Source organism: Massilia solisilvae (assembly GCF_024753215.1).
GTDB lineage: Bacteria > Pseudomonadota > Gammaproteobacteria > Burkholderiales > Burkholderiaceae_D > Telluria > Telluria solisilvae.
The window spans coordinates 111,950-227,292 of the sequence record NZ_JANUGV010000004.1; the positions used below are offsets into that span (position 1 = coordinate 111,950).

Here is a 115,343-nt window from a genome sequence, read left to right on the forward strand (position 1 = left end):
CGGCTGCGTCTTCGATGCGCGTTTCGCGCGTGGCCGACACCACCGTCCAGTCCGCCGGCGCGGTCACGTTCAGCTGGTAGGTGCCTTTCAGGTCGGGCTGGTCGAACGAGGCGAACATCTGGTGCGCCGCGGCCGGCTCGAAGTGCGAGTAGGTGTAGGCGCGGCCGTCCACCGGGTCCACCATGCGGTGCAGCCCCTCGCCGTTGGTGCTGTGCAGGCGTTCGTAGTCGACGGTGACGGTGTTGCGGCCCTTGGCCAGGTCGTGCGGCGCGATCGTGACGAACCACTGGTTGTAGTCAGGCTTGATTTCCTTGCCGTTGACGAGCAGGCGCTTGATGGTGGCCTTGTCCAGGTCGATCGTGAGCGGGGCGCCGGTGTCCTTCAGGTCGAAGGACAGGGTGGTGGTGGCGGCGAAGCTCTCCTTGCCGGTGAGCGTGAAATCGAGCACGTAGTCCACGTTCGACACACGGGCGGCACGGGCCGCGGCATCGGCCTGCGACAGGAAGGGATTCGGTGCGCGCGCGGCAGTGGGGGCCGCATGGGCGCCGGCGCCAACAGTAAATACGGCGGCAATGGCGAGCGCGATGGCGCGCGGAGCGAGTTTCTTCAAAATGGTCATCCTCTAGCGGGAAATAAATTGTCGGCAAGAATAGCACCGCGCGGCCGGATAAACGACACATATGCATTGAAAAATCTGCCGTGGCCCGGTGCTATACTGCGCCGTTCTTTTTCTTGACGAGCCCGGCTGGACGCGCGCGGGCCGGGAGTGTCGCATGAGCTGGTTTTACCTGTTGATCGCGGGCCTGCTGGAGGTCGCCTGGGCGGTTGGCCTGAAATACAGCAGCGGCTTCACGCGCCTGTGGCCGTCGGTGTTCACGCTGGTCGCGATGGCGGGCAGCGTGGGCATGCTCGGCATTGCGCTGCGCCAGCTGCCGCTTGGCACGGCATACGCGGTCTGGACCGGCATCGGCACCATCGGCACCGCGATCGCCGGCATGGTGCTGCTGGGCGAGCCGGCCGGCGCGCTGCGCTTGGGATCGATTGCGCTGATCGCGGCCGGCATCGTCGGCCTCAAGCTGGTCACGCCTGCCTGAGTATTGCATCCGCGGCGCAATGGCGCATTGTCTTGCCTGAGGCATCTGCTCGTTGTGCCTGGCGGGAAGCACCGCACCGCAATCCAGTGTTCGTTTGATTTGGGTCGTCGCCGCGTTTTCGTGCGCGGCGAAGATGGCAGCCATTCGCGCTTGCGGCGCGCTGACCATTTCAATCCAACCCTGGACATTTCCGATGATCTTACTCACCGGTGTGGCTGGTTTTATCGGTATGCACGTCGCGCGGCACCTGCTCGCGCAAGGCAAAACGGTGCTCGGCGTGGACCACATGGGGCCGTGTGCGGAGCCCGCGCTCAAGGAGGGGCGGCTGGCGCAGTTGCTGCCCGACGCGCAATTTCGCTTCGCCCGCGTCGACCTGGCGCAGGCGCCGGCGGTCGAGGAGCTGTTTGCGGCCGCGCGGTTCGAGTGCGTGATCCACCTTGCCGCGCAAACGGGTGTGCGCTATTCGGCCACGCATCCGCACGAATGCGTGATGAACAACGTGGTCGCGTTCGGCAACGTCATCGAATGCTGCCGCAGGCACGGCGTGGGGCACCTGGTGTACGCCAGCAGTTCCAGCACCTACGGCGCCAACCGGCAACTGCCGTTTTCCGAGCACCATCCGGCCGACCACCCGGTGAGCCTGTACGCGGCCACCAAGCGCAGCGACGAGCTGCTGGCGCACAGCTACAGCCACCTGTACGGGCTGCCGACCACGGGCTTGCGCTTCTTCACCGTGTATGGACCGTGGGGGCGGCCGGACATGGCGCCCATGCTGTTCGCGCACGCGATCGTGCAGGGCAGGCCGATCGAGGTGTACAACGGCGGCAAGATGCTGCGCGACTTCACTTTCATCGACGACGTGGTGGAGTCGGTGGCGCGGCTGGCCGCGCATCCGGCCACACCCGACCCCCGGTTCGATGCGGCCAATCCCGATCCGGCCACCAGCTATGCGCCTTACCGCATCTACAACGTCGGCAACCAGCGGCCGGTCGAGCTGACCGGGTTCATCGACGAGCTCGAGCGGGCGCTGGGGCGCAAGGCCGAGCGGCTGGCGCGGCCCATGCCGGGGGCCGACATGGTGGCCACCTGCGCCGACACGCGCGACCTCGAACATGCGATCCACTGGACGCCGGCCACGCCGCTTGCCACCGGCATCGACCGCTTCGTGCGCTGGTACCAGGGCTACTATGCGTGACCTGCAGCCGGCGCCGATGCCACTACGCAATCCCACGCCGGCGGATCGCAGCGGCCCGGACCGGCTGTCGCTGGTGGTGCCGATGTACAACGAGGAGGACAACGTGCTGCCGCTGGTGGCCCAGGTGCAGGCCGCGATGGCGGCCTCGCCCTGGCCGTGGCAGCTGATCCTGGTGGATGACGGCAGCCGCGACCGCACCACCACGCGCATCCGTGAGGCCGTCGCGCTCTGCCCGGATCGCATCGGCGCGGTCATTTTGCAGCGCAATTTCGGCCAGACCGCGGCCATGCAGGCCGGCATCGACGTGGCCGAGGGCAACATCATCGCCACGATGGACGGCGATTTGCAGAACAACCCGCATGACATCGTGCGCATGGTGCGGCGGCTGCTGGACGAAGACCTGGACCTGCTGGTGGGCTGGCGCCGCGACCGGCAGGACAATCTGTGGGTGCGCAAAGTGCCGTCGTGGTGCGCCAACCGGCTGATCGTGGCGGTCACCGGCGTGCGGCTGCACGACTACGGCTGTTCGCTCAAGATCTTCCGGACCTCGGTCATCAGGCAGGTGCGGCTGTACGGCGAAATGCACCGCTTCATCCCCACCTGGATGGCCACCGTCACCTCGCCCGAGCGCATCAGGGAAGAGCCGGTCAGCCATTTCCCGCGCGTGCACGGCCAGTCGAAGTACGGGCTGTCGCGCACCTTCCGCGTCCTGCTCGACCTGCTGTCGATGTATTTCTTCGCGCGCTACCGGGCGGCGCCGGGCCACTTCTTCGGCCGCATTGGCCTGCTGTGCGGGTTTGGCGGTGCGGTCACGCTCGGCTGGCTGGCCTGGCGCAAGCTGATGGACGGCGAGGATATTGCCAACCGCCCGTTGCTGATGTTGGGCATCCTGTTGGCCGTCATCGGCGTGCAATTCATCTGCACCGGCATCGTCACCGAAATGCTGGCGCGCACCTATTTCGAATCAAGCGGCAGGCGTACCTACCTGGTGCGCGAAGTCCTTGGCGGCGCCCCGGGGCCGGGCGAGGGGAGCGGGGCATGAGAAACGACGCCGCCCTGCGCATGAACGGCGCGCGCGCGCTGTGGACGGCCGCGCGCGGCACGGCCATGCAGGCGCGGCCGTTGCTGGCGGTGGCGCTGGCGCTCTACCTGGGCCTGTTCTTCCGCCTTGGCGACTTTCCGCTGTTTGACGTGGACGAGGGCGCCTTCAGCGAGGCCACGCGCGAAATGCTCGAGCGCGGCGATTTCGTCACCACCTGGCTCAATGGCGAGCTGCGCTTCGACAAGCCGATCCTCACCTACTGGCTGCAGGCGCTGTCGGTGAGCTGGTTTGGCCTGGACGAATTCGCCCTGCGTCTGCCTTCCGCGCTGGCCAGCGCCGGCTGGGTGGTGGCGGTGCTCGTGTTCACGCGCAGGCTGGCGGGGGAGGCGGCGGGGTACGCGGCCGCGTTCATCGCCGCCACCACCCTCGGCGTCACCGTGATCGGGCGCGGCGCCATCGCAGACGCGCTGCTCAACCTGTTCCTCGCGCTCGCCATGTTCGATATTTACCGGTACCTGGTCGAAGCGCGCGTGCGCTACCGCCGCCGCGCCTGGGTGTGGATGGCGCTGGGCGTGTTGACCAAGGGGCCGGTGGCCCTGCTCGTGCCCGCCGCGGCAAGCCTTGCGGCATACACGCTGCAAGGCCAGCTGGCGCGATGGTGGAAGGCGCTGCGCGATCCGGCGGGGTGGCTGATCCTGCTGGTGGTTGCCGGTCCGTGGTATCTGCTCGAATACCTGGAGCAGGGCCAGGCCTTCATCGACGGCTTCTTCCTGCGTCACAATGTCGAGCGCTTCGTGGCGCCGCTCCAGGGCCACGGCGGCGGCTTGCTGTACTACGTGCCGGTGGCGGTGCTGCTGCTGTTGCCTTACACCGGCCTGTTCCTGCGCGCGCTGCGCGAGCTGCCGCGATTGCGGGCGACACCGCTCGACACGTTCCTGTGGTGCTGGTTCCTGTTCGTGTTCCTGTTCTTTTCCATCGCGGGCACCAAGCTGCCGCACTACCTGCTCTATGGAATCACACCCTTGTTCATCCTGATGGCGCTGCACCGGCACCTGCTGACGTCGCGGTGGCTGGCGTTCGGGCCACCGCTGCTGCTGATGGGACTGGTGGTCGCGCTGCCGCACGCGGCGCGCATTTTCGGGCCGCGCGCGCGCAACCCCTACTACCGCGAAATGCTCAGCCAGGCCGACGTCGTTGGCGCCGAGTGGCAGATCGCCGCCGCGGCCTTGATGCTGTGCGTGCTCGGGCTGGCGCTGATGCCGCGCAGCCCGCTGTGGCCGCGGCTGGCCGGGTGCGCCCTGTTGTGCGCGTTCGCGTTCGGCGGCCTGGCGCTGCCCGCCATCGCGGCGCTGCAGCAGGGCCCGGTCAAGGAAGCCGCGCTGCTCGCGCGCGCCGCGCGTTTGCCCGTGCGCACCTGGCAGTTCAACGTCCCCAGCTTCAGCTTCTACCGCCAGGCCGTGACCCCACGCGCCGATGTGTTGCGCAAGGGTGAAGTCGTCCTCACGCGCAGCGACGAGCTGGCGCGCCTTGGCGAGATTGCGGTGCTGTACCGCAAGGGCGGGGTGGTGCTGGCGCGCATCGAGAGTTGAGGAGGCCCGATGAAAACATTTCCCCGTTCGCCATGGGCATGGGCGCCGCCGCTGGTCGCCGCCGCGCTGTTTGGCTGGGTCGCCGCCACCGGCAGCAACCACAGCCTGTTCCTGGTCCTGAACCACGCCGGCCACCAGCTCGGTGACAACCTGTGGGTCAACCTCACGCTGCTGGGCGATGGCGCCGTCGCGCTGGCCCTGGTCCTGCCGTGCATCAAGCGCTCGCCCCGCTGTTTTTGGGCGGCTTTGATTGCCGCCGTGATCGCCACGCTGTACGTGCAGGGTGTCAAGCAGATCATCAACGTGCCGCGTCCGATCGCAGTCTTTTCGCCCGGCGAATTCTTCCAGGCCGGGCCAGCCTATCGGGCCGTGTCCTTCCCCTCGGGCCATGCGGCCGCGATCTTCGCGATCACCGGTATCTGGATCATGGGCCTGGCGCGCCATTACCTGCTGCGCGTGCTGCTGCTGGTGCTTGCCACGCTGGTGAGCCTGTCGCGGGTGATGGTCGGCGTGCATTGGCCGCTCGACCTGCTCGGCGGCATGCTGGGCGGCTGGCTGGCGGCCTGGACCGGGCTGGGCCTGTACGGGCGCTACGGCTGGAAGACGGAAGGGCTCGGTGGGCTGGCAGCCGGCGTGGTGCTGCTGGTGGTCGCGGGCTGGTTGCTGTTCAGCAGGCATATCGGCATTCCGGCCGTGCTGCCGTTACAACGCACGCTGGGCCTGGTGTGCCTGCTCTGGGGGGCGTGGGAGATGCTGCAGATGCTGCCCAGGCTGCAGCTGCGGCGCCAGTCGAAAGGGGAGTGACATGGACGAGGACCTGTGGTGGCTCGTGATCGGGTTCGGCGGCCAGGCGCTGTTCATGGCGCGCTTCGTGATCCAGTGGTTCGTCAGCGAACGCCAGCACCGCAGTGTGATTCCGGTATCGTTCTGGTACTTCAGCATCCTCGGTGCGGTGGTCCTGCTGGTGTACGCGCTGCATCGGCGCGACCCGGTGTTCAGTGCCGGACAGCTGCTGGGCGTGCTGATCTACCTGCGCAACCTGCACCTGGTCCGGCTGGAACGCGCGGGCGCGCGCCAGCCGCAGAATTCATCTTGAGCCAAACGTTTTTCGTAGGGTGGGCAGATTCTGCCCACGCGTTCAGATAGCGCATGGGACAGTTGGACGCGTGGGCGGGATACCCGCCCACCCTACGGTCCCGCTGGCGTGCGTTCTTTACTCGCGCCCGAACTCGGGATTCGGCCGCGTCAGGTAATACCACTCATGGTTCGGCGCGGCATTGGTGTCCGGGAACAGGATGCGCCCGCTGAACTCGGCAAGCACCGGCGTGCCGTCCGCCCGTACACCGATCTGCTCGCCTTCGGCGACCGGGTCGAAACTCGACCACGCGCGCGAGAACTGGTCGTTCGCATCGAGCTTGTCGTGCACCGCCACCATCGCCAGCGCTTCCATTTCCTCGAACGGCACCGGCGCCGGCTCGGGCGCGTCGATGAGCTTGAGGAAGGCGAGGGTGTTCACGATCGCGCGGTAGGCCACTTCCGGCGCCGTCGGGTCCTCGTGCTGCCCGCACTCGAGCGTGAGCGCGTAGCCGCCCGTCGAGCGCATGTATTCGGTGGTGCCCATGCCATAGCGCAGCACGGTTTCCAGCTCCGCCGCATTGCCGCGGCTGCGGCGCTTGACGCCCTGGCCGTAGGTCGCCAGCCAGCCGGTCACGAAGCGGCGCACGCCCAGGCGCCGCGCCAGCGCGCGCTCTTTCTCGGCATGGCGGAACGGCTCCAGCGGGCCGTCGTTGTTGAGCGGGCCAACCATGCAGAACGGCTCGCCGTTCTTGGCGTTGAACGAGTGCAGGTCGAGCAGCACCTCATGCTGCGCCAGCAGCGGGCACAGCCAGTTGCCCACGTGGTCCTCGAAGTCCTGCGGATCCGCCTTCGGGAACAGGTCGCGGTTCAGGTTGCGCTCGCCCGACCGCGTGTTCTGTGCGTACGCGAGCGGGTTGACGATCGGCACGAAGGTGATGCTGCCGGCCGCGATGTGCAGCTTGCCGCTGTCGATCTCCTCCATCACGCGCAGGATGGCCTTGGTGCCGCAGGTTTCGTTGCCGTGGGTCGCGCCCATGATGATGACGCGCGGACCCTGGCCCAGGCCGGTGTAGTTGACGGATTTAAACTGCAGCTTGCGTGGGGAGCTCATGACGGGGTATTCCAAATAAATAGCGGATTCGCTATTTTATCTGGGAAAGCCCCACCAGGTACCCCGAACGCATGCGCTCGCCGGCGCACGATGGCGCCGGCGCCACGCCGTTCAGTCCAGGTCGGCCGCGTCGTGCCGCTCGGGCACCTGTTCCTCCGGCTTGCCGCGCACGCGGTTGACCTTGCGTCCGCGGATCACCGCCGGACGCGCCGCGACCTCGTCGGCCCAGCGCCGTACATTCTTGTACTCGTGCACCGACAGGAACTCGGCCGCGTCATACAGCTCGCCGCGCACCATGCCGCCGTACCACGGCCAGATCGCCATGTCCGCGATCGTGTACTCGTCGCCGGCCACGTAGCGGCGTCCGGCCAGCAGGCGGTCCAGCACGTCGAGCTGGCGCTTGGTCTCCATCGCATAGCGATTGATCGGGTACTCGAATTTTTCGGGGGCGTAGGCGTAGAAGTGCCCGAAGCCGCCGCCGACGAAGGGCGCCGAGCCCATCTGCCAGAACAGCCAGTTGAAGGTTTCGGTGCGCGCGCGCAGCTCGGTCGGCAGGAAGGCGCCGAACTTCTCGGCCAGGTACACCAGGATCGAGCCCGATTCGAACACGCGCAGCGGCGCCTCGCCACTGTGGTCCACCAGCGCCGGGATCTTCGAGTTCGGGTTGGCCTCGACAAAGCCGCTCGAAAACTGCATGCCCTCGTTGATCTTGATAAGCCAGGCGTCGTATTCCGCGCCCTTGTGCCCGAGCGCGAGCAGCTCTTCGAGCATGATCGTCACCTTCACGCCGTTGGGCGTGGCCAGCGAATACAGTTGCAGCGGATGCTCGCCGACCGGGAGCGCCTGCTCGTGGGTTGGCCCGGCCACCGGGCGGTTAATGTTGGCAAACGTGCCGCCGGAGGCAGCGCTCTCCCATACCTTGGGAGGTACATATTTCGATTGGTCGGTCATCAGTCTTTCCTTCTATTCTGGCTGCGCAAGGCGCAGGGGAATCACGTTCGGCGCCGACTCGATCACGTCGGCCTCGCGGCGCTCGCGCAGGAACGCCGCCACATGGCGCATGCGCTCCCCGTCGTCCATCCATTGCGTCTGTTCGATCAGCGCGCGCAGGCCGGCAAAGGCCTCGATCGTGTGCGGGCTGGCGTAGGCATCGACCAGCAGCTTGAGCAGTTCGCCCGGCTGGCCGCAGGAGCGGCGCGCACGCTCGTCGATGACCGAGAGCAGGGCACGCTGCATGCGCGGCGTCGGGTTGACGATATGGGCGAATACTGCCGGGGTGTTGGCGATCGACTGGCACATGGCGCGCTCGATCGCATCGGGTTTCAGGTCCGAGGCGATGTCGAAGTACGCGCGGTCCCAGCGCGTGTGTGCGTATGCATGCCCGGGCGGGAACGCGTCGACGGTCTCGAACCCGAGCGCGCGGCTGGCGCGCGCCAGCAGGCTTGTCAGGACGGGGATCAGCGGCATGGCGACAGGTGGCGGAGTTGGCGCATGCCACAAGTGTAACGTAAGCGCGGGCCGCGCATCGCTGCACGGCCCGCGCCGACCCATCAGGCGAAGCGCCCGGCGCGGAAGTCCTCGACTGCCTGGAACAGCTCCTGTTCGGTGTTCATCACGAACGGGCCGTATTGCGCGATCGGCTCCTTCAGCGGCCGCCCGGCGATCACCAGAAAGCGGCTGTCCTGCGCGGCCTTGATGCGCACGCCGTCCGCATCGGCGGCGTTGTCGAGGATCGCCATGCGCGCCTGCGGCACCGCCTTGCCATCGACCACCAGCTCGCCGCGGTACGCGTACACGAAGGCGTTGTGCCCGGCCGGCAGCGGCAGGTCGAAGCTGGCGCCGGCAGGCAGGTGCACGTCGAGGTACAGCGGCTCGGTCCCCTCGCGCACCACGGCCCCGGTGACGCCATGCGTGGTCCCGGCGATCACCTGCACGCTGGCGCCGGTGTCGAGCGCAAAGCGCGGCAGCGCCTCGTTCGGGATGTCGCGGTACCACGGCTCGGTCATCTTGTCCTTGGCGGGCAGGTTGAGCCACAGCTGGAAGCCTTCCATCAGGCCTTCCTCCTGCTCCGGCATCTCGGAGTGGACCACGCCGCGGCCGGCGGTCATCCACTGCACGCCGCCGTTGGTGATCAGGCCCTCGTTGCCGGCACTGTCGCGGTGGCGCATGCGGCCCGTGAGCATGTAGGTCACGGTCTCGAAGCCGCGGTGCGGGTGCGACGGGAAGCCGGCGATGTAGTCGCCCGCCTTGTCGCTGCCGAACGCGTCGAGCATCAGGAACGGGTCCAGGCGGCGCTGCAAGGGTCCGGTCAGCACGCGGTTGATCTTCACGCCCGCGCCGTCCATCACGAACTGGCCACCGACCAGGCGCTCCACGCCGCGCGACTTGGTGACGCTTTCTGCTTTCAACTGTTGTGTCATGCTGTGCTCCTTGTATTGGCGCCGCCTGGCGCCGGTGGGTGGATTACGCGAGCGCTTCGACTGCGGCGTCGGCTTCTGCCTGGCCCTTGGCTGCTGCGTCCGGTCCCATTGCCTGGCCCGGAGAATACACGAAAGTATGGTCCTTCAGGCCCAGGAAGTTCAGCAGGGTGACGATCTGCGGCACCTGCGGATCGGACTCTTTCGGGTACACGCCGCCGCGCGCCGCGGCCACGTACACCTTCTTATTTTTCAGCAGGCCTTCCGGGCCGGCCTCGGTGTAGCGGAAGGTCACGCCGGCACGCGAGACGGCGTCGAACCAGCCCTTGAGCTGCACCGGCATCGCGAAGTTATACATCGGCGCGCCCATCACGATGATGTCCGCGGCCTGTGCTTCGGCGATCAGCGCATCGTCCAGTGCCACGCGCGCGGCCTGCTCGGCGGTGCGCTGGTTGGCGGGCGTGAACAGGGCGCCGAGCGTCTCTTCGTCAAGGATCGGGTGCTTGTCGGCCACCAGGTCGCGCACTTTGACCTTGGCGTCCGGGTGGGCGGCGACGAGCTTGGCGGTGATCGAGTTGGCCACGCGGATCGATTCGGACTGTGCGCCGCGCAGGCTGGAGTTGAGCTGGAGGATGTTCATCTGTGCTTCCTTCTTCGGTGAGAATTCGATAGAAAGCACTATATCAATTCCAAAATCGAGCCGGAAGGCGCTAAAATGGATAACATTATTCAGCCAGTGGAACAATATGGATATCGAACCGAATGACCTGGTGCTGTTCGCCCGGATTGTCGAGGTTGGCAGCTTCAGCAAGGCGGCGCAGCGCGTCGAGCTGCCCAAGTCCACCGTCTCGCGCCGCATCTCGCTGCTGGAAGCGCGGCTTGGCGAACGCCTGTTGCAGCGGACCACGCGCAAGCTGGTGGTGACCGAATTCGGCGCCAGCTTGCTCGAGCATGCGCGCAAGGTGGCGGAAGAGGTGGAGGCGGTGGATGCGCTGGCCCAGCACCGCCAGGCTGCGCCCAGCGGCAAGCTGCGCGTGTCGCTGCCGGGCGACTTTGCCAACCTGGGCATGGTGGAGGTGATCAGCCGCTACCTCGATCGTTATCCCGAGGTGACGCTGGAGCTCGACCTGTCGCCGCGTCGGGTGGACCTGCTGGCCGAGAACTTCGACATTGCGATCCGGATGGGCGACCTGCCCGAGGACTCGACCCTCAACGCGCGCCGCGTCGCGTTCGAGCGCTTCGGGCTGTACGCCGCGCCCTCGTACATCTCGCAGCGCGGCTTGCCGGAGCATCCTGACGACCTGGTCGAACATGACCTGCTGTGCATCCTGTCGCGCAACGGCGGGCCGGTGCCGTGGGCGCTCACGCGCGGCAAAGTGGTGTGGGAGCGCACGCTGCCGGCGCGCCTGACCGCCAATTCGCCCGACCTGCTGGCGCGCATCGCCTGCAGCGGCGCGGGCATTGCGGCCAGCTCGGGGCGCTTTGCCGGGCCTTACGTGGAAAAGGGGGAGCTGGTGCGTGTGCTGCCGGAGTGGGAGCTGCCGCCGAACACCGGCTGGGCCGTGTTCCCCGGGCGGCGCCTGATGGCGGCCAAGACGCGCGCCTTCCTCGACCTGATGGAAGAGATGTGCTGCAACGAGGTGCGCCGGCGCGAGACTGCCGCATGACGTTGTAGGGTGGGCAGGTCTCCTGCCCACGCGTCCAGCGGAAGATGATGGACCGATTGAAGCGATCCTGGCCCATCGGGCTTGCGCTGAACGCGTGGGCGGAATTCGCCCACCCGACGGGTTTCAGCGCGGACGGTTACCCATCATCTCGCCCAGCCGCACCGCGCGCTCCGGCGCCCAGCCAGGGTTGAACGCGATGGTGTCCTTCTTGAACAGCATGACCACCGTCGAGCCGAGCAGGAAGCGCCCCATTTCCTCGCCCTTGCGCAGCACCACCGGCGGCTCGGCGCCGTAGGTCCATTCGGTCAGCTGCGGCAGGCGCGGCGGGTTGACCACGCCGTGCCACACGGTGGCCATGCTGCCGACGATGGTCGCGCCCACCAGCACCATCACGAACGGGCCGCATTGCTCGTTCTCGAACACGCACACCACGCGCTCGTTGCGGGCGAACAGGCCGGGCACGCCGCGCGCCGTGGTCGGGTTCACCGAGAACAGCGCGCCCGGCACATAGATCATGCGTGTCAGGCGAGCGTCGCAGGGCATGTGGATGCGGTGGTAGTCCTTCGGGCTCAGGTACAGGTTGGCGAAGCTGCCATGCGCAAACTGCGCCGCGAGCGCGGCGTCCCCGCCCACCAGCTGGGTGGTGGTGAACTTGTGGCCCTTGGCCTGCAGGATCTCGTGCTCGTCGATGGCGCCGAACTGGCTGATCGCGCCATCCACCGGGCATACGAAGTCGGCGTTGGCCAGCGGGCGCACGCCTTCGCGCAGCGGCCGGGTGAAGAATTCGTTGAAGCTGGCGTAGCTGGCGATGTCCGGGTTTTCGGCTTCGGCCATGTCCACGCCATATTTGCCCACGAACCAGCGGATCAGCCCTGTCGTCATCGCCCCGCCTTTGGCGCCGGCCACGCGGCCGGCAAGGGAGGTCAGCGCCTGCTTCGGAAGCACGTATTGCGGCAGTACTTTGATGCGATCGGACACGGTCGGGAACCTTTTGGCGTGGAAGTCGGAATACGGATTATAACGGGCTGCTGTGCCGGACCGGGAATCGGCTATCGGCAATGACAGCCCAGTTATGCATATCCTGAAAACGAACGCTGACTGGAGAGATCACTGTGTACCACCATGCCACGTATGCATGCGGCGCGCCGCTGCGCCTGACCATCATTGCCGCCTCGCTTGCCACGGCCCTGGCCGCCCAGGCGCAGGAAACCCAACCGAAGGCCACGAGCGAAAAAACCGCCGAATCGAGCATGCAGAAAGTCGAGGTGCGCGGCGCCGCCGATACCTACGACCCGCGCCGCGACGACACGGCCAGCAAGGTCGTGATCACGCATGAGGAGATCGTCAAGTACGGCGACACCAGCGTGACCGACGTGCTCAAGCGCGTGCCGGGCGTGACCGTGAGCGGCTCGCCCGGGCGCGGTGGCGAGATCCGCATGCGCGGCCTGGGCAACGGCTACACCCAGATCCTGCTCAACGGCGAGCGCGCGCCGGCCGGCTTTTCGATGGATTCGCTCGCGCCCGACACGATCGAGCGCATCGAGGTGCTGCGCGCGGCCAGCGCCGAGTTCTCGACCCAGTCGGTGGCGGGCACCATCAACATCGTGCTGAAGAAATCGGTCAGCAGGGCGCAGCGCGAGCTCAAGGTGGGCCTGGGCCGCGGCCCCGGTGTGACCAATCCGTCCGTGAACCTGCAACTGGCCGACCGCGCCGACGGCTTTTCGTGGTCGTTCCCGCTTAATCTCTCGTACCAGGATGCCGAGCGGCCGGCGCCGGCAGTCGAGCATGACTACGACCTGGCCGGGAATACGATCGCGCTGCGCAGCACCGATTTCGTCAACAGGAACCACATCAAGACGCTGAACTCGGCCCCGCGCCTGAACTGGAAGCTGGCCAATGGCGACCAGCTCACCTGGCAGAGCTTCTTGAACGTGAACCGCGTGCGCATCGACCTCGATTCGCGCACCACCGCCCAGGTCGGGCCGAACGTCCCGGTCCCGACTGTGCACACGCCGATGCACAACGGCTTCGAGATGCTGCGCTCGGACCTGAACTGGACCCACCAGCTCGCGTCCGGCGCCAAGCTGGATGTGAAAGTCGGCGGCTGGGTCGGCGGCGGCTACAGCGAGCAGCACCGCTACGGATACCGCGACGGTGTCCAGGTGCTGGACAGTATCACCGACAACCGCGGCCACGATTACAACCTGTCCTCGACCGGAAAGTACACCGACCCGCTCGGCGGCGGGCATGCGCTGGGCGTCGGCTGGGACGTGGGCTACGGCCGGCACAACGAGCACCGCCTCCAGGAGGACTATCCGATCGCCGGCTACAGCGGCTACGTGAGCGACGAGCGCTTCGTGAGCCAGTCGGCGCGCGTGGCGACCTACGTGCAGGACGAGTGGAACATCACGCCGCGCTGGTCGCTGTACCTGGGCATGCGCTGGGAGGGCGTGCGCGTCACCACGTCGGGCAGCGGCTTTGACACCGTGCACACCAATTCGTCGGTCCTGAGCCCCTTGCTGCAGACGCTGTACAAGCTCCCCGGCGCCAAGGACCAGTTGCGCTTTGCCGTCACCCGCACCTACAAGGCGCCCGATCTCCTGAGCCTGCCGCCGCGCCGCTTCGTCTCGGTCAACAACAGCCCCACCGAGCCGGACGTGATGGGCAACCCGAACCTCAAGCCGGAGCTGGCATTGGGCTTCGACGCCTCGTACGAACACTATTTCGCCGAGGCCGGGCTGCTGTCGCTGAGCGCCTCGCGCCGCAATATCCAGGACTTCACGCGCAACATGATCATCCTCGACGGCGACCGTTGGGTGCAGCTGCCGTCCAACGGCGGCACGGCCGAGACGCATTCGCTGGAGGCAGAAGTCAAGCTGCCGCTCAAGGTGCTGATGGCGGGCGCACCGGCGATCGACCTGCGTGCGAGCGTCACGCGCAACTGGTCGCGCGTGGATGCGGTGCCGGGCCCGAACAATCGCCTGGACCAGCAGAACCCGCTGTCGGCCACGCTGGGCATCGACTACAAGGCCGGCCCGCTCACCACCGGGGCCAGCTTCGCGCTGCGCACCGGCGGGCCGGTGCGGGTCTCGGAGCAGCAGACGGCATATCAGTCGGTGCGCCGCGACCTGGACCTGTACGCACTGTGGAAGTTCGACCCCAAGGTCCAGCTGCGGGTGGCGCTGTCGAACGTGCTGCGCCAGGACGGGCTTGGCGCGACCGCCTTCATGCAGCCGGACCGCCTTGTCACGCGCACGACCACTTACCCCGCGCTCATGCTGGCTCGCGCCACGCTCGAGATGAAGTTCTGACGACCAGACGGGCCGGGACGAGCGCATGCATATAAAAAATAGTCCCGGCCTGGCGCTCCGTAAAGGCTTATTTAGTGGACAATACCGGCTTTCCTAAATTATTGATTTCATTAGATATATGCATGTAGATGCCAAGCCGTTGCGGCGCACCCTGATTGCCGCGGCCATTGTCGCCAGCTTTACCGCCCACGCGCAGGAAGGCCAGCCGAAAGGCGGGGCCGAACAAAAGGCCGCGGACTCGAAGATGCAGCAGGTGGAAGTGCGCGGCAGCGCCGAGGCCTACGACCCGCGCCGTGACGACACGGCCTCGAAGATCGTGGTCAACCACGACGAGATCGTCAAGCACGGCGACACCAGCGTGCTCGACGTGCTCAAGCGCGTGCCGGGCGTGACCGTCAGCGGCGCCAACGGCCGCGGCGGCGAGATCCGCATGCGTGGGCTGGGTAGCGGCTACACGCAGATCCTGATCAACGGCGAGCGCGCGCCGGCCGGCTTTTCGATCGATTCGCTGGCGCCGGACGTGATCGAACGGATCGAAGTGCTGCGCGCGGCGACCGCCGAATTCTCCACCCAGTCGATTGCGGGTACGATCAACATCGTGCTCAAGAAGGCCATCAAGACCGCGCAGCGCGAGCTCAAGCTCGGCTACGGCCGCGGCCCCGACTTCACCAACCCCACCGCCAACCTGCAGCTGTCGGACAAGGCCGGCAAGATGTCATGGTCGCTCGCCGCCAACGTCATCCACCAGGAAGCCGGGCGCGATTCGCCGGCGCTGGAAGAGGGCTACAACCCGGCCGGGCGCGAAGTGCTGCTGCGCGAGACGGAATCGAGCGCGGGCACCCACTTCGACGCCATCAACATCACCCCGCGCATCAACTGGACGCTGGCGAACGGCGACACCGTGACCTGGCAGACCTTCCTGAACGCGAACCGGTTCGCGATGGACCAGTACAGCGACGTGAGCACGCTGCTCGGCAGCGCGCCGCAGTTCCCGCACCAGGGCATGTGGATGACCAACACCAACCGGTTCTTCCACACCGACGTGAACTGGACCCACAAGCTGGAGTCGGGCTCCAAGCTCGACTTCAAGCTGGGCACCGCGATCGGCGCGCTGCGCAACGACACGCATCGCATGGCCTTCGATCGCGGCACGCCCACGCTCGACAGCGACATCTACTCGCACGGCACGGACCGCGACCTGAGCTCGACCGGCAAATACACCAACCCGTTGGTCGAGAACCACTCGCTCGCCGTGGGTTGGGACATGGGCTTTCATAACCGCAGCGATGCGCGCTACCAGCAAGACCTGCCGATCGGCGCCGCGCCCGGCTTCATCCTGGACGAACATTACACGGGCCGCGTGGCGCGCCTGGCGGGCTTCGTGCAGGACGAGTGGAACGTCACGCCACGCTGGTCGGTGTACATGGGCGTGCGCTGGGAAGGCATCCAGACCCGTGTGGAGGGCAATACCTTCGACACGGCGCACGCGCGCTCGTCGGTGTGGAGCCCGCTGATGCAAACCTTGTACAAGCTGCCCGGCACCAAGGCGGACCAGGTGCGCCTGGCGCTCACCCGCACCTACAAGTCGCCGGACGTGCAAAGCCTGATCCCGCACCGCTTTCTGTCGTTGAACAACAGCTCCACCGAGCCTGACTTCATGGGCAACCCGGACCTGAAGCCGGAACTGGCGCGCGGCATCGACGCCTCGTACGAGCACTTCTGGGAAGGCGGCGGCATGCTGTCGGCCAGCGTGTCGTCGCGCCAAATCAAGGACTTCACGCGCCAGATGGTGGTGTTCAAGGATGGCCGCTGGGTCGGCATGCCGTTCAACTACGGCGACGCGCGGACCTATGGTCTGGAGCTGGAGTCGAAGTTCCCGCTCAAGACCCTGTTCGCCGCCGCGCCGGCGATCGACCTGCGCGCCAGCGTGAGCCGCAACTGGTCCACCGTCGACTCGGTGCCTGGCCCGAACAACCGCCTCGACCAGCAGACCCCGTTGTCGGCCACCTTCGGCATCGACTACAAGGCCGGCCAACTGACGACGGGCGCGAGCTACGCCTTCAAGAACGGCGGCCCGGTGCGCATTTCGGTCAACCAGATGGCTTACCAGAGCGTGCGCCGCGACCTGGATATGTATGCGCTGTGGAAGTTCAACCCGCAGTACCAGCTGCGCCTGGCATTGTCCAACGTGCTGCGCCAGGACTTCATCAACTCGGGCAGCTACACCGACGCGGCCGGCTCGGTGACGCGCACCTCGATCTATCCGGGCAAGATGATCGCCCGCGCCACGCTCGAGATGAAGTTCTAACCCAGCCGCATCGCGATCGCCCCGCAGGCCACCAGGGCCACCGCCGACAGGCGGGCGGGGCCGACGCGCTCGCCCAGCACCAGCGCCGCGATCGCGGTCGCAAACAGGATCGACGTTTCGCGCAGCGCGGCAATCGCCGCGACCGGCGCGAGCGTCATCGCCCACAGCGCAATGCCGTACGAGCCGACGGTGGTCACGCCGCCGAACAAAACCAGCTGGCCATTGGCGCGCGCGAACGGCAGCAGGTCGCGCCCGCGCCTGATCAAGGCCCAGAGCAGCACGCCCAGCCCGGTCAAGAGGAAGATCCAGATCGTGTAAGCGGCCGGCGCGCCCGAGCGGCGCACGCCGGCGCCGTCGATCATGGTGTACGACGCGATCACGCAGGCCGTGAGCAGCGCAAACACGGTGGTGCGCCTGGCGCTGGCCGAGGTGGCGCGCGCGGTGGCGTACAGCGCCAGGATGCCGCCGCAGATCAGGCCCACGGCCAGCCACTGCACGGTGTCGAGCCGCTCGCCCGTGAGCGGGCCATCCACCACCGCCACCAGCAGCGGCGCACTGCCGCGCATCAGCGGATAGGCGTGACTCATTTCGCCGCCGCGGTAGGTCTCGACCAGCAGCGCGTAGTACACCACCTGAACGAGGCTGGAGACGGCGATGAAGGGCCAGCTGGCCTGTGCCGGCGCGGCCAGGAAGGGCAGGGCCAGCGCGCCGACCAGGCCGCCGCCGGCGGTCACCACGACGGTGGCGAGAAAGGTATCGGATTGCGACTTGACCAGCGCGTTCCAGCTCGCATGCATCAGCGCGGCGCACAGCACCGCGGCCATCACCAGCCCCGGGATATGGCCGCTTGCAGGGTTCATGCGCTCTGGTGGTGGCCGGCGAAGTAGCGGCGCGCGACCAGGATCGCCAGCACCTGCATTCCCGCGCACAGGTAGAAGCTGGCGCCGGCGCGCCAATCGTGTGGCGGCAGGTGGCTGACCGCGCCGATGATGGCGGTGCCCACCAGCGGCATGATGATCACGCCCAGGCTACCCACCGACTGCAGGGAGCCCATCAGCTCACCCTGCTGGTTTGAGGCCGTGGTCTTGGAGACGATGGCTTGCAGCGCCGGGCCGGCGGCAAACGCGAGCAGGTTGCACAGGATGACCACGTACATCAGCCAGCCCTGGGTGACCAGGCCGTAGAGCAGGTAGGCGATCGCACCCGAGCCGAGTCCCAGCATCGACAGCCGCACCTCGCCAAAGCGGCGCATCAGCACCGACAGCAGGCCGGCCTGCACCACCACCGCGGCCAGGCCCACGCAGAACATGGCGATGCCATTGTCGCGCGGACCCCAGCCGAAGCGGAAGGTGGTGTACAGCACCCAGGTCGATTGCAGCATCACGCCGGCGAAGGTGACCAGCGTGTACACGACCACCAGGCCGCGAATGTCGCGCCGCGCCGCCAGCCGCGCCAGCGAGCCCAGCGGGTTGATGCGGCTGAAGTCCACCGGCGAGCGCTGGCCCGGCGGCAGCGATTCCGGCACCATGAAGTAGCCATAAACGAGGTTGGCCGCCGACAGCGCCGCCGCGAAGTAAAACGGCAGGTGCAGGCTGACGTTGCCCAACAGGCCTCCCAGCATGGGACCGAACAGGAAGCCCAGGCCGAACGCGGCGCCGACCTTGCCGAAGCTCTTGGCACGGTTCTCCGGGCCGGAGATGTCCGACGCATAGGCCGAGGCCACCGACATGCTGGCCGAGGACATGCCGCCGATAACGCGGCCGATGAACAGACACGCCAGGTTGGGCGCCCACGCTGTTGCGAGGAAGTTGATGCACATGCCGGTCATCGAATACATCAGCACCGGGCGGCGGCCGATGCGGTCGCTGACCGCGCCCAGCATGGGCATGAAGATGAACTGCATCAGGCCGAACACCATCGCCATCACGCCGTACCACAGGGCCTGCTCTTCGCGCCCGCTCACGAACTGGCCGACCAGGATGGGCAGCACGGGAACGATCAGGCCGATGCCGAGCATGTCGATGAACACCGACACCAGCACGAAGTTCAGGTTGCCCCTGGAGGCTTGTTGGGTTGCTGTGGTGGTGGTCATGTTGTCCCGGTGTCGAAATCACAAGCGCAAACGATTATCTTAACATCGGAGCAAGTTTTTTTCACCCTTCCGGCGACCCGCCAACCCATTCTTGCGCAAAGGTGGCGCGAAAATCCATCAGCAGCTTGACCCGATCTTCGGCCAGCTTGCGGCCGGACCCGGTTTGCATCATCGATGGCAGCCGCGCCAGCTTGGCCACGAAATGGTCGAGGGTGTAGGTGGCGTCGTCCAGCGGACGGTGCAGGGCGAGCGGGTCGTCGGGATGAGCCAGCGGGCGGCCGAGCTGCCCGCCGATGTAGAACACCCGCGCCAGGCCCACCGCGCCGAGCGCGTCGAGCCGGTCGGCGTCCTGCACGATCTTCGCTTCGATGGTTTGCGCCGCAATGTTGGCCGAGAAGCTGTGCGCCTCGATCGCGTGGGCGACGGCGTCGAGCAGGTCGGCCGGAAAACCCATCCAGCCAAGCTGGTGGTGCGCCAGCCGCGCCGAGCGGCGCGATGCCTGGGCGCGTTCCGGGTGGTCCTTGGGCAGGTTGACCAGGTCGTGCAGGTGGCAGGCTGCCATCACGACCAGCGCATTGGCCTCGGGATGGCCCGGCAGCAGCGCTTGCGCGTTGCGCCAGACGCGCGCCAGGTGGCTGGCGTCGTGGGCGCCATCGGTACCCGCGGCGGCTGCCGCAAGCGCGGCCAGACGCGGCTGCCAGGTGGCCAGGTCGTTGTCGGGCACGCTCATGCCGCCACCGCCTGCGCGATCGACGTCGCGCGCTGCGACAGCGCATCGGCCGCCGTGTTCTTGTGGCGCGGGATCCAGCGCAGCGTCACGTCGCGCAGTTGGGCCAGCAACGCATGCGCCGCGCGCCGGTACGGCAGCAGCGCTACCGCGGCCGCGTGCTCCGGGCCGTTGACGTCGTCCACGACGACCTGGCTGTCGCCGTAGATCGTCAGGCCGTGCGAACCGAGGCGCACCGCCGCTTCCAGCAGCGCGATCAGGGCCTGGTATTCCGCTTCGCTGCTGTTGCCATAACCGGCCTTGCGCGAGATTTCGACCACCTCGCCATCCGGGCCGTGGAGCAGGGCGCCGATGCCACAGGCGCCAGGGTTGGGCCGCGCGGAGCCGTCGAACCATGCGCGCCATGCGGTTGGCGGTGCGCTGTGCCGCAATTTGTGCTGCGCCAGGGCGGACTTGCGTTCGGCCTTGCGTCGCGCGAGCCGCTCCTGCGCGGCCTTCGCGAGCACCGCACGTTGGGCCAGCAGTTGCGCCAGTCCGCCGGGGCCGGCGCGTTCTTCCAGCGTGGCGCGCAATGCCTGGTCGAGGGGCATGCCGGTCCGCTCGGCCAGCTTGCGGCTTGCGCTATGTTCGCGCTTGAAGGCTGCCTGCTGCAAACTGAGTAAATCGTTCATACCGGGAGCATACCCGATTGCCGGCCGGGCAGGGATCAGCCGCAACGGTCACGCGACTTGTGCCTGTAGGGTGGGCGGGAAACCCGCCCACCCTACAGGACGCGGTCAGTTGTAGCGCCAGTCGTTCGGCGCACGGTCGTAGCGGTTCGGTACGCCGTCGTGGTCACGGTCCCAGCGGTCGCGCTCGTGCCGGCGTTCCCAGCGCTCGCGTTCCCAGCGTTCGCGCTCCCAGCGATCGTGGCCGTTGCCGCGTTCGAAGCGGTCGGGGATGCCGTCGCGGTCGCGGTCCGGACCGTAGGGCGTCCAGCGCGCCGGCTCCATGTACCAGCCGCCATCGCGGCGGTACCACTGCGGCGCGTTGTACACGTAGCCCGGGCGCTCGGCGATCCAGTAGCCGGTGACCCACTCGTGGCGGTGGCCGCGCCACTCCCAGTGGCCGGGTGCCCACACGTAGCCGCGGCGCGGGGCGGGAATCGCCTCGTACATTGGTGCCGGCGGCGCCGAGCCGATGACGACGCTGTAGCTGGTCTGCGCCATCGAGGGCAGCGGTGCGTATGCGGCAGCGCCGAGCGCGAGCAGGATGGCAAGGGAAAGGCTGCGTTTCATGAGTGGTCTCCAAAATCCGTGACGGATGAACCCACTATAGCAACCGAGGCCCGCGGTGGGGCGCTTTGAAAAAGGTACTTACAACTGATACAGAACGCGGCACAAGGCGCGCAAATAGGAAGATGGCAAGGCGGGCGGAAGGACGGCCGGCGCGCAGCTGTGGAACTAGCGTGGCGCGCGCCGGCTGCCGCGACGAATCAAGCCTTGCTCCCGGCGCGTTCGGCCTGCAGCGAGGCGCGCTTTTCAGCCTCGGTCATGCGCTTGGCGGACACGATCACGACGGGCATCGAGGTGGCGGCAACGCTGCTTGCAGCCGGTGCTGCAACGTGGGCCTGGGCTTGCGGCAGCGTCTCGACAACGTAGCTCAGCGAGCCGGCGAAGGCGAGGGCTGCGACGAAAACGGCTTCCATGTGTTTGATGAGGTTCATGTTGTTTCTCCTTGCATGTGTGGTTTCGATGTGAGCACTGTATCCAAGCGCCCCTTGCGTCTCCAGCGACTTGCGACGAGCCGCAGAAAACGCGGGATAAGCTGCAGAAAATCCGGGCCGGGACCGTGTTTTCGTGCCCCCCCGCTAAGCGTTCGCGACGGCTGCGTGGGCGGCAGAGGTGGAGGAGCGCGGGGGATGATCGCGACCGTACTGGATGTGCTGGCGACCAACCGCACCGCGTGGCGCCGCGCGCGCAACCTGAGCACGGCCGCGCGGTCGCGGCAGGCGGTGCGGCGCCCTGGCATCGTCCCCGGCCCACTGGGCTGGGCGGCATTTGCGGGCGTGCTGCTCATCCTGGCGGGCGCCGCGGTGATTGCCTTTCATGCCCGGTTGCTGTGGACGGTCGCGCAGCGCGAGCAGGCGCCGGCCGCGCTGGCATCATTGCGCACGGTGCTGCCTGGTGCGAGTTTTACTGTGCCGGACAAGGCAGGTGTCGTCACCTGGCAGCACGATGGCGCCATGCTGCTGGTCGCCACCGGCATGCAGGCACAGGAACCGCTGCGCATCGACCTGTGCACGCAGGTGCTCGATCTTGCACGCCCGCGCCTGCTGCCGCTACGGATCGGGTTGTCGTTCAATGAGGCGGCCGTGCTTGCGGCACGCAACGAGGCAGCAGGCCGCCCGGCGACCTTGCGCAACATTGTGCTGGCCGACGGACTGCCGCATATCGAGATCGGCGGCCGCGATGCGCGCACAGGACCGTTGACGCTTGGTTGGGAAGGCGCGGCGCGCTGGGTCGGCGATGACGGAGCGGCGGCCCAGGGCAACGCCACGTTCCGCCAGCAGGGCTGGCTGCTGCTCGGCGAGCAGCACGCCCTCCACATCTATCGCCGCAAGAATGCCGCCTGTCCGCAAGCGGGGGAACTCGTGCTGCAGCGTTACCGCCCGGCGGCGCAGCCCGCGACCAGCGCACTGGTCACCGTGTTGCCGTCCAATGGCCCGGTCGTTACGGCCAGGCTGGCGCCCGGGCGCTACAACGTGCCGCACAGCCCCGCGCCGACCGTGGAGGATGGCACGCTGTTTGCCGAGCTGCGTGAACACGGCTTGTTGCGGCTGCGGCCGGACGGCATGGCCGAGCTGGCGCCGCCCGACCTGGCCGCGTGGCGGGCGTTGCCAGCGCGGGCACGCGTTTCCGGGGCCGCGGAGTGGGACGGGCCGCCGCTGGACACCGACGCACGCCGGCTGCTCGACCATCTCTACCACCGCGCGGACGGCGACTACCTGCGTGAGCAGGTCCGCGTGTTCAACAGCGAACGCCGCCTGCTCGCGTGGCGCGCGCGGGCGCTGCCCGGCGGCGCCAGCTGGCTTGCCACGGCCGGCGGCGCGGCGTTGCCCACCAGCGCCTCGTTGCCACCATCAGCCGCCCGCCTGTTCGACCGGCTGCCCGAGGGTTGGGGCCCGTGGAGCAGGGTGGCCGAGCCGGCGCAACGCAACGAGCTCGCGCTTGCGCTGCCAGCAGCCGCCAGCGCCGGTCAGACGTTGGAACTCATGCTGGCCGGCCGCATCGTCAGCGTGCGCGGAGCCAGCGTGCGTTCCCGCGAGGGCGCCTGCACCGGCCGCGCGTGCCCGGCCGCCGACTCGGTACAAAAAGTGGTGCTGGATCTCGAGCCGGGCGCGCGTATCGTCACGCTGGTCGCTTCCCCGGTCGACGCGGCTGGACTGGCCGAGGCGCGTTACCGGCACCTTGATGTCGTCGGCGGACAGCTCGCATGGCGCGCACTGCCGCCGCCCCAGACATCGGTGCACGAGGCCAGTACCAACGTGACGCTGGCCGACCGCAACGGCGTGGCGCTGTGGACGGGCGGCGAGCCCTCGGCCCGCGCCGCGCAGGCAGGCATGGCGCCGCTCCTCGGCATTCGGCCGGGGCACGTGAACAGCGTCGCCGGCATGCTTGCGCGCCTGCCCGCCGCAAGCGGTGAACACAGTGCGCGCCTGACGCTTGACGTGGACGTGCAGGTGGCGGCCCAGTCGGCGCTGGAATGCATCGGCATGCGGCGCGGTGCGTGGAACGGGCGCGCCTGCCACGGCGGCAAAGCCATCCCATCGGGGCGGCAGGCGGGCCTGGTGCTGCTCGATACCGAGACGGGCGAGATCCTGGCGGCCGCAGGCGCGGGCATGGCGCGCGTCGATGCCGCCAACTGGGACGAGGTGCGCAACTTCGACGCGGCCGATCCCGCAGCCAGCCCGCTGCGCCTGCCGGCCCTGCAGCACGACGGCGGCAGGGACCGCAGCCCCGGCTCGACCTTCAAGATCGTCAGCGCGCTCGGGCTGGAACTGGCCGCGCAGCGCGATGCCCGGCTCGACGCGGTGCTGGGCGGTCTGCCGCTCGACTCACTGGACGAGTTGGCGCGCGCGAAGGGCTTCGCTTTCCGCACCGCCTCGGCCACCTATCCCGCGCAAACGAGGCGTGCGCACATCACCAATTTCCGCGACCAGGGCCTGGCGCGGCGCGCGCAGGACGGGAAGCTTGGCCTGGAACAGGCGCTCACCTACAGCCTCAACACCTGGTTCGCCTGGAGCGCGGAGCTGAGCGACCCCACGCTGTTCGGCAAGCCGGAAGGAGGCTTGCCCGACCTGCAGGCGCTCGACGCCGGCGCGCTGCGTGCCGTGCGGCCGATCCTCGACATGGCATGGCGCCTCGGCTTCGGGCAAGCGCTGCACCTTGACGGCGGCCTCCTGCCGGTTGGCTACCGCTGGTCCGACTGGGACGCGCTGCAGACCACCCCCGCCGGCATCGACCCGGTCCGCTCGCGCCACGAACTGCGTCAGATGGCGATCGGGTTGCGCATGCAGGCCACGCCGCTGCAGATGGCGGTGGCTGCCGGCGCAGTCGGGCAGGGGGCAACCATCGTCCCGCGTCTGCTGGCGGAACTGGACGGCCATGCCGCAAGCGCTGCGCCCGGACAGCCGTTGGGCGTAAGGCTTGACCGTATTCGCGCTGGCATGAAGGGCGTGATCGATCGCGGCACCGGCGCGGGTGCGTTCAGGGACGCCCGGTTCGACCGCCTGCGGCCCGGCCTGTATGGCAAGACCGGCACCGCGCCGACCGGCGAGCGCGACGCCGATGGGCGCGAGCTGGCCACGGTCTGGTTCACCGGCTGGCTGGAGCCGGGCAGCATGCCGGGACAGCGGCACCGGCTCGCTTTCGCCACCTTCGTCAGCCGCTCCGAGGCCACCGGCGGCGAGCATGCGGCCCCCATCGTGGCGGCGCTGCTGGAGGCGCTGGGCCGGCGCACACCGGCGCACTGAACAGCGCGCCTTGCTCTTGCGTTGTATGGCAATATTTTGTCGAGTTCGCCATCGACGAGGAAGGTATGCGGTTGCCGGGAACCCGATATCAGGAGCCTGGTTGGGAACAGGTGCGCAAGCTGCTGGGGCAGTGCTCCCTGCACGCGCTGGTGCGCTGCGATTGCGCTCGCCTGGTCCAGCCGGGCGCCGAATACGACACCATGGGCGAGTATCTCGACCTGTGCGGCGACGCGCTGCGCGCCTGCGCAGGCAGCGCGCGCGCGCAGGCGGCCGGCAACAGCTACGGCGATACGGTGCTGGAGCTGGCCCTGAGCCTGCTGTACGAGCTGCAGGCGCGGCCCGGCGACTGGGCCGGCTTTTGCGCGGCAATCTCCGGGGAGTACCGCCGCCTTGGCCCGTTCTGGCTGGGCGCCGGCGCCGACGGGCTGCTGCGCAAGAAGATCAACGACATGTACGCGCTCCTGCGCGACAAGGTGGACTCCGACAATTACCAGGTCGCCTGTGGCCGGCCTTGCAGCCCGAACCGCATGTACGCGTTCCGCATGCTCGACACCGCGCGCGGCGAAATCGCCCGCCTGCTCGACGGCTGGCGCGAACACCGGGAGCAGGTTGGCGCCATCCTCGGCCGGGCCGTCGAGGCCGAGCCCATCGAGGCGCGCCAGCTGCGCCAGGGCGGCGCGTGCAGGGCCGAATGGGTGCTGCGCTGGAGCGAGTCGCTGGAACGCTTCAACGGCAACCCCGGTCCACTGCACACGCGCTCCAAGCGCTTTGCCAGCCTCAAGACCAGTCCCGCAAAGATTGACGCCATGCTGCGCGAGATCGCCGAGTACGAGCACATCTCGGCCAACCGCGACCAGGACTGGCGGCTTGATGCCGACCAGGCAGCCGGCTGGCTGGACGACTATTGGCGGGTGCTGGCCGAGTCGCACGAGCTGGCCACGCCGGGGCCAGACCAGATCCTGCAGGCGCTGGAGGACGAGCTGGACCAGGTTGAACCCGAGCCGCCCGAAGATGGCGCCGGACCGCCCGAGCGCGACGAGCCAATCGGTACGTTGCCGGCCCCGGTTTTCCTGTCCCCCCGCTTTGTCGACGTAGCGCTGAACGCCCGCGGCGCCGGGGCGTGGGCCGAGCGCGCGCTGGCGCGCGATTCGATGCCGGTGCGGCTGGCGGTGTACCTGAAGCTGCTGGGGCCTTTCGACGACAGCTATCCATCGGAATGGCTCGATCCGGCCACGGGTGAACTGCCGACGATGCACCAGCTGGCCCTGCTGGCGCGGATATCGCTGCCCACGCTGCGCAAGCGGCGCGACGCGGCGATCGAACGGCTGGTCTCGGCGCGCCGATGAGGGAAGAGGACATGAAGAGAACCGATGAACTGGACCGCAAGCTGCAGGAGAGACTGAGCACCGGCCGCCGGATCGAGGGTGACCGCCTGATGCTGCCGGACGCAGTCTTGCGCGCCGCGCTGGAAGGCACGCGCGCGCTGACGGCAAACGAACGGGCAGCGCTACAGGCGTCGCCGCTGACGGTGCGCCGACTGCGCGAGCTTGCCATCGCCCGCCGCGCGGGCAGCAAGGCGGTCAACGACGATGCATGGTTCGGCAGCGGCGGCATGCTGCGCGCCGCCGACGCCAGCGTGCTGACGCGGCTGGCCACCGACGACGGCCACTGGATCCTGCACTTTTCGCAGGAGGAGGATGGCTGGCACATCTGCCTGCAACTGCTGGCCCGCGCGCCATTCACCGCGCGCCTGCTGCGCGAACGCCCGGTGCTGAGCGTGACCGATGGCGCCGGCGCCGTTCTGTTCAGGGGGCGCCTGGACGCCGACGGCGAGTGCGAAGGCTTGTGGACCGCACCACACCCGCCGGCACAGCACTTCCAACAGCATGGCGCTCGTTTTGCCGTGCGCCCGGAACCGCTGGCCTGAGATCATGTTCGGCCTGCTCAAGCGCGCTGCCGTGCACGTGCCCGGGCCGGGCAGCGGCTTTGTGGCCGTTCGCGCCACGGGCCGCGTGGCCGTCGCGCATGGCTGCGGCGCGGTCATCGTGGATGGCGCCGGCCGCACGCGGCGGCAGGCCGGGGCAGGGCGCGTCGCCGCCGCCGAGGGTGAGGTGGCATGGTTGTACCACCCCGGGCCCTACCAGGCCGACCTGACCCCGTTCGCGGCCGCGCCCGAGATCGGGCTGCGCGTTGACTTTGCGGTGGATAGTCCCGACCCGCGCTTGCGGCAGCAGCGTTTCGACCTGTACCTGGCAAGCGAAGCGGCCGAGCGCGTCGAGCTGGCCGCCTTGGCTGGTGCGATGGAATCGGCGCTGCAGGCCGAACTGGCACGGGGCCACCTTGAGTTGCCGCCCTGTGCCACGCTGGACGAGTGGAACGCCTTTCGCGCCGGCTTCAACCAGCTGATGTACACGCGCTTTGGCGTGAGCGTGGACGACTGCGTGCCGGTGGACCTTGCTGCGTCGCGCGACTATGGCCGCATGCTGGCCGAGCGCGAAACAGCTGCCGTGGCGCCGAACAGCGCCGCTGTCGAAGTAGTGGCGGAGCAGGCCTTTGACGCAGCCGCTACCGACGCACGCGTGCTGCGGCGCTTGTTCCTCGAGCTTCCCTGGCTGATGGGCGAGCTGCGCCAGGCCCCGCTGCCGACCGGGCCGGGCGAGTATGTGCGGCAGCGCGTGCTGCTGCATCGGCTCGACCTGGCCAGCCTGTGCGCCGCCACCATGCCCGCGCTGGAGCTGGCCGGCCCGGGCCAGCCGCTCGCCGCAATCGAACAGATGCGCCGCGCGCGCCACAGCCAGCAGGCTGCGCACGCGCTTGACGAGGCGTGGGCGCTGCTGGCGCGCACGGAGCGTGCAGATGCGCATTCGGCCGACACCCGGCTCGACGAACTGGACCGCATCGTAGCCAATCTCGAATACCACTGTACCGGCAGGCGAGCCGTCCGGGCGGGAGCGCCGGCATGAGCGCGCTGCATACCGCCGAATGCCGTACCATCCTGGCCGACGGCAGCATCGCAACGCTGACCGCAACGCGCCGCCCGCGCGAAGGCCGCGCCGACGTCAAGTGCAGCGCGCCGCGGCCTGACCTGGCCGAGCGCATGCAGCAGGTGGTTCGTCTCGCGCGCCATACCGAGGTGCGCTTCGACAGCCGCGACCAGGTGATGATCAGCATCGACCGCTCGCCGGGGCCGCAGGAACGCGACTGGGAGCTTGCCGCCGTGCTGGCTGACCGGATGGTGCGCGGGCTGCTGCCTGCGCGTGCGCTGCTTGCGAATGGCTGGTCCGATGCGTGGCACCTGGGCCGCGTCGGCGGCCATGGCCTGCGCGAGGCCGCGGCCGACGTGCTGCTGGGCGGCCCGGACGGGCTGCCACACCTGGGGGCGCTGGCCGGGCATCCGGATCCGTCTGCGCGCGTGTCGAGCGCGCGCGCGTGGTTCCCCCTGCACAGCGGCGGCGCGAACGACAGCCTGGGCTGGGTCGAGGTGAATCTGGTGCCGGCCGAGGTGGCGGCCGAGGACGAGGAAGCGGCGATCGCCGTGCCCACCCTGGACCTGTCCGGCCAGCAGGCGGTGCGTGCGGTCTTGCTGGGCGCGCGCCACTTCGACGGGCGGGTGGGGCGCGGCTGGCGCACCACAGTCCGCTTTTCGCCGGCGCGATTCGAGGGCAATTCGTATGAACTGGCGCTGGTGATGGCCGACCGCATCGCGCGCGGGCGCGAGTTCGTGCCGCGCGGGCGCATTCTCGCGTCGGGTTGTTCGAGCAGCTGGCATGCCGGCGCGGTGGAAGCGGTGCAGGCCGTGGCCGAGAAGTGCGCACTGCTGGCGAACGAGGCCGCGCCGGGCGACCGCGTGCTGCTTCCCCGCGCCTGCGAACGGCGCATCCCGGCCGGTTTCGGCGACCGGTTGCGCGAGCGCGGCGCCAGTTTCGCGTGCGTGGAGCGGATCGGCATCATCTGAGCCGCACGCTTGGCGAAAATCCAATGCGCATGGCCGCGTCCGCTGCTAAAATGCAAACTTGCAATAAAAATTTGTTAATACCTTGTCCGGTCGCCAGGAGATGACCATGTTCCAGATGTTCGGATTCGGCGGGGCTGCCTGCCCGCGCTGCGAGCGCAAGAACGCGGCCAGCGACGGTTACTGCGCGGGCTGCGGCCTGACGCTGGGCGCGCCGAGGAACGCGCCCGTGCTGCGTGAGAACCGCTGGATCGCCGGTCCCGACGAACTGGCGGTGTTCTTTGGCGTGCGCGAGCTCTCCGGTATTTTCGTCAAGACCTTGCGCGTCCCGGCCACTGCGCGCGCCTACATCCTGCAGGGCGACAAGGCGACCGAGGTGCCGCAAGGCGAGTACGAAATCGAAGGTTTCTTCACGCGCCTGAACCACCTGCTGCGCGACCAGCATGCCGAGATCCTCGTCACCCGCAGCGGCGCGCTGCCGGTGGAGTTTTCGTTCGACGACCTGGCCAGTTGCGAGCAGCTGCCGTTGTCGGCACGCTTTACCGTGAGCCTTCAAATCGGGAACGTGCCCGCGTTCGCGCGCCACTTCATGACCATGCCCGGCACCATCGGTGTGGCCGAGCTGCGCGAGCTGCTGCGCGCGCCGGTGCGCCAGTTCGCGCTTGAATTTGTCGGTGCGCGCGCCATGCGCGACATGGCGGCCAACACGGCGCTGCGCGCGCAGCTCGACGAACGGCTGCAAGGCGCGCTCGGGCTGCTGCTGGCGCAGTACGGCCTGGCCGCGGTGCGCGTGGATACGCTCGAACTGCGACACGACAAACATGACGCCAACCGCGAGCGCGCGGGAAGCCTGTGGCTGGCGGCAAGCGAACGCCAGGCCGGGCTCGAACACGCGCGCCAGCTCGACGAACTGTACGACGCCGAGGAATGGCAGAGGATACGCCGGGATGAGCAGCAGGTCCGGCTGCGCCAACGCCGCGCCGAACTGACGCTGGACGAGGCCGAACAGGCGCAGGCGCGCCGCGCGCGCGAGATTGCGCTTTACGGGCAGGTGGCCGAGTCCGAGTCGCGCAAGCAGGCAATCGAGCGCGGCGCCGGCGATGTGCTGGCCGAACTGGAGCACGACCTGGCCAGGAAGGGCGCGCACCGGGCGGGCGAAGCGGACGGCTGGGCCCATGTGCGCGTGCTGGCGCAGTTGCGCATGCGGGCCGAGCTCGCCCTTGCGCAGCAGGATGCGCTGCAGGCGCGCCAGCTGGCGCAGCAGCGGTTTTCGCACCAGCTGCTGCAGCAGCAGATCAGGAACAAGATCGAGCAGGCATTGGCGATCGAGGACGCCGGGCGCCAGCGCGCCGAGCTGGCCCGCCTGCGCGAGGCCGAGGCGCTCGCGGCGCGCCGCGCACGCGAACTGGACGACGAGGAGCATGCCGCCCGCCGCCAGGCGCTGGTTTTGGCGAACACCGCGCGCCAGCGCGAGGCCGAGCGGGCGCTGGAGTGGCAGGAAGCGGTGGCGCAAGGCCGCCAGCGCGAGCTGCAGCGCGCCGAATCGTTGCATGACGAGGCCACGCGCCAGAAGGTCGAGGCACTGCGCCGCGCCGGCGACGATGCCGATGCGCTGGCCCGTCACGAGCGCCTGCTGCGCACCATCGAGGCTGACGCCCGGCACGAGCGCGCGGTCCAGCAGGTCAGGCTCGACGCCGATGAGCAGCGCCACGCGCAGGCAATCGAGCTGGCCCGCTTTGAGCTCCAGCGCGCCGAGTCGTTCGGGCGGCTCGACGACGCGGCCAAGCTGGCGCTTGCGCCGGACGCCAACGCCGTGCCGCTCGCCGACTTCCTCAAAACCCGGGTGCACGCCACCATGCGCGCGGACCAGCTTGCGGCCTTGTCCGGCGTGGTCGCGGCGGCGCACGGCGCGCCGGTGCTGCCCATGGCGCGCCGCTGCGCCCATGGTCACGCCGCCCGCGATGGCGACGTGTTCTGCGCCGCTTGCGGCGCTGCCCTGGTCGGATAAGCCATGCACAGCGCCATCCAGAAAATCCGCGAGCTGCGCACGCTGTACGAGGACGGCCTGCTCGGCAAGGACGAGTTCGACCGCCGCAAGGACGCGGTGCTCGATACCGCCTACCACGACGAGCGCGCACGGGCCTCTTCGCAACAGGCGGAAGGCACGGAGCTTGGCCTGATGGCGGGCCAGGAACTCGGCCCGCCGGCGCGGCGCTACCGGCTGGTGCGGCAGGTCGCGCGCGGCGGCATGGCCGAAGTGTGGCAGGCGCTCGACCTGGCGACCGAGGCGCAGATCGGCCATGGCGCCGAGGTCGCGCTGAAGATCCTGCCGCCGCACCGCGCGCACGCCACGCACGAGGCGCGGCTGCTGATGGAGGAAGCGATCCGGGCGCGGCGCCTGGCGCACCAGCATGTGGTGCGCGTGTACGACTGGTCGCACGATTCGGCCACCGGCTGCGCCTTCGTGATCATGGAGTGCCTGGATGGCGAGGACCTGGACGGCGTGCTTGCGCGCGATGGGCGCATGCCGCTGGAACGCGCGCTGGCGCTGTTGGCGCCGGTCGGCGAGGCGCTCGACTATGCGTGGGAGCGCCATTCGCTGGTGCACCGCGACCTCAAGCCCGCCAATCTGTTCCTGGGGCGCGACGGCACCGTCAAGCTGCTCGACTTCGGCATTGCCGGCGGCGCGCTGCAGGCCAGCGCGCCCGCCAGCTCGGGCACCGCGCCGTACCGCGCGCCGGAAGCCGGCGACCTGCAGCTGGCGCCGGATCGTGCGCTGGACGTGCACGCCGCTGCGGTGCTGCTGTTTCGCATGGTGGAGGGCGCGCTCCCGTTCGACCGCAACCGTCGCCCTGCGGCGCGTCCGGCGGTGCTGGCGGGCGCCGCGCTGGAAGTGGTGCAGGCCGGCTTTGCGGCCGAGCCGTCGCTGCGCCCGCCCAGCGTCACCGACCTGCTGCGGCGCCTGCGCCGCGCCACCGCCCAGCAGGTTGCCGCCTCCGCGCTGGCGGCCGAAACCATGGCGCGGCAGCAGCTTGCGGTGGAGAGCGCGCCGGCGGTCGCCATTCCGGCCGCGCCGCCGGCTGCCAGCGTGCAGGAGCAGCGCCGCGAGCAGGAACGCCGGGCCCGCGCCAGCGCCGAGGCCGAGCGCGAAGCGCGCAAGGAAGCGCTGCGCCGGCGCTTGCGCGAACACCTCGCGCATGAAGCGCAAGAGCGCGACCGCATCCAGCAGAACGCGCAGCGGCGCCCCAGCCACGCCGCGCCGCTGTCCCCGGTGGCCGAACAGATGATGAATTCGCGCCTGGCGTACGCCGCCACCGCCGCCACGCCGGCGCCCGGTCCGGCCGTGACCGAGGCGCCGCGCCCGGTCCACCAGGGCGCGGCCACGCAAGCCGCGCGCGGACGGCTGCGCGACCGATTCCTGGACGGCAGCAGCGAGGGGCCCGAGCTGGTGGTGCTTGCGCCCGGCCGCTTCCTGATGGGCTCGACCGAAGAGGAGCGCCACGCCGCGCTGGAGCTTGGCGCCCGCAAGGCCTGGGTCGAGCGCGAGGCGCCGCGCCACTGGGTGTCGATCGCGCGGCCGCTGGCAATGGCGCGCAATCCGGTCACGGTCGGGCAGTGGCGCCAGTTCGTGCTCGGCACGCGCTGGAAGGGCGGCGGCGATGTGAACTGGGCCGCGCCCGGCTTCCTGCAAAACGACGAACACCCGGTGGTCGGCGTGAGCTGGCAGGACGCGCAGCTGTATGTGCGTTGGCTGTCGGCGCGCACCGGCAAGCGCTACCGGTTGCCAAGCGAGGCCGAATGGGAGTTCGCATGCCGCGCGGGGAGCGCGACGCCGTTCGCGTTCGGCGCCGACATCGGTCCAGACCAGGCCAACTACGACGCCCGCTTCGCGTGGAGCGGCAGCGCGCGCGGGGCGCCGCGCCGTGGCACCACGCCGGCAGGCAGCTATCCGCCCAATGCGTGGGGCCTGTGCGACATGCACGGCAACGTGTGGGAGTGGGTGCAGGACGTGATGCACGACTCCTACGAAGGCGCGCCCGCCGACGGCAGCGCGTGGGAAGCGGGCGGGGACCAGGACCGGCGCGTGCTGCGTGGCGGTTCGTGGCTGTACCACCCGCGCTACCTGCGCTCGGCGGTGCGCAACGGCTTCGCGGCGCGGCTGTCGAACGACAAGGTGGGCTTTCGCGTGGTGCGCGAGGTCGAGCAGGCCTGAACGATGCCGCCGGCTGGCCGCCATGCTAAAGTGGCCGTTTCGGCATCCTGCACTGTCCATGCACGACCTTCTCGATAACATCTTCTGGCAGTCCCTGAGCGGCCCGCACGCCCGCTACGCCACCGGCACCAGCAACGCGCGTCGGTACGCGCCCGGCTTTTCGCCCATCGTCGGCTTCCCCGATCCCCAGCAACCGGACTTTGCGGCACTGCGCCCGTTCTGCGAACCCGGCGAGCATTTCTACTGCGACGCCTGGACCGGCCCGGCGCCGGACGGCTGGCGCATCGAGGCCGAGTCCACCATGTTGCGCATGGTGTGGGACGGCGTGGCGCCAGTGCGCGACCGCGCGCCGGATGCAGTGCCGCTGGGGCCGCGCCATGCGGTGCAGGCGCTGGAGCTGGCCAGGCTCACGCGGCCCGGTCCGTTTGGCCCGCGCACCATCGAACTGGGCGACTACTTCGGCTACTTCGACGACGCCGGCAAGCTGGTCGCCATGGCCGGCGAGCGCATGGCCGCTGCCGGGCTGCGCGAGATCAGCGGTGTGTGCACCCGTCCCGACCAGCGTGGGCGCCGGCTGGCGGGCAGGCTCATGGAAAAGCTGGTGCTGCGCCAGCTCGCGCGCGGCGAAACACCGTTCCTTCACGTGATGCGCGCGAACACCGTGGCGCATGACCTTTACCTGCGCATGGGTTTTCGCGACTACTGCGAGACGGTGGTGCGCATCGTGACACCTGCCTGAAGCTGGCCAGGGAGCACCGAACGGGTGTACAGTCAGGCCAACCAGAACAGAAGGAGCCTTTCCATGAGCATCATCGTCCGCCGTGACACTGCCTACCCGATGCGCCACACCGTGCTGGTGCGCGACCACGAACTGCTCGTGGACGGAACCATCGAGGAAGGCGGCGACGACGCCGGTCCCAACCCGCACGACCTGTACGACGCCGCGCTCGGCGCCTGCAAGGCGATCACCCTGGTGTGGTACGCAAAGCGCAAGGGCATTGCGCTCGAAGAGGTCGAGGTGATCATCGACCGCGACGCCAGCGGCGAGCGGCAGGGTGTGTACAAGCTCGACACCGCGTTGCGGCTGGGCGGCGACCTGACCGATGCCCAGCGCGAGGAACTGCTGGCGGTGGCCGGCAAATGCCCGGTGCACAAGCTCATGACGCGCGTCACCACCGAAATCACCACGCGTCTCGCCTGAGCCTGCTGTCGGGGTAACGGGCGTGGGCAGCGCCCGGGTTTGCGCTAAGCTTCGCTGCGAGACATCGTTTGGTGCCGACCAGTGAGGCTGCCATGAAAATTCCCGATCACCTGCGGATCCCCGTGCTCGTGTTTTCGCTGCAAGCGATTCTCCTGGCAGGCTGTGCGATGATCTTCCTGGTGCTGTTGCCGCCTTAGGCCGGTGACAGCATGGGGCCGCGCCGGCGGTCGCTGACACGCGCACGTACGCTCCAGGTTTCCGGATAAGGTCCGCCGGCAAAGCGTGCGCGCGCCGGCATGCACGCCAGCCGTTCCAGGACGGTGGCCGGTTCCAGTGGCGAGTCGACGCCGGTGCCAGGGTCGCGGTGCCAGAATCCGCCCGCGCGGTGGAACACGGGCGGCAGGCCGGGCCGCGCCGGCCCCGGCTCGCTCCCCGGCACCACCAGCCAGAAGCTTTCCGCCAGCGCGCCGCCATCCACACGCGCCAGCACCAGCGCATGCGGCAGCAAGGCCGCCACCTGTAGCTCCACGATGCCGCGTACGCTTGCCGTCATGTCGATCCGCATGCCCTCGCGCAGCGGCACCTGGCGCCCCTTGCCGGGCCATTCGCCATCGATCAGCAGGCCGAAGCGCGACACGTCTTCGATCGTGAATCCGCCGCCCGCGGCGCGGATCGTCGCGTGGTGTGCGGAGAGCCGGCGCGTGAGCTCGTCACGCCGCACGCCGGCGGCGGGGTGATGCGCGAGCAGCACCGTTGCGGCCGGTGCCAGCGGGTCGAAGCGGCCCAGCGTCCATTCGGTGGCCGCGAACAGGCGCAGGCGGCGCGGCATGCCTGGCGTGGGCTGCGGGCAAACGATGCTGGCGGCGTCGGCCGGATACGGATGCGGCGCGCCGGCATCGGCCAGGCCGATCTCGACCAGTTCCTCGTCCCACGCAATGGTCGGCAGGCCCAGCTGGATGGGACCGGGCGTGGCGGCGTCCAGTTCCAGCCGGGCGATGCCGGCGTTGCGCGCAGTCACGTCGATGTCCACCGTGCCGCTGGCGGTGTGCGCGTTCACGCGTGCGATCGATGATTCGTCCGCAAACACGCGCACGTTCTTGTGGCTGGACAGGAAGGCCTGGTGAATCTCGGACAGCGTGGCATCGGCGCGCGGCACCAGCACCACCAGCGAGCACACCCAGCTGCGGCTGGACGCGCCGGCGCGTCCGTGCAGCTCGACCTCGATACGGTGCTGGCCGTGTTCGATGCCGCGTGACGAGAACTCGATGAAGGCCGGGCACCAGTTGCCATCGGCTGCGCGCGCCAGCGATTGCTGCTGTGGGCAGTACAGATGCAGCGCCGACTTGAGCAGCATGGTCAAGCGCGGTGGACAGTCGCCAGGCATGCCGCGCAGGTCGAGCTTGATGGCCTGCCGGCCACCGGCGGCGCGCGGATCGAAGCCGCTCACGTGCAGGCGTGGTGGCCGCGCCAACGCGCTGTTGGGCTGGCGCTCGGCCAATGGCGCGGCCTGTGGCGCCGGCTGCGGATGGCCGTGCGCGCAGGTGTCCGCGCCTGGCATCACCCAGACTGTGCAGTGCGGATGGTCGGGATCACGGCAAAGGTTCATGTCGGCAAAGCGGTTGTCGGAACGGCAAGCGTACCGGCTTTTGCTCAGCCGTGGCGCGCGGATCGGGTGATTTCCCAATGGAATCAATGGCCTGGCAACACGGTCTCGTCCGGTGCGGCCAGCGGCCGCAGCACAAGCGCGGTCAGGTTGTCGGGATACAAGCCGGGCGGCGGATGCGTCTCCATTTCTCGGAACAGGGCATCGACCATGGCGGCGGCGCTGGTGCAAGGCTGCAGCAGCGCCGGCCAGCGCGCGACCCAGTGGTTGGCGCCGGCGCAAGACCAGAAGCCGTCGGTGGCCAGCAGGTAGGCGGCACCGGGCCGCAGGGCGATGGCTCGGCGGTCGTGCAGCGGCGCCAGCCATGGCGGCAGCTCGCGCGCGGCCAGCTCGTGCAGCGGGTCGGCCAGCACGGCCGGGTTGTCGAAGGAATTACCGAGGATGAAGGCCTGCGCGATCACCGGCCGATGCTCGCCATGCACCTGCTGCCACCACGCGCGTTCGTCGAGCAGGCCCGCCATGGCGACGGCCGTTGCTGGCACGTGGTCGATGGTGAGCACGCTGGCGTGGTCGCCGGCGATTTCGTACAGGCGCGAGTCGCCCACGTGGTACAGCAGCGCCGGCCCGTGCGGCGGCAGTTCGAGCAGGGTGAGCGTGGTGCCCGGGCGCAGCGGCGAATGGGCGACGCGCGCGAAATGGTGCTGCAGGCGCGTGTGCAGCGCGTCCAGGTGCCGCGACAGTTCAGTGACGGTCGAGCATGGCGGCACGGCCAGCAAGCCGGTTGCGACGGCCTCGGCGGCTTCGCGTCCGTGGACATGGCCACCCATCCCGTCCAGCACCGCCACGCGCGCGTGGCCCCCGGTCCAGCCAGGAACCGGCTGGCGGCGTGGCCGCTGGTCCATCAGGAAGGCGGCCATGCCGTGCGGATCGATCATCAGGTAGTTGTCCTGGTTTTCCGGGCGGCGCAGTTCGCCGGCGCCAGCGCTGCTGCGCGCGGCAACGTCGAACCGGGGGCCAAAATCGAGCGGGGCCATTGTCATCTTCGGTCAACCATCGGTGTCACTGTACGCCGGTCGGGAAAGCGGCGCTGCGGGTTTCCAATTTGCAAACTGATGTGCTAAGTTTGTCGTCACGACAGGACTCCCTGGAACCACCCGATGCTGATACGACCACTGGAAGATGCCGACATCCCGGCGGTTGCGCGCCTGTTTCGCGCGGCGGCGCTGGAATTCATCGTGCACGAATCGCCGCCCGAGGGCGCGGCCAACTTCCTGCGCGAGAACGACGAAGAAGGCTTGCGCGGCTTCGTCCGGCAGGGGCACGTCTATCACGTGGCGCTGGCGGACGGCGAGCTTGCGGGCTTCGTCGCGGTGCGCGAGCTCACGCACCTGTTCCACCTGTTCGTGGACAAGCGCTGGCACGGCCAGGGCGTGGCACGGCGCCTGTGGGAGGTCGCGCGGCGCGCAGCGCTCGATGCCGGCAACCCCGGCTTCTTCACCGTCAATTCGTCCAACCATGCGCTGCCGGTGTATGCAGCCTGGGGCTTTGTGCCGACTGCGGAGCGGCAGTTCACCAAGGGCCTGTACTACACGCCGATGCGGCTCGAGCCGGTGGCCTAGCCGCTTCACTTGCGCGACTCGTCGGCACGGCGCAGCCACAAGCTGCTGGCCCAGCCGCGCACGTCGCGGCCGTCGATGGCTGCACTGATCTCCCACCAGTCGCCGGCACGGTTGCCGGTTGCCGTCACGAGCGCTCCGGCCGGGACCACGCCCAGGCGGCGCGCGCCGACGCTGCGTGAGCTGCGCAGGTTCAGGTGGTCGTAGGTGCGGTACTCGCGGCCTGCCACCGGCGCGTCGGCGGCGAGCGGCGCTGGCCTGGCCAGCGGGGCCGCCATGGCTGGCGCAGCGGGCAGCACCAGCCAGGTCAGCGCGCTGCCGATGCCAAGCGTGCCGATTGCCAGCACCGCCAGCGCGCGCGCATTGGCGCGGCGCCACCAGCTCGCGGGCGTGAAATGGGCCGCCAGCACCAGCGTCGCAACCAGTGCGGCGGCATACGCGGCGACGGTCAGGAGCGTCGTGCTGGACATGGCACATTACGCCTCGAAGCGCAGCACGTAGTGGCCGGCGACCAGGTGGTGGCCCGGCGGCAGCAGGTACGGCGGCTCGGCGCTGGCCTGTTCGATCGCGCAAACGAAGCGCAGCTCGTCGTCGAGGTGGTAGAGCGCCTGGGTCGCGGACAGGCGGCCGATGTGGTAGCCGTCCTCCACCGCTTCGAAGCTGAACGCATTGCGCGACAGGCCAAGGCGGTCGGCGCTGGCCGGCTCCAGCCCCGGTGCGCGGCGCAGGCAGGCGGGCGAATCGAGCACGCGCAGGGCCGCCAGCATCGGCGCGCTGCGGCCAAACACGAAGCGCGCGCCCCCGGTGATCCCCTGGACCGGCCCGCGCGGCAGGCAGAGCAGGGCGCTATAGCGCTCGGCCATCTGCGGCGGCGGCGCGAGCAGGCGCACCGCGTCGCTGTCGGCAGGCGTAAAGCTGGCGGGCAGCACAACCTGCTGGCGTCCCGCCGCCGTGATGGCGTGGACCTGGTCGGTTTCGTCCACCGCAAAGCGGATCAGCGCATCTTTGCCGGCGACGGGCGCGAGCGCGCGATCCAGTCCCAGCTCCAGCGCCACCGCGCCTGTTTCGCGGTAGCGCGACAGGCGCGGCAGGGCCAGCGCGGCGAGGCAGACGCGCTGGCGTGCCACTGGGGCGTAGGTGGCGTCGCTCTCCGGCGGCGCGGACCGGGCCTGCCGCTGCGCCGGCAGCGCGGTCTGTTCGGGCTGCGCGCGTGGCTTCCACACGGCGGGCGCCTTGGCCGGCTCGCATGCAGGGCGCGGCGGCGCCACCGGCGCCTGCAGCGGCGCGCTGCGCTGGATTTTCAGGAGCAGCCGGGCGCCGCCGGCGCTGCCGTGCGGCCGGATGGTGTAGCAGGCTGTCGCGGCGTCGAACTGGCAATCGAACGCATCCTTTGGCCGCACCTGCACTTCCAGGGGCGTGTCCGGGCCGTCGTTGACCAGCAGGACAGCGCCGTCCGGGCCGAACGGCCAGTCGGGTACCGGGTAGGTCGCGCCGCGCCCGTCCAGGCCCAGCAGCACCAGGCGCTGGTTGGGGTACACGGGGCCAACCTGCTTCCACACCACGCTGTCGCGCGAAGCGCTGACCGTGTAAAGCAGCTGTTCGCCCGGCGAGGGCAGGTACACGGCGTGGCCGAACTTGACCTGCACCTCGCCCGGCGCCAGCTCGTGCGCGCCGACCACGTGGTAGCGCACGTCGTCGTTGCCGAGCAGGTCGCCGAAATCCTTCTGGTGCAGCGCCGCCAGCGACTGCGCCAGGTCGCGCACGCGGGCGCCACGCGTGAGGTGGCGATCGTCGTCCACCTCTTCCTGCGGCAGCAGCAGCGTCACGTGCGAAAAGCAGCGCGTGGCTGCGCGGCCGCGGTGTTCGCGCGGCGAACGTTCGAGCAGGTCGCGCAGCAGCGGGCGGCGCGAAAACAGCGACAGGCCTTGCGCCTGCCAAATCGCCTCGGCATTGAACACGTCATTGACCTTGCCCAGGGCTTCATGTTGGACGTACACGGGCATCTTCAGCTCCTATCGGGGTTGGTTCGCGCTGCACCGAACGCTAGCAGGGGGCAGATGAAAAGCAGCAGGTGCGAGCCGCCTGCCGACAGGAAGCTCATCGGCTGCCCCATCACCGGGAAGATCGCGAGGTTGGTGCCCCACGAGAGTAAAAAATGGCCGAACAGGAAGGCGGCGCCGCCGCACAGTGCAAAGCAGCGAAAGCGCGCGAACCACGCCTGCCGGAAGTCGCGCGCGACCGCCGCGGCGAGCCAGGCGCAGACCGCCTCGCGCAGCAGCGCCGTGAGCAGCAGCGCCTGCAGCAGCCACAACGCCAGCGCGGCGAGCAGGCCGTGGCGGTTCAAAAAAAAGGACGGCGCAAAATCGTCCTGGACTGCGGGCACCCGCATCACCGCGCCCGCGCCCTGACCCAGGGTGGCCAGGCCCAGCAGGTGGTCGGCGCCAAGCCAGCCGCCATCGGCAATGGCTTGCGCGCCCAGCAGCAGCTGGCGTCCGGTATGGGGATGGGCCACGGGATCGAGCCAGACCTGGAAGCGGTCGGCATAAAAGCCGAGGCGGTCGGCTTCGGCGGCGCCGGCGGTGCGCAGCGCGCCCACGCCGAGCACCGCTGCACAGGCCACGCCTGCAAGCGCGATGCCGACGGCGCGCTGGCGCGCCGCAAACGCCCAGGCGAGCGCCGTCGCGTTGGCCCAGGCCAGCAGCAGGACCAGTGGCGAGTAGTCGTCGACCTGCACGAGGGCGACCGCCAGCAATGCGACGAACAGCGCCGCTGGCGTGAGCAGGCGCAGGCAGCGCAGCAGCGCACCGGCGGACGCGCCGTCGCGGTCGAAGGCCAGCGCAAGGCAATAGGCCGCCAGCGCGGCCAGCGCGAGCTTGGCGAACTCCACCGGCTGGATATCGAAGACGCCTGTCTCGCTACCCACGGCCACCTGCAGCGCGAGGGCCAGCAGCGCAAGCGCGGCGGCGCCCAACAGCACTGCTTCGAAGCGTTGGCGCGGCACGATGCGGCCCCACGGCGCGATGGCAATCCGGAAGCCAGCGCCCAGCCCAAGCGCGGCCAGCGCGGCGGTCTTCTGGAAGTGGCGCAGCCACGAGGATTCCATCGCACCGAGCCCGAGCTCGAGCTGGGACAGCAGCCCGATTGCCAGCAGCAGCACGCCGGCGGCGGCTACCGCGTTGAAACGGCGTGGCGCGAGCAGCGCGTACCAGAGCGCGGACCAGGCCAGCAATAGCGAGATGCCAACGCCTGGCGCCGCGCCGAGCCGCTGCGCTGCCAGGGCCGCGAGCCCGGTGCAGGCGATGGCGGGGCCGGCGGCGCCAAGCGCGAATGCCTCCAGGCGCCGGCCAGGCAGGGGCTTGGATGCGTGTAGCAGTCCGGCCGCAACGGACAGCAGCAATATCAGCGCCGCTGCGGCGGCAAGCGACCAGCGCTCGGGTAGGTGCACCATCCACGGGTCGCGCCGCTGCCAGGTCCAGCGCACGTTGGGCGGCAGGCGCACCTCGGCTTGGGCAAACAGCGCAACGTGGCTCGTCGGCCGCAGTGACAGCACGTCCGCCGTGGCCAGGATGGCAAAGTGTGTGCGACCGGCGGTGATGGCCGTCGCGTCCTTGAGCGGGGCTTCGAGCCGGGCAAGGTCCTGCGGACCGTCCGGCGTGACGATGGCCAGCGCGGCAGCGACGTTGGTCGCGAGCAGCGGGCCGTCGCGGCCGATGCGGATCGACGCGCTTGCGGGCTGTGTTCCGGCGACCCCGATCTTCGGGCCGCAGTACAGGTTCCCCCCCAGCTGGAGTGGCTGCGGGATCAGCGCGAACGCGGGCGCGTGGCGGTTCCAGGCCGCGACCAGGCGTTGCGAATGGCGGGCGTCCGGGCAGCCCGGCTGCGGCACGCCGTCGCGGCTGACCGTGCCGCCGTCGTAGCGCCATCGATGTGCGCCGTCGCCGAGCGTGATTGCGCGTGCGTCCGCGCGGTCGATGGTGAAGCGTTGCATGCCCAACTGGAAGCGCTGGCCCGGCGCAAGGACGATCGCGCCGCTGCGGCTGTCGGTGCCGTCGCGGCGCAGCGTGAACGGGCGCGCGCCGGTGGCGTCGCGCACCCACCAGTCGCCATGGACATCACGGCGCAGGCCAAGCTGGGCGGCGTCGGCAGACGGCGCTGCAAGCTCCTGGCGGCCGAGCGTGACCGACTCACCCGGCCGCAGGCTGATGTCCACCCGCGATGGCAACCAGTAAGCGGGCGCACGCAGCACGCAGGCCAGCTGCACCAGGCACAGCAGGGCCAGCGAGACCGCACACACGCCGATGGGTCCGATGCGCTTCATGCCGCGCGCCTCCAGCGCCGCGGGCTGCGCGCGCGTACGTCTTGCACGGCGCGACTGATGTCGAGGGCGTGGCGCGGACGCTGTTCGCGTTGCGGCGCAAGCAGGCGCCGCAACAGTGCCAGCGCCGCCTGGGCAGCGCCGGGCGTGTCGTCGTCCACGGCTTCGGCGAAGCGCGCGGCTTCGTCGCGGGTCAGCGTCGGTGGCAGCTTGCCGACGGCCGAGCACAGCGAACGTGGCCCATGCGCGCTGCCGTGCAAGCGGAATGCTTCGGCACAAGCGCTGCAGAAGGAAAGCGCTTCGCCGCCGGTGACGAGGTAGTGGAACAGCGCGCCCAGCGCAAAGTAATCGGTGCGGCAGTCAGTGTCGTAGCGGCCTTGCGCGTCAGGGAAAAACTGCTCCGGGGCCTGCCACCGGGGCGTGCCGGAATACGCGTGGGCAGCGACGGAGGCACGCTGGCTGGTGCCGAAGTCTGTCAGCTTCAGGTTGCCGGCGGCGTCGAGCAGCAGGTTCGCCGGCTTCAGGTCCAGGTAGCGCCAGCCGTGCTGGTGGACGGTGGCAAGCGCATGGTTCACTTGCGCGATCCAGTCGAGGATGCAGGAAAAGGGCAGGGGAGCGGCGCGCGCGAGGTGCTGCGCCAGGTCGCACTGCATCAGTTCCAGCGCGAATGCGGGCAGGTCGTCGTGGCTGCCGCTGTCGAGCATGCGCACGATATGACGCTGGTCCCACGGCCTGAGCGAGGCGAGGAATGCGATCTCGGCGTGCGCGCTGCGGATCCAGCAGTCGCGCTGGCCGCGCCCGGCGCCGTCCATGCGCGCGCGGTTGACCAGCTTCAGGGCGACGTCGCCAACATGTCCGGGGCCTTGCGCGCGCCACAGCAGCCCGTAGGCGGAGCCGGCCAGCGGCGCGCACAGGCGGTAAGCCCCGGCGCGCAGGGTGATGATGGTTCCTGGTTCGTACATGCTTGCCGCTAGCGGAGGGCAGGGGAAAGCCTGCGCTAGCGGTGGGCAGCTGCGCTGCCCACGCGTTCGATCAGCCGAAAAAAAACCGCGCAGGTCGCGCGGCTTCGTTCATGTTCTGCTTACCAGCCGTGGTGCCGGCCATGGCCGTGGTGGTAGTAGCCGCGGCCACCTTCGATGACGACCGCCGGCTGCTGATAGTACACCGGACGCGGCGCCTCGTAGTACACCGGGCGCGGCGCTTCGTAGTACACCGGGGCCGGCTCGACGTACACCGGGCGCTCTTCCACATACACCGGCCGCGATTCCACGTACGCCGGCGCCGGCTGGTAGTAGCTGACCGAGCCGTAGGCGCGATTGTCGCGGTAGTAGCGGTCGTCACGGGTCGGCAGCGAGCTGCCCACCGCCGCGCCGAGCACGCCGCCGACGATCGCGCCGTCGCGCCCGCCGGCACCGTGGCCAATGGCCGCCCCCAGCGCCGCACCCACCACCGTATTCACTCCGCGATCGTCAGCCATCGCCGTGGTGGACACGGCGGCCGCGGCCAGGAGCACCGCACCAAAGCATTTCTTGTTCAACATGGCCATTTCCTCTTGCCCTACGGAGGATCAGGATGATCGCAGTTACGCCGGGGCATGGAGAGACTATAGCGCGCCGCTTTGGCGACGCCATCTGTTCATACACAATCTTACAAATGCGCAGCTGATTGCAACATGCTCGCCGTTCCCCCTTGCACTTTCGGGCGCAGCCCCCCATCTGGCACACGTCCGCTTTGCACACAGAAATTCCATGCGCCGTTCGCCGTTTCCGTTTTTTGCATTACTTGTACTGTTGCACGTTTATATCGGTGCGCGCCTGCTGCCCGCGATCGAGCCGGGGCTCATCGGTGGTGCAGTCGGCGTGCTGCTGCTGGCCGCCTCCAGCGTGCTGGTGCCGGTGGGCCTGGGCGCGCCGCGCCTGAAGCGCCGGCGCTGGTCTGAGCCGCTGACCTGGGCGGCGCTCATTGCCATGGGCTATTTCTCGTCGCTGCTGGTGCTCACGCTGCTGCGCGATGTGGTGCTGGCGGTGCTCGGCCTCGCCGGGCGGCTGACACCGCTGGTCGTGCACGACAGCGCGGTGGCGGTGCCCTTGACCGCGCTCGCGGTGACGCTGGTCGGCTTCGTCAACGCGCGCCGCGTTGCGCACGTGGTCCGGGTGGATGTGCCGATCGCTGGCCTGCCGCCGTCGCTGCACGGCTACTCGATCGTGCAGATTTCCGACATCCACGTTGGCCCCACCATCAAGCGGCCGTATCTGAACGCCATCGTCAACCGCGTCAACGCGCTCAAGGCCGACGCGATCGCGATCACCGGCGACCTGGTGGACGGCAGCGTGCGCCGCCTGGCGCTGCACACCGAGCCGCTCAAGCGCCTGTCCGCGCGCGACGGCGCGTTCTTCGTGACCGGCAACCACGAGTACTATTCGGGCGCCGAGGAATGGATCGTGGAGATGCGCCGGCTCGGCCTGACGGTTCTCATCAACGAACACGTCGTGCGCGAGCGCGACGGCGCCGGGGTGATGATCGCGGGCGTGGCGGACTTCACCGCCCACCATTTCAATCCGGCCCACAAGAGCGATCCGCTGGCTGCGGCGGCCGGCGCGCCGGAGCACGTGCAGGTGCGCATCCTGCTCGCCCACCAGCCGCGCAGCGCCGAGGCGGCGGCCGGCGCTGGCTATCACCTGCAGCTGTCCGGCCACACGCACGGTGGCCAATTCTTCCCGTGGAACCTGTTCGTGCCGCTGCAGCAGCCGTTTGTGGCGGGCCTGAACCGGGTGCGCGACATGTGGGTGTACACCAGCCGCGGGACCGGATACTGGGGACCGCCGAAACGTTTCGGCGCACCGTCCGAAATCACCCTGGTGCGGCTGGTCGCGGCTTGAAAATCTGTACATACAGCAAAGTTGTCAAAGATGCGTTATCGTGAGCGCTTTGCAACTTTCTGAAGGACAGACTCGCAATGAACCGCCGCCCCTGCCGTCTCCCCGCCCTGACCATCCTGGCCGCCTCGCTGCTGGCCGGCGCCGCGCATGCCGCCACGCCGGGCAACGATCCGGCCGCGCTCGCCAAGATCCGCGACACGGTGATGCAGAGCAACTACGCCTACGAGCGCCTGGCCGACCTGACCGACCTGATCGGCCCGCGCCTGTCCGGCTCGACGGGCGCGGCGGCGGCGGTGCAGCAGGTGGCGGATGAGCTGAAGAAACTTGGCGCCAAGGTGACGCTGCAGCCGGTCAAGGTTCCGCACTGGGTGCGCGGCGAGGAGAAGGGCGAGCTGGTCGGCTACAGCGGCCGGCCCGACGGCGTCAGCCAGCGCATCGTGCTGACCGCGCTGGGCGGCTCCGGCGCAACGCCGGCGGGCGGCATCACCGCTCCGGTGCTGGTGGTGCACAATTTCGACGAGCTCAAGGCATACAAGCCGGCCGACGTGAAGGGCAAGATCGTGCTGTTCGACGTGCCGTTCGACCAGCTGATGGCCGACCGCGGCCTGGCCGGCAACGCCTACGGCCAGGCGGTGGCCTACCGTGGCGCCGGCCCTCGCATGGCGGCGCAGATGGGCGCGGCGGCGGCGCTGGTACGTGCCGTTGGCGGCGCGGCCTACCGTATCCCGCACACCGGCGCGACCCAGCTGCCGGCCGATGTCAAACTGCCGGCCGCCGCCGTGTCGATCGAAGACTCGATGCTGATGGACCGCCTGTCCAGGCGCGGCCCGGTCACCATGCACCTGACCCTGACCCCGCAAACGCTGCCGGACGCCGACAGCTACAACGTGATCGCCGACTGGGCCGGCAGCGAAAAGCCGGACGAGATCGTGATCGTGTCCGGCCACCTCGATTCGTGGGACCTGGGCACCGGCGCCAATGACGACGCCTCGGGCGTGACCAGCGCGATGCAGGTGATCCACACGCTCAAGCAACTCGACTTCCGTCCCAAGCGCACGATCCGCGTGATTGCCTGGATGAACGAGGAAAACGGCCAGCGCGGCGCCAGCGCCTACAACGAATCGGTCAAGGCCACCGCCGAGAAGCACATCGCCGCCTACGAGGATGACGGCGGCTCGGGCCGCCCGTTCGGCGTCAAGGCCAGTGTGCCGCTGGCCAATGTGAAGATGTTCGCACCGCTGCAGCAGGCCCTGCTGCCGCTGGGCGCCGGCGTGTTCCATCGTGAGGACGTGATCGGTTCCGGCGACCTCTTTGGCCTGGAGCGCATGGGCGTGCCGACGTTCGAACCGGTGATCGACTCGTCGGACTACTTCAACTACCACCACACCCCGGCTGACACCTTCGACAAGGTGAACCCGGACAACCTGCGCCGCCACGCGGCCGTGATGGCGACCACCGCCTGGTTCATCGCCAACGCCGACGCGCCGATCGGCCGCGCCGCTGTACCGGCCGAGACCGGCCGCCACTGATCCGCAGCCACCGATCGTCGGCCGCCTGGTTCCCGCGCCCCAGCCGCGCGGGAACCAAGGCCCGTGCATGGACTCTCTCAGGGCATCACCGCTCAACGGAGGACATGATGAAACAGAAACTGGCTGGACAACGCATTGCCGTGCTGGCCGCGGACGGCGTCGAGCAGGCTGAACTGACGGTGCCGCTGGCCGCGCTCCGCGCCGCCGGTGCCGAGGTCGAGATCATCTCGCTGCACGATGGCAGCATCCGCGGGGTGAACATGGACGCACCGGGCGACAGCTTCGAGGTGGACCGCACGGTGCACGAAGCGCGGGCGCGCGACTACGACGGCCTGTTCATTCCCGGCGGCTTCATCAATCCCGACTTCCTGCGCCAGTCTTCGGCCGCGCGCGATTTCGTGCGCGATTTCGACCACCAGCAAAAGCCGATCGCCACGCTGTGCCATGGTCCGTGGCTGCTCGCATCGAGCGGGCTGGCCAGCGGGCGCGCGCTGACATCGTGGCCGGGTGTGCGCGACGATATGGTCAACGCTGGTGCAACCTGGCTCGACCAGGAAGTGGTGCGCGACGGTAACCTGCTGACCAGCCGCGGCCCGCAGGACCTGGTGCCGTTTATTCGCGAGATGCTCCAGCTGTATGCCGGCGGGCCACCGAGCAATGGCGCGCTGCGCCGGCGCCATTCCGACCCGCAGCGCGAGGCGCCATCGTCGTTTGCAATGGCGGCCGCGCACCTGGCGCCGCGCATGTCGGCCGGCACCATGATTGGCCTGGCGCTGATTGGCGCGGGCATGCTCGCGTCAGGCCGCGGCAACCGGATGGGCGCGCAGCAGGCGGCCTCGCGCTAGGCGCGTTCCGTATCGTAGGGTGGGCAGGTTTTCTGCCCACGCGTTTAGCGAACGGCGCCGATCACGGCTGTCAGTGTTAACCGTCGGCGGTCGGTGCAATGCGGTTGGACGCGTGGGCAAGGGACTTGCCCACCCTACGGATTTCGCCCTTAGCCGATCTGGATCCGCCGCACGGCCCGCGCATTGCCGCGAAACGGCCGCCCGTACACGGTCTGGATTCCACTGGCAAAGTTCTGCCCCCAGACCAGCTGGACCCGCGTTTCGTGCTGCTCGCTGGACCAGTACCAGCCGCGGTCGAACTGTTCGCGCAGGTTCGCAAACAGCAGGGCCAGTTCGCGCCGGGTCGGCAAGCTGCCGCCTTGCGACGCGGCCCACTCCTGCGCGGCCGGCCAGCTGACGTCGCTCGCGCCGCCCGGCAACAGCACCAGGTGGTGGTCGGGCTCGCCCTGCCGGCCAAGGATGAGCCCGGCATATAGTTCGCCCTCCTTCAGTCTCTCTTTTACTTCTGCGTGATTGCCCATCGGGGTGTCCTTTTTCGCGTCATCGGTGGCAGCTAACTATGACTGCGGATCGCACCGCTTAGTTGCCGGGTCTGCCGCGATCTACCTCATCCAAGTGTTTGATTTCTTAAAGGAAAATGGCCTTACGCATTTGTTACGCATAAAAAATTTTTTGAAGAAAACGTTGAACTTGGGAAGTTTCCACCCCTCAAAGGTACTCATTCACTTGTTGAGGTAAGGAACCTTCCCAATGCAAAAACTTGGAAACATTGCTAAGGCTGTTCGTATCAATGCTCTGCTGTGCGCCAGCGCCGCTGTCCTGCTGGGCGCCACCGGGGCAGCCTCTGCCGCAACGATCCCGGCCACGACCTATAACTACTACGTGTCCCCGACCGGCAGCGACAGCGCCGCAGGTACGAAGACCGCGCCGTTCAAGACGCTGGCGCGCGCAGCCCAGGTTGCGACCAAGCCGAGCACGACCGTGTGGGTCGCCGCGGGCACCTACACCGGCGGGTTCAAGACCACCGCCAGCGGCACCTCGTCCGCCCGCATCTACTGGGTCTCGACCACCAAGTGGGGCGCGAAGATCGTCCCGGGTTCGACCGCCAACGTGTGGGACAACCGCGGCAGCTACGTGAGCATCGTCGGCTTCGACATCGACGGCAGCACCAAGCCGGCGGTCACGCACGGCATCTACACCGGCGGTTCGTACAGCCAGATCGTCGAGAACCACGTGCACCACATCGCCAAGAGCGCGACCTGCACCAGCGCCGGCGGCTCGGCCATCGGCGTGGACAGCTACTACGGTGGCGTGTGGAACGACGTGATCAGCAACACCGTCAATGACATCGGCCCGGCCGGCTGCAAGTACATCCAGGGCATCTACGTGTCCACCTCGGGCAGCGTCAAGAACAACCTGGTGTACCGCGTGGGCGAAGCGGCGATTCACCTGTGGCACGACGCCAACCACGTGACCATCACCAACAACACGGTGACCACCTCGCACTACGGCATCATCGTCGGCGGCGGCGACTTCTACCACACCAGCGCCGGCGACAACTACACCGTGGTCAACAGCAACATCGTGTACGACAACACCTACGGCATCTCGGAGCAGGGCGTGACCGGCACCAGCAACAGCTACAGCAACAACCTGGTGTATCAGAACAGCGGCTTCAACATTTCGCTGAAGAACGGCCTGACCGCCAAGAACACGGTGTCGTCGAACCCGCTGTTCGTGGCCTACTCGCGCACCGCGACCACGCCGAACTTCCACCTGACCTCGAGCTCGCCGGCGATCGCGCGCGGCACCTCGGTTGGCGCGTACCCGACCGATATCGAAGGCAAACCGCGTAACTCGACCACGGGTTACGACATCGGCGCCTACCAGCACTGATCAGCCTAGGCTGAGCCAAGGGCCCGCATGCAGCGATGCATGCGGGCTTTTTTGTGCCTGGTGGAAGCTGACGATTCCGCAAAACAATTGCCCAGAGAGACCATCGTTTCCCGGTCGGAAAACTTGGGTATGTGTTTGATACTTCGGCAAAATTTTTTCGAAAAAACATTGAACTCAGGAAGTTTCCAGCACTCAAACGAGCTCATCAACTGTTGAGTTAAGGAAGTATCCTGATGCAAAAAACTGGAACCATCGCCAAAGCCCTCCGTGTCAACGCGCTGCTGTGCGCAAGCGCTGCCGTCCTGATGGGCGCCGCCGGCTCCGCATCGGCAACGGTGTATCCGATCCCGGCCACCACCTATAACTACTACGTCGCGCCGACCGGCAGCGACAGCGCGTCCGGCAGCAAGAGCGCGCCGTTCCGCACGCTGGCGCGCGCGGCACAGGTCGCAACCAAGCCGGGCACCACGGTCTGGGTCGCGCCCGGCACCTACACCGGCGGCTTCAAGACCACCGCCAACGGCACCTCCAGCGCCCGCATCTACTGGGTCTCGACGACCAAGTGGGGCGCGAAGATCGTGCCGGGCAGCACCGCCAACGTGTGGGACAACCGTGGCAGCTACGTGAGCATCGTCGGCTTTGACATCGACGGCAGCACCAAGCCTGCGGTGACCCACGGCATCTACATGGGCGGCTCGTACGACCATGTGGTGAACAACCACGTGCACCACATCGCCAAGAGCGCCACCTGCACCAGCGCCGGCGGCTCGGCGATCGGCGTGGACAGCTACTACAAGGGCGTCTGGAACGATGTGGTCGGCAACACCGTCAACGACATCGGCCCGGCCGGCTGCAAGTACATCCAGGGCATCTACGTGTCCACCTCGGGCACGGTGAAGGACAACCTGGTGTACCGCGTGGGCGAGGCGGCGATCCACCTCTGGCACGACGCCAACCACGTGAAGATCATCAACAACACGGTGACGTCTTCGCACTACGGCATCATCGTCGGCGGCGGCAACTTCTACAACAGCAGCACCGGCGACGACTACACGATCGTGAACAACAACATCGTGTACGACAACACCTACGGCATCTCGGAGCAGGGCGTGACCGGCACGCACAACAGCTACAGCAACAACCTGCTCTACCAGAACAGCGGCTACAACATCTCGCTCAAGAACGGCCTGACCGCCAAGGGCACCGTGTCGTCGAACCCGCTGTTCGTGGGCTACTCGCGCACCGCGGCCACGCCCAACTACCACCTGACCTCGAGCTCGCCGGCGATCGGGCGCGGCACTTCGGTGGGCATCAACCCGACCGACATCGAGGACAAGCCGCGTAACGCGACCACCGGCTACGACATCGGCGCTTACCAGCACTGATCGAGCAGGTTCGCTGAAGGCCCGGAGTCCGCGTGCAGCGATGCATGCGGGCTTTTTTGTCTTTTGCCGTGCGGAAAAGGAGTTTACGTCCTTGATACGGCGGGGAAATTTTTTGGAGAAAACGTTGAACTTGGGAAGTTTCCAGCCCTCAAAGGTACTCATTCACTTGTTGAGGTAAGGAACCTTCCCAATGCAAAAACTTGGAAACATTGCTAAGGCTGTTCGTATCAATGCTCTGCTGTGCGCCAGCGCCGCTGTCCTGCTGGGCGCCACCGGGGCAGCCTCTGCCGCAACGATCCCGGCCACGACCTATAACTACTACGTGTCCCCGACCGGCAGCGACAGCGCCGCAGGTACGAAGACCGCGCCGTTCAAGACGCTGGCGCGCGCAGCCCAGGTTGCGACCAAGCCGAGCACGACCGTGTGGGTCGCCGCGGGCACCTACACCGGCGGGTTCAAGACCACCGCCAGCGGCACCTCGTCCGCCCGCATCTACTGGGTCTCGACCACCAAGTGGGGCGCGAAGATCGTCCCGGGTTCGACCGCCAACGTGTGGGACAACCGCGGCAGCTACGTGAGCATCGTCGGCTTCGACATCGACGGCAGCACCAAGCCGGCGGTCACGCACGGCATCTACACCGGCGGTTCGTACAGCCAGATCGTCGAGAACCACGTGCACCACATCGCCAAGAGCGCGACCTGCACCAGCGCCGGCGGCTCGGCCATCGGCGTGGACAGCTACTACGGTGGCGTGTGGAACGACGTGATCAGCAACACCGTCAATGACATCGGCCCGGCCGGCTGCAAGTACATCCAGGGCATCTACGTGTCCACCTCGGGCAGCGTCAAGAACAACCTGGTGTACCGCGTGGGCGAAGCGGCGATTCACCTGTGGCACGACGCCAACCACGTGACCATCACCAACAACACGGTGACCACCTCGCACTACGGCATCATCGTCGGCGGCGGCGACTTCTACCACACCAGCGCCGGCGACAACTACACCGTGGTCAACAGCAACATCGTGTACGACAACACCTACGGCATCTCGGAGCAGGGCGTGACCGGCACCAGCAACAGCTACAGCAACAACCTGGTGTATCAGAACAGCGGCTTCAACATTTCGCTGAAGAACGGCCTGACCGCCAAGAACACGGTGTCGTCGAACCCGCTGTTCGTGGCCTACTCGCGCACCGCGACCACGCCGAACTTCCACCTGACCTCGAGCTCGCCGGCCATCGCGCGCGGCACCTCGGTGGGTGCGTACCCGACCGATATCGAGGGCAAACCGCGTAACTCGACCACGGGTTACGACATCGGCGCCTACCAGCACTAAGCGGCCGCGCAGGCCCGCGTGCAATGATGCATGCGGGCTTTTTCTTCCGACGATGGAACTTGCCAGCCTCTGGCGCGTCCAACGTTGCTTTTGCACTCTTGAGGTAAGGAATCGCCCGATGAAGAAACTCAAGCATTTCGCCACGAACGTTCGCGCCAACGCCATCCTGTGTGCCGGCCTTGCCGTCTTGCTGACGGCTTGCGGCGGCGGCAACGTTGATGGCGGGCTGGGCCAGAACACCCAGTTGGCCGCCACCGCGGTGGACAGCGCCCAGCCACAAGCGGCCGGCGCCCCAGCCGCTGCGGCGCCGGATGCGGCAGCGCTTCCAGCGGAGCAGGCGCAGGTGCCCGATGCGAACGTCGCCGGCGGCGCTGCGCCCGCGGTCGCACCCGGTTATCCGGGCGGCAATGGCGCCGGCACCGGCCAGGCCGCGGCCGCCAAGGCGAATCCTTTCGAGATGTCGGGCTACGGCCAACCGGCCGACAGCACGGCGGCGGGCAGCGCCGAGGGCACCAGCGGCACCCAGGGCGCGACCGCCAGCGCATCGCCCGACCTGAGGGCCGCTGCGGCTGCCAGCCCGGCAGCACCGCTGAGCCCGGATATCGATCCCGTCCCCCCGGAAGCCGGTTCGACCATGTTCTGACGCGCGCCGCGCCGTCCTTGAGGCGGCGCCCGCGACAGCCCGCATGCAGCGATGCATGCGGGCTTTTTTTCGTCCCGCATTCTCGTGCCGACCTCAGGCGTCCCCTTGCCCGGCGAACTCATCCTTTGCCCTGTAGAAAAGTTGTTTATGTCCTTGATACTACAAGGAAATTTTTTCTCAAATTCATTGAACTCAGGCAGTTTCCTACGCTCAAAGCTTACTCATTTACTGTTGAGCTAAGGAATTCTTAGGATGAACAAAATCGTCACTCTTGCATCGAACGCCCGCCTGAACGCACTGCTGTCCGCCAGCATTGCCGCCCTCGTGGTGTCGATTGCACCAGCGCACGCACAGGCCGCCACCGCGACCACCGCCAGCGTCACGGCCGCGGCCACTCCTGAAGACCAGATCACCCAACTGTACCAGTCGCTGCTTAACCGCTCGCCTGACGCGGGCGGCCTGGCCTACTGGACCTCGGTGCTGAACGCCGGCGTTCCCATCGACGTGATTGCCTCGTACCTGAAGAGCAGCGACGAATACCAGGCGCTGCACGCGGGCGACACTACCGGCGGCATCCCGGCCACCACCTACAACTACTACGTAGCGCCGACCGGCAGCGACAGCGCCGCCGGCACCAAGGCCGCGCCGTTCAAGACGCTGGCGCGCGCCGCCCAGGTCGCCACCAAGCCGAGCACGACCGTCTGGGTGGCCCCGGGCACCTACACCGGCGGCATCAAGACCACCGCCAGCGGCACCGCGACCGGCCGCATCTACTGGGTCTCGACCACCAAGTGGGGCGCCAGGGTCGTCCCGGGCTCGACCTCCAACGTCTGGGACAACCGCGGCAGCTACGTCAACATCATCGGCTTTGACATCGACGGCAGCACCAAGCCTTCGGTGACGCATGGCGTGTACACCGGCGGCTCAAACACCGTCATCCAGGGCAACCACGTGCACCACATCGCCAAGAGCGCGACCTGCACCAGTGGCGGCGGTTCGGCCATCGGCGTGGACAGCTACTACGGCGGCGTGCTCAATGACGTGATCGGCAACACCGTCAACGACATCGGCCCGGCCGGCTGCAAGTACATCCAGGGCATCTACGTGTCCACCTCGGGCAACGTCAAGAACAACCTGGTGTACCGCGTGGGCGAAGCGGCGATCCACCTGTGGCACGACGCCAATCACGTCAACATCGTCAACAACACCGTGACCTCTTCGCACTACGGCATCATCGTGGGCGGCGGCGACTTCTACCACACCAGTGCGGGCGACAACTACACGGTGGTGAACAACAACATCGTGTACGACAACACCTACGGCATCTCGGAGCAGGGCGTCACGGGCAAGAACAACAGCTACAGCAACAACCTGCTGTTCCAGAACAGTGGCTACAACATCTCGCTCAAGAATGGCCTGACCGCCAAGAACACCGTGTCGTCGAACCCGCTGTTCGTCGCCTACTCGAAGACCGCCACCACGCCGGACTACCACCTGGCAGCCGGCTCGCCGGCAATCGGCCGCGGCACCTCGGTTGGCGCGCTGCCGAACGACATCGACGGCAAACCGCGTAATGCCACCACCGGCTACGACATCGGCGCGTACCAGCACTGATCGGACATCGGAAGGCGTTCCCGCCAGGAGGGCGGGACGCGCAAGGCCCGCATGCGTTAACGCCTGCGGGCCTTTTTGTTCGTGATGCGTCGGCGCGATGACCGGCTCGACGCGTGGGCAGGAAACCTGGCCACCCTACGAACAGCTGCAAACCGTAGGGTGGGCGGGTTTCCCGCCCACGCGTTCAACTGACGCTTGCAATTTCTATTCGTCGCCCAAGGGCAGCACAACCTGCGGCCCTTCCGCACCCGCGCGGTTCATTTCCTTGCTCACCTTATGCCACTCGAAGGCTTCGGAGGGCAGGGCGGTGCGCCGCGCCAGCTCGATCGCCTGCTCCGGGGAGAGAGCCGGGTCGAGCCACAGCTTTGCATCCTCTGCGTTGAGGACGACCGGCTTGCGGTCATGGATGTCGAGCATGCCGGCGGCCGCATCGTCGGTGACGAGCACGAAGCCCGCCTCGGCGCGGTTCTCCTCGAACGGGCCGAAATTGGCGAGCGCCAGCATGTAGAGGGGAGCATGGTCCTTGCGGTGGATGTGCCAGGGCTGCTTCTTGCCCTTTTCGCCGGTCCACTCGTACCAGCCTTCGGCCGCCACCACCGCGCGGCCGTTTTTGAGCAGGCCGCGCCAGTAGCGGTTGGTCAGCTTCTCCATGCGCGCGTTGATACAGATGGGCACCTTGCCCTCTGCCCACCTCGCGCGATAGCTCCAGAACACGTCGTCCACGCGCGGCTGCCCGTCCTGGATGTGCATCAGCGGCCGGTAGGTGCCCGGGCAGACGTTGTAGGCCGGAGTGGCTTCGCTGTCATAGACGGCATCGGTCCAGCCGAACACGCTGGCGTAGTAACGGGCCGTCTGGCTTTGGTCGAATCGTCCACACATGCTGGCATGGTACAGCAAACCGACGCGGCGCCACCGCAGCCGTCCACCACGCTTGCCTTTTTGCTTCTTCTCGGTGCCCTTGCTATGCTAGAATCTCGCGCGCTTGCCGGCGGTGAACTATCGCTATGCCGGCCAGATCTGAGTGTGCTCAGTCCTGTTCGCGTGTGCACCGCTCAGTCGTGTGAAACATGGCTGGGCGCTGCTTCCCCAAGGCCCGGGTGATGAAATTGGTAGACATACCGGACTTAAAATCCGGAGCCGAAAGGCGTGCGGGTTCGACCCCCGCTCCGGGCACCATGTCATGCGGCATCTCGACCGCTCACCGAACCGTACAAGCATTGTGCTGATTGCTGACAAGGTTCGTCATGAGCAAAAGTATCGCCTTCTTGAAGTTCAAGGTCCTGCTGGAACGCGAGATTCGCTCGTTTTGGCATATCTTGGCGTCACTGGAATATGCCGAGCGCTGGCTGCAATCGCATGGCGCGCTGCGGCTTGCCTCATCGCCTGGCGATAATCGCTATCCGTTTCGAGCAATTAATATCACTCCCGACGAGTTCGTCTCGGAGCAGAATGCGGTTCGGTCGCACTTGCTCGAAAATACCTTGGTGAGCTTCGTCACCACTTTCGAATGCTTTCTTGCTGAGTTGCTGGAAAGGGTGCTGTACCTGAACCCTTCGCTCCTTGCAGACTCCGACGTCCCATTCCAGGCCCGGCAGCTTTGCCTCGTGGTTGGCACTACCGACATGCGTCGTTGGCTTGCCGCCCAAATGACGGACAAATATCTGCGTAACAAAACGCACAAAGAAATGATCTCCAGGCTCGACACCCTTTGCAAAGCGGGTGTGTCCGGCGCCTTATCGAGCGAGATCGACGAGTGGACCAAGTGGTCGCTCGTACGAAACAGCATCGTTCACACGTCGCGCCAGGTGACGGAGGAACTGTCAAAAGCGTGGCCCCAGCGGTTTCCGACTGCGCGCGGTGGGCTTGACTTGACGAACGAAGAACTCGCCAGGGTGCACCACCTCGCCATCAAAATTGCCCAGGCGATCGATGTCCGAGCCGTTCAGACGCGCATCGGAAAACATGATGAACTGTTGCTGGCGAGGGAGTTGTTCGTCCAAAACGGCATGGCAGAACCGAGTGCGCTCGTCGCGGCGCTGAGCCACGTCGGTCGAGTACAGGTATCAAAGAAGGACGTGGAAAGAATGCTGGCGGCCCATAAGAAAGGTAACTTGTCGGATTCCTGGCAATTGTCAGTCCGTGACCTCAAGGATTTGGTCGGTTGACCGAGGTCGTGCGACGTCCTGCACTAGTGGCTGCCGTCGTTGCCGTCGCCCGGCGTCTTGAAAAGATCGTTGAGCGCGTCCAGGTTGCCCTTCGGCCGCACGTTGCTGCGCCGCCCAGCGTACTCTTCCTCGATATTGTCCCGGTAGTAGCTCCACGCCGCGCCCGAAGTGGACAGCTTGCGCCACACCTCTTCCCCGACGCCGGAATAGTCGATCGCGGTCCCGTCGTCGAGCTCCACGCGCAGGACGCGCTCGCGCCTGTCGTAGCCGATGGCCCGCAGCTTGCCTGCATTGATCCGCTTCATTTCCATCGTTAGCTCCCCAATGCTTGCCGGCGCACCGCCGGCTGCCCAACCATGCGCGCCACCAGCACCACAGCGGCCAGCATCATCAGGTGCGCCGCCATGGAGACGAACGGACCGTTGCCGTTACCGTCGACTGAGCCCACCTGGTCCATGAACTGTCCGGCAAAGTTCCAGCCCCAGTGCAGCCCGATCGCGGGCCACAGGCTCCTGCTGTAGTAGAGCGCCGCCGCATACGCCAGCCCAAAGCAGAATAGCATCAGCCATTCGACCGGCCCGTTCGACAGCCGGTAAATATGATTCAGCACGTACACCAGCGCCGAGGCAGCGATGAACTCGGGGCGCTGTCCAAGCGAGGGCAGCGCGCGCATGAGGAAGCCGCGGGTGACGATATCCTCCGCAACCGAAGGAACGAAGGTGAACGGCAGCATGCCGAGCGCAGCCAGCAGCCACGCCTGCCCATCCTTGTCTGTGGCGAACCGCACCTCGTACACCCCCAGCGCGCTGCCCGCCGCGAGTGCACCCAACTTGGCCAGCACCGCCAGCGCAAAGCACGCCGCCAGCAGCATCGCCCAGCCGGTCGAGCGCTGCATGTACCACGCATCCAGCCCGCGCCACCCCAGCGCCCGCCCGCACAGCCATGCGACGGGCAGGAACAGCAGCATCAGCGTGGCCGCGACCGGCATGCTGTGCAGGATGCGCGCGCCCAGCCCCTCGGGCAACTGGTAGGCGATGAACAGGACAGCGAAGACGGCGAGCAGCCGTATTGACGACGGTGCGCTCGTGGGGTGGGATATCGATGGCATGGTGGCGTCATTACAAAAAAGCGCAGCGTAGGCGAAGATGGTCAAGCAGTCAACACGGCCTTTGGCTCGGCCGTCGATTGGTGTAGCATGCTGAGCGGCGCCCGAGCGTGGGCGCGACGCTCTGCCCAGGACAAGAATTGAACATCGCCATACATAACGAACTGCGTTCCTTCGTCGACCCGCTGACCGAAATCGAATACGCCGCGTTGGAAAAGAGCCTGCTGGCCGAGGGCTGTCGCGACGCGCTCGTGCTGTGGAACGATGTGCTCATCGATGGCCACAATCGCTACGCCATCTGCCAGAAGCACGGCATCCCCTTCAGGACCGTCCAGAACGACAGCTTCGGCTCCATCGACGACGTGAAGCTGTGGATGATCGATAACCACCTCGCGCGGCGCAGCGTGTCCGACTTCCAGCGCGGCCTGCTGGCGATCCGCAAGAAGCAGATCGTCGCTGCCCGCAAAGCCCAGCGCGCGTCCGAGTCGCCGCCGGAAAGCGAGGGCGCCGAACAGGAAGACACCTCGCCGCCATGGAACACGCGCGAGGACATCGCGCGCGCCGCACGGGTCTCGCCCAACACCATCAGCCAGATTGAACGCATCGAGAAAATGGCCGCGCCGCAGCTGGTCGAGGCGATCCGCAGGGGCGACATCTCGATCAACGCGGCGGCTACCGTCGCTCAGCTGCCGGAACCGGCACAGGTGGCAGCTGCTGCCGGCGGTCGCAAGCAATTGCAGGAAGCGGCGCGCCAGGTGCGCGAGCAGCGTGCCGCCAGCCGGCCGCGCAAGGAAGGCGACGACGGCGAGCCGGTCGATACGGCCGCGCGCATGCGCGCCGAGATCGCCGCGCTCAAGGACCGCGTGGCGACCCTGCTGACCGAGAACGAAGTACTCAAGCAGCGACTGGCCGCACTGGGCGGCGAGAGCGCATAACAACACCAACGAAAGGGACACTCCATGCTCACCTCCCGCCTCATCGCTACCGCCATCGCCGGTTGCGCCGCGCTCGGCGCGGCGCCGCTGTCCTTCGCTGCCGACACCGCGCCTGCCGTCGTCGCCAGCAAGTCGCCGTACAGCGCCGCCGAGATCGCGCGCTGGAAGAAGACTGCGGGCCGCGTGACGATCATGCGCGACAAGTGGGGTATCCCGCACATCTTCGGCAAGACCGATGCGGACGCCGTGTTCGGCATGCTGTACGCGCAGGCGGAGGACGACTTCAACCGGGTCGAGCTCAATTACGTCAACGCACTCGGGCGCATGGCGGAGGTGGAAGGCGAAAAGGCGATCTGGAGCGACCTGCGCATGAAGATGTACATCTCGCCCGCCGACCTGAAGGCGCGCTATGCGCAAAGCCCCGAATGGCTGAAGAAGCTGATGAACGGCTTTGCGGACGGCCTGAACTTCTACCTGTACTCGCACCCGGACGTGAAGCCCAAGCTGCTGACCCGCTTTGAGCCGTGGATGGCGCTGGCTTTCAGCGAAGGCAGCATCGGTGGCGACGTCGAATCGATCGACCTCAAGCAGCTCGAAAGCCTGTACGGCAAGCGCAAGGACGTGACGCTGGCCAGCCTGGACAAGGGCTTCGACGAGGAGCCGAAGGGCTCCAACGGGTTTGCCATTGCGCCAAAGCTGTCGGCGAGCGGCCACGCGCTCCTGCTGATCAACCCGCACACCTCGTTCTACTTCCGGCCCGAGATTCACGTGGTGAGCGAAGATGGCCTGAACGCATACGGCGCGGTCACCTGGGGCCAGTTCTTCGTCTACCAGGGCTTCAACGACAAGGCCGGCTGGATGCACACCTCTGGCGGCGGCGACGTGATCGACGAATACCTTGAAACGATCGTCGAAAAAGACGGCAAGATGTTCTATCAATACGACGGCAAGCTGCGCCCGATGAAGGCGGTGCCGGTCACGCTGCCGTACAAGACCGCCAGCGGCGGCACGGCCAGCAAAACCGTCACGGCCTACTTCACGCACCACGGCCCGGTGGTGCGCGCGCAGGACGGCAAGTGGGTCGCGGTGCGCATGATGTTCGAGCCGATGAAGGCGCTCGAGCAGTCCTACCTGCGCACCAAGGCCAAGGACTACAACGCGTTCTACAAGGTCATGCAGCTGCGGACCAACTCGTCGAACAATACTGTTTACGCGGACGGGGACGGCAACATCGCCTACTTCCACGGTAACTTCGTGCCCCGGCGCGATCCGAAGTTCGACTGGACCAAGCCTGTCGACGGCAGCACCGCCGCCACCGAATGGCATGGCCTGCACGAGGTGAAGGAGACCATCAACCTGTTCAATCCGCAGAGCGGATACGTCATGAACACCAATAACTGGCCGTTCACCGCTGCCGGCGCCAACAGCCCGCGCGAGAAGGACTACCCGGCCTACATGTGGTCGCTGCCGGAAAACGCACGAGGCATCCACGCGGTGCGCGTGCTGCGGGATGCGAAGGACCTGACCCTCGACGGCCTGATCGCCAAAGCCTACGACAGCTACCTGCCGGCGTTCGAGCCGCTGGTGCCAGCCGTGCTGAAGGACTACGAGGCGCTGCCCGCGAGCGACGCGCGCAAGGCGAAGCTGGCAGCGCAAATCGATGCGCTGCGCGGCTGGGACCTGCGCTGGTCGGCGCAATCGGTGCCGACCGCGCTGGCCGTGTACTGGGGCCAGGACATGGTGAAGCACGCGGCGCCCCGTTCGCGCGCGCAGAACGTGCCGGTGGTGGACTTCATCCAGACCAGCTTGAACGCCGACGAGCGCCTGGACGCGCTGGTGCGCGCCTCCGACAAGCTGGCCGCGGACTTCGGCAGCTGGCAGACCCCGTGGGGCGAGATCAACCGCTTCCAGCGCCTGTCGGGCGACGTGGACCAGCGCTACGACGACAGCAAGCCGAGCATCCCGGTGCCGTTCACGTCGGCCACCTGGGGTTCGCTGGCCTCGTTCGGCATGACCGCCAAGCAGGACACCAGGCGCATCTACGGCGACCGTGGCAACAGCTTCGTCGCGGTGGTGGAATTCGGCCCGCGCGTGCATGCCAAGAGCGTGCTGGCGGGCGGCGAGAGCGGCGATCCCAAGTCGCCGCACTTCAATGACCAGGGCGAGATGTACAGCCGCGGCCAGTTCAAGGACGTGCTGTTCTACAAGGAAGACATCGAGAAAAATCTCGAACGCAAGTACCACCCGGGCGCCTGACCCGCGCTGTCGCTCCGTTTTTTCTGCCGTCCGTTTTATTCAGCGCAAGGTGTCGGCAGAACCGGAGTATTCCGGTCGCACTCCTTGTTTGTTTGTTATCTACTCGACGGCAGCTGCTGTCATTTGGAACAGCAGACAAGGAGAAATCATGCGTTCACGCGTCTTGTGCACCCGGCCGCTGGTCGTGGCGTTGCTGCTCGGCAGTGCCGCCATGGCCCGGGCCGACATTGTCACCTACACCGACCGCGCGGCCTTCCTGGCGGCGGTCAGCAATCCTGGCACCGACACCTTCGACGACCTGGCGCCGCTCAAGGCCTACACCAACCTGGACCGGCAGGCCGGGGCCTACAGCTACTCCGCGATCGGCAGCGCCGGCGTGCTCTACGGCGCGGGCACCGCGGGCGATCCGTGGCTGTCCACCAACTGGGCCGATGCCACCATCACTTTTTCCAATTTCTCGGCCGGCGTCAACGCACTGGGTGGCCAGTTCTTCGGCACCGACCTGTGGGGCAAGTACACGCCCAACACCACGGTCACGCTGGTGGCCAACGACGGCGCCATCGTCCAGTACACCATCGCCGACACCACCACCGACAGCTTCGTTGGCTTCGTGTCGAGCGCGCCTTTGTTGTCCGTGACGCTCAAGAACGGTTCCGGCGAGCAGTTCTGGCCCACCGCCAATAACCTGGTGCTGGCCATGGCGGCGCCCGTGCCCGAGCCGGCGCAGGCCGCGATGCTGCTGTGCGCGTTGCCGCTGTTTGGCCTCGCGGCCCGGCGACGGTTGCGCTGCTGAACGCCTCGGCCCGGTCCTCGCCCCGTCTGGCGCGGCAATATTTCTGCTTGTTATAATCGCCCGCATTGCAATTGGGGCGTGGAGCAGGGCAGTGGCAAAACTCTATTTCAGGTATTCGGCAATGAACGCGGGCAAATCCACGTCCTTGCTGCAGGTGGCGCACAACTACGAGGAGCAGGGACAGCAGGTCAAGCTCTACACCGCCGCAATCGACGACCGTTACGGCGTCGGCCTGATCACATCGCGCCTGGGGCCGCAGCGCCAGGTGGACGTGTTCGACCCGAACACCAACTTCCTGGAAGCTACCCCCAAGGTCGGCTGCGTGCTGGTGGATGAGGCCCAGTTCCTGTCCACCGTCCAGGTCCAGCAACTGCACCAGGTGGCGCAAGTGCGCGGCATCCCGGTCATCTGCTACGGGCTGCGCAGCGACTTTCGGGGTGATCCCTTCCCCGGTTCGGCCTACCTGCTCGCGCTGGCCGACGACATCGAGGAAATCAAGAACATCTGCACCTGCGGCAAGAAGGCGACCATGAACGTGCGCGTGGACGCCGAAGGGCGCCGCATCAAGGAAGGCGAGCAGGTCAGCATCGGCGGCAACGAAAGTTACCGTCAGGCCTGCGGGCGCTGCTTCTACACGGGCCTGCACACTTGACAGCCTGGCTCGCGCACGGCTGCGGCGCGCTTGCGCCCGCGTGGCTGTGTGCGCATGGCGACCTGCTGCTGTACCTGCTGCCCTCGGCCGCGCTGGCCTTCCTGATCTGGATCTTCTCCAGCGCCCATCCGATTTTCTTCATCTTTACCGCCGCCGGCACCCTGTGCCACGAACTGGCCCACTTCGGCGTGGGGCTGCTGGTGGGCGCCGAGCCGTCCAACCTGACGGTGATCCCGCGCCGCGCCGGCCGTAACTGGGAGCTGGGCTCGGTCACCTTCCTCAACCTGCGCTGGTACAACGCCGCCCCGAGCGCGCTGGCGCCGCTCCTGGTGCTGCTGGTGCCGCTGGCGGTCGCGGCCTGGCGCACCGAGCCGGGCTGGCACTTCCAGCCGCTCGACCTGGCACTGGCCTGGCTGCTGGCGCCCCAGTTCCTGTCGTTCTGGCCATCGCCGACCGACTGGCGGCTGGCGGCGCGCTCCTGGCCCTGGCTGGTGGTGCTGCCGCTGCTCGGGCTGTTGCTCTTCTATTATCGGGCGCCGCTGTTTCAAATTGTAAAAACCTGAAGCGCCGGCTTAGGCGAGCCTTAAGCTCGGGGCACGAAATCGCACAACCCGGCTCTGCGCCACGCGGCTATCCTGTAGAATTGGCCGCAAGCGCCGGTTCGGCCGGCGACTTCCACCGAATTACGCTCGGAGAGATCAAGAATGAAGAAGCATGTGTTGACGGCAATACTGGCAGTCGCCATGTCGGCCCACGTGGTCACGGCACAGCCCGAGAAGGTCGCCGTCACCCCGCTCAAGCCGTCGGCCGAGCAGGCGCAGGCCGCGCTCTGGGCTTCGCGCGTGATGGCGCGCTACCACTACAAGGCGCTCCCGCTGGACGACGCAATGTCGGAGAAGATCTTCGACAACTACCTCAAGTGGCTCGACAGCGACAGGCTGTATTTCACCCAAGCCGACCTGAACCAGTTCGCGCCGATGCGCACCAAGCTCGACGACGCGATCAACAACGAAAACCTGACGCTGCCGTTCCAGATCTACAACGTGTACCAGCAGCGCTTCAACGAGCGCATGGCCTACGCGCGCGAGCTCATCAAGGGCAAATTCGACTTCACCGCCGACGAGTCGATGCAGCTGGACCGCGAAAAGGCCCCCTGGGCCAAGAGCGAGGACGAGGTGCGCGACCTGTGGCGCAAGCGGGTCAAGAATGACTGGCTGCGCCTGAAGCTGGCCGGCAAGGACGACAAGGCGATTCGCGAAACGCTGGACAAGCGCTACGAGAACTACCAGAACCGCCTCAAGAAGCTCAACAGCGAAGACGTGTTCCAGATGTTCATGAACGCGTACGCCACCGCCATCGAGCCGCACACCAACTACCTGGGCCCGCGCTCGGCCGAGAACTTCGACATCGCCATGCGCCTGTCGCTGGAAGGCATCGGCGCGGTGCTGCAATCGCGTGACGACTACACCGTGATCCGCGAGATCGTGCCGGGCGGCCCGGCTGCCATCTCGGGCAAGCTCAAGGTGGGCGACCGCATCGTCGGCGTGGCACAGGGCGAAAAGGGTGGCTTCACCGACGTGCTCGGCTGGCGCATCGACGACGTGGTGCAACTGGTGCGCGGCGAAAAGGATTCGCTGGTGCGGCTGGACGTGATCCCGGCCGACGCCGGGCCGGACGGCAAGCACGTGACCGTCTCGCTGGTGCGCAAGAAGATCAACATGGAAGAGCAATCGGCCAAGAAGTCGGTCATCAAGGTCAAGGAAGGGGGCGTGGAGCGCCGCATCGGCGTGATCTCGCTGCCGACCTTCTACCTCGACTTCGAGGCGCGCCGCCGCGGCGACAAGGACTTCAAGAGCGCCACCCGCGACGTTCAGCGCATCCTTACCGAGTTCAAGAAGGAAAAAGTGGACAACGTGCTGGTGGACTTGCGCAACAACGGCGGCGGTTCGCTGATCGAGGCGGTGGAGCTCACCGGCCTGTTCATCGACAAGGGCCCGGTGGTGCAGCAGCGCACCGCAGAAGGTCGCGTTGACGTCGAGAGCGACACCAACGCGGGCCTGGCCTGGGACGGCCCGATGGGCGTGCTGATCAACCGCGGCTCGGCCTCGGCGTCGGAAATCTTCGCCGCCGCCATCCAGGACTACGGCCGCGGCATCGTCATCGGCGAGCCGAGCTTCGGCAAGGGCACCGTGCAAACGCTGATCAACCTCGACCGCTTCGCACCGACCGACAAGGTGCACTACGGCGAGCTGAAAATGACGATCGCCCAGTTCTTCCGCATCAATGGTGGCACGACCCAGCTGCGCGGCGTAACGCCGGACATCAAGCTGCCGGTGACGGCGGACGTGGACAATTTTGGCGAATCGTCCTACGACAACGCGCTGCCGTGGGTGCAGATCAAGCCGGCCAACTTTGCGCCAGCAGGCGACCTGAAGGACCTCGTGGCCCCGCTGCAAAAGCGTCACGAGGCGCGCGTGGCCAAGGACAAGGACTTCGTGTACCTGCAGGAAGACATCGCCGAGGCCGTCAAGCTGCGCAAGGACAACCTGATCTCGCTGAACGAGGCGGTGCGCCGCAAGGAACGCGACGCCCAGGAAGCCAAGGCGAGCCAGCGCGAAGCCCGCCTTGCCGGCAAGGCGGCCGATGAGTCCAGTCCGGCCGCCAAGGAAGCGCGCAACAGCGGCAAGACGCCGCTGCCGTCCAAGCCGACCAAGACAATGATCGCCAGCCGCGGCCAGGACGACGGTCTGCAGGCCGACGAGCGCAACCTGCAAGCCGAGCTGGCTGCCGAAAAGGCCGCCAAGAACGCCAAGGACGTGCTGCTGCAGGAGGCCGCGCACATCCTGGCCGACGAGTCGGTCATGCTCAAGACAGATACCCGCATGGCCTCGCGCGCGATGCCGTATCTGCCGTCTACCCGGGTGAGCGGAAACTAAGCCGCAGTCCCGCCTGCCGGCACGGTGCAACAGGAAGGCTCTTCGGAGCCTTCTTTTTTTTGCCTGTACGTTCGCGCAAGGCGCACCGCGAGCGACCTTTTCGTCTTGTGTTGTAAATACGTTGAATTGTTCATGCGCCATCATCCTTTCCGGTGGAACGTGCCTCCTCTTTTCCGGCAGGAAATACCGAGCCCGTGCTGGCAAGCTCATCCAATTGAAAATTGCCTTTTTTTTAGCTGTGCTACGATCAATCTGCCGTTGTAAAAAACACAAACTTGCACAGTTAAAGGAGCAATCATGTTAATTCGTCAGTTCATCGTGGCGGCGTTGGCGGCAAGCGCGTGTGCCGCACACGCGGACGTCATCCCATCGACAGGAAGTGCGGGCTCGACTGCGCAGGGCGGCTTCCTGTCGAGCTGGACCGGTGCCAATGGCGCCAACATCCTCAGCTCGGGCGTCCTGTCCGGCAATGTCAGCCTGATCGGCGGCATCTCGTACGATGCCGCCTCAAAGGCGAGCGCCAGCCAGGGCACGGCAACCCTGGCGGACGTCCTGTACGGCAAGGCGAGCGCCAGCATCGGGCAAAGTGCGGACGGCCAGACCAAGCTCTACTACCAGCAGGGCATTGACGGCATGTACCTGGTCGGCGCTGGACACGGCATCCTGGCCGCCATGCTCGGGCCGGGAGTGTCGGTCGTGGGCTCCAGCGACGGCGTGATCATCAGTAACGCCAAGGCCGGTGGTGGCGCGGCCGTCAGCTCGGGTGGTGGCGGCGGACCGTCCGGTGGCGGCGCCGGTGGTGGTGGCGCGGGCGCCGGCGGTGGAAGCTCGGGCGCAGGCGCAGGCGCAGGTGGCGGCGGCCAGGGCGGTGGTGCCGGCAACGGCGGCACCACTGGCGGCTCGCCTGGCGCAACGGTGGATCACTTGGCCGGCGGCGGGATCACCGTGACCCTGCCGGTCCCGGCCCAGGTTCCCCCGGTCGCCGACGTGCCGCCTCCGTTTGGCGGCAACCCACAGGGCGACGACGGTGGCCAGGTCGCCGAGGTGCCGGAACCGTCCAGCATTGCGCTGGTGTTCGCGGGCCTGCTCGGCGCTGGCGGGCTGGCACGCCGCCGCAAGCGTTGAACGGCTGACGATGGAGGGATGGGCGCCCGCGCGCCCATCCATTCCTGTGCCGGATTGATATCCGCGCATCATTTTCAGGTACAATCCCTTGTGAACGACCGTGCTTTTTTAGGGGCGGCGATAACAAGGAGACATCATGGACCTGGACTACACGGAAGAGGACCGCGCGTTTCGCGACCAGGTCCGCGCCTTCCTCGCTGAACATCTTCCCGCCGACCTGCAGCACAAAGTGCGCAGCCATTTGCGTCTGTCCCGGGACGACATCGTCCGCTGGCACAAGATCCTGTACAAGCAGGGATGGGTCGCGCCGGGCTGGCCGCGCGAATACGGCGGGCCGGGCTGGACCCCGGTGCAGCGCCACATCTTTGAAGAGGAGTGCGCCGCCGCCGGCACCCCGCCGGTGATGCCGTTCGGCGTGAACATGGTCGCGCCGGTGATCATGGCGTTCGGCTCGCAGGCGCAGAAGGACTACTACCTGCCGCGCATCCTGTCGTGCGAGGACTGGTGGTGCCAGGGCTATTCCGAGCCCGGCTCCGGTTCCGACCTTGCCTCGCTCAAGACCAGCGCGGTGCGCGACGGCGACCATTACATCGTCAACGGCCAGAAGACCTGGACCACGCTGGCCCAGCACGCCGACATGATTTTCTGCCTGGTGCGTACCGACCCCAATGTGCGCAAGCAGGAGGGGATCTCGTTCCTGCTGATCGACATGCGCTCGCCCGGTGTCACGGTGCGCCCGATCATCATGCTCGACGAAGACCACGAGGTGAACGAAGTCTTCTTCGACAACGTCCGCGTCCCGGTGGCCAACCTGGTCGGCCAGGAGAACAAGGGCTGGACCTACGCCAAATACCTGCTCGGGCACGAGCGCACCGGCATCGCCGCCGTCGGCCGCTCCAAGCGCGAGCTGGCCTTCCTCAAGCGCCTGGCCGCGCGCGAACAGAAGAACGGCAGGCCGCTGATCGAAGACCCGCTGTTCGCCGCCAGGCTGGCCGCGCTCGAGATCGAGCTGATGGCGCTCGAGATGACCGTGCTGCGCGTGCTCGCCAAGGCCGACCGCGCGCCCGGCCCCGAGGCGTCCGTGCTCAAGGTGCGCGGCACCGACATCCAGCAGATGCTGACCGAGTTGATGGTCGAGGCGGCCGGGCCGATGGCGCTGCCGTTCGATCCGGCCTATCTGGAAGGCGAGGCGGCGCACAGCGTGGCCGGCGACGACGAGGCTGCCCCGCTCGCGTCCTATTACTTCAATTACCGCAAGACCTCGATCTACGGCGGTTCCAACGAGATTCAACGCAACATCATCTCCCAGATGATCCTGGGGCTGTGAGGGAATAACATGGACTTCGACTTCAAGGAAGAACAGCTCCAGTTTGCGGACGCGCTCAAGCGCTGGATTGGACGCGACTACGGCTTCGAGGCGCGCCGCGCAATCGTGCAATCGGAGCAGGGCACGTCCGACGCCGCGTGGAGCACCCTGGCCGAGCTGGGCATGACGGCGCTGCCGGTGCCGGCCGCGCAGGGCGGCTTTGACGGCAATGCGCTGGACATGTTCGTGGTGATGCGCGAACTTGGCCGCGGCCTGGTGGTGGAGCCGTATTTCGCGACCGTGCTGGGCGCGCAGTTCCTCAAGCTCGGCGGCGGAAACGAGGCGCTGCTCGAGCGGATTGCCGCCGGCGAGCTGAAGCTGGCCTGCGCGCTTGGCGAGCGCCAGTCGCGCCACGACATGGCCGACATCGCGACCACCGCAAGGCGCGAGGGCGACGGCTACGTGATCGATGGCGAAAAGAAGGTGGTCATCCACGGCGCGCACGCCGGGGTGCTGGTGGTCTCCGCCCGCACCGGCGGCGGGCAGCGCGACCGCGACGACATTTCGCTGTTCGTGGTGCCGGCCGATGCAGCGGGCGTGCAGGTCAGCGGCTACCGTACGCTGGACGGCCTGCGCGCTGCCGACGTGCGCTTTAGCGCGGTGAGGCTGCCTGCAACCTCGCTCATCGGCGTTGCCGGCCAGGGTTGGGACATCCTCGACGCGGCCCTCGACTACGGCGCCGGCCTGCTGTGCGCCGAGGCGCTCGGCGCGATGGAAGCGCTGTTCGACGCCACGCTTGACTACCTCAAGACGCGCCAGCAGTTCGGCGTCCCGATCGGCAAATTCCAGGCGCTGCAGCACCGCATGGCCGACATGTTCATCCACCTGGAGCAGGCGCGCTCGATGGCGCTGCTGGCCGCCGTCAAGCTGGACGCGCCGGACGCGGGCGAGCGCCGCCGCGCCGTCTCCGCCGCCAAATACCGTATCGGGCAGGCTGCGCGCTTCGTCGGCCAGCAGGCGGTGCAACTGCATGGCGGCATGGGCGTGACCGACGAACTGCCGGCCTCGCACTACTTCAAGCGGCTGTCGATGATCGAGCTCACGCTCGGCGACACCGACCACCACCTGGCGCGCTTCATCGCGCAGCCCGGCTTTGCGCAAGGGGCCGCGGCATGAGCAAGCACTGGTATTTCGAGGACTTTTATCCCGGCCAGGAGATCGACCTGGGCAAGCGCACCGTGGCTGAAGAGGAGATCATCGCGTTCGCGCGCGAATTCGATCCGCAGCCCTTCCACATCGACCGCGAGGCAGCCGCGCACTCCATCTACGGCGGCGTGATCGCCAGCGGCTGGCACACCTGCAGCATGATGATGCGCATGGTGGTCGATGGGCTGATGTGCAGCGCGTCGAGCATGGGCTCGCCGGGACTGGACGGCGTGCGCTGGCTCCAGCCGGTGCGCGCGGGAGACACGCTGGCCGTGCGCTACCTGACCGTCAAGGTCAAGCCGTCGAACTCCAGGCCGGACCGCGGCGTGGTCTGGTCGAAGTGGGTCGCCACCAACCAGCGCGGCGAGGAGGTCTGCATCATCGAGGGCATGGGCATGTTCGGGCGGCGCCCGGCTTAATCGGCGCCCGTCCGGTAGCAGTTGCGGCCGGCCGCCTTGGCGTCGTACAGCCCGGCGTCGGCCGCCTGCACCAGTTCCACCGCGGAGCTGTGCTGGCCTGGCACCACGCTGGCGATGCCCATGCTTACCGTCAGGCGGCCCGGCGGGGGCGCGGCTTCGTGCGGGATCGCCATCGCTTCCAGTTCGGCCAGCAGCTTGAGCGCCACCCGCTCCGCACCCTGCGCGCTCACCTGTGGCAGCAGCACCGCGAATTCTTCCCCGCCGTAGCGCGCCACCAGGTCCTGCGGGCGGCCGGCCGCAAGACGCATCGCCTTCGCGGCCAGTTTCAGGCTCGCGTCGCCGGCCTGGTGGCCGTAGTGGTCGTTGTACAGCTTGAAATGGTCGATATCCACCAGGATCAGCGACATCGGCTGGCGCGCGCGGGCGCAGCGCCGCCATTCGGTGTCCAGCCGCTCGTCGAACGCGCGGCGGTTGGCCACCCCGGTCAGGCCGTCGGTCAGCGACAGCGCGCGCAGCGCGTCGGCCTGGCGCTTGACGGTGAGCTGGGTCCGCACGCGGGCGCGCACCACGGCCGCGTTGACCGGCTTGGTGATGAAGTCGGCCGCGCCGGCGGCCAGCGCCCGCGTTTCGTCCTCCGGGCTCTTGAGCGCGGTGATGAAGATGACCGGGATGTCGCGCGTCTCGGCCGCCTGGCGCAGCTCGGCGCACACGGCGTAGCCATCCTTCCCGGGCATCATCGCATCGAGCAGGATCAGGTCGGGAAGCTGTGCGCGCGCAATCTCGAGCGCTTTGTCGCCCGACAGCGCGAACAACACCTCGTGCTCGTCCTGCAGCGCGCCGTACAGGATCTGGACGTTTTCCATCGCGTCGTCCACCACCAGGATGCGCCCGTTCACGGCCAAATCGGTCCAGCTCATGCTTGTATCTTCCCGTTCAATATATCCTGGAGCAGCGCCGCCGCGACGTCGAAACGCAGGGTGCCGATGGCGTCGGCGAGCGCGTCGCCGGACTTGGCATCGAGCAGGCCCGCCAGCGCCGGACGCAGCGCGTCGAACTGCGCCATCGCCTTCAGGTTGTTATTGTGTAGCAGATCGAGCAGTCCGATCAAATCCTCGCGCTGGGCGCACGTGGCCGCCGGCACACCCGGCTCGGCGCCGGCGCCCGCGGCGTCGATCTCGCGCGATGCGTCCAGCACGACCGACAGCGCGGCGTCCAGGCGCGCCAGGCGCAGTGCGAGCGCGGCCTCGTCGGCGCTGCGCAGCGCCTGTTCGAAGTCGAGCGCCAGCGCCGCCACCTCGTTGGCGCCGAGGTTGGCCGCCACGCCGCGCAGGCGGTGCGCCAGCTGCTGCGCTCCCTTGCGGTCGCCGCTGCGCAGCAGTTCGCGCACCTCGTCCAGGGTGCGCCCCTGCGAGCTCTCGAAGCGGCGGAACACGGCCGCGAAGTTGGCAAACGCGCCGCCGAAGCGCGGCAGCGTCGCCTTCAGGTCGATGCCGGGGATGCTCGGCGGGGCAGGCCAGGCGGCTGGCGCCGCCGCGTCCGCCGCGCCGCCGGCCGCGCGCCCGGCCACCGCCAGTAGCGTTTCGACCAGCACGTCCACCTCGATCGGCTTGGCCAGGTGGGCGTCCATGCCCGCCGCCAGCGCGCGGCGGCGGTCTTCTTCCATCGCGTTGGCGGTCATGGCGATGATCGGCAGCCGGTCCAGCCCCATCGCGCGGATCGCGCCGGTCGCGTCGTAGCCGTTCATGACCGGCATCTGCAGGTCCATCAGCACGGCATCGTACTGCACGCTGCGCTCGGACAGCATCGACAGCGCCATCTGGCCGTTTTCCGCGATGTCCACCGAGGCGCCGGCGTGCACCAATGCGTAGTTCGCCACTTCCTGGTTGATCACGTTGTCCTCGACCAGCAGCACGCGCAGGCCGGCCAGGCGTCCCGCGAGCGGGATCGGGCGCGCCGGGGCGGGCGCGGCGCCGCTGCACAGCTCCGCCACGGTCTCGAGCAGCGCGCGCCGGGTGAACGGCTTGGCCAGCAGCGCGTCCACGTGCAGGTCGTCCGCCAGCGCGGCCAGGCGCTCGCGCTCGGGGTCGGCCGCCGCCAGCGCGCAGCGCGGCAGCCGGATCGACTGGTCCGAGCGGGCGTAGGCCAGCACGCTGGCGCCGTCCAGGTCGGGCATGGCGCTGTCGAGGAAGGCCAGGTCATAGCGGCGCCCGGCGCGCAGCAGGGCCAGCGCGGCGGCGCCGCCGTCCGCGCGATCGACCTGCCAGCCGAACGCCTCGCAGGCGCCGGCCAGCGCCGCCAGCGCGCTCGGGTTGTCGTCCGCCACCAGCACCGCCTGGGCGGCGTCGGGGCAGGGTAGCGCCGCCGTGTGGGGCGCGAGCGGGAAGGCAAGCTCGAAACTGAAGGTGGCGCCAAGGCCCGGTGCGCTGTCCACGCGCAGCTGGCCGCCCATCAGTTCCACCAGTCGACGGCAGATCGCCAGGCCCAGGCCGGCGCCGCCGTACTTGCGGCTGATCGAGCTGTCGGCCTGCGAGAACGCCTCGAACATGCGCTCCTGCTGGTCGGGCGCGATGCCGATGCCGGTGTCGCGCACCGAGAACGCCAGCCGCACCGTGCCCGCGTCAAAGCCGGCAGCGCGCACCGCGAGCACCACCTCGCCCTTGTCGGTGAACTTGATCGCGTTGGCGGCCAGGTTCAGCAGCACCTGGCCCAGCCGCACCTGGTCGCCCACCAGCGAGCGCGGCACGGCGCCGTCCACGTCGAACACCGGCTCGACCCCCTTGGCCCAGGCGTTGGACGCGGCCACCGCCGCCACCGTGGCCAGCACGTCGTCCAGCAGGAACGGCTGGCGTTCCAGCACCAGCTGGCCCGCTTCGACCTTGGAAAAGTCGAGCACGTCCGACAGCATCCCCAGCAGCGACTTGGCCGCCAGCTGCATGCGCTCGACGTAGCCGCGCTCGCGCCGGCCCAGCGGCGCTTCCTCCAGCAGGCGCGCCAGGCCCATGATCGCGTTCATCGGGGTGCGGATCTCATGGCTCATGTTGGCCAGGAACTGGCCCTTGGCGCTGCTGGCATGCTCGGCCTCGCGCAGCGCCTGCACCAGCCGGCCCTGGGTGCGCTTCAGTTCGGTCACGTCGGTGTACAGCACGTAGAAGCCGCGCACCGTGCCTTGCTCGTCGAAGTCGGGAATGTAGTTGCCCCACGCGTGGACCAGTTCACCCGAGCGCATATGCAGCTGGCGCTCGAAGCTTTGCGCCCGGCCCGCCAGCACCGCATGGATATGCTCGTTCACCTGGTCCAGCTGGTCGACCGCGATCAGGGCCTGGACGCGTTCGCCGAACACCTGTTCTTCGCTGCGTCCCAGCCATTGCAGATAGGGGCGGTTGGCGAACCGGCAGCGCAGGTCCGCGTCCCAGTAGCCGACCATGCCCGGCAGGTGGTCGGTGACGGTGCGGATGAAGCGCTCGTTGCGCGCCAGCCGTTCGCTGGTGGCGCGCAGCGCCGTCTCGGCCGCCACGCGCGAGCTGATGTCGCGCATCGTCCCCTGCATCATGCCCTTGCCGCCGATGTCCACGCTGGTGAGCACCACGTCGGCGTGGAAGGTGCTGCCGTCGCGCCGCCGGTACTGCCACTCGAAATGCGCGCCGCCGGTGTCCATCACCTGCCGCATGTACTGGCGCATCAGCTCCTCGGAAAGGCGGCCGTCCGGCTGGCATTGCGGCGACACGCTCGCCGGCGACAGCGCAAGCAGTTCGTCGATCTCGTCGAAGCCGAACAGGGCGGCGGCGGCGCGGTTGGCGCTGACGAAGCCCGCGCCGTAGGCGAGCAGCGTGTGGGCGTCGCCCGAGCCTTCGTACAGCGCGCGAAACAGCTCTTCGTTGTCGCGGTTGCGCTGCTCCTGCAGCTTGCGCTCGGTGATGTCCAGCACCACGGCGTTGATGCCGACGATTTCGCGGTCCGGGCCGAACACCGGGTAATAGCTGGCCAGCCAGTGGCGCATCACGCCGGGCGCCGCCGGCACCCCGCCCACGCTCTCCAGGTCCACCATCGGCCGGCCGGACTCCAGCACGCGCCGGTAGTCCAGCTCCAACTGTTCGCCGACCGGTCCCAGCACCTCGGGCAGCGTGCGGCCGATGTGCTCGGACGCGGGGACCGCGTTGATCGCGGCGAGGTAGTCGTTGATCATCACGAAGCGCAGCTCGCGGTCCATGAAGCACAGGCCTACGGGCGCCGACGCGTACACGGTTTCGAGCAGGGCGGTGGAGCGTTCCAGTTCGGCGGTGCGCTCGTTGACCAGCGTCGCCAGCCCGCGCCGGTAGCGCGCCAGCTTGCGGTCCACCTGGCGCAGCGCGTCGGCCACCGCGTCGGCCTCGGCGATCGCCATCTTGGGGATCACCACCGCCTCGCCGCGCCCGAGCGCCTGCGCCGGTCCGATCAGCGCACGCACCGAGCGCGCGATCGAGCCGCCAATCAGCCATGCCAGCCCCAGGCTCACCGCCAGCAGCGCCGCCACGCCGGTCAGGATCGCGCCGTGCGGGTGCCCCAGCATCAGCGGCGCGGCGTCGCGCGGCACGGTCACTGCGACCGTCCAGCGGTGCTCGCGCGAGCGGGCGAACGCGGCGAATTCGGCGTCCGCGTCCTTGCCCAGCGGTGCGATGCCGATGTCGCGGCGTGCCAGCGCCTGCGCCACCGCGGCCGGCAGCGGTGTGCCCTGGGTCGCGGTCAGGTCGGCGTTGCTTGCCACCAGCCGCTGCTGGTTGTCGAACACCTGGGCCATCCACTGGTCCGGCAGGTGCTGGCTGGCCAGCAGGTCGGCCACCGGCTTCGGGCGCATCTGCACCGACAGCGCGTACACCACCTTGCCTTCGCGCCAGACCGGCACGATGATCGACAGCACCTGGGTCGGGTCCGGGCCCGGCGTGCGCAACCCGGTTGCGACCGATTCGCCGGTGGCGAATACGCGCTTGACCTCGGCCCGTGCGCCGCTCGGCGGAATTTTGCTGCCGTAGGCAAAGCGCGTGTTGAGGATTTCGCGTCCTTCGGCGTCCGCCAGCGCAAACGCGTGTGCCGGGAATTCGGGGCGCAACAGGTTGCGCGCGTTGGCGTGGAATTCGGCCAGCCGGCCGTGCGAGAGCAGGTACGAATTGGCCAGCACACGCGCGGCCGTCTCGCTGCTGGCGAGCTCGCGGTCCACCGCGGCCACCAGCGCCTGTGCGACCGTCTGCGCATCCTGCGCGACGTGCTCGCGCTCGCGCCGGCCGGCGTCGCGCGCGAACGCAATATAGCCAATCAGGATGGGCAGGGCGCACGCAAGGATGAGCGTGAACAGCTTCGACCGGATCGAAGGAAGACGTTGGCGACGGAACAACAAGAAAAACCTCGGGGATGCGCACAGCAAGGCGGGTTGCCTCATGGTAACAAACTGCCGCTTTACCGCCTAGCGCGGGGCCGTTCGCGCGCGCCGGGCGTGGATGCGGCACAACAGAGTGTGACATCTGGCGCGGGCAAGGCGGATTTTCTGCACAACCGATATTGCCGGGTGAAAATGGGCTGCGTTCTGGCATACAATGGCCGCGCGATCGTAACAGGTACGGAAAGGAACACATGGCAAGGCCCGAAAAAGTCCGGCTCGGCGAAATACTGGTCCAGCAAAAACTGCTGAGCGAGGAGCAACTTTCTGCCGCGCTGGCCGACCAGAAGCGCACGGGCCGCAAGCTGGGCCGGGTGTTCGTCGAGAACGGCTATGTGACCGAAGAGCAGATCTGCGGCGCGCTGGCGCGCCAGCTCAACATCCCGTACATCAACCTCAAGTTCTACAACATCAACGCCGACGTGGTGCGGCTGCTGCCCGAGACCGCCGCGCGGCGCTTTCGCGCGCTGGTGCTGGAAGACCGCCGCGAGACGGTGCTGGTTGGTGTGGCCGACCCGACCGACCTGTTCGCGTACGACGAGATCGCGCGCCTGCTCAAGCGCGGCGTCGAGCTGGCGGTGGTCAACGAGACCGAAGTGCTGCAGGCGATCGACCGCATCTACCGGCGCACCGAAGAGATCACCGACTTCGCGCGCGAGGTGGAGCAGGACCTGGGCGATACGTTCGTCGACTTCGGCGCGCTGGCCGCCAACCCGGGCCTGGAAGAAGCGCCGATCGTCAAGCTGCTGCAGTCGGTGTTCGACGACGCGGCCCAGGTGCGCGCCTCGGACATCCACATCGAGCCGCAGGAATCGCGCCTGCAGATCCGCTTTCGCATCGACGGCGTGCTGCACCTGCAGACCGAGGCCGACATCAAGGTCGCCACGCCGCTGGCGCTGCGCCTGAAGCTGATGGCCGACCTGGACATCTCGGAAAAGCGGTTGCCGCAGGACGGCCGCTTTGCCGTCAAGGTCAAGAACCAGCGGCTGGACGTGCGTATCTCGACCATGCCGACCCAATACGGCGAATCGGTCGTGATGCGCCTCTTGAACCAGGCAGGCACCCGGCTGCGGCTGGACGCGATCGGCATGCCGCCGGAACTGGTCGAGCGCTTCCGCGCAATCGTGCAGCGCCCCAACGGCCTGGTGCTGGTGACCGGCCCCACCGGCAGCGGCAAGACCACCACCCTGTACAGCGCGCTGGCCGAGCTGAACTCGGTGGAGAAAAAACTCATCACCGTCGAGGACCCGGTCGAGTATCGCCTCGCCGGCATCAACCAGGTGCAGGTCAACGACAAGATCGAGCTGACGTTTGCGCGCGTGCTGCGCTCGGCACTGCGCCAGGACCCGGACATCGTGCTGGTGGGCGAGATGCGTGACCAGGAGACCGCCCAGATCGGTCTGCGCGCCGCAATGACCGGCCACCTGGTGCTCTCGACCCTGCACACCAACGACGCCGCCAGCACCCCGCTGCGCCTGATGGACATGGGCGTGCCGCGCTACATGGTCGGCGGCTCGCTGCAGGCGGTGCTGGCGCAGCGCCTGGTGCGGGTGATCTGCGAAAGCTGCACCACCGAGTACCAGCCCACCGCCACCGAGCAGGGCTGGCTGCGCGCGGAGCTGGGCGAGCACGTCGAGAGCAGCCGTTTCTTCCATGGCAAGGGCTGCTCGCACTGCAACGGCACCGGCTACCGCGGCCGTACCGGTGTGTACGAGCTGCTCGAGATGACGCGCCGCGTGACGGCCGCCGCCAACCACCCGGATCCGGGACACTTCCTCAAGGTGGCGCAGATGGAAATGGCCGGGAACACCTTGCGCCGCCACGCGGTGCAGCTGGCGGTGCAGGGCCGCACCACGATCGTCGAGGCGATGCGCGTGTCGAACCAGTTCGTCGAGGAATAATCCGTGCCGTCGTTCGCCTACAAGGGCCGCGACGCCAGCGGCAAGCTGATGCAGGGCGTGCTGGAAGCGGCCGACGCCAACGCCTGCGCCGACCAGTTGTTCGGCTCGGGCGTGACGCCGATCGAGATCACGCCCACGCGCAAGAAGGCGGAAGCGGCGGGCAAGGGCATCTGGACGCGCCTGACCGAAAAGAAGGTGACGTCGCTGGATGTGCAGCTCTTTTCCCGTCAGATCTACACGCTGCTCAAGTCGGGCGTGCCGATCATGCGGGGACTGGCGGGATTGCAGGAATCGGCCATCAACTCGTCCTTCGCCAAAGTGATCAAGGACCTGCGCGAATCGCTCGACGCGGGCCGCGAGCTGTCGGTGGCCATGAAACGGCACCCCGCGTGCTTCGATAACTTCTATCTGTCCATGGTCAGGGTGGGCGAGATGACGGGCCGTCTCGAGGAAGTGTTCCTGCGCCTGTTCGACCACATGGAGTTCGACCGCGACATGCGCGAGCGGGTCAAGACGGCGATGCGTTACCCGTCCTTTGTGATGGTGGCGATGGTCGCGGCGATGGTGGTCGTGAACGTGTTCGTCATACCGCAGTTCGAGAACGTGTTCAGGCAGATGCACGCCGAGCTGCCGCTGATGACGCGTATCCTGATCGCGACCTCGCGCTTTACCGTCGAGTCCTGGCCGGTGCTGCTTGTGCTCGCGCTCCTTGCGGCCGTGGGTTTTCGCAGCTGGATCGGCACCACGCGCGGCCGCCTTGCCTGGGATCGTCACAAGCTGCGTATTCCCATCGCGGGCAAGATCATCCACAAGGCCACGATGGCGCGCTTTGCACGCAGCTTTGCGTTATCGATGCGAAGTGGGGTACCGATCGTGCACGCGCTGACCGTGGTGTCGCAGACGGTCGATAATGCATTCCTCTCCGCACGCATCGAGCTGATGCGTGACGGCGTCGAGCGCGGCGAAAGCATCGTGCGCACTGCCACCAATGCCCAGGTGTTCACGCCGATCGTGCTGCAGATGATCGCGGTGGGCGAGGAGTCCGGCTCGCTGGACGACCTGATGGACGAAATCGCACAGATGTACGAACGCGAGGTCGATTACGAACTCAAGACACTGTCGAGCCAGATCGAGCCGATCCTGATTATTTTCCTCGGCGTGATGGTCCTGGTGCTTGCTCTCGGCATCTTCCTGCCGATCTGGGATCTGGGCAAAGCCGCCCTGCACAAGTAAATGACGCGCGGCGGCGACAACTTGTGCGCAGCGCCGGCTTGCGGCGCCCTGGCAGGCCGGGAAACGCAAGCCGGATTCACGCTGTTCGAATTCGCGGTCACCGCGACCGTGCTGGCCGTGCTGGCAGGCGTGTTGCTGATGCGGATTGCGTTTTACCAGCAAGAGTCTGAGCGGGTTGCCGTCCAGCAAGTTGTTGCCACGCTGCGCACCGCGCTGGCATTGCGCGCGGCAGCCGTGTCGCCAAAGGGCGACCGCGCGGCCATGGTACGCCTGACTGAAGCAAATCCGCTGGACTGGCTTGAACACAAGCCCGCGAATTATTTGGGCGAATATTACTCCCCGGAACTGAAACAAATGCCGCACGGAAATTGGGTGTTTGATCGACGCGACAAATGCCTGATTTATTTACTCAACAGTCCCAAAAGTTTTAGCTCTGAGGCATCAAAGTTTCTTAAGTTCAAGGTAGAATACACTGAGCTAGGAAGGCGGGCTGCGGGAGAGCGGTTCGGGCCCACAGAGGTCTCGCAAGGCGTCGCACTGATCCAATTGACTGGCGAGTCCGATGCCACAGCTGAGCCATAGAAATCAATCTGCGGAGCGTTCCGCGAGAAATACCATTCAAGTCTGGAGAATTCAATGAAGAAAAGCTTTAGCAATGCCGCACAGGCCGGTTTCACGCTGATCGAACTGATCGTCGTGATCGTCATCCTGGGCATCCTGGCCGCCACCGCGCTGCCGAAGTTTGCAGATATGAGCAACGATGCCCGCACCGCGGCTGTGCAAGGCGTGAGGGGCTCGCTCACCTCGGCCGCCGGCCTGGTGCATGCGCAGGCGATCGTCAGGGGGCAGACCGGTGCAACCGGCACCGTGACAATGGAAGGTGTTGCCATCGCGACCGCATATGGTTACCCCACCGTTGCTTCGATCGTCACCGCCGCAAACATCGATGGCATGACGAAATTCACCAGCACTGACAGCGCGGCCTCGGGCAATAATCTCCCGACCTTGACGACCGATGAAGTCGGTTTCCTGCCCTCCGGCGTCGCGATGACCGACACCAAGGCTGCAACTTGCTACGTCAAGTACACCCAAGCAACGGCGGCAACCAGCCCGGCGGCCGCTACCGCGGTCGTCACCGGCTGCTGACCAGTCGATTCGATAGAGGCAGTGACCGGCCCCGATAGTCGCAGTCCGGGAGTCATGTTGCAGTACTGCCAACCACGCCGGCCCGGGCAAGGGTTCACGATGGTCGAACTGATCGTCGTCCTGGTCCTGGTCGGTATCCTCGGCGCCATTGGCGCCGTGCGTTTTTTTGACCGGCGCGATTTCGACGCGACCAATTTCAGCGATCAGGCGCGTTCGGCCTTGCGTTATGCGCAAACCGTGGCCATCGCCCAGCACCGGCCGGTTTATGCCGTTCTCGACAGCACGTCCGTTCGCTTGTGTTTCGTCGCCGGCGCGACATGCCCCGGATCCGAGGTGGCGGCCCCGTTTGCCGTCACCACCGGCGGACCCTGCACCACCTCGAAGTGGTATTGCCTGCGCGTCCCCCAAGGTGTGGGCGTGAGCCAGGTGGTCACCGTCGCGTTCGACGCACTGGGCCGTCCGACTGACTCAGGCGGCACCCTGCTCGCCGCCTCGGTAACAACAACCGTCTCCGCGGGCACCATGACGGTCCCGATCACGCTTGAGGCCGAGACCGGTTATGTACACTAGGAAGGCCCGCCGCGCGCGCGGCGTTACCCTGGTTGAGCTGGTGCTGTTCATCGTCATCGTCAGCATTGCCCTGGCCGGCGTCCTCGGCGTGCTCACCTTCACGACCAAAAACGCTGCGGACCCGCTGCGCCGCAAGCAGGCCTTGCTGCTCGCGGAGGCACTGCTGGAGGAAGTGGAGCTGGCCGATTTCACCTACTGCGACCCCAACTCCGAGGGCGCCGAGCTGGCCACGTCCGTGGCCGAGTGCAAGGTTCCAGAGAAATTCGGCCCCGAGGGCGAGAGCCGGCCGTTCAACAACGTGAACGATTACGCTGGATCGGCCACGCCGTTCAACGACGCCAGCGGCAAGCTGGTGGACGTGAATGGTGAAGACATGGGGCTAGCCGGCTATTCGGCCAGCCTTCAGATCGTGCCGGAGAACCTTGGCGGAATTGCTGGCGGCACCCAGGATGATCCCAGCGTGCTCCGTATCAGCATCACCGTCACGTACGACAATGGCCAATCGGTACGACTGGACGGCTATCGCGCGCGCTATGCGCCGCAAGTGCAATGAGGGTGCCCATGAGAAAGTTCGATAGGCCGCGCGGATTCACCCTGGTTGAAGCGGTCGTTGTTATCGTGATCATTGGAATCATCGCGGGTGTCGTGGCAGTGTTCATCCGCATGCCCATGCAGGGGTACGTCGAAAGCGTGGGGCGGGCCGAACTGGCCGACGAGGCCGACCTGGCGCTGCGCCGGATCGCGCGTGACGTGCGTCTTGCTTTGCCGAACAGTATCCGAGTCCTGCCGGACGGCCATGCGGTCGAGTTCCTGCAGACTAGCACCGGAGGACGCTACCTCGCCGCCGACGATGGCGCGGATGATCCCGCCAACAACAAATTCGCGCTGGATTTCGTCCATCCGAGCAACACCCCTGTCTGGTTCAGCGTCGCCAACCCCATGCCGAGCATGTTCTCGCGCCTGGCCGTCGGAAATTACATCGTTGTCTATAACTTGGGTACCGACTACGATCCGGCCGACGCATACAGGCTCAATAACAGCCGCGCCGCCGGAATCAATATTGCCCAGATCAGGGATTTCAAGAGCGACGGGGCAGATATCCGGATCCAGATCGCCAACAATCCATTCGGCGCCCAAAACCCGACCATGCCGTCGCCCAACCAGCGGTTCCAGGTGGTCACCGGCCCCGTCACTTATCGCTGTGAGACGCAGAACGGCGTCCTGGTGCTCAAGCGTTACTGGGGCTACGAAATTGCCTCGAGCCAGCCCGACCCGCCATCTGGCGGCGGTACCAGGAGTGCGGTCCTGGTCGAGCGCGTGGATAGTTGCGCCGGGCTGTTCCGCTATACCGGCCGAGTTGCAGGAGAACGCAACGGCCTCGTTGTCGTGTCGCTGCCGCTCAGGTCGCGCAACACGGCCGATCCGCCGATCCGTCTTGTGCATCAGGTACATGTGGACAATACGCCATGAACCGACATTCTGAAATATTCCGTCGTGCACGTCGTAGCGCAGGCGTCGGCCTCGTCACCGCAGTTTTCCTGTTGGTCGTGCTGGCTGGGCTGGGTGTGGCGATGGTTACCGTGTTTTCCTCCCAACAGGCTAGTTCGGCGCTGGACGAGCAGGGCGCGCGCGCGTACCAGGCAGCTCGGGCAGGCATCGAATGGGGCTTGTACCAGCAGCAGATCGCCGGCAGCTGCGTGAAGGCGAAGACGTCGTTCGGCCTGCCCGCCGGCACGTCGCTGTCTGGTTTCACCGTCAGCGTCACCTGCGAGCGGATTGGCGACGACGACGACCCCTTGGCGCGCTGGGTGATCCACGCCTGGGCCTGTTCCGAGCCCAGCGCCGACGGCACCTGCCCCAACGACAACCCTGGCACCGCCGATTACGTGGCGCGCGAAATGGAGGTGCAGATATGATGTGGCGCCGGCGCTTGCGCGTATGGATGGCCGTCGCGTGTGGGCTTGCTGTGGCCGCACTGGCTCCGCACGCATACGGGCAAAATGTAACGCTCCGTTCCAGCCTGGCCGGTAACCTCGATTTCACCGGCACAACCGCGACCATGCGTACCAGTGGCGGCACCGGCAGCTCGACTTGCGCGGTGCGGCGCAGCACGGATACGCTCAGCAAAACTCTGACGGGTCTGCCGCAGGGCGCCACCGTTGTCGCAGCCTACCTCTACTGGGCGGGCTCCGGCTACGTGGACAGTCAGGTGACCTTCCAGGGCAAGACTATCAACGCCGAGCGGACCTATTCCGGCACCTTTCCCGGCAATGGCAACGCCTACTTCAGTGGCGTCGCCAACGTCACGAGCCTGGTTAAAGGCAATGGCACCTATACGTTTTCCGGCCTGACCATCAATACCAGTTCGGCCTATTGCTCCGTGGAGGGCGTGCTCGGTGGTTTTGCCCTGCTGGTGATCTATTCCCATCCGGACGTACCGTTCCGGGTGTTGAATCTGTATGAAGGGTTCCGCTACACGCACTCGCCAGAGCAACCCAGCTTTACTCTGAACTTGACCAATTTTACGGTGCCGACGCCGCTCAATAACAATACTGCGCGCATTGGGCACATCACCTGGGAAGGGGACGACACCTTGAGTGGGCCCGGGGAAAATCTCATGTTCAACAACACGGTGCTGCAGGACCCGACCCCGGTGCCGCCGACCGGCGAGCCGATCAATCCACCGAATAACCAGTTCAATTCCAAGAGCAACATCAACGGTGACCCCGCCTCGTGGGGCATCGATTTCGACGCGTACACGATCGGGGCGCCGATCATCCAGGCCGGCGATACCAAGGCCACAACTGTTTACTCATCGGTCCAGGACCTGGTCTGGCTGAGCGCGGAGATCGTCGCGGTGCCGAACATTCCGGTGGCGGATCTGGCGCTCACGATGGTGCGCACTGGCGATCCATCGCCTGGGGCGATCGTCAACTACACGCTCACCGTCACCAACAACGGCCCCTATGAGGACGCCGGCCCGATCACTGTCGTCGACAAGCTACCGCCCGGCATGGTCTTGCAGTACGCGTCCGGTACGAACTGGACCTGCAGCGCCTCCGGAAATACGATCACCTGCCAATATAGCGGAACGGTTGCGAATGGACAGACATTGCCGCAGCTCACCGTGAGTGCGCAGGTGGATACGTCCGGCACAACCAGCTTTCATAACGAAGCCTCGGTCGCGACCAGCGCCAGTCGATTCGACAATACGCCGGCCAATAACACCGCATTCGATGACTCGACCGATTCCACCTTGATCGGTGCCGAATATGTGTTCACCACCAAGGCCTGTCCCGACGGCGCGCGGATTGGCGATCCGACCACTTGCCCCCGTTTTGTCGGACCGCTGCTGGCGGCCACACCACAAACCTTGTACGTGACCCTGCAATCCGGCGGGTATGCGGCATCGCAGTCCAACAGCAGTAACAAGTCCCTGCGCTTTGCGCTTGGCTGCGTGAATCCGGGCAGCGCCAACGGCAAGGTCGCGACATTGACCACCTCAACGACCCTGACGCTCAATTCGTGTTATTCCGGCACGGTTAACACCTATGCGCAATGGACGAGCTACTTCAGTGCAGCGTTCAGCAAGACTCCGTCCGCATACATCGGGCAATTCAAGTATCCGGACGTGGGCATCATTCAACTCGATGTCCAGGAAAGTAATGGAAGGAATGGCTCGGCCAGATTTGTATCGTATCCGCAGGTGAGCTATGTCTCGATCACCAACAGCAACGACAACGGCGCCAATCCGGGCGGTACCCTGCCGTTCTCGATGGCGGGCGAGCCGTTTAACGTGGGAATCAAGGTGGCGGACGCCGACGGCAATTTCCCGCCGAATTTCGGGCGCGAAGCTGGCCCTTACGGGCCGGTGACCGTCGCGCTTGGCGCCCCCGATCCGAGCAAGCTCGGCAAGACCTTCACCGGTCCGGTCAACGGGGTCTATACCGGCCGTGTCACCTGGGCCGATCTTGGCAGTGTCAACTTGGCCGCGACCATCGCTGGCCAGCCCGGACAGGGCTGGGGCGAAGGGACCTATTTCGGCCATTTCGTGCCGGGCGTGACCTCATCGATACAGAAAGTAGGTTACTTCTATCCCGCTTATTTCACGACTGACGCGAGCGGCCCGATGACCTGTCTGCCGCGTATGAAATGCCCGACCGGCAAGCTCGCGGGCGGCGAGCTCGCCGCAATTGACACCGCCGCGTATTCGGGTCAGCCATTCGAGGTGGACGTGCACGCGTTCAATTCCCTCGATACGGATGTGACCACCCAGATGAGCAGCATACCGGCGTTCACAATCACGCTGGATCCGTTCAGCGCCCCGGGCCCAACTGGCAGCACGGCGGGCACGCTCGCCGCCAACACGCTGCCCTCGAGCGCGACGCCGTTGTCGACTCTTACCCCGTCGTTGAAGCTGGGGGTGCCTTATGTCACCGGCCAGGCGCGTGCTGCCTGGACCGCGCCGACCCCCACCTATGTGCGCGCCACCGCCAAGTTCAATCGCGTGGCCGCTGCACCGCCGTCCTATGTCGAGAAAACCGTCACCTCCAATCGCGGGGCGGGCGGTTTGTCGAAAGAGGGCGGCGTGCAAGTTGTCGCCGGTCGCCTGTTGGTTGCTAACTCCAACGGTTCGGAGCTGTTGAAGCTACCCCTGCATGTGTATGGCCAGTACTGGGCCGGAACGTCATGGGACAACAATCCCAACGACAACACCAGCAAGGTGAACAACATCGCAAGCTTTGGTAATTGTCAGAAGAAGCTGCCAGGCGGCGGCACAGCAAGCAGTACCTGCAATGCGTTCGTCTTGCAGAGTTTGTCTTCAGGAACCTGGCTGCAGCTGGCCGAGGGTGGGCAGGCGACATTCTGGCTGAAGGCAGCCGGCGCGGGCAATGCTGGAAGTGCGTCTGTCACGATGGATGCGACCCTCGCGCCGTGGCTCCCAAGCACGACCGGTACAGTGGTGTTTGGTGTCTACAGGAGTCGGCTGATTTACATTCGTGAGGTTTATTAGCGACAAGGTTTTCCGGGTGGAAACGAAAGGTGACTATTTTCATCCGGAATCCCAAATTTCCGTAAAGCCAGCCCTCACTCTTGAATATAATCAAGGCTCTACAGTACGAAGTTTAGTTCCAGCTTCACTACGCATGGGCTTATTTAAACGCAAGACTAAAAGCAACAGCTGGCTTGCTATCGCGCTACGGACTGACGGCATTATTGCCGCCAGCGTCGCTCCATCCGCCGCAGGCAAACCAGCGGTAGCCCTGGCGGTCTTCCAACCCGGTGAGGTCGGCCTCGACGCTGTTGAAAGAGCAGGCAAGGAACTGCGTGCGCCCAGCTATCGCTGCTCGACTTTGCTTGCCGCGGGAGAGTACCAGCTTCTGACCGTTGACGCCCCCAACGTACCAGCCAATGAGCTCAAGACGGCGGTTCGTTGGCGCCTCAAGGACTTGCTCGATTTTCCGCCAGCCGAGGCAACCATCGACGTGCTCGACATTCCACTGGGCGCGCAAGCGGGAGCGCGCCAGCGCATCCTGTTTGTGGTCGCTGCGCGCAATAGCGTCATTGCCGCCCGGCAGAAGCTGTTTGCGGAGGCGAAGGCCGGCTTGACGGCCATCGACATCCCTGAAATGGCCCAGCGCAATCTTGCTGCATTGCTTGAGACCGACGGGCGAGGCCTGGCGGTGCTGTCGCTGGACGATGATGGCGGCCTGTTTACCGTGACCTATGGCGGTGAACTCTACCTGTCGCGCCGGATCGATATTCCGCTTGCCAACCTTGTCGATGCGGACCACGACCGGCGCCATCAGCACTTCGACCGCATCGCGCTTGAACTGCAACGGTCGCTGGACAATTTCGAGCGCCAGTTTTCGTTCATCAGCGTATCCAAGCTGGTGCTGGGCCCGAGCCCGGTCACCGGACTCGACGAATATTTGTCGAGCAACCTCTATACCCCGGTCGAGACGCTCGACCTGGCCAGCCTGTTCGATCTGGAGCGCGTTCCAGAGCTTGCCGACAAAGCCCAGCAGCAACGTTTCTTCCTGGTGCTCGGTGCCGCGCTGCGCAATGAGGAACAGCCGAAATGAGCCAGCAGATCAACCTGTTCAACCCGGCGTTTCAGGAGAAGCGCAAGGCATTCGGAGCCGCTGCGATGGCACAGGCCCTGGCCGTGCTGGTGCTTGGCGTGGCGCTGCTCACCGGGTACGGCAGCAGGCATGCGGCGCAGTTGCAGCAACAGGCAGACGCCGGGGCCCGCAAGGTCGACAAAGAGAAGGCCCGGCTTGCGCTCGTGGCGGTTGAATTTGCGCCGCGCCAGAAGAGCGCCCCGCTCGAGGCCGAGCTGGCCGAAGCAGAAGCCCAACTGGCAGCACTCAAGCGGATCGCCGACGTGATCGATCGCGGTGAACTTGGTAATGCTACGGGGTACTCCGAATACTTCCGTGCCCTGGCACGCCAGCGTGTGGACGGCCTGTGGCTGACCGGGCTGGCCATCACCGGCGCTGGCTGCGACATCGGCGTGCGCGGGCGCGCCGTCGACGCGTCGTTGCTGCCCGGTTTCCTTGGCCGCCTTACGCACGAGAAGATCATGCAGGGCAAATCGTTTGGCAGCTTGCAGATCAGTCAGCCATCGTCCAGCGCGCAGGGCAAGGACGGCAAACCGGCCGCCACTGCGGGACAGTTCGTCGAATTCAGCCTGCAGTCCAAGCCGGAAGGGGCTCAGTCATGAAGCAACAGTGGCAGAAATTCGCCGGTCGGGTCGATGCGCTGTCGCTGCGCGAGCGCGTCCTGCTGTTCGCGGCGGCGGCCACGGTAATCGTGTCGTTGGCCTACTTTACCGTGTTGGGCCCCGTGTTTCGCAAGGAACTGGCCCTGCGCGCGCAGATCAGTCAGCAGCAGAATAACCTCGATGGCATGAACGACGAGATCGCGCGCAAGATCGAGGCCTACCAGCGCGACCCGGACGCAGCCACGCGCGCGCGCCTGGAAGCGGTGAAGAACGAATCGGCTCGATTGGGTGACAGCCTGCGCGCCATGCAGAAAGGGCTGGTGGCGCCCGAGCGGATGGGGCCCTTGGTGGACACCATCCTGCGCGCGAACGGCCGTTTGCAACTGCTCTCCATGCGCACTCTGCCGGTCAGCTCGCTGAACGAATCCCCGGCCGCCCCGGCAGAAGCTAAAGCCGAACCGAAAGCCGGCAGCACAAACGAAGTGGCGACCAAGCTGGCTGCGATCAAGCAGGCAACCGAGGCCGGCGCCGGCGCGGCGCCGGGGGCTAACAGTGTGGCCGCTGTCGCGCCCAAGCCCGGCAGTTTGCTGTACCGCCATGGCGTCGAGATCACGGTGCGTGGCCAATATCTCGACATGATCGATTACATGAACGCGCTGGAGAGCCTGCCGACCCAGCTATTCTGGGGGGGCGCTCGCCTCGAGGTCGAGGACTACCCAACCGCGCGCCTGACCCTGACGTTGTACACCCTGAGCCTGGATTCGAAATGGCTGAAGCTCTGATTCGCCCCCGCCACCTGTTCGCTGGCGCCGCCCTGTCGCTGGCGGTGGCTTTTGCCCATGCCCAGTCCTTGCAGGACCCGACCCGGCCGCCCGTCCTGTCGACTGCCGGCGATGCCGGCGCGGCAGCGACCGGCCCGCAGTTGCAGTCGGTGCTCATCTCGCGTCTGCCTGGCGGGCGTCACGTGGCGGTGATCGACGGCGACACGGTGCGGCTTGGCGACCAGTACAAAGGGGCGCGCGTGACGCGCATTAAGCAAAACGAAGTTGAGCTGGTCCGCGGCAAGGAGCATCAGGTGCTGAAGCTGACGACGGCCGACGAAACGGATGGGGCGGTCACGCCCGTAGCTCGACGAAGATAGGACGAGAACGAGAGCACGCATGCCAATACATTTTTCCAAAGTAGGGGTGATCATGGCCGCGCTGGCGCTGGCCGGGTGCCAGACTTCGCCCCGCCATGATACGTACGAGGCCATCAAGGCCGACGTGGCCAAGGCTGCGGCTGCTCCGATCGCGCCGGCCACGGTGGACGCGGCTGTCGCCGACGCCTTGCTGCCCGCACCCGCCACGCTGGCGAGGGAACTGCCGAAGGCCCGGCCGGCGATGGAGGAGCGCTTCAACGTCACCTTCAACAACGTGCCGGCCCAGCGCTTTTTCCACGCCATCGTCGCGGGTACCCGTTTCAACATGCTGGTGCACCCGGACGTGTCGGGTAACATCAGCGCCAACCTCAAGGACGTGACCATCGTCGAGGCGCTCGACGCGGTGCGCGAGATGTACGGGTACGACTACAAGATCGAAGGCAACCGTATCAGCGTCAGGCCGCCCTCGATGCAGACCCGGATGTTCCAGGTGAACTACCTGCTGGGGACGCGCCGGGGCACGTCCACGCTGCGGGTGGTGTCGACCACGGTGGCCAACGTCAACAACAACAATAACAACAACTCCAATGGCCTGGGCAACTACAACAACCAGAACAACCTGGGCAACAACGCCGATCCGAACAACCCGAACAACCCGAGCGGCCAGTACGGCCAGCAACAAGGCAACAGCACCCAGGTCAGCACCGCCACGAATAACGACTTTTGGAAAGAGCTCAAGGAGGCGCTGCAGGCAATCGTCGGCTCCAAGGAAGACGGGCGCAGCATCGTCATCAGCCCGCAGTCGGGCGTGGTCGTGGTGCGCGCGATGCCCGAGGAACTGCGCAATGTCGACACCTACCTGAAGGCGACCCAGCTCTCGGTGGACCGGCAGGTGATTCTGGAGGCGAAGATCCTCGAAGTCGAGCTGAACGACCAGTTCCAGAGCGGGATCAACTGGGCCTCGTTCGCCTCGTTCCGCAGCTCGCACACCAACCGTGTGTCGACCGGGTTCGTCGGGCCGGGCACCACCATGAACCCGTTGCCGTACGACGGCAGCCAGCCGGCGGCGATCACCGCCAATGGCTTGAGCGCCAGTTCCGGCTTCTCGCTGGCGAATGCGGCCGAAAACGCCGGGTCGCTTTTCGGCCTGGCCTTCCAGACCAGTAACTTCAGCGCGCTGCTGTCCTTCCTCGAATCCCAGGGTACCGTGCACGTGCTCTCGAGCCCGCGTGTGGCGGCGATGAACAACGAGAAGGCCGTGCTCAAGGACGGCACCGACGAGTTCTACGTGACCGGGGTGAGCACCACCACCAACTCGAGCGCGAGCGGCAATACCACCAGCCCCACCGTGACCTTCACCCCGTTCTTCTCGGGCGTGGTGCTGGACGTGACGCCGCAGATCGATGCGAACAACAATATCCTGCTGCACGTGCACCCGTCGGTGAGCCAGGTCACGACGGTGAACAAGGGCGTGAGCCTGGGCACCGCCGGCAGCCTGACCTTGCCGATGGCCGCCTCGTCCACCTCGGAAATCGACAGCATGGTGCGCGGCCAGAACGGGCAGGTGGTCGCCATCGGCGGCCTGATGCGCCAGCTGGCCACCGACGACCAGTCGCAGGTGCCGGTCGCCGGTTCGATTCCGCTCGTCGGCAACCTCTTCAAGAGCAAGAAGCGGGTCAACCAGAAGCGCGAGCTGGTGGTGCTCATCAAGCCGACGATCGTCGAAAGCGGCACCAACTGGAGCCAGGACATGCTCGACGCAGCGGGCCGCATCGAGAAACTGGACCCGAACGGAAAGGGGCGCCGCTGATGTACACGGAACATTTCGGCCTGCGCGAACTGCCGTTCGGCATCACGCCGGATACGAGCTACTTCTTCAGCAGCCCGCGCTCGCAAGAGGCGCTGAACACGCTGCTGGTGGCGGTGCGCAACGGCGAAGGCTTCATCAAAATCACCGGCGAAGTTGGCACCGGCAAGACGCTCCTGTGCCGCAAGTTCATGGATATGCTGGGCGAGGACTTCGTCACGGCCTACATCCCGAACCCCTACCTGGAACCGCGCACGCTGATGCTCGCGCTGGCCGACGAACTCGAGCTGCAGCTGGAGAAGGACGTTGACCAGCACCAGATGCTCAAGTCGATCACCCAGCGCCTGGTGGACCTGGCGCAGAAGGGCAAGCGCGTGGTGCTGTGCCTGGACGAGGCGCAGGCGATTCCCGTCGAGAGCCTGGAAGCGCTGCGCCTGTTGACCAACCTCGAAACGGAAAAGCGCAAGCTGCTGCAGATCGTCCTGTTCGGCCAGCCCGAACTCGACCACAACCTGGCGCTCGACTCGATCCGCCAGCTGGCGCAGCGTATCACCTTCCACTACCACCTTGGGCCGCTGTCCCGGGACGACCTGGATTACTACATTTCGCATCGGCTGCGTATCGCCGGTTTCGGCGGCACGCGCCTGTTCTCGAAAGGTGCGGTGGCCAGGCTGTACGACGCCAGCCGCGGCGTGCCGCGCCTGGCCAACATCCTCGCGCACAAGGCCCTGATGCTGTGCTATGGCGAAGGCAAGCCGCAGGTCGGGGCCAAGCATGTGGCGCACGCGGCACGCGATACGATCGCCTCGCGCCGCCGTGTGGTGTGGCCGTGGGTGGCTGGCGCCAGCGCGTTGGCGGCAGCTGTGGCCGGATTAACCTTGGTGCTGGTACGGTGAGCTTAATTAATAAAATGCTGCAGGACCTCGACGCGCGCCAGACGGCGGCGAATGAGGCGACAAACTTGTACACCAAGCCGGTGGCGCGGCGCGAAGACGGCGTCCCGCTGCCGGTCCTGGTTGGCGCCGCCGTCGGCGTGGCCGTGCTCGCGGCGGCCGCCGCTTTCGGCTGGCGCTACTGGCAGAAGGCGCACCAGCCACAGGCCGCGCCGGTTCCGGTGCGGGTGGTGACCTTGTCCAGCGCGCCGGCGCTCGCGCCCGCGCCCGCGCCCGCCGTACCGGCTGCGCCCGCGCCCGAGCCGGCGCCCGTCGCCAAGGAAGAGCCAGTGGCCGCACCTGCGCCGCAGACGGTCTCTGAAAAGCCGAAGGCCGTAACGGCGCCCAGAAAGCACCAGGAAAAGGACCGCCGCAAGCACGAAGCGCCGGCAGCGAAATCGGCAGCGGCCGAGGCGAGAGCGAAGGCCAGCGTTTCAGGCAAGGAAGAAACCGCCGCCCAGAAGGCCGAGACGGGCTACCGTCGCGCGCTCGCCAGCATCCAGGAGGGCTATGTGAACGAGGCCGTGGTGCAGCTGGAGCAGGCCCTGCAGGCCAATCCGCGCCACGACGCGGCGCGCCAGACGCTGGTCAGCCTGCTCATCGAGAACAAGCGCGGCGACGAAGCGATGCGCCAGCTGCAGCTGGGCCTGACGCTGGACCCGGCCCAGCCGGCGCTGGCCATGCTGCTCGCGCGGCTGCAGATCGAGCATGGCGGCACCGGCATCGATACCTTGACGCGCACCTTGCCCTACGTCGGCGCGAACGGCGAGTACCGCGCCTTCCTCGCAGGCGCGCTGCAGCGGCAGCAGCGGCACCGCGAAGCGGCCGAGCAGTACCAGGCGGCGCTGCGCAGCGCGCCGCAGAACGGCGTGTGGTGGATGGGTCTGGGCATTTCGCTGCAGGCCGAGAAGCGCGACGCCGAGGCGCTCGACGCCTTCCGCAAGGCCAAGGGTAGCGCCACGCTGAAGCCGGAGCTGCTGGCCTTCGTCGAGAACAAGATACAGACGTTGTCGCGGTAGGATAGACGCCGGTTGAACGCGTGGGCAGGAGGCCCTGCCCACCCTACGATGTTTGTGCGCTGGCTAGATCGTCGCCAGGCGCTCCAAAGCCGTGCGCAGCGTCGCATCCTGCTTGGCAAAGCAGAACCTGACCACGCCCGATTCCTTGCCGTCGCGGTAGAACGCGGATACCGGGATTGCCGCCACCTTGATCTCGGCCGTGAGCCATTTGGCAAATTCCGCTTCGGCCAGCGACGAGATTGCGTCGTACTTCACGCACTGGAAGTAGGTACCGTCCGCCGGCAGCAGCGTAAAGCGCGTGCCCGTCAGGCCTTCGCGGAACAGGTCGCGCTTTTTCTGGTAGAACCCCGCCAGCTCGAGGTAGGGCGCGGGATCGGCCATGTAGCCAGCGATCCCGTGCTGCATCGGCGTGTTCACGGTGAACACATTGTATTGGTGGACCTTGCGAAACTCCGCCATCAGGGCAGCGGGCGCGGCCACGTAGCCGACCTTCCAGCCGGTGACGTGGTAGGTCTTGCCGAAGCTGGATACGACGAATGCGCGCTCGGCCAGCACCGGGTGCCGGCTTACCGATTCGTGCCGCTGGCCGTCGTACACCATGTGTTCGTACACCTCGTCCGACAGCACCAGGATATCGGTGCCGCCGACGATCGCGGCCAGTGCGTCCAGGTCGTGCGCGCGCAGGATCGAACCGGTGGGGTTGTGCGGGCTGTTGACGATGATGAGCCGCGTGCGCGGCGAGACGGCTGCCGCGACGGCGTCCCACGGCACCACGTAACCCTGTTCCCCGACCTGCATTGCCACCGCGACGGCTTTGCCGCCCGCCAGTTCCACCGCGGGCAGGTAGCTGTCGTACGCGGGCTCGATGATGATCACTTCATCGCCCGGATGCACGCAGCACAGAATGGCGGTGGTGAGCGCCTGGGTTGCGCCGGCGGTGACGGTGATCTCGGCGTTGGCATCGTACTGGCGGCCATACAGTGCCGCGATCTTGGTGGCGATGGCGCTGCGCAGGGCAGGGGCGCCGGCCATCAGCGGATACTGGTTGTGCCCGGCGCGCATGGCAGCATCGACCAGGTCGAGCAAGAGCGGGTCACAGGCAAAATCGGGAAAACCCTGGCCAAGGTTGACGGCGCCATGCTCTGCGGCCAGCGCGGACATGACGGAAAACACGGTGGTGCCCACCGATGGCAGGCGCGATTGCAGTACTGGGATGCTCATGATGCGAATGTCGATGTCGAGTCGTCCATTCTAACGCGCACTGGACGCGGCTGCCGATGGGCTGCTCAGGGTCTTGACCCATGCGTCCGGCGTCAGGATGCGGAACATGCCGGCCTGCGCGGTCTTGCGTGCCAGCTTGAGCAGCGCCTTGTCCTTGGTGACCAGTGCCTGCGCCGCCGCATCGCGCGCGAGCTCGAGGAACTTCTGGTCGTCCCTGTCGGTGCACACCGGCAGCCGGATCGCTTTCTGGTCCGGCGCCACCACCCTGATGAGCGCGTCGAACGCTGCCTGCGCCTGCGCGCGGCTGGTTTCGTCCAGCGGCAGGTGCGGGTAGTGCAGCACCACCAGGTACTCGTCGCGGCAGTCGGCGCGCGTTACCGCTTCAACCTCGCCGGACTGCAGCCTGGCCAGGAGCGGCGCCCAGCGCGGGTCGTGGAAAACGAACAAGTCGAGGCAAACATTGGTGTCGAGGACGATGCGTTGGGCTGGAGCGGGTATCATGTCGGCAATTCTACTTGCTGGACCGCTCCAATAGCTATGCTGATCGTACTTTCACCCGCCAAATCGCTGGACCTCGACACCCCGCCCACCACCAAACACAGCACCACTCCCGATCTCATCGAGCATTCGCGCGAGCTGATCGACGTGCTGCGCGCGTACTCCCCCGCGCAGGTCGGGCAGCTGATGGCCATCTCGGACCAGCTGGCCACGCTCAACGTGACGCGCTACGCGTCATGGAGCGCTGACCACGCCGACGCGCGGCAGGCCGTAATGGCCTTCGACGGCGACGTGTACACGGGACTGGACGCGCGCCGGCTCACGCCCCGGCAGCTCGACTACGTGCAGGCGCACGTGCGGATTTTGTCGGGGCTGTACGGTGTGCTGCGCCCGCTCGACCGCATGCACCCGTACCGGCTCGAGATGGGCACGCGGCTGGCGAACGCGCGCGGGAAGGACCTCTACGCGTTCTGGGGCGAGCTGGTCACGCGCAAGCTCAACGAGACGATCGCGGCCAACGGCGACAAGGCGCTGGTGAACCTGGCCTCGGAAGAGTACTTCAAGGCGGTCAAGCCCAAGCTGCTCGACGTGCCGGTGATCACGCCGGTGTTCGAGGACTGGAAGGGCGGGAAGTACAAGATCATCTCGTTCTACGCCAAGCGGGCGCGCGGCATGATGGCGCGCTATGCGGCGGTGAAGGGGATACGCGATCCGCACAAGCTCAAGCACTTCGACGTGGATGGCTATGCGTTCGACGAGGCGGTATCGAGCGAAAGGGAGTGGGTGTTCCGCCGCCGGATCGCGGCGTGATCGGGTAGGCTGGGCAGCTCGTCTGCCCACGCGTCCAGTTCGTGCCAGCGTCGCCCGAACGCGTGGGCGGAAGGCCCGCCCACCCAACGGATTATTTGACGACTGCGTCCTTCGGCGCCGGCATCGGGTCGGCCTTGGACCAGAACTTCCACCACGCCTTGCCGCCCGCGTTCGGGTTGATGAAGCGGCTGTTCGGGTAGTTCTTCAGGAACACGCGCTGGGTGTCGTCGCGCAGGTCCAGCATGCCCAGCTTGTCGTAGCAGCGGGTCATGATAAACAGCGCTTCCTCGCGCGCCGGCGCGTCGCTGTAGTTGGTCACAGCGTCCTGCGCCCGGTTCAGCGCGGCCAGGTAGGCGCCGCGGCGATAGTAGTAGTTCGAGACGTGCACCTCGTACTGCGCCATCGCGTTGACCAGGTACTTCATGCGCGCGATCGAATCCGGCGCGTATTTGCTGTTCGGGAACTTGTCGACCAGCGCCTTGAATGCGGCGAACGCTTCGCGGGTCGCCTTTGGGTCGCGCTCGGTGGGGTCCTGCTCGTAGATGAAGCTCAGGAAGCCGATCTGGTCGTTAAAGTTGATCAGGCCGCGCAGGTAATACATATAATCGACCTGCGGGTGGTTCGGGTGCAGCTTGATGAAGCGCTCCACCGATGCCAGCGCCTCGGCGGCATCCTGGGCCTTGTAGTGGGCGTATGCAATTTCCATCTGCGCCTGCGCGGCGTAGGTGCCGAACGGGTAGTTGGACTCGAGCTTTTCGAACAGCTTGATCGCGGCATCGTAGCGTCCGCCGTCCATCTCCTGGCGCGCCTCATCGTATAATTTCGCGGCTGACCAGTTTTTGGTTTCGTCGGCCTTATCCGGAAACAGGCTGCACGCCGACAGGCCAAGCAGGGCACAAGTAGCAACCAACACCGACAGTTTTTTTTGCATAGCGTTTTGCAAGAAAGTTTTACCGAGATTCGAATAACGGCTGATTATAGCCGATGGGACTGACGTGATATTAACTCCACCGCCGAATTCGGCTGATTTACCCTTTGACCCCGATTTCGACGATGAGATCGACCCCGACTTCGCGAGCGCCGAGGGCGCCGACCGGTCGCCCATCACGCTCGCCCTGAGCCCGGAGGTGTGCGGCCAGCGCCTGGACAAGGTGGTGGCGGCACTGGTGCCGCAGTTCTCGCGCAGCCGCATCCAGCTGTGGTTCGAGGGCGGCCACGTCACCGTGGACGGCAAGCCGGCGCGCGGCAAGGATACCGCGTACGGCGACGAGACCGTCGTCATCACGCCCCAGGCGGCGCCTGAAGACACGGCCTATACGCCCGAGCCGGTGAACCTGGACATCGTGTACGAGGACGCCGACATCATGGTCATCAACAAGCCGGCCGGGCTGGTGGTGCACCCGGGCGCGGGCAACTGGTCGGGCACGCTGCTCAACGGTCTGCTGCACCATTGCCCGCAGCTGGCCAACGTGCCACGCGCCGGCATCGTGCACCGTCTGGACAAGGACACCAGCGGCCTGATGGTGGTCGGCAAGACGCTGGCCGCGCAAACCGACCTGGTGCGCCAGCTGCAGGCGCGTACCGTCAAGCGCGAGTACTTTGCGCTCGTGTGGGGCACGCCGCACCTGTCGGGCACCATCGATTCGCCGATGGGCCGCCACCCGCGCGACCGCGTCAAGATGGCCGTTTCGACCAGCATGAACGCCAAGCCGGCGATCACGCACTACGAGCGCATCGCCACCGGCATGCTCGACCGCAAGCCGGTGAGCCTGGTGCAGTGCCGGCTGGAGACCGGACGCACGCACCAGATCCGCGTGCACATGCAGTCGATCGGCTTTGGCCTGGTCGGCGACGCGGTGTACGGCAAGACGCACCTGGCCAGCGCCTTCCACCGCCAGGCGCTGCAGGCACGCCGCCTGGGCCTGACGCATCCTTCCACCGGCGAGCACGTCGAGTGGGTGGTGCCGCTGGCGCAGGACTTCGCCGAGCTGCTGGCGCGCGCCGGCATCGAGGAACCGGAAGCCATCTGATGACCGGCGACTCCGTCATCCATCCCGTGTGGCCAGATTTGCCGCCATCGGTCGGCGCGCTGGCCACCACGCGCAAGGGCGGCGCAAGCACCGGGCCGTACGACGATGGCCACGGTGGCGGCGGCTTCAACCTGGGACTGCACTGCGGCGACGACCCGCAAGCGGTTCAGGCCAATCGCGCCGCGCTGCAGTCGCTGCTGCCGGGGCGGCCGGCCTGGATCGCGCAAGTGCATGGTGTCGGCGTGGTCGATGCGGCCACGGTCGGGCCGGGCCAGCCGGTGCGCGAGGGCGACGCCAGCTTCAGCGACCAGCCGGGCGTGGTGTGCGCGATCATGACTGCCGACTGCCTGCCGGTGCTGTTTGCCGACCTCGACGGCAAGGTGGTCGGCGCCGCGCACGCTGGCTGGCGCGGGCTGTCCGGCGGCGTGCTGGCAACCACGGTTGCGGCCATGCGCGCGCGCGGCGCGGGCGAGATCACGGCATGGATGGGCCCTGCGATCGGCCCGTCCAGGTTCGAAGTGGGGCAGGACGTGCTCGACGCCTTCCTCGCGGGCCTGCCCGAAGACGAGGCGCGGCCTTGCTTTGCGCCTTACCCCGGCCGCCCCGGCAAATACCTGGCCGATATCTACTCCCTCGCGCGCCGCATGCTGGCGCGCGACGGCATCACTCGCGTGTACGGGGGCGAGCACTGTACCGCCACCGAACGCGACACCTTCTATTCCTATCGCAGGGATGGCGTGACTGGGCGGCTGGCCAGCTTGATCTGGCTCAAGTGAGCCGAGCCTTGGTCGTCAGTACTATTTAGTCTTTGGCACTTGCGTCCTGCGCGGTGGCCTGCAGCTCGGCTGCGGCCCGCCGCGCACGCCTGCGCTTGCCCCCGGTAAGATAAAAAAGTATAGACATTGGCAACACGCAGTAGCCGAAAAAAGTCATAATTCCCGACAAGACGTTCGGCTCGGTCGCAGCCATCAAGGCGACGACGTAAACCCATCCGATGGCAACGATCCACATGGTTTTCCTTTGCTGACAACCCGATTTTAATCAATGGATGCTGATATGAACATGCCCGATCCCCAGGCCTTTGCAACTTCGTGGATGTCCCAGTTCGCGGATCCAAGCGTGTGGCAATCGTGGATGAAGATGCCGGACATGGCCGCGCCGCCCGCCGCCAACCAGATCGCGGGGCTGCTCAAGGATTATGGCGCCGCCATCGCGCCGGCCCGGCTCGAGGAATTTCGCAACGACTACCTGCAGAAGGCGGCCAGGCTGTGGCAGGACTTCATGTCCGGCAAGACGCCCGAGCTGCATGACCGGCGCTTCTCGGGCTCGGAGTGGCAGAGCAATCCGATGTCCGCCTTCACCGCCGCCAGCTACCTGCTCAACGCCGAATTCATGATGGCACTGGCCGACGCCGTGGACGCCACGCCGCGCGACCGCCAGAAGATCCGATTCGCCGTGCAGCAGATGGTCGATGCAATGTCGCCGGCGAACTTCTTCGCCACCAACCCGGAAGCGCAACGGCACATGCTCGAGTCCAAGGGCGAGAGCCTGACCAAGGGCCTGGCCAACATGCTCAACGACCTGCAGAAGGGCCGCATCTCGCAGTCGGACGAATCGGCGTTCGAGGTCGGGCGCAACGTCGGTACCTCGCCCGGCGAGGTGGTGTTCGAAAACGAACTGTTCCAACTGATCCAGTACGCGCCGACCACGCCGCAGGTGCGCGCGGTGCCGCTGCTGATGATCCCTCCGTGCATCAACAAGTTCTATATCCTTGACCTGCAGCCGGAAAATTCGCTGGTGCGCTACGTGGTGGAGCAGGGCAACACGGTGCTGATGGTCTCGTGGCGCAATCCCGACAAGTCGATGGCCAACGTCAGCTGGGACGACTATGTGGAGCGCGGAGCGATCCAGGCGATCGAGGTCGCGCGCGAACTGTCCGGGCAGGACAAGGTGCACGTGTTCGGTTTTTGCGTCGGCGGTACGATTGCGGCCACGGCACTGGCGGTGCTGGCCGCGCGCGGGCAGCAGCCGGCGGCCAGCCTGAGCCTGTTGACCACCTTGCTCGACTTTTCGGACACCGGCGTGCTGGAAGTGTTCGTGGATGAGGCGCAGGTGGTGCTGCGCGAGCAGACCCTTGGCCGCGGCGGCATCATGCCGGGGCGCGACCTGGCCACCACGTTCTCGGCGCTGCGGCCGAACGACCTGGTATGGAATTATGTGCAGCACAACTACCTCAAGGGCAAGGAGCCGCCGGCGTTCGACCTGCTGTACTGGAACGCGGACAGCACCAACCTGCCGGGGCCGATGTTCTGCTGGTACCTGCGCAACACCTATCTCGAAAACAAGCTCAAGCAACCGGGCCGCGTGACGGTGTGCGGCCAGCCGGTTGACCTGGGCAAGATCGCTGCGCCCGTGTTCCTGTACGGCTCCAGGGAAGACCACATCGTCCCGTGGGAGGCGGCATTCGCCTCGATGAGCCTGTTGAACCCGAAGAACGCAAAGGCCAACAAATTCGTGCTTGGCGCGTCGGGCCACATTGCCGGCGTCATCAATCCGGCCTCGAAGAACAAGCGCAGCTACTGGGTCAACGACAAGAACGGCAAGGCGCGCCCGCGGACGGCGGCTGCATGGTTCGAGGGGGCAACCGAGCACAAGGGCAGCTGGTGGCCGGAATGGGCCGCTTTCCTGGCAGAGCATGGCGGCGAGCAGGTCGCGGCGCCTTCGTCGGCAGGCAACGACAAGTACAAACCGATCGAGCCGGCGCCGGGACGCTTCGTCAAGGTGCGTGCCGACGCGTAGCTGCACTGTTCTGGTGCATATAATTATCCTCGTGCTAATTATATGCACCAAATTATTTGCTGCACCTGCGCGCCCAACGTGGTATTTTTCAGTCTTGGCCGTCCCGCAAAGCAACATCTGATCTTGTCGTACCCCGACGGACCGGCGGCTTTTTGGCAATCATTCAGTGCGCTGCGGCGCAGTATATGGACCTTGAAATGAGTAGTGCAAAGAAGAGTGCGGAACGCCTGATCAAGAAATACCCGAACCGTCGACTGTACGACACCCAGACCAGTTCCTACATCACCCTCACGGACGTGAAGCAGCTCGTGCTGGACGCCGACGAGTTCACGGTGGTCGATGCGAAGACCAACGAGGACCTGACGCGCAGCATCCTCCTGCAGATCATCCTGGAGGAAGAAGCGAACGGCATGCCGATGTTTTCCAGCGCGGTGCTGGCCCAGATCATCCGTTATTACGGCCATGCGATGCAGGGCATGATGGGCTCGTACCTGGAAAAGAACGTGCAGGCGTTCACCGACATTCAGAACAAGTTCACCAGCGCAGCCGGCGCCTTTGGCGACGGCAAGGCCTTCAGCCCGGAAATGTGGACCCAGTTCATGAATGTGCAGGGGCCGATGATGCAGGGCATGATGAACAACTACATCGACCAGAGCAAAAACCTGTTCCTGCAGATGCAGGAGCAGATGCAGCACCAGAGCAAGGCAATGTTCGGCACCGCGTTCCCGTTCGGGCCGATGGGGACGCCGGACAAGAAGTAATCCGAGCTCAGCTTAGTTAGCTGTAAAACCGTCATCCCGGCCAGCGCCGGGATGACGTTTACAAGGTGGCGGGGAAATGACGCCGACGCCTCGCCCGCCTGCTTCGACAACGCCCCGGCTAGTCCCCCATCCCCGCCTTCCTGTACAATCGCGGATTGCCCTGCTTCCGCTGTCCTCGCCATGTCCGAACTCCGTCGCAATCCCGCTCCCGCCACTCCCGCCAACGGCCCGACGCCCAAGGTCGGCTTCGTCTCGCTCGGCTGCCCCAAGGCGCTGGTCGATTCCGAGCAGATCCTGACCCAGCTGCGCGCCGAAGGCTACGAGACCGCCAAGTCCTACGACGGCGCCGATCTCGTGATCGTCAACACCTGCGGCTTCATCGACGCGGCGGTGCAGGAGTCGCTCGATGCGATCGGCGAGGCGCTGGCCGAAAACGGCAAGGTGATCGTCACCGGCTGCCTGGGCGCGAAAAAGGACGCTTCGGGCGCGGACATCATCACCCAAGTGCACCCGAAGGTGCTGGCCGTGACCGGCCCGCACGCGCTGGCCGAGGTGATGGATTCGGTGCACATGCACCTGCCCAAGCCGCACGACCCGTTCCTGGACCTGGTGCCCGACCACGGCATCAAGCTCACGCCCAAGCACTACGCCTACCTGAAGATTTCGGAAGGCTGCAACCACCGCTGCAGCTTCTGCATCATCCCGTCGATGCGCGGCGACCTGGTGTCGCGCCCGATCGCCGACCTGTTGCTCGAGGCCGAGAACCTGTTCAAGTCCGGCGTCAAGGAGCTGCTGGTGATCTCGCAGGACACCAGTGCCTACGGCGTGGACGTGAAGTTCCGCACCGGCTTCTGGAACGGCCGCCCGGTCAAGACCCACATGACCCAGTTGGTCGAAGCGCTCGGCCAGCTCGCCAAACAGTACGGCGCATGGGTGCGCCTGCACTACGTGTACCCGTACCCGCACGTGGACCAGGTGATTCCGCTGATGGGCGACGGCCATGTGCTGCCTTACCTGGACATCCCGCTGCAGCACGCGCACCCCGACGTGTTGAAGCGCATGAAGCGCCCGGCCAGCGGCGAAAAGAACGTTGACCGCATCCAGGCCTGGCGCAAGATGAACCCGGACCTCACGATCCGCTCGACCTTCATCGCCGGCTTCCCGGGCGAGACCGAGGAGGAGTTCGAGTACCTGCTCGACTTCCTGCGCGAGGCGCAGATCGACCGCCTGGGCTGCTTTGCCTATTCCCCGGTGGAAGGCGCGACCGCCAACGAGCTGCCCAACCCGGTGCCCGAAGAGGTGCGCGAGGAGCGCCGCGCGCGCGTGATGCTGCTGCAGGAAGAGATTTCGACCGCACGCCTGCAGGCCAAGGTCGGCAAGACGATCCGCGTGCTGGTGGACGAGGTGACGCCGCGCGAGGCGATCGGCAGGTCCAGCGCCGACGCGCCCGAGATCGACGGCGTCGTGCACATCAAGCGCGCGCTCACGCCGGGCAAGGCCAAGCCGGCGGTGGGCCAATTCATCGATGTGATCGTCACCAAGGCCGACGCGCACGACCTGTGGGCCACCGTGGCTTGACGCAAACGAGGATACGATGGCGAAGAAGTCCCTGCAGACCAAGCTGATCCACAGCGATTACACGGCGCCGGAGGGCTTCGACGCCTTCCCGGCCGCGATCCACCACGCGTCCACGGTCCTGTTCAAGGACGTCGCGGCGATGCGCTCGGGCGACTGGAAGAACAAGAGCGCCTATACCTACGGGCTGCACGGCACGCCGACCACGTTCACGCTGGAAGCGCGGCTGGCCGAGATCGAGGGCGGCAGCCACTGCCTGCTGGCGCCGTCGGGCCTGGCCGCGATCTCGATGATCGACCTGGCGCTGCTCAAGAGCGGCGACGACGTGCTTTTGCCGGACAACGTGTACAACCCCAACCGCGAGCTGGGCCGCTGGCTGTCGCAGGACTTCGGCATCACCGCGCGCCACTACGACCCGCTGATCGGCGCCGGCATCGCCGACCTGATCCAGTCGAACACCAAACTGGTCTGGACCGAGGCGCCGGGCTCGGTGTCGATGGAAGTGCCGGACCTGCGCGCGATCTGCGACGCGGCGCATGCGGCCGGTGCGCTGGTCGCGCTGGACAACACCTGGTCGGCGGGCCTGGCGCTGCGCGGCTTTGACCTGGGCGTGGACATTATCATGCAGGCGCTCACCAAGTACCAGTCGGGCGGCTCGGATGTGCTGATGGGCGCCGTGATCACGCGCGAGCAGGCGCTCAACGACCGCATCGCGCTGGCCCACATGCGGCTGGGGATGGGCGTGTCCGCGGACGACGCCTACCTCGTCATGCGCGGCCTGCCGAGCATGAAGCTGCGCTTCGAGGCACATGACGCCAGCGCGCGCAAGGTCGCGGCCTGGCTCAAGGCACGCCCCGAAATCACCCGCGTGCTGCACCCGGCGTTCGAGGACTGCCCGGGCCACGCATTCTGGCGCCGCGACTTTACCGGCGCGGGCGGCCTGTTCTCGGTCGTGTTCGACGCCAAGTACACGGAAGAGCAGACCGACCGATTTGTCGATTCGCTTGAACTGTTCGGCCTTGGCTACAGCTGGGGCGGGGCGAACAGCCTGGTGATGCCGTACCGGATCCAGGGGATGCGGCGCGGCTGGCAGGACGCTGGCGTGCTGGTGCGGTTTAACATTGGTCTGGAGGACACGAGCGACCTGATCGCCGACCTGGAGCAGGCGCTGGCCCAGCTGTAGACCGCTTGTCACCCTGATAAATTAACCATCTGGCCTGGCTGCGCGGGCGTGCGAACATATCCGTCCACCAGAGTGTGAAGCAGAATCAAACACTAGCCACCCTTCGAGGTGGCTTTTTTGCGCTTCCTCTATTTCCGTACGGCAACACCTGTGTTACATTCTTTCCGCATGGCAACTCAGCGTTAGTTGCACTGCGTCCAACAGAGAGAGGAAAACACAATGACAACGATCAGCTCGTCCGTAACCACCACCCTGCCGTACGACGTCGATGACCTGACTCTGACCGGCTCTGCCGACATCGACGGCACCGGCAACTCGCGCGCCAACGTCATCACCGGCAACTCGGGCGCGAACGTGCTGAACGGCATGGCGGGGGCGGACACGCTGATCGGCGGCGCCGGCAACGACACCTATGTGGTGGACAACGTGGGCGACGTCGTCATTGAAAACCCGGGCGAGGGTACGGACACGGTGCAGTCGAGCGTCAACTACACGCTCACCGCCAACGTCGAGAATCTGGTTCTGTCCGGCAGCGGCAGCATCTACGGCACCGGCAACGCATTGGATAACGTCATCACCGGCAACAGTGGCAGCAACGTCCTGTCGGGCATGGACGGCAACGATACCCTGGTCGGCAACGCCGGCAACGACACGCTCGACGGCGGGACGGGCGCGGATAACATGCAAGGCGGCACCGGCGACGATACCTACGTGGTCGACAGCACGGGCGACGTGGTGACCGAGGCCGCAGGCGCCGGCACGGACACGGTCCGCTCCAGCATCAGCTACACGCTGGGCGACAATCTCGAAAACCTGACCCTGCTTGGCACGGACAGCCTGGACGGGCGCGGCAACACGCTCGATAACGTCATCCTTGGCAACAGCGGCAGCAACCAGTTGTTTGGCGACGCCGGCAACGACACCCTCAACGGCGGCGCCGGCGCGGACCACATGGAGGGCGGCCTTGGTGACGACACCTACGTGGTGGACGACGCGGGCGACCTGGTGGTCGAGGCTGCGGGCGCCGGCACCGATGTGGTGCAGTCGAGCATTTCCTACACCCTCACCGACAATGTCGAGAACCTCAAGCTTACCGGCGCCGCCAACATCGACGGCACCGGCAACGAGCTGAACAACACCATCACCGGCAACACGGGCGCCAACGCACTTGCCGGCGGCTCCGGCGACGACCTGCTCGATGGCGGCGCGGGGGCGGACACGCTGACCGGCGGCACGGGCAACGACACCTACGTCGTGGACAACGCTGGCGACACCGTGGTCGAGAATGCCGGCGAAGGCCTCGACACGGTCCAGGCCAGCGTGAGCTTCGTGCTGTCGGCCAATGTCGAGAACCTGACGCTGACCGGTGGCGCCGCCATCAACGGCACCGGCAACGAGCTCGACAACCTCATCACCGGCAACGGCGGCAACAACGTGCTCAGCGGCATGGCCGGCAACGACACCCTGGTCGGCAATGCGGGCAACGACATGCTCGATGGCGGCACCGGCGCCGACACCATGCAGGGCGGCGCGGGCAGCGACACCTACGTGGTGGACAACGCCGGCGATGTGGTGATCGAAGCGGTGGCCGAGGGCACCGACCTGGTGCAGTCGAGCATCGACTACACGCTCACCGCCAACGTCGAGAACCTGACCCTGCTGGGCACCGACAACCTGGCCGGCACCGGCAACAGCCTGGCCAACATCATCACCGGCAACGGCGGCGACAACCTGCTGTCCGGCGGCGACGGCAACGACAGTCTGTACGGGCAGGGCGGCAGCGACCACCTGTTTGGTGATGCCGGCAACGACCTGCTCGACGGCGGCAGCGGCGGCGACCGGCTGGAAGGCGGCGTGGGCGACGACACCTACGTGGTGGACGACAACGGCGACCTGGTAATCGAGGCTGCCGGCGCCGGCACCGACCTGGTCCAGTCGAGCATCACCTACACGCTCACCGACAACGTCGAGAACCTGACGCTGACCGGTACGGCCAACATCAACGGTACCGGCAACGAGCTCGACAACATCGTCAACGGCAACACGGGCGACAACGTGCTCGATGGACGCGCGGGCAACGACACGATCAACGGCAACGCCGGCAATGACACGCTGATCGGTGGCGATGGCAATGACCAGCTCAACGGCGACGCCGGCGACGACCAGCTGTCCGGCGATGCCGGCAACGATGTGCTGAACGGCGGCGTTGGCGCCGACACGATGCGCGGCGGCAGCGGCGACGACACCTTCATCGTGGACAACGCAGGCGACCTCGTGATCGAGAACGCGGGCGAAGGCACCGACACGGTCCAGGCCGCGATCAGCTACACGCTCACCGACAACGTCGAAAACCTCACCCTGACGGGCAGCGCCAACAACAACGGCACCGGCAACGGGCTGGACAACGTCATCACCGGCAACGGCGGCAGCAACGTGCTGTCCGGGCTGGATGGCAACGACACCCTGATCGGCAACGCGGGCAACGACACGCTCGACGGCGGCAGCGGCGCCGACAACATGCAAGGCGGAGCCGGCAACGACACCTATGTGGTGGACAACGCGGGCGACATCGTCACCGAACTTGCGGGCGGCGGCACGGACATTGTCATGTCCAGCATCGACTACACGCTCACCGCCAATGTCGAGAACCTGACGCTCACCGGCACCGACAATCTGAACGGCACGGGCAACGCGCTTGCCAACATCATCACCGGCAACAGCGGCGACAATACCGAATCCGGCGGCGACGGCAACGACACCCTGTACGGCCAGGCCGGCAACGATCACCTGATGGGCGACGCGGGCAACGACCTGCTCGACGGCGGGGCCGGCGCCGACCGCATGGAAGGCGGCCTGGGGGATGACACCTACGTGGTGGACGACAACGGCGACCAGGTGATCGAGGCGTCGGGCGCCGGCACCGATCTGGTGCAGTCGAGCATCACCTACACGCTCACCGCCAACGTCGAGAACCTGACCCTGACGGGCACCGCCAACATCGACGGCACCGGCAACGAGCTGAACAACATCATCATCGGCAATGCCGGCAACAACACGCTGGACGGCCTTGCCGGCAATGACACCATCGACGGCGGCCTGGGCGCGGACACCATGCGCGGCGGCACTGGCGACGACACCTTCATCGTGGACAACGCGGGCGACCTGGTCATCGAAAACGCCGGTGAAGGCACGGACACGGTGCAGGCGAGCATCAACTACACGCTGACCGACAACGTGGAGAACCTCGTCCTGACCGGCAGTGCCGCGATCAACGGGACCGGCAACGCGCTGGACAACGTCATCACCGGCAACGGCGCGGCCAACGTGCTCTCTGGCCTGGACGGCAACGACACCCTGATCGGCAGCGCCGGCAACGACACGCTCGATGGCGGCACCGGCGCCGACAACATGCAGGGCGGCATCGGCAACGACACCTACGTGGTGGACAATGCCGGCGACGTGGTCACCGAGGCGGCAAGCGCCGGCACCGACACGGTCCAGGCGAGCATCGATTACACGCTCGGCGCCAACGTCGAGAACCTCACGCTGACGGGTACCGCCGACCTGCGCGGCACCGGCAACGCGCTGGCCAACACCATCATCGGCAACAGCGGCGCCAACCTGATCGACGGCGGCGCGGGCGCGGACAGCATGAGCGGCGGCGCGGGCGACGACACCTACGTCGTGGACAACGCTGGCGACGTGGTCACCGAGGCGGCCGGCGGCGGCATGGACACCATCAACGCGAGTGTGACCTACACGCTGTCGGCCAACGTCGAGAAGCTGGTGCTGACCGGCGCTGCGGCCATCAACGGCACCGGCAACGCGCTGGACAACACGATCATCGGCAACGGCGCCAACAACGTCCTGTCCGGCATGGGCGGCAACGACGTGCTGATCGGCGGCGGCGGCAACGACACCTACATCGTGGATGACGCGGGCGACACGGTCGTCGAGAACGCGGGCGAGGGCACCGACACGATCCAGGCCAGCGTGAGCTATGCGCTGTCCGACAACGTCGAGAACCTGACCCTGTCGGGCAGCGCCAGTATCGACGGCGCCGGCAACGGCATGGACAACGTCATCACCGGCAACGGCGGCAACAACCTGCTCGATGGCGGCGCCGGCAACGACACGCTGTCCGGTGGCGCGGGCAACGATACGCTGGTCGGTGGCCTTGGCGCTGATACCCTGCAAGGCGGCGCCGGCAACGACAGCTACCGGGTCGCCCTTGGCGACGGCGCGGACCGCATCATCGACAGCCAGGGCAGCGACACCCTGTACATCGGCAGCGGACTGTCCCGCGCCAGCCTGGCCGCGGCACAGTCGGGCACCGACCTCGTGCTCTCGTACGGCAGAGGCGGCGACAGCGTCGTGCTGGCGGGCTGGATGGGCCAGACCGAAGGCGTGAGCCGCATCGTGTTCGACGACGGCTCGTCGATGGACCGCCCCGCGATCCTGGCGCTGCTGAGCGGCCCGTCCACACCGCCGGCGGCCACCGATACCGCCCCGACGGCGGTGGCCGACGCGGTGACCGTGCAGGAGGATGGCGGCGTGCTTGCCGTACCGGTTGCGCAGCTCTTGGCCAACGACACCGACCCGGACGCCGGCGCCGTGCTCACCGTGACCGCCGTCGGCGCATCCGCGGCCGGCGCGACCGTCACCCTGAATGGCGACACCGTCCAGTACGATCTCGGTGGCCGCTTCCAGCAGCTGGCCGACGGCCAGGTGGCGCAAGACAGCTTCACCTACACCATCACCGACAACACCGGCAAGACCGCGAGCGCGACCGTCAACGTCTCGATCGTGGGCACCAACGACGCGCCGGTGGCGGCCGGGGATGCAGGCCAGGTGGCCGAGGATGGCCAGGCAAGCGCAAGCGGCAACGTGCTCGCCAACGACACCGACGTCGATGCCGGCACCGTGCTCAAGGTCGCGGCGCCGGGGACCTACGCCGGCACCTACGGCACGCTCACGCTGGCGCAGGACGGCATCTACACCTATACACTGAACAACAGCGCCGCCGGCGTGCAGGCGCTTGCGCAGGGGCAGGTGGCGACGGACAGCTTCAGCTATGCCGCGACCGATGGCATGGCCAGCGCCGCCAGCAAGCTCGAGATCACGATCACCGGCGCCAACGACGCGCCGGCTGCGACGGGAGACAGCGGACAGGTCACAGAAGACGGCCAGCTTGCGGCGAGCGGCAATGTACTCGCCAACGACACCGATGCCGATGCCGGCACCGCGCTCAAGGTCGCGGCGCCGGGCACGTTCACCGGCACCTACGGCTCGCTCACGCTGGCGCAGGACGGCAGCTACACCTACACGCTGAACAATGCCGCGGCCGGTGTGCAGGCGCTGGCGCAGGGGCAGGTGGTGACCGATACCTTCAGCTACGCCGCAACGGACGGCATCGCCACCACCACCAGCAAGCTCGATATCACGATCACGGGCGCCAACGACGCACCCGTGGTGGTGGCGGACAGCGGCAAGGTGGCGGAGGATGGCCAACTGACGGCAAGCGGCAACCTGCTGGCCAACGACTCGGACGTGGACACGGGCGCCGTGCTGAAGGCGGCTGCAGGCAGCTGGAAGGGCACCTACGGCACGCTGACCGTGGCGCAGGACGGCAGCTACACCTACAGCCTGGACAACGTTTCGTCCGCGGTTCAGTCGCTGGCGCAGGGACAGTCGGTGGTGGACAGCTTCGGCTACTCGGCAACCGATGGCATCGCCGCCACCGCGGGCAAGCTCGACATCACCATCAGCGGCGCCAACGACAAGCCGGTGCTCAAGGCGGACACGGTCACGCTCACTGAAGACCAGACCAGCGCAAAGGGCAATGTGCTGGCCAACGACAGCGATGTCGATGCCGGCACGGTGCTCAAGGCGACTGCCGGCACCTTCACGGGCAGCTACGGCCAGCTCGTGCTGGCGCAGGACGGCAGCTTCGAATACAAGCTCGATGCGACCAAGGTGCAGTCGATGGGCCGGGCCGATGCGCTGTCCGAACACTTCAGCTACACGGCGACCGACGGCATCGAGAGCCTGGCCTCGACGCTCGATGTGCTGATCTCTGGCGCGAACGACGCTCCGGTGCTGGTCAAGGCGCTGGCCGACCAGTACGTCAACTTCAACAAGTCGTTCTCGTTCACGCTCCCGGCAGGCAGCTTTGCCGATCCTGACAAGGGCGACGTGCTGGCCTATTCGGCGACGCTGGCCGATGGCTCGGCGCTGCCGTCGTGGCTCAAGTTCAACGCTGCCACCGGCACCTTCTCCGGCACCGCGCCCAAGGACGTGGTGACGATCGAGGTGCGCGTGACGGCCACCGACAAGGTCGGCGCAACCGGGAGCACGGTGGGCAGCCTGTCGGTGTCGGACGTGTTCAAGCTGGCGGTCACCCACGGCAACGCGGGCGTGGGCAATGGCAGCGGCGACGCGGCGCCGCCGGGGCAGGACACCAACTTCAACGATGGTCCGGGTACCGGGCCGGGGAACCCGGGCGCCAAGGGCGGCACGGGGACGCCGGGCACCGGGTTCGTGGCCGAAAATGGGACGCTCGACTGGCTTGGCTTGGACCTGGCGCGGTTCGAGCAGGCACATGACGATACTGGCGCGCCGGTGCAGCTGGTTGGTATCGCGCAGCAGGGCGTGGTTGATCTGCTCGTTGCCTAAGCTCCCGCAAGCACGTCGTCCCGGCGCACGCCGGGACGAGGGTCAGGTGGCCATGGCCTGCCGTTGCAGTATGCGCCGGATGGTCGCCGCCAGGTCCTCCGCCGAGAACTTGGCCACGTACGCATCCGCCCCCACCGAGCGCACGTGCTCCTCGTTGGTGGTGCCCGACAGCGAGGAATGGATCACCACGGGCATGTCCGCGAAGCGCGCCTGCTTCTTGATGTTGCGGGTCAGCGTGAATCCGTCCATCTCCGGCATCTCCAGGTCCGTCACCACCAGCGCCACCTTGTCGTAAACCGTCTTGCCCTCGGCCTCGGCGCTGGCCGCTATGGCGCTCAACTGGTCCCACGCCTCCCTGCCGGTCTTGGTCATGATGAAGGGCAGGCCCATCGCCTCCAGCCCTTGTTCGATGAGTGCGCGTGCGACCACCGAATCGTCCGCGGCCAGCACCACCGCACCCGGTTTGATGCGGATCCTCGCGCCGATCGTCTGCGGATTGACGTCCATCCGGTCCGACTCGGTCAGGTTGCGAAGGATGGTTTCCACGTCCAGCACCTGCGCCAGCCGCGGCGGTGCCCCGTGCTCGTCCTGCAGGCGCGCGATGCTGGTCACCATGCCCGAGCCGGCACTGTGTTCGGACGAGAGCACCTGGCCCCAGTCCAGCCGCACGATCTCTTCCACGCTCTCGACCGCGAACGCCTGGGTGGTGCGCGCGAACTCGGTCACCAGCATGATGTTCAGTCCCGTCTGCGGCTTGCAGCCGGTGATGCCGGGCAGGTCCAGCACCTGGATGATCTGCCCGCGCAGGTTGACCACCCCCAGCACATGCGCGGGCGCGCCAGCCACTGCCGTGATCTCGGGCATGGCGACGATCTCGCGGATCTTGAAGACGTTGATGCCGAACAGCTCGCTACGCTGGGAACGCGCGTCCGCGCCAAGGCGGAACAGCAGCAGCTCGAACTTGTTGGTGCCGGCCAGATTGCTGCGCTCGTCAACTTCCTGCTGCACGGATTTCATCGTTCGCCCCGGTGTCGTGATGCTCACTCCGGGACAGTATTCCAGCCAGGCAAACTACGCCTTGCTGAAAATCATTACACGGGCATCGAGCGGTTGTTGTTCAGGTCGATGAAACCGCGGATCAGGCGATAGGCTTTCCAGATCCAGGCGCCCACCGCGAGCAGGCCGGCAAGCGGGATGCCGAAGAAGGTGAAGGCCAGGATTACCGCCAGGGCCATGCACAGGATGTAGATCCAGAACGAGCGGATCATCCAGGTGTGGTGGCTGTACACCAACGTGCCAGCCGTTTCGGGCCGCTTGAGGTAGTTGACGATCAGCGGCAGGAACGACAGCATGCCGAGGGAGAAGATGAATGAGATGCCGTGCGCAAGATAGAGGATGCGCGCCAGCTGCTTGGCGTCTTCCAGACCACTGTCCAGGATCAGTTGCTGCGACATGAATGCTCCTTCCGGGCGTCGGCCCGGCCACGGCCTCATTGTAGCAGCCAGGATAACGTTCCGATAACAGCGCGCCGCGTCAACCGGCGCGCGCGGCGGCCTGCTGCGTCCACGCCACGATGCTGCCGGCATCCATCGCGCCAGCCTGACGCGCCACCTCACGCCCGCCGGCAAACAGGGCAAGGGTGGGGATGCTGCGGATGCCAAAACGCGCCGCCAGGTCCTGCGAGGCTTCGGTATCGACCTTCAGCAGACGCACGTTCGGCTCCAGCCGCTGGGCGGCCTGCGCGTACGCGGGCGCCATCATCTTGCACGGGCCGCACCACGCCGCCCAGAAGTCGACCAGCACGGGAATATCGCTGCGGCTGATGTGCTTGTTGAAACGTTCGCTGCTCACGTCCACCGGATGGGCGGTGAACAGCGGCTGGCTGCACTTGCCGCAGGTTGGTTTGTCGCCCAGGCGCGCTTGCGCGACACGGTTGACCGCGTCGCAGTGGGGGCAGACGATATGAAGCGGGTCGCTCATGATTCCTCCTTTGCAACTACATGCGTTCTTCATATTGTACGGCAGGTCCAGCGCAGCGATCCTATCGCGCGCCCCTCAAATTGCCTTACAGATAAACTTTGTGTTCCTAAATGAAACATTCTTGGAATGAACAATGCTGACGTCGCACCGCCCGCCATGCGCCTGATCGGCTGTGCCGGCTGGACTCTTCCGAAAGATGCGCAGGCGGCGTTCCCGGCCGAAGGGACACACCTGCAGCGCTACGCGTCCGTATTCCCGGTCGCGGAAATCAACTCGTCGTTCCATCGCCCCCACCGCGCCCAGACCTACGAACGCTGGGCAGGAGCGGTGCCGGACGGCTTTCGCTTTTCGGTCAAGCTGCCGCGCACGATCACACACGATGCGCGGCTGTGCGGGGCAGAGGCAATGCTGGACCGGTTCGCCGGCGAAGCCGGGGCGCTGGGCAACAAGCTCGGCTGTGTGCTGGTCCAGCTGCCGCCCAGGCTCGCGTTCGATGCGCGCGTGGCGGAAGACTTCTTTGCGCGCCTGCAGGCCACGTTCGACTGCATGGTCGCGTGCGAGGCACGTCACCCGAGCTGGTTCACGGATGGCGCCACCGACCTGCTGCGCGAGCGCGCCATCACCCGCGTGATCGCCGATCCGCCGGCAGGACAGCATGGCCCGCACGTGCCGACCACCTCCACCATCTATGCGCGCCTGCACGGCAGCCCGCGCGTCTATTACTCATCCTACCCGGACGATTACCTGACGGCCCTGGCCGCCGACATGGCCGAGCATGTGGCGGCGGGCCGTACTGTCTGGTGCATCTTCGATAACACCGCTTCCGGCGCGGCCGTGCCCAACGCGCTCACCTTGCTGCACGCGCAGGCCGGACAGGCTTTGCCTGGAAATGCCATACTTCCGGCATGGTGATGGCGACCTTCCGTTTTTATGAGGAGCTGAACGATTTCCTGCCGCGCGAGCGGCGCGGGCGCGAATTTGCCGCGCACTGCGCGCGCGCGGCCACCACCAAGCACATGATCGAGGCGCTGGGCGTGCCGCACACCGAGGTCGAACTGGTGCTCGTCAACGGCGAGTCCAGCACGTTCGAGCGGCTGATCGAGGCCGGCGACCGCATCGCCGCCTATCCCAAGTTCGAAGCGTTCGACATCACGCCGCTGCTGCGCGTGCGCGAGCGGCCGCTGCGCCGGCTGCGCTTTGTAGCCGACGCCCACCTGGGCGGCCTGGCGCGCTTCCTGCGCATGGCCGGGTTCGACACCGTGTACGACAACCACATCCACGATGACGAGATCGCGGAACTGGCCGCGCGCGAGGGCAGGGTGGTGCTCACGCGCGACCGCGAGCTGCTCAAGCGGCGCACGATCACGCACGGCTGCTATATCCACGCGCTCAAGCCGGAGGCGCAGCTGCGCGAGCTGTTCGACCGGCTCGACCTTTCCGCCAGCGTGCAGCCGTTCGCGCTGTGCCTGCACTGTAACCTGCCGGTGCGCGCGGTGGACAAGGCCAGCGTGGCCGACCAGCTGCCGCCGGCGGTACGCGCGCAGCATGACGAATTTACCACCTGCGACTGCTGCGGCCGCGTGTACTGGAAGGGCTCGCACTGGAAGCGCATGACGGACCTGCTGGCGCGGGCCACCGACGTTGATCCCAACCCGAGCGCGTGAGGCGATGCCCATGTACAATCGATCCATCAACCTGAGCACACTGTGAGCCGGCCCTTGCAGCAGCTACCTTTCCCGATCCGAAACGAATGTCCGCCTGGCGCTTGCGATTGCGAGCGCGAGAAGCTGCTGGCCGACCCGAACGGCGACTATCGCCCGCTGCGCATCACGCGCAACGAGGAGCAGCGGCTGCTGGCGCGCATCGAGCGCATCTCGACCTACGAAGACCTTCTGCATGTGCAGGAGCTGGTGCGCTCGCACATCGGGGCTGCGCTGCGCATCGAGCCGGGGCCGAACGAAGTGCGCACGGTGCGCGGCATCATCATCGTGTTCGAGCACAAGCCGGGGCTGTGCAAGAAGCTGCGGCAGTCGGTGCCGGCCGCGATCCGGCGCTGCCTGGACCGCAATCCGGACATCACCTACGCGCTGCTGGACGCGCACGACCTGTTTGGGATGAGCTAGCGCCAACCCTCGTCGTCCCGGCGCAAGCCGCGACCCATGCTGAAGATCCGGAGTCGCCGACAGTGTGGTGCTGCGAAGTCAGCATGGGTTCCGGCCTGCGCCGGAACGACGGCATATCCTAAACGCGTCCGCGCGATGAACCAAAAATCACCGACGCCAGCGCCGCCCCAAGCAGCACCACGCCCGCCCACTGCCATGCGCTGATCGAATCGCCGAGCACCAGCATGCCCGCCGAAATCCCGACCAGCGGCACCCCCAGGCTGAACGGGGCGACGCGGTTGGCGGGGTGGCGCTTGAGCAGCCCGGTCCATAGCGCATACGCGAAAATGGTCGCGCACCAGCCGAGATAGGCCAGCGCCACCCATGCCTTCCACGACAGGCGCGCCGGGTCCCAGCTGCTGCCGCCCGGATCGAACGCCAGCGAGAGCAGCACGAACGGCACCACCGGCACGAGGCAGCTCCACACCATGAACGGGATCACCTCGAACTGCGGCGTGGCGTGCTGCGCGCGCCGCACCACAATGTTCGATGCCGCCCACATCGCGGCCGCGCACAGCGCCAGGACGAAGCCGGCGGGCGTGGTGGTGTTGGCGCCGTTTGTGCCCGCGTAGCTGGCGATGAAGCAGGCCAGCCCCAGCGCGGCCAGTGACAGCCCGCGCTTGAGCGGGGTGCCAACCGGCTCGCGCAGGGTGGCAAGGCCAAACAGGGCGGTGAAGAACACCTGGGTTTGCATCAGCACCGACGCGAGCGCGGCCGACATGCCCACCCGCAGTGACATGAACAGGAAGCCGAACTGGCCAACGCCCTGGAACAGGCCATACAGCACCAGCCACTTGGGCGCCATTTTGGGCGGACGCACCAGGAGCGCCAATGGCAGCGCGGCGAACAAGTAACGCCCGGCGCCAAGCTGGAAGGGCGTGAGTTCGCGCAGGCCGAACTTCATCGCAATGAAGTTCGTGCCCCAGATGAAGACCACCGCGACTGCCGCGGCGAAGTCGCGCCTGCTGAACGCCGTATGCTGCACCACGAAGCCGTCAGTGCGCGTGCGCGCCGCCAAGGTAGGCGGCCACCACCTTGGGGTCGTTGCGCAGCCTGTCGGCCGGTCCATGCAGCGAAATGCTGCCGTTCTCCAGCACGTAGCCGTAGTCGGCCACATTCAGCGCCGCCTGTGCGAACTGCTCCACCAGCAGCATGGTCACGCCCTGCTGCTTCAGGCGCGTGATGATGCGGAACACCTCGTCCACCAGGATCGGCGCCAGCCCCATCGAGGGCTCGTCCAGCAGCACCACTTCGGGGTTGAGCATCACCGCGCGTGCCATGGCCAGCATCTGCTGCTCGCCGCCCGACAGCGTGCCCGCCAGCTGGTTGCGGCGCTCCTTCAGGCGCGGGAACAGGTCCATGGCGCGTTCCAGGTCGTGCTGCACGTCGCCTTTCGGGCGCGCGCCGGTAAAGCGCGGGAAGGCGCCCAGGAGCAGGTTGTCGGTCACGCTCATGGTCGCGAACACGCGCCTGCCCTCGGGCGAGTGCGCCAGGCCCGCGCGCGCGATGCGGTGCGAGTCCATGCCCGTGATGTCGCGCCCGTCCAGCGTGACGGTGCCCGCCTTTGGCCGGATCATGCCCGAGATCGCGCGCATGGTGGTGGTCTTTCCGGCTCCGTTCGAACCGATCAGGGTGACGAGTTTGCCTTTGGGGACATCGAGCGAAATCCCGTGCAGGACTTCGACCTTGCCGTAGGCTGCTTGCAGGTTTTGAATCGATAGCATGCTGTTCTCCTTACACGGCCGCGGCGGCAGGCGGCTCGGCTTCGCTGGCCCCGCCCAGGTAGGCTTCGATCACCTTGGGATCGGCCTGCACCCTGGCGGGCGCGCCCTCGGCGATCTTCTGGCCGAAGTCGAGCACGGTCACGGTGTCCGATATCGACATCACCACGTCCATGTGGTGCTCGATCAGGATGATGGTGATGCCGTGGTCGCGGATCTTGCGGATGATGGCCATCAGCTCGCGGATGTCCGGTGCGGTCAGGCCGGCAGCCGGCTCGTCCAGCAGCAGCAGGCGCGGGCTGAGCGCAAGCGCGCGGCCGATTTCGAGCAGGCGCTGCTTGCCGTACGGGAGATTGCGCGCCTCCTCGTTGGCCAGTTCGGACAGGCCCACGAACTCGAGGATCGCCGCAGCCCGTGCCCGAGCGGCCAGCTCTTCGCGTTTCACGCGAGGCGTATGCAGCATCACGTCCGCGATGTTCGAATCGAACGTGTGGTGCAGGCCGACCAGCACGTTCTCGGTGGCCGTCATCTCGCCAAACAGCTGCACGTTCTGGAAGGTGCGGGCGATGCCGCCCAGCGCGATCTGCGACGGCGTGCGGCCGGTGATCGCGGCGCCCGCGAACTCCACCTTGCCCGCGGTTGGCTTGTAGATGCCGGTCAGGACGTTCATCATCGTGCTCTTGCCCGAGCCGTTCGGGCCGATCAGGCCGTGCACCGAGCCGCGCCGCACCGCCAGGTCGACCTGGTTGAGCGCCTTCAGGCCGCCGAACTGCATCAGCACCTGGTCGGCGCGCAGCAGGTCGCCGCCGGCGCCGTCATGCTTGACACCCTCAAACGGGTCGGCCTGGCCCGCCGCGACCGAGCGCGTGTGCCGCACGCTGCGGTTGAACAGGCTGCGGAAGTAGCCCACGATGCCGTCCTGCAGGTAGTACACGACGAACAGCGTCATCAGGCCGAAGATCGTCAGGCGCCAGTCCACCATGTTGTCGATGCGGTAGGCCAGCACCGCCATACCGACCGTGGCAACCAGCGGCACCACCACGCCGCGCGCCGTGGTGCGCTTGCGGGCCAGCGCCACCGCCGATCCGATCACGGCCAGCACGGCCGCGACCACGGCGATCTGGCGGAACAGCCCCACGTCCTGCAGCAGGCTGGGGAGCATCACCACGATCACCGCGCCGATCATGGCGCCCGAGCGGGTCTTGCGCCCGCCCATGATCACCGCCAGCAGGAACAGGATGGTCAGCTCGAAGTTGTAGGTGTTGGGCGAGATGTACTGCTCGGAATACGAGTACAGGCTGCCGGCCAGGCCCGCAAAGCCCGCGCTGATGACAAAGGCGTACACCTTGTAGCGGTACACCGACACGCCCATGCAGTCCGAGGCGATCGGGCTGTCGCGCAGCGCTTCGAACGCGCGCCCCAGGTGCGACTTGAGCATGCGGTGCACCACCAGCAGCGAAAGCAGCATGAACGCCG

The 115,343-nt window shown here is 66.9% G+C and carries 101 protein-coding genes and 1 tRNA gene (2 of these 102 running past the window's edge); 66 read left to right on the forward strand and 36 right to left on the reverse strand.

Annotated features, from left to right (window positions below):
* A protein-coding gene (gene pepN / locus NX773_RS15535; RefSeq protein ID WP_258857232.1) for an aminopeptidase N crosses the window boundary here: on the reverse strand, positions 1–610 show its 5' end (the start). Its footprint begins 2,039 nt before the window's first position; 610 of the gene's 2,649 nt are visible here — the first part of the coding sequence; its start codon is at positions 608–610; its stop codon lies off the left edge, out of view.
* Between the two features lie 163 nt (positions 611–773).
* Here pepN and sugE point away from each other — a divergent pair, with 163 nt between their 5' ends.
* The 6 genes from sugE (at position 774) to NX773_RS15565 (ending at position 6,016) form a co-directional block, all read left to right on the forward strand.
* Positions 774–1,094 (forward strand): quaternary ammonium compound efflux SMR transporter SugE, encoded by a 321-nt coding sequence (gene sugE, locus NX773_RS15540; RefSeq protein ID WP_258821732.1) that lies wholly within the window; start codon positions 774–776, stop codon positions 1,092–1,094.
* A gap of 193 nt (positions 1,095–1,287) precedes the next feature.
* Positions 1,288–2,289: an NAD-dependent epimerase/dehydratase family protein gene (locus tag NX773_RS15545; RefSeq protein ID WP_258857233.1), complete on the forward strand. Its 1,002-nt coding sequence runs from the start codon at positions 1,288–1,290 to the stop codon at positions 2,287–2,289.
* A complete protein-coding gene (locus NX773_RS15550; protein ID WP_258857234.1) occupies positions 2,282–3,331 on the forward strand; it encodes a glycosyltransferase family 2 protein in 1,050 nt (349 codons plus the stop codon). Before NX773_RS15545 ends, NX773_RS15550 begins: the two co-directional genes overlap by 8 nt.
* A complete protein-coding gene (locus NX773_RS15555; RefSeq protein WP_258857235.1) occupies positions 3,328–4,920 on the forward strand; it encodes an ArnT family glycosyltransferase in 1,593 nt (530 codons plus the stop codon). Before NX773_RS15550 ends, NX773_RS15555 begins: the two co-directional genes overlap by 4 nt.
* A gap of 9 nt (positions 4,921–4,929) precedes the next feature.
* Positions 4,930–5,724: a phosphatase PAP2 family protein gene (locus NX773_RS15560; protein ID WP_258857236.1), complete on the forward strand. Its 795-nt coding sequence runs from the start codon at positions 4,930–4,932 to the stop codon at positions 5,722–5,724.
* 1 nt (position 5,725) lies between these two features.
* Complete coding sequence (locus NX773_RS15565) at positions 5,726–6,016, forward strand: lipid-A-disaccharide synthase N-terminal domain-containing protein (protein WP_258821727.1); 291 nt, start codon at positions 5,726–5,728, stop codon at positions 6,014–6,016.
* 117 nt (positions 6,017–6,133) lie between these two features.
* On the opposite strand, the gene NX773_RS15570 is transcribed toward NX773_RS15565, so the two are convergent.
* The 5 genes from NX773_RS15570 to NX773_RS15590 all read right to left on the reverse strand — a co-directional run bounded on the left by NX773_RS15570 (position 6,134) and on the right by NX773_RS15590 (position 10,165).
* The gene (locus NX773_RS15570) at positions 6,134–7,108 is read right to left on the reverse strand and encodes a M14 family metallopeptidase (RefSeq protein WP_258857237.1); all 975 of its coding nucleotides are present in this window, start codon (positions 7,106–7,108) and stop codon (positions 6,134–6,136) included.
* Positions 7,109–7,219: 111 nt separating this feature from the next.
* Positions 7,220–8,059 carry a glutathione-dependent disulfide-bond oxidoreductase gene (yghU, locus tag NX773_RS15575; protein ID WP_258857238.1) on the reverse strand — a complete coding sequence of 280 codons (840 nt, stop codon included), beginning with the start codon at positions 8,057–8,059 and terminating at the stop codon, positions 7,220–7,222.
* A gap of 12 nt (positions 8,060–8,071) precedes the next feature.
* Positions 8,072–8,575 carry a hypothetical protein gene (locus tag NX773_RS15580; protein WP_258857239.1) on the reverse strand — a complete coding sequence of 168 codons (504 nt, stop codon included), beginning with the start codon at positions 8,573–8,575 and terminating at the stop codon, positions 8,072–8,074.
* Positions 8,576–8,658: 83 nt separating this feature from the next.
* Positions 8,659–9,528, reverse strand: a complete 870-nt coding sequence (locus tag NX773_RS15585; RefSeq protein WP_258857240.1) for a pirin family protein — start codon at positions 9,526–9,528, stop codon at positions 8,659–8,661.
* Between the two features lie 43 nt (positions 9,529–9,571).
* Positions 9,572–10,165 carry an FMN-dependent NADH-azoreductase gene (locus NX773_RS15590; protein ID WP_258821722.1) on the reverse strand — a complete coding sequence of 198 codons (594 nt, stop codon included), beginning with the start codon at positions 10,163–10,165 and terminating at the stop codon, positions 9,572–9,574.
* 106 nt (positions 10,166–10,271) lie between these two features.
* On the opposite strand from NX773_RS15590, the gene NX773_RS15595 reads away from it, so the two are divergent.
* A complete protein-coding gene (locus NX773_RS15595; RefSeq protein ID WP_258857241.1) occupies positions 10,272–11,192 on the forward strand; it encodes a LysR family transcriptional regulator in 921 nt (306 codons plus the stop codon).
* Between the two features lie 123 nt (positions 11,193–11,315).
* Here NX773_RS15595 and asd read toward each other — a convergent pair whose 3' ends face one another.
* Complete coding sequence (asd, locus tag NX773_RS15600; protein WP_258857242.1) at positions 11,316–12,170, reverse strand: archaetidylserine decarboxylase; 855 nt, start codon at positions 12,168–12,170, stop codon at positions 11,316–11,318.
* A gap of 134 nt (positions 12,171–12,304) precedes the next feature.
* Here asd and NX773_RS15605 point away from each other — a divergent pair, with 134 nt between their 5' ends.
* Both NX773_RS15605 and NX773_RS15610 read left to right on the forward strand, forming a co-directional pair.
* The gene (locus NX773_RS15605; RefSeq protein ID WP_258857243.1) at positions 12,305–14,503 is read left to right on the forward strand and encodes a TonB-dependent receptor plug domain-containing protein; all 2,199 of its coding nucleotides are present in this window, start codon (positions 12,305–12,307) and stop codon (positions 14,501–14,503) included.
* Between the two features lie 118 nt (positions 14,504–14,621).
* Positions 14,622–16,811 (forward strand): TonB-dependent receptor plug domain-containing protein, encoded by a 2,190-nt coding sequence (locus NX773_RS15610; protein WP_258857244.1) that lies wholly within the window; start codon positions 14,622–14,624, stop codon positions 16,809–16,811.
* Here the strand turns inward: NX773_RS15610 and NX773_RS15615 are convergent.
* The 6 genes from NX773_RS15615 to NX773_RS15640 all read right to left on the reverse strand — a co-directional run bounded on the left by NX773_RS15615 (position 16,808) and on the right by NX773_RS15640 (position 21,335).
* Entirely contained in the window at positions 16,808–17,671 is an 864-nt protein-coding gene (locus NX773_RS15615; RefSeq protein WP_258857245.1) for an EamA family transporter, read from the reverse strand. The two genes, NX773_RS15610 and NX773_RS15615, sit on opposite strands and share 4 nt — an antisense overlap.
* On the reverse strand, positions 17,668–18,903 hold the full coding sequence (locus tag NX773_RS15620) for a TCR/Tet family MFS transporter (protein WP_258857246.1): 1,236 nt from the start codon (positions 18,901–18,903) through the stop codon (positions 17,668–17,670). The genes NX773_RS15615 and NX773_RS15620 overlap by 4 nt, the downstream gene beginning before the upstream one ends.
* A gap of 61 nt (positions 18,904–18,964) precedes the next feature.
* Positions 18,965–19,633, reverse strand: coding sequence for an HD domain-containing protein (locus NX773_RS15625; RefSeq protein WP_258857247.1), 669 nt, complete (start codon positions 19,631–19,633; stop codon positions 18,965–18,967).
* Positions 19,630–20,301: a ribonuclease HI family protein gene (locus tag NX773_RS15630; RefSeq protein WP_258857248.1), complete on the reverse strand. Its 672-nt coding sequence runs from the start codon at positions 20,299–20,301 to the stop codon at positions 19,630–19,632. Before NX773_RS15630 ends, NX773_RS15625 begins: the two co-directional genes overlap by 4 nt.
* 105 nt (positions 20,302–20,406) lie before the next feature.
* Positions 20,407–20,907 (reverse strand): YXWGXW repeat-containing protein, encoded by a 501-nt coding sequence (locus NX773_RS15635; protein ID WP_258857249.1) that lies wholly within the window; start codon positions 20,905–20,907, stop codon positions 20,407–20,409.
* A gap of 197 nt (positions 20,908–21,104) precedes the next feature.
* The gene (locus tag NX773_RS15640; RefSeq protein WP_258857250.1) at positions 21,105–21,335 is read right to left on the reverse strand and encodes a hypothetical protein; all 231 of its coding nucleotides are present in this window, start codon (positions 21,333–21,335) and stop codon (positions 21,105–21,107) included.
* 195 nt (positions 21,336–21,530) lie between these two features.
* Here NX773_RS15640 and NX773_RS15645 point away from each other — a divergent pair, with 195 nt between their 5' ends.
* The 9 genes from NX773_RS15645 to NX773_RS15685 all read left to right on the forward strand — a co-directional run bounded on the left by NX773_RS15645 (position 21,531) and on the right by NX773_RS15685 (position 34,010).
* Positions 21,531–24,644 carry a penicillin-binding transpeptidase domain-containing protein gene (locus NX773_RS15645; RefSeq protein ID WP_258857251.1) on the forward strand — a complete coding sequence of 1,038 codons (3,114 nt, stop codon included), beginning with the start codon at positions 21,531–21,533 and terminating at the stop codon, positions 24,642–24,644.
* A gap of 110 nt (positions 24,645–24,754) precedes the next feature.
* Positions 24,755–25,990: a hypothetical protein gene (locus tag NX773_RS15650; protein ID WP_370662259.1), complete on the forward strand. Its 1,236-nt coding sequence runs from the start codon at positions 24,755–24,757 to the stop codon at positions 25,988–25,990.
* 11 nt (positions 25,991–26,001) lie between these two features.
* Positions 26,002–26,571 carry a hypothetical protein gene (locus tag NX773_RS15655; protein ID WP_258857253.1) on the forward strand — a complete coding sequence of 190 codons (570 nt, stop codon included), beginning with the start codon at positions 26,002–26,004 and terminating at the stop codon, positions 26,569–26,571.
* Positions 26,572–26,575: 4 nt separating this feature from the next.
* Entirely contained in the window at positions 26,576–27,607 is a 1,032-nt protein-coding gene (locus NX773_RS15660) for a hypothetical protein (RefSeq protein WP_258857254.1), read from the forward strand.
* Positions 27,604–28,599: a hypothetical protein gene (locus NX773_RS15665; protein WP_258857255.1), complete on the forward strand. Its 996-nt coding sequence runs from the start codon at positions 27,604–27,606 to the stop codon at positions 28,597–28,599. The genes NX773_RS15660 and NX773_RS15665 overlap by 4 nt, the downstream gene beginning before the upstream one ends.
* Before the next feature lie 106 nt (positions 28,600–28,705).
* Positions 28,706–30,604, forward strand: a complete 1,899-nt coding sequence (locus NX773_RS15670) for a coiled-coil domain-containing protein (RefSeq protein ID WP_258857256.1) — start codon at positions 28,706–28,708, stop codon at positions 30,602–30,604.
* A 3-nt stretch (positions 30,605–30,607) separates the two neighbouring features.
* On the forward strand, positions 30,608–32,809 hold the full coding sequence (locus tag NX773_RS15675) for an SUMF1/EgtB/PvdO family nonheme iron enzyme (protein ID WP_258857257.1): 2,202 nt from the start codon (positions 30,608–30,610) through the stop codon (positions 32,807–32,809).
* Positions 32,810–32,867: 58 nt separating this feature from the next.
* Positions 32,868–33,548 (forward strand): GNAT family N-acetyltransferase, encoded by a 681-nt coding sequence (locus NX773_RS15680; RefSeq protein ID WP_258857258.1) that lies wholly within the window; start codon positions 32,868–32,870, stop codon positions 33,546–33,548.
* Between the two features lie 63 nt (positions 33,549–33,611).
* A complete protein-coding gene (locus NX773_RS15685) occupies positions 33,612–34,010 on the forward strand; it encodes an OsmC family protein (protein ID WP_258821703.1) in 399 nt (132 codons plus the stop codon).
* A gap of 193 nt (positions 34,011–34,203) precedes the next feature.
* Here the strand turns inward: NX773_RS15685 and NX773_RS15690 are convergent, their stop codons facing one another.
* A complete protein-coding gene (locus tag NX773_RS15690; protein ID WP_258857259.1) occupies positions 34,204–35,616 on the reverse strand; it encodes an FHA domain-containing protein in 1,413 nt (470 codons plus the stop codon).
* Between the two features lie 83 nt (positions 35,617–35,699).
* On the reverse strand, positions 35,700–36,647 hold the full coding sequence (locus tag NX773_RS15695) for a PP2C family protein-serine/threonine phosphatase (protein WP_307728618.1): 948 nt from the start codon (positions 36,645–36,647) through the stop codon (positions 35,700–35,702).
* 123 nt (positions 36,648–36,770) lie between these two features.
* Here NX773_RS15695 and NX773_RS15700 point away from each other — a divergent pair, with 123 nt between their 5' ends.
* Positions 36,771–37,232 (forward strand): GNAT family N-acetyltransferase, encoded by a 462-nt coding sequence (locus tag NX773_RS15700; protein WP_258857261.1) that lies wholly within the window; start codon positions 36,771–36,773, stop codon positions 37,230–37,232.
* Positions 37,233–37,237: 5 nt separating this feature from the next.
* Here NX773_RS15700 and NX773_RS15705 read toward each other — a convergent pair whose 3' ends face one another.
* The 5 genes from NX773_RS15705 to NX773_RS15725 form a co-directional block, all read right to left on the reverse strand.
* Positions 37,238–37,699 (reverse strand): SH3 domain-containing protein, encoded by a 462-nt coding sequence (locus NX773_RS15705; protein ID WP_258857262.1) that lies wholly within the window; start codon positions 37,697–37,699, stop codon positions 37,238–37,240.
* Positions 37,700–37,705: 6 nt separating this feature from the next.
* Complete coding sequence (locus NX773_RS15710; protein WP_258857263.1) at positions 37,706–39,232, reverse strand: RAD23 family protein; 1,527 nt, start codon at positions 39,230–39,232, stop codon at positions 37,706–37,708.
* 2 nt (positions 39,233–39,234) lie between these two features.
* Positions 39,235–41,547: an FtsW/RodA/SpoVE family cell cycle protein gene (locus tag NX773_RS15715; RefSeq protein WP_258857264.1), complete on the reverse strand. Its 2,313-nt coding sequence runs from the start codon at positions 41,545–41,547 to the stop codon at positions 39,235–39,237.
* On the reverse strand, positions 41,544–42,506 hold the full coding sequence (locus NX773_RS15720) for a protein kinase domain-containing protein (RefSeq protein WP_258857265.1): 963 nt from the start codon (positions 42,504–42,506) through the stop codon (positions 41,544–41,546). Before NX773_RS15720 ends, NX773_RS15715 begins: the two co-directional genes overlap by 4 nt.
* A gap of 119 nt (positions 42,507–42,625) precedes the next feature.
* Positions 42,626–43,084 carry a glycine zipper domain-containing protein gene (locus NX773_RS15725; RefSeq protein ID WP_258857266.1) on the reverse strand — a complete coding sequence of 153 codons (459 nt, stop codon included), beginning with the start codon at positions 43,082–43,084 and terminating at the stop codon, positions 42,626–42,628.
* A gap of 208 nt (positions 43,085–43,292) precedes the next feature.
* On the opposite strand from NX773_RS15725, the gene NX773_RS15730 reads away from it, so the two are divergent.
* The 3 genes from NX773_RS15730 (at position 43,293) to NX773_RS15740 (ending at position 46,797) form a co-directional block, all read left to right on the forward strand.
* Entirely contained in the window at positions 43,293–44,423 is a 1,131-nt protein-coding gene (locus NX773_RS15730; protein ID WP_258857267.1) for a metallophosphoesterase, read from the forward strand.
* A gap of 77 nt (positions 44,424–44,500) precedes the next feature.
* Entirely contained in the window at positions 44,501–45,952 is a 1,452-nt protein-coding gene (locus tag NX773_RS15735; RefSeq protein WP_258857268.1) for a M20/M25/M40 family metallo-hydrolase, read from the forward strand.
* A gap of 104 nt (positions 45,953–46,056) precedes the next feature.
* Positions 46,057–46,797 carry a type 1 glutamine amidotransferase domain-containing protein gene (locus NX773_RS15740; RefSeq protein ID WP_258857269.1) on the forward strand — a complete coding sequence of 247 codons (741 nt, stop codon included), beginning with the start codon at positions 46,057–46,059 and terminating at the stop codon, positions 46,795–46,797.
* Between the two features lie 149 nt (positions 46,798–46,946).
* Here NX773_RS15740 and NX773_RS15745 read toward each other — a convergent pair whose 3' ends face one another.
* Complete coding sequence (locus tag NX773_RS15745) at positions 46,947–47,318, reverse strand: Lcl C-terminal domain-containing protein (RefSeq protein WP_258857270.1); 372 nt, start codon at positions 47,316–47,318, stop codon at positions 46,947–46,949.
* Between the two features lie 229 nt (positions 47,319–47,547).
* Here NX773_RS15745 and NX773_RS15750 point away from each other — a divergent pair, with 229 nt between their 5' ends.
* The 5 genes from NX773_RS15750 to NX773_RS15770 all read left to right on the forward strand — a co-directional run bounded on the left by NX773_RS15750 (position 47,548) and on the right by NX773_RS15770 (position 53,671).
* Positions 47,548–48,693, forward strand: coding sequence for a choice-of-anchor Q domain-containing protein (locus tag NX773_RS15750; protein WP_258857271.1), 1,146 nt, complete (start codon positions 47,548–47,550; stop codon positions 48,691–48,693).
* 233 nt (positions 48,694–48,926) lie between these two features.
* A complete protein-coding gene (locus NX773_RS15755) occupies positions 48,927–50,078 on the forward strand; it encodes a right-handed parallel beta-helix repeat-containing protein (protein WP_258857272.1) in 1,152 nt (383 codons plus the stop codon).
* A 190-nt stretch (positions 50,079–50,268) separates the two neighbouring features.
* Positions 50,269–51,414: a choice-of-anchor Q domain-containing protein gene (locus tag NX773_RS15760; RefSeq protein ID WP_258857271.1), complete on the forward strand. Its 1,146-nt coding sequence runs from the start codon at positions 50,269–50,271 to the stop codon at positions 51,412–51,414.
* 118 nt (positions 51,415–51,532) lie between these two features.
* Positions 51,533–52,057 carry a hypothetical protein gene (locus NX773_RS15765; RefSeq protein WP_258857273.1) on the forward strand — a complete coding sequence of 175 codons (525 nt, stop codon included), beginning with the start codon at positions 51,533–51,535 and terminating at the stop codon, positions 52,055–52,057.
* A 252-nt stretch (positions 52,058–52,309) separates the two neighbouring features.
* Positions 52,310–53,671, forward strand: a complete 1,362-nt coding sequence (locus tag NX773_RS15770; protein ID WP_258857274.1) for a choice-of-anchor Q domain-containing protein — start codon at positions 52,310–52,312, stop codon at positions 53,669–53,671.
* 204 nt (positions 53,672–53,875) lie between these two features.
* Here the strand turns inward: NX773_RS15770 and NX773_RS15775 are convergent, their stop codons facing one another.
* Positions 53,876–54,550, reverse strand: a complete 675-nt coding sequence (locus tag NX773_RS15775; RefSeq protein ID WP_258857275.1) for an SOS response-associated peptidase — start codon at positions 54,548–54,550, stop codon at positions 53,876–53,878.
* Between the two features lie 212 nt (positions 54,551–54,762).
* Between NX773_RS15775 and NX773_RS15780 the strand changes: the two genes are divergently transcribed.
* A tRNA-Leu gene (locus NX773_RS15780) sits at positions 54,763–54,847 on the forward strand.
* A gap of 68 nt (positions 54,848–54,915) precedes the next feature.
* Positions 54,916–55,836, forward strand: a complete 921-nt coding sequence (locus NX773_RS15785; protein WP_258857276.1) for a hypothetical protein — start codon at positions 54,916–54,918, stop codon at positions 55,834–55,836.
* A 23-nt stretch (positions 55,837–55,859) separates the two neighbouring features.
* Here NX773_RS15785 and NX773_RS15790 read toward each other — a convergent pair whose 3' ends face one another.
* Both NX773_RS15790 and NX773_RS15795 read right to left on the reverse strand, forming a co-directional pair.
* The gene (locus NX773_RS15790; RefSeq protein ID WP_258857277.1) at positions 55,860–56,147 is read right to left on the reverse strand and encodes a KTSC domain-containing protein; all 288 of its coding nucleotides are present in this window, start codon (positions 56,145–56,147) and stop codon (positions 55,860–55,862) included.
* Positions 56,148–56,149: 2 nt separating this feature from the next.
* Positions 56,150–56,944 (reverse strand): CPBP family intramembrane glutamic endopeptidase, encoded by a 795-nt coding sequence (locus tag NX773_RS15795; RefSeq protein WP_258857278.1) that lies wholly within the window; start codon positions 56,942–56,944, stop codon positions 56,150–56,152.
* A 137-nt stretch (positions 56,945–57,081) separates the two neighbouring features.
* Between NX773_RS15795 and NX773_RS15800 the strand changes: the two genes are divergently transcribed.
* The 10 genes from NX773_RS15800 (at position 57,082) to NX773_RS15845 (ending at position 68,569) form a co-directional block, all read left to right on the forward strand.
* A complete protein-coding gene (locus NX773_RS15800; RefSeq protein ID WP_258857279.1) occupies positions 57,082–57,876 on the forward strand; it encodes a hypothetical protein in 795 nt (264 codons plus the stop codon).
* A gap of 24 nt (positions 57,877–57,900) precedes the next feature.
* A complete protein-coding gene (locus NX773_RS15805; RefSeq protein WP_258857280.1) occupies positions 57,901–60,132 on the forward strand; it encodes an acylase in 2,232 nt (743 codons plus the stop codon).
* Positions 60,133–60,280: 148 nt separating this feature from the next.
* The gene (locus tag NX773_RS15810) at positions 60,281–60,925 is read left to right on the forward strand and encodes a PEP-CTERM sorting domain-containing protein (RefSeq protein WP_258857281.1); all 645 of its coding nucleotides are present in this window, start codon (positions 60,281–60,283) and stop codon (positions 60,923–60,925) included.
* 91 nt (positions 60,926–61,016) lie between these two features.
* Positions 61,017–61,577: a thymidine kinase gene (locus tag NX773_RS15815; protein WP_258857282.1), complete on the forward strand. Its 561-nt coding sequence runs from the start codon at positions 61,017–61,019 to the stop codon at positions 61,575–61,577.
* Positions 61,574–62,140 carry a M35 family metalloendopeptidase gene (locus NX773_RS15820; protein ID WP_258857283.1) on the forward strand — a complete coding sequence of 189 codons (567 nt, stop codon included), beginning with the start codon at positions 61,574–61,576 and terminating at the stop codon, positions 62,138–62,140. The genes NX773_RS15815 and NX773_RS15820 overlap by 4 nt, the downstream gene beginning before the upstream one ends.
* Positions 62,141–62,281: 141 nt before the next feature.
* On the forward strand, positions 62,282–64,513 hold the full coding sequence (locus NX773_RS15825; RefSeq protein ID WP_258857284.1) for a carboxy terminal-processing peptidase: 2,232 nt from the start codon (positions 62,282–62,284) through the stop codon (positions 64,511–64,513).
* Between the two features lie 297 nt (positions 64,514–64,810).
* The gene (locus NX773_RS15830) at positions 64,811–65,638 is read left to right on the forward strand and encodes a PEP-CTERM sorting domain-containing protein (RefSeq protein ID WP_258857285.1); all 828 of its coding nucleotides are present in this window, start codon (positions 64,811–64,813) and stop codon (positions 65,636–65,638) included.
* 136 nt (positions 65,639–65,774) lie between these two features.
* A complete protein-coding gene (locus NX773_RS15835) occupies positions 65,775–66,965 on the forward strand; it encodes an acyl-CoA dehydrogenase family protein (protein ID WP_258857286.1) in 1,191 nt (396 codons plus the stop codon).
* A gap of 9 nt (positions 66,966–66,974) precedes the next feature.
* Positions 66,975–68,120 carry an acyl-CoA dehydrogenase family protein gene (locus NX773_RS15840; protein ID WP_258857287.1) on the forward strand — a complete coding sequence of 382 codons (1,146 nt, stop codon included), beginning with the start codon at positions 66,975–66,977 and terminating at the stop codon, positions 68,118–68,120.
* Positions 68,117–68,569 (forward strand): MaoC family dehydratase, encoded by a 453-nt coding sequence (locus NX773_RS15845; protein WP_258857288.1) that lies wholly within the window; start codon positions 68,117–68,119, stop codon positions 68,567–68,569. The genes NX773_RS15840 and NX773_RS15845 overlap by 4 nt, the downstream gene beginning before the upstream one ends.
* On the opposite strand, the gene NX773_RS15850 is transcribed toward NX773_RS15845, so the two are convergent.
* Both NX773_RS15850 and NX773_RS15855 read right to left on the reverse strand, forming a co-directional pair.
* Positions 68,566–69,486: a diguanylate cyclase domain-containing protein gene (locus tag NX773_RS15850; protein ID WP_258857289.1), complete on the reverse strand. Its 921-nt coding sequence runs from the start codon at positions 69,484–69,486 to the stop codon at positions 68,566–68,568. The genes NX773_RS15845 and NX773_RS15850 overlap by 4 nt on opposite strands.
* Positions 69,483–73,934 carry a PAS domain-containing protein gene (locus tag NX773_RS15855; protein WP_258857290.1) on the reverse strand — a complete coding sequence of 1,484 codons (4,452 nt, stop codon included), beginning with the start codon at positions 73,932–73,934 and terminating at the stop codon, positions 69,483–69,485. The genes NX773_RS15850 and NX773_RS15855 overlap by 4 nt, the downstream gene beginning before the upstream one ends.
* A gap of 236 nt (positions 73,935–74,170) precedes the next feature.
* Between NX773_RS15855 and NX773_RS15860 the strand changes: the two genes are divergently transcribed.
* The 16 genes from NX773_RS15860 (at position 74,171) to NX773_RS15935 (ending at position 90,452) form a co-directional block, all read left to right on the forward strand.
* Positions 74,171–75,877, forward strand: a complete 1,707-nt coding sequence (locus NX773_RS15860; RefSeq protein ID WP_258857291.1) for a GspE/PulE family protein — start codon at positions 74,171–74,173, stop codon at positions 75,875–75,877.
* A gap of 3 nt (positions 75,878–75,880) precedes the next feature.
* The gene (locus NX773_RS15865; protein WP_258857292.1) at positions 75,881–77,110 is read left to right on the forward strand and encodes a type II secretion system F family protein; all 1,230 of its coding nucleotides are present in this window, start codon (positions 75,881–75,883) and stop codon (positions 77,108–77,110) included.
* Complete coding sequence (locus NX773_RS15870) at positions 77,111–77,692, forward strand: hypothetical protein (protein ID WP_258857293.1); 582 nt, start codon at positions 77,111–77,113, stop codon at positions 77,690–77,692.
* 54 nt (positions 77,693–77,746) lie between these two features.
* The gene (locus NX773_RS23560) at positions 77,747–78,256 is read left to right on the forward strand and encodes a prepilin-type N-terminal cleavage/methylation domain-containing protein (RefSeq protein ID WP_307728621.1); all 510 of its coding nucleotides are present in this window, start codon (positions 77,747–77,749) and stop codon (positions 78,254–78,256) included.
* Between the two features lie 54 nt (positions 78,257–78,310).
* Positions 78,311–78,826 (forward strand): prepilin-type N-terminal cleavage/methylation domain-containing protein, encoded by a 516-nt coding sequence (locus NX773_RS15880; RefSeq protein ID WP_258857294.1) that lies wholly within the window; start codon positions 78,311–78,313, stop codon positions 78,824–78,826.
* Complete coding sequence (locus tag NX773_RS15885) at positions 78,816–79,379, forward strand: type IV pilus modification PilV family protein (RefSeq protein WP_258857295.1); 564 nt, start codon at positions 78,816–78,818, stop codon at positions 79,377–79,379. The genes NX773_RS15880 and NX773_RS15885 overlap by 11 nt, the downstream gene beginning before the upstream one ends.
* 8 nt (positions 79,380–79,387) lie before the next feature.
* Complete coding sequence (locus NX773_RS15890) at positions 79,388–80,296, forward strand: prepilin-type N-terminal cleavage/methylation domain-containing protein (RefSeq protein ID WP_258857296.1); 909 nt, start codon at positions 79,388–79,390, stop codon at positions 80,294–80,296.
* Positions 80,293–80,742 carry an agglutinin biogenesis protein MshP gene (locus tag NX773_RS15895; RefSeq protein ID WP_258857297.1) on the forward strand — a complete coding sequence of 150 codons (450 nt, stop codon included), beginning with the start codon at positions 80,293–80,295 and terminating at the stop codon, positions 80,740–80,742. The genes NX773_RS15890 and NX773_RS15895 overlap by 4 nt, the downstream gene beginning before the upstream one ends.
* Positions 80,739–83,840: a DUF6701 domain-containing protein gene (locus tag NX773_RS15900; protein WP_258857298.1), complete on the forward strand. Its 3,102-nt coding sequence runs from the start codon at positions 80,739–80,741 to the stop codon at positions 83,838–83,840. The genes NX773_RS15895 and NX773_RS15900 overlap by 4 nt, the downstream gene beginning before the upstream one ends.
* 133 nt (positions 83,841–83,973) lie before the next feature.
* Positions 83,974–84,912, forward strand: a complete 939-nt coding sequence (gene pilM, locus NX773_RS15905) for a type IV pilus biogenesis protein PilM (RefSeq protein WP_258857299.1) — start codon at positions 83,974–83,976, stop codon at positions 84,910–84,912.
* On the forward strand, positions 84,909–85,553 hold the full coding sequence (locus tag NX773_RS15910) for a hypothetical protein (RefSeq protein ID WP_258857300.1): 645 nt from the start codon (positions 84,909–84,911) through the stop codon (positions 85,551–85,553). Before pilM ends, NX773_RS15910 begins: the two co-directional genes overlap by 4 nt.
* Positions 85,550–86,335, forward strand: coding sequence for a type II secretion system protein M (locus tag NX773_RS15915; RefSeq protein WP_258857301.1), 786 nt, complete (start codon positions 85,550–85,552; stop codon positions 86,333–86,335). The genes NX773_RS15910 and NX773_RS15915 overlap by 4 nt, the downstream gene beginning before the upstream one ends.
* Entirely contained in the window at positions 86,320–86,694 is a 375-nt protein-coding gene (locus NX773_RS15920) for a hypothetical protein (RefSeq protein ID WP_258857302.1), read from the forward strand. Before NX773_RS15915 ends, NX773_RS15920 begins: the two co-directional genes overlap by 16 nt.
* 19 nt (positions 86,695–86,713) lie before the next feature.
* Entirely contained in the window at positions 86,714–88,504 is a 1,791-nt protein-coding gene (locus NX773_RS15925; protein WP_258857303.1) for a secretin GspD/PilQ domain-containing protein, read from the forward strand.
* Entirely contained in the window at positions 88,504–89,397 is an 894-nt protein-coding gene (locus NX773_RS15930) for an ExeA family protein (protein ID WP_258857304.1), read from the forward strand. Before NX773_RS15925 ends, NX773_RS15930 begins: the two co-directional genes overlap by 1 nt.
* 65 nt (positions 89,398–89,462) lie before the next feature.
* Positions 89,463–90,452: a tetratricopeptide repeat protein gene (locus NX773_RS15935; RefSeq protein WP_258857305.1), complete on the forward strand. Its 990-nt coding sequence runs from the start codon at positions 89,463–89,465 to the stop codon at positions 90,450–90,452.
* 63 nt (positions 90,453–90,515) lie between these two features.
* Here the strand turns inward: NX773_RS15935 and NX773_RS15940 are convergent, their stop codons facing one another.
* Positions 90,516–91,673, reverse strand: coding sequence for a pyridoxal phosphate-dependent aminotransferase (locus NX773_RS15940; protein WP_258857306.1), 1,158 nt, complete (start codon positions 91,671–91,673; stop codon positions 90,516–90,518).
* Positions 91,674–91,703: 30 nt separating this feature from the next.
* On the reverse strand, positions 91,704–92,174 hold the full coding sequence (locus tag NX773_RS15945) for a putative toxin-antitoxin system toxin component, PIN family (RefSeq protein WP_258857307.1): 471 nt from the start codon (positions 92,172–92,174) through the stop codon (positions 91,704–91,706).
* A 36-nt stretch (positions 92,175–92,210) separates the two neighbouring features.
* On the opposite strand from NX773_RS15945, the gene yaaA reads away from it, so the two are divergent.
* Positions 92,211–92,981, forward strand: coding sequence for a peroxide stress protein YaaA (yaaA, locus tag NX773_RS15950; protein ID WP_258857308.1), 771 nt, complete (start codon positions 92,211–92,213; stop codon positions 92,979–92,981).
* Positions 92,982–93,072: 91 nt separating this feature from the next.
* Here the strand turns inward: yaaA and NX773_RS15955 are convergent, their stop codons facing one another.
* On the reverse strand, positions 93,073–93,912 hold the full coding sequence (locus NX773_RS15955; protein WP_258857309.1) for an outer membrane protein assembly factor BamD: 840 nt from the start codon (positions 93,910–93,912) through the stop codon (positions 93,073–93,075).
* 64 nt (positions 93,913–93,976) lie between these two features.
* On the opposite strand from NX773_RS15955, the gene NX773_RS15960 reads away from it, so the two are divergent.
* Positions 93,977–95,011, forward strand: coding sequence for an RluA family pseudouridine synthase (locus tag NX773_RS15960; RefSeq protein ID WP_258857310.1), 1,035 nt, complete (start codon positions 93,977–93,979; stop codon positions 95,009–95,011).
* On the forward strand, positions 95,011–95,787 hold the full coding sequence (gene pgeF, locus NX773_RS15965) for a peptidoglycan editing factor PgeF (RefSeq protein ID WP_258857311.1): 777 nt from the start codon (positions 95,011–95,013) through the stop codon (positions 95,785–95,787). The genes NX773_RS15960 and pgeF overlap by 1 nt, the downstream gene beginning before the upstream one ends.
* 25 nt (positions 95,788–95,812) lie before the next feature.
* Here pgeF and NX773_RS15970 read toward each other — a convergent pair whose 3' ends face one another.
* Positions 95,813–96,022, reverse strand: a complete 210-nt coding sequence (locus NX773_RS15970; protein ID WP_258857312.1) for a hypothetical protein — start codon at positions 96,020–96,022, stop codon at positions 95,813–95,815.
* Between the two features lie 84 nt (positions 96,023–96,106).
* Between NX773_RS15970 and phaC the strand changes: the two genes are divergently transcribed.
* The 5 genes from phaC to NX773_RS15995 all read left to right on the forward strand — a co-directional run bounded on the left by phaC (position 96,107) and on the right by NX773_RS15995 (position 108,004).
* Positions 96,107–97,810 carry a class I poly(R)-hydroxyalkanoic acid synthase gene (phaC, locus tag NX773_RS15975; RefSeq protein WP_258857313.1) on the forward strand — a complete coding sequence of 568 codons (1,704 nt, stop codon included), beginning with the start codon at positions 96,107–96,109 and terminating at the stop codon, positions 97,808–97,810.
* Between the two features lie 197 nt (positions 97,811–98,007).
* Entirely contained in the window at positions 98,008–98,571 is a 564-nt protein-coding gene (gene phaR / locus NX773_RS15980; protein WP_258821640.1) for a polyhydroxyalkanoate synthesis repressor PhaR, read from the forward strand.
* A 180-nt stretch (positions 98,572–98,751) separates the two neighbouring features.
* Positions 98,752–100,149, forward strand: coding sequence for a 30S ribosomal protein S12 methylthiotransferase RimO (rimO, locus tag NX773_RS15985; RefSeq protein WP_258857314.1), 1,398 nt, complete (start codon positions 98,752–98,754; stop codon positions 100,147–100,149).
* A 16-nt stretch (positions 100,150–100,165) separates the two neighbouring features.
* Entirely contained in the window at positions 100,166–101,329 is a 1,164-nt protein-coding gene (locus tag NX773_RS15990) for a cystathionine beta-lyase (protein WP_258857315.1), read from the forward strand.
* Between the two features lie 219 nt (positions 101,330–101,548).
* Positions 101,549–108,004, forward strand: coding sequence for a cadherin-like domain-containing protein (locus NX773_RS15995; RefSeq protein ID WP_258857316.1), 6,456 nt, complete (start codon positions 101,549–101,551; stop codon positions 108,002–108,004).
* Positions 108,005–108,046: 42 nt separating this feature from the next.
* Here NX773_RS15995 and NX773_RS16000 read toward each other — a convergent pair whose 3' ends face one another.
* The 3 genes from NX773_RS16000 to trxC form a co-directional block, all read right to left on the reverse strand.
* Positions 108,047–109,021 (reverse strand): chemotaxis protein, encoded by a 975-nt coding sequence (locus NX773_RS16000; protein WP_258857317.1) that lies wholly within the window; start codon positions 109,019–109,021, stop codon positions 108,047–108,049.
* A gap of 74 nt (positions 109,022–109,095) precedes the next feature.
* Entirely contained in the window at positions 109,096–109,458 is a 363-nt protein-coding gene (locus NX773_RS16005; RefSeq protein WP_258857318.1) for a DUF4870 family protein, read from the reverse strand.
* Between the two features lie 79 nt (positions 109,459–109,537).
* A complete protein-coding gene (gene trxC, locus NX773_RS16010; protein WP_258857319.1) occupies positions 109,538–109,984 on the reverse strand; it encodes a thioredoxin TrxC in 447 nt (148 codons plus the stop codon).
* A gap of 126 nt (positions 109,985–110,110) precedes the next feature.
* On the opposite strand from trxC, the gene NX773_RS16015 reads away from it, so the two are divergent.
* From NX773_RS16015 to NX773_RS16025, 3 genes are read left to right on the forward strand one after another with little or no spacing between them, the layout of a single operon-like run.
* The gene (locus NX773_RS16015; RefSeq protein ID WP_258857320.1) at positions 110,111–110,896 is read left to right on the forward strand and encodes a DUF72 domain-containing protein; all 786 of its coding nucleotides are present in this window, start codon (positions 110,111–110,113) and stop codon (positions 110,894–110,896) included.
* Positions 110,890–111,648: a Mut7-C RNAse domain-containing protein gene (locus NX773_RS16020; protein WP_258857321.1), complete on the forward strand. Its 759-nt coding sequence runs from the start codon at positions 110,890–110,892 to the stop codon at positions 111,646–111,648. The genes NX773_RS16015 and NX773_RS16020 overlap by 7 nt, the downstream gene beginning before the upstream one ends.
* Positions 111,649–111,702: 54 nt before the next feature.
* On the forward strand, positions 111,703–112,107 hold the full coding sequence (locus NX773_RS16025) for a hypothetical protein (RefSeq protein ID WP_258821632.1): 405 nt from the start codon (positions 111,703–111,705) through the stop codon (positions 112,105–112,107).
* A 118-nt stretch (positions 112,108–112,225) separates the two neighbouring features.
* Here the strand turns inward: NX773_RS16025 and NX773_RS16030 are convergent, their stop codons facing one another.
* The 3 genes in view from NX773_RS16030 to NX773_RS16040 are tightly spaced (at most 10 nt apart) and all read right to left on the reverse strand, a layout consistent with a single transcriptional unit that may run on beyond the window.
* Positions 112,226–113,164 (reverse strand): EamA family transporter, encoded by a 939-nt coding sequence (locus NX773_RS16030; RefSeq protein ID WP_258857322.1) that lies wholly within the window; start codon positions 113,162–113,164, stop codon positions 112,226–112,228.
* Positions 113,142–113,870: an ABC transporter ATP-binding protein gene (locus tag NX773_RS16035; protein WP_258857323.1), complete on the reverse strand. Its 729-nt coding sequence runs from the start codon at positions 113,868–113,870 to the stop codon at positions 113,142–113,144. Before NX773_RS16035 ends, NX773_RS16030 begins: the two co-directional genes overlap by 23 nt.
* Positions 113,871–113,880: 10 nt before the next feature.
* On the reverse strand, positions 113,881–115,343 hold the 3' portion of the coding sequence (locus tag NX773_RS16040) for a branched-chain amino acid ABC transporter ATP-binding protein/permease (RefSeq protein WP_258857324.1). It continues 478 nt past the right edge of the window; only the last 1,463 of its 1,941 coding nucleotides appear in the window; its start codon lies off the right edge, out of view; the stop codon is at positions 113,881–113,883.

Bases quoted from the DNA above. Each gene is read 5' to 3' on its own strand.
- sugE (WP_258821732.1), top strand. From the start codon at position 774: ATGAGCTGGTTTTACCTGTTGATCGCGGGCCTGCTGGAGGTCGCCTGG.
- NX773_RS15545 (WP_258857233.1), top strand. From the start codon at position 1,288: ATGATCTTACTCACCGGTGTGGCTGGTTTTATCGGTATGCACGTCGCG.
- NX773_RS15550 (WP_258857234.1), top strand. From the start codon at position 2,282: ATGCGTGACCTGCAGCCGGCGCCGATGCCACTACGCAATCCCACGCCG.
- NX773_RS15555 (WP_258857235.1), top strand. From the start codon at position 3,328: ATGAGAAACGACGCCGCCCTGCGCATGAACGGCGCGCGCGCGCTGTGG.
- NX773_RS15560 (WP_258857236.1), top strand. From the start codon at position 4,930: ATGAAAACATTTCCCCGTTCGCCATGGGCATGGGCGCCGCCGCTGGTC.
- NX773_RS15565 (WP_258821727.1), top strand. From the start codon at position 5,726: ATGGACGAGGACCTGTGGTGGCTCGTGATCGGGTTCGGCGGCCAGGCG.
- NX773_RS15570 (WP_258857237.1), bottom strand. From the start codon at position 7,108: ATGAGCTCCCCACGCAAGCTGCAGTTTAAATCCGTCAACTACACCGGC.
- yghU (WP_258857238.1), bottom strand. From the start codon at position 8,059: ATGACCGACCAATCGAAATATGTACCTCCCAAGGTATGGGAGAGCGCT.
- NX773_RS15580 (WP_258857239.1), bottom strand. From the start codon at position 8,575: ATGCCGCTGATCCCCGTCCTGACAAGCCTGCTGGCGCGCGCCAGCCGC.
- NX773_RS15585 (WP_258857240.1), bottom strand. From the start codon at position 9,528: ATGACACAACAGTTGAAAGCAGAAAGCGTCACCAAGTCGCGCGGCGTG.
- NX773_RS15590 (WP_258821722.1), bottom strand. From the start codon at position 10,165: ATGAACATCCTCCAGCTCAACTCCAGCCTGCGCGGCGCACAGTCCGAA.
- NX773_RS15595 (WP_258857241.1), top strand. From the start codon at position 10,272: ATGGATATCGAACCGAATGACCTGGTGCTGTTCGCCCGGATTGTCGAG.
- NX773_RS15610 (WP_258857244.1), top strand. From the start codon at position 14,622: ATGCATGTAGATGCCAAGCCGTTGCGGCGCACCCTGATTGCCGCGGCC.
- NX773_RS15615 (WP_258857245.1), bottom strand. From the start codon at position 17,671: ATGAACCCTGCAAGCGGCCATATCCCGGGGCTGGTGATGGCCGCGGTG.
- NX773_RS15620 (WP_258857246.1), bottom strand. From the start codon at position 18,903: ATGACCACCACCACAGCAACCCAACAAGCCTCCAGGGGCAACCTGAAC.
- NX773_RS15625 (WP_258857247.1), bottom strand. From the start codon at position 19,633: ATGAGCGTGCCCGACAACGACCTGGCCACCTGGCAGCCGCGTCTGGCC.
- NX773_RS15630 (WP_258857248.1), bottom strand. From the start codon at position 20,301: ATGAACGATTTACTCAGTTTGCAGCAGGCAGCCTTCAAGCGCGAACAT.
- NX773_RS15635 (WP_258857249.1), bottom strand. From the start codon at position 20,907: ATGAAACGCAGCCTTTCCCTTGCCATCCTGCTCGCGCTCGGCGCTGCC.
- NX773_RS15640 (WP_258857250.1), bottom strand. From the start codon at position 21,335: ATGAACCTCATCAAACACATGGAAGCCGTTTTCGTCGCAGCCCTCGCC.
- NX773_RS15645 (WP_258857251.1), top strand. From the start codon at position 21,531: ATGATCGCGACCGTACTGGATGTGCTGGCGACCAACCGCACCGCGTGG.
- NX773_RS15655 (WP_258857253.1), top strand. From the start codon at position 26,002: ATGAAGAGAACCGATGAACTGGACCGCAAGCTGCAGGAGAGACTGAGC.
- NX773_RS15660 (WP_258857254.1), top strand. From the start codon at position 26,576: ATGTTCGGCCTGCTCAAGCGCGCTGCCGTGCACGTGCCCGGGCCGGGC.
- NX773_RS15665 (WP_258857255.1), top strand. From the start codon at position 27,604: ATGAGCGCGCTGCATACCGCCGAATGCCGTACCATCCTGGCCGACGGC.
- NX773_RS15670 (WP_258857256.1), top strand. From the start codon at position 28,706: ATGTTCCAGATGTTCGGATTCGGCGGGGCTGCCTGCCCGCGCTGCGAG.
- NX773_RS15675 (WP_258857257.1), top strand. From the start codon at position 30,608: ATGCACAGCGCCATCCAGAAAATCCGCGAGCTGCGCACGCTGTACGAG.
- NX773_RS15680 (WP_258857258.1), top strand. From the start codon at position 32,868: ATGCACGACCTTCTCGATAACATCTTCTGGCAGTCCCTGAGCGGCCCG.
- NX773_RS15685 (WP_258821703.1), top strand. From the start codon at position 33,612: ATGAGCATCATCGTCCGCCGTGACACTGCCTACCCGATGCGCCACACC.
- NX773_RS15690 (WP_258857259.1), bottom strand. From the start codon at position 35,616: ATGAACCTTTGCCGTGATCCCGACCATCCGCACTGCACAGTCTGGGTG.
- NX773_RS15695 (WP_307728618.1), bottom strand. From the start codon at position 36,647: ATGGCCCCGCTCGATTTTGGCCCCCGGTTCGACGTTGCCGCGCGCAGC.
- NX773_RS15700 (WP_258857261.1), top strand. From the start codon at position 36,771: ATGCTGATACGACCACTGGAAGATGCCGACATCCCGGCGGTTGCGCGC.
- NX773_RS15705 (WP_258857262.1), bottom strand. From the start codon at position 37,699: ATGTCCAGCACGACGCTCCTGACCGTCGCCGCGTATGCCGCCGCACTG.
- NX773_RS15710 (WP_258857263.1), bottom strand. From the start codon at position 39,232: ATGCCCGTGTACGTCCAACATGAAGCCCTGGGCAAGGTCAATGACGTG.
- NX773_RS15715 (WP_258857264.1), bottom strand. From the start codon at position 41,547: ATGAAGCGCATCGGACCCATCGGCGTGTGTGCGGTCTCGCTGGCCCTG.
- NX773_RS15720 (WP_258857265.1), bottom strand. From the start codon at position 42,506: ATGTACGAACCAGGAACCATCATCACCCTGCGCGCCGGGGCTTACCGC.
- NX773_RS15725 (WP_258857266.1), bottom strand. From the start codon at position 43,084: ATGTTGAACAAGAAATGCTTTGGTGCGGTGCTCCTGGCCGCGGCCGCC.
- NX773_RS15730 (WP_258857267.1), top strand. From the start codon at position 43,293: ATGCGCCGTTCGCCGTTTCCGTTTTTTGCATTACTTGTACTGTTGCAC.
- NX773_RS15735 (WP_258857268.1), top strand. From the start codon at position 44,501: ATGAACCGCCGCCCCTGCCGTCTCCCCGCCCTGACCATCCTGGCCGCC.
- NX773_RS15740 (WP_258857269.1), top strand. From the start codon at position 46,057: ATGATGAAACAGAAACTGGCTGGACAACGCATTGCCGTGCTGGCCGCG.
- NX773_RS15745 (WP_258857270.1), bottom strand. From the start codon at position 47,318: ATGGGCAATCACGCAGAAGTAAAAGAGAGACTGAAGGAGGGCGAACTA.
- NX773_RS15750 (WP_258857271.1), top strand. From the start codon at position 47,548: ATGCAAAAACTTGGAAACATTGCTAAGGCTGTTCGTATCAATGCTCTG.
- NX773_RS15755 (WP_258857272.1), top strand. From the start codon at position 48,927: ATGCAAAAAACTGGAACCATCGCCAAAGCCCTCCGTGTCAACGCGCTG.
- NX773_RS15760 (WP_258857271.1), top strand. From the start codon at position 50,269: ATGCAAAAACTTGGAAACATTGCTAAGGCTGTTCGTATCAATGCTCTG.
- NX773_RS15765 (WP_258857273.1), top strand. From the start codon at position 51,533: ATGAAGAAACTCAAGCATTTCGCCACGAACGTTCGCGCCAACGCCATC.
- NX773_RS15770 (WP_258857274.1), top strand. From the start codon at position 52,310: ATGAACAAAATCGTCACTCTTGCATCGAACGCCCGCCTGAACGCACTG.
- NX773_RS15775 (WP_258857275.1), bottom strand. From the start codon at position 54,550: ATGTGTGGACGATTCGACCAAAGCCAGACGGCCCGTTACTACGCCAGC.
- NX773_RS15785 (WP_258857276.1), top strand. From the start codon at position 54,916: ATGAGCAAAAGTATCGCCTTCTTGAAGTTCAAGGTCCTGCTGGAACGC.
- NX773_RS15790 (WP_258857277.1), bottom strand. From the start codon at position 56,147: ATGGAAATGAAGCGGATCAATGCAGGCAAGCTGCGGGCCATCGGCTAC.
- NX773_RS15795 (WP_258857278.1), bottom strand. From the start codon at position 56,944: ATGCCATCGATATCCCACCCCACGAGCGCACCGTCGTCAATACGGCTG.
- NX773_RS15805 (WP_258857280.1), top strand. From the start codon at position 57,901: ATGCTCACCTCCCGCCTCATCGCTACCGCCATCGCCGGTTGCGCCGCG.
- NX773_RS15810 (WP_258857281.1), top strand. From the start codon at position 60,281: ATGCGTTCACGCGTCTTGTGCACCCGGCCGCTGGTCGTGGCGTTGCTG.
- NX773_RS15825 (WP_258857284.1), top strand. From the start codon at position 62,282: ATGAAGAAGCATGTGTTGACGGCAATACTGGCAGTCGCCATGTCGGCC.
- NX773_RS15830 (WP_258857285.1), top strand. From the start codon at position 64,811: ATGTTAATTCGTCAGTTCATCGTGGCGGCGTTGGCGGCAAGCGCGTGT.
- NX773_RS15835 (WP_258857286.1), top strand. From the start codon at position 65,775: ATGGACCTGGACTACACGGAAGAGGACCGCGCGTTTCGCGACCAGGTC.
- NX773_RS15840 (WP_258857287.1), top strand. From the start codon at position 66,975: ATGGACTTCGACTTCAAGGAAGAACAGCTCCAGTTTGCGGACGCGCTC.
- NX773_RS15845 (WP_258857288.1), top strand. From the start codon at position 68,117: ATGAGCAAGCACTGGTATTTCGAGGACTTTTATCCCGGCCAGGAGATC.
- NX773_RS15850 (WP_258857289.1), bottom strand. From the start codon at position 69,486: ATGAGCTGGACCGATTTGGCCGTGAACGGGCGCATCCTGGTGGTGGAC.
- NX773_RS15860 (WP_258857291.1), top strand. From the start codon at position 74,171: ATGGCAAGGCCCGAAAAAGTCCGGCTCGGCGAAATACTGGTCCAGCAA.
- NX773_RS15870 (WP_258857293.1), top strand. From the start codon at position 77,111: ATGACGCGCGGCGGCGACAACTTGTGCGCAGCGCCGGCTTGCGGCGCC.
- NX773_RS23560 (WP_307728621.1), top strand. From the start codon at position 77,747: ATGAAGAAAAGCTTTAGCAATGCCGCACAGGCCGGTTTCACGCTGATC.
- NX773_RS15880 (WP_258857294.1), top strand. From the start codon at position 78,311: ATGTTGCAGTACTGCCAACCACGCCGGCCCGGGCAAGGGTTCACGATG.
- NX773_RS15885 (WP_258857295.1), top strand. From the start codon at position 78,816: ATGTACACTAGGAAGGCCCGCCGCGCGCGCGGCGTTACCCTGGTTGAG.
- NX773_RS15890 (WP_258857296.1), top strand. From the start codon at position 79,388: ATGAGAAAGTTCGATAGGCCGCGCGGATTCACCCTGGTTGAAGCGGTC.
- NX773_RS15895 (WP_258857297.1), top strand. From the start codon at position 80,293: ATGAACCGACATTCTGAAATATTCCGTCGTGCACGTCGTAGCGCAGGC.
- NX773_RS15900 (WP_258857298.1), top strand. From the start codon at position 80,739: ATGATGTGGCGCCGGCGCTTGCGCGTATGGATGGCCGTCGCGTGTGGG.
- pilM (WP_258857299.1), top strand. From the start codon at position 83,974: ATGGGCTTATTTAAACGCAAGACTAAAAGCAACAGCTGGCTTGCTATC.
- NX773_RS15910 (WP_258857300.1), top strand. From the start codon at position 84,909: ATGAGCCAGCAGATCAACCTGTTCAACCCGGCGTTTCAGGAGAAGCGC.
- NX773_RS15915 (WP_258857301.1), top strand. From the start codon at position 85,550: ATGAAGCAACAGTGGCAGAAATTCGCCGGTCGGGTCGATGCGCTGTCG.
- NX773_RS15920 (WP_258857302.1), top strand. From the start codon at position 86,320: ATGGCTGAAGCTCTGATTCGCCCCCGCCACCTGTTCGCTGGCGCCGCC.
- NX773_RS15925 (WP_258857303.1), top strand. From the start codon at position 86,714: ATGCCAATACATTTTTCCAAAGTAGGGGTGATCATGGCCGCGCTGGCG.
- NX773_RS15930 (WP_258857304.1), top strand. From the start codon at position 88,504: ATGTACACGGAACATTTCGGCCTGCGCGAACTGCCGTTCGGCATCACG.
- NX773_RS15940 (WP_258857306.1), bottom strand. From the start codon at position 91,673: ATGAGCATCCCAGTACTGCAATCGCGCCTGCCATCGGTGGGCACCACC.
- NX773_RS15945 (WP_258857307.1), bottom strand. From the start codon at position 92,174: ATGATACCCGCTCCAGCCCAACGCATCGTCCTCGACACCAATGTTTGC.
- yaaA (WP_258857308.1), top strand. From the start codon at position 92,211: ATGCTGATCGTACTTTCACCCGCCAAATCGCTGGACCTCGACACCCCG.
- NX773_RS15955 (WP_258857309.1), bottom strand. From the start codon at position 93,912: ATGCAAAAAAAACTGTCGGTGTTGGTTGCTACTTGTGCCCTGCTTGGC.
- pgeF (WP_258857311.1), top strand. From the start codon at position 95,011: ATGACCGGCGACTCCGTCATCCATCCCGTGTGGCCAGATTTGCCGCCA.
- NX773_RS15970 (WP_258857312.1), bottom strand. From the start codon at position 96,022: ATGTGGATCGTTGCCATCGGATGGGTTTACGTCGTCGCCTTGATGGCT.
- phaC (WP_258857313.1), top strand. From the start codon at position 96,107: ATGTCCCAGTTCGCGGATCCAAGCGTGTGGCAATCGTGGATGAAGATG.
- phaR (WP_258821640.1), top strand. From the start codon at position 98,008: ATGAGTAGTGCAAAGAAGAGTGCGGAACGCCTGATCAAGAAATACCCG.
- rimO (WP_258857314.1), top strand. From the start codon at position 98,752: ATGTCCGAACTCCGTCGCAATCCCGCTCCCGCCACTCCCGCCAACGGC.
- NX773_RS15990 (WP_258857315.1), top strand. From the start codon at position 100,166: ATGGCGAAGAAGTCCCTGCAGACCAAGCTGATCCACAGCGATTACACG.
- NX773_RS15995 (WP_258857316.1), top strand. From the start codon at position 101,549: ATGACAACGATCAGCTCGTCCGTAACCACCACCCTGCCGTACGACGTC.
- NX773_RS16000 (WP_258857317.1), bottom strand. From the start codon at position 109,021: ATGAAATCCGTGCAGCAGGAAGTTGACGAGCGCAGCAATCTGGCCGGC.
- NX773_RS16005 (WP_258857318.1), bottom strand. From the start codon at position 109,458: ATGTCGCAGCAACTGATCCTGGACAGTGGTCTGGAAGACGCCAAGCAG.
- trxC (WP_258857319.1), bottom strand. From the start codon at position 109,984: ATGAGCGACCCGCTTCATATCGTCTGCCCCCACTGCGACGCGGTCAAC.
- NX773_RS16015 (WP_258857320.1), top strand. From the start codon at position 110,111: ATGAACAATGCTGACGTCGCACCGCCCGCCATGCGCCTGATCGGCTGT.
- NX773_RS16020 (WP_258857321.1), top strand. From the start codon at position 110,890: ATGGTGATGGCGACCTTCCGTTTTTATGAGGAGCTGAACGATTTCCTG.
- NX773_RS16035 (WP_258857323.1), bottom strand. From the start codon at position 113,870: ATGCTATCGATTCAAAACCTGCAAGCAGCCTACGGCAAGGTCGAAGTC.